Source organism: Micromonospora sp. WMMA1947 (assembly GCF_027497355.1).
Classification (GTDB): Bacteria; Actinomycetota; Actinomycetes; order Mycobacteriales; family Micromonosporaceae; genus Micromonospora.
In genome coordinates, this window is sequence record NZ_CP114909.1 from 4,844,031 (window position 1) to 4,955,785 (window position 111,755).

103 protein-coding genes, 1 pseudogene and 1 riboswitch (2 of these 105 cut by a window edge) are annotated in these 111,755 nt (G+C 74.3%); of the genes and pseudogenes, 51 read left to right on the forward strand and 53 right to left on the reverse strand.

Features of this window, described 5'->3' with window-relative positions; translation table 11 throughout:
* Positions 1 to 327 carry the 5' portion of a dihydrofolate reductase family protein gene (locus tag O7604_RS22830; RefSeq protein ID WP_281577712.1) on the reverse strand. The gene continues 315 nt to the left of window position 1, outside the view, so 327 of the gene's 642 nt are visible here — the first part of the coding sequence; it begins with the start codon at positions 325 to 327; its stop codon lies off the left edge, out of view.
* A gap of 82 nt (positions 328 to 409) precedes the next feature.
* Complete coding sequence (locus tag O7604_RS22835; RefSeq protein ID WP_281577713.1) at positions 410 to 1,003, reverse strand: HD domain-containing protein; 594 nt, start codon at positions 1,001 to 1,003, stop codon at positions 410 to 412.
* A gap of 139 nt (positions 1,004 to 1,142) precedes the next feature.
* Between O7604_RS22835 and O7604_RS22840 the strand changes: the two genes are divergently transcribed.
* The 8 genes from O7604_RS22840 to O7604_RS22875 all read left to right on the forward strand — a co-directional run bounded on the left by O7604_RS22840 (position 1,143) and on the right by O7604_RS22875 (position 7,671).
* Complete coding sequence (locus O7604_RS22840; protein ID WP_281577714.1) at positions 1,143 to 2,102, forward strand: LpqB family beta-propeller domain-containing protein; 960 nt, start codon at positions 1,143 to 1,145, stop codon at positions 2,100 to 2,102.
* A 106-nt stretch (positions 2,103 to 2,208) separates the two neighbouring features.
* Positions 2,209 to 2,985, forward strand: coding sequence for a class I SAM-dependent methyltransferase (locus O7604_RS22845; RefSeq protein WP_269705816.1), 777 nt, complete (start codon positions 2,209 to 2,211; stop codon positions 2,983 to 2,985).
* Between the two features lie 55 nt (positions 2,986 to 3,040).
* Positions 3,041 to 4,042: a hypothetical protein gene (locus O7604_RS22850; protein WP_269705817.1), complete on the forward strand. Its 1,002-nt coding sequence runs from the start codon at positions 3,041 to 3,043 to the stop codon at positions 4,040 to 4,042.
* Positions 4,039 to 4,692: a hypothetical protein gene (locus O7604_RS22855; RefSeq protein ID WP_269705818.1), complete on the forward strand. Its 654-nt coding sequence runs from the start codon at positions 4,039 to 4,041 to the stop codon at positions 4,690 to 4,692. The genes O7604_RS22850 and O7604_RS22855 overlap by 4 nt, the downstream gene beginning before the upstream one ends.
* A gap of 15 nt (positions 4,693 to 4,707) precedes the next feature.
* A complete protein-coding gene (locus O7604_RS22860) occupies positions 4,708 to 5,610 on the forward strand; it encodes an inositol monophosphatase family protein (RefSeq protein ID WP_269705819.1) in 903 nt (300 codons plus the stop codon).
* A gap of 210 nt (positions 5,611 to 5,820) precedes the next feature.
* Positions 5,821 to 6,864 carry a hypothetical protein gene (locus O7604_RS22865; RefSeq protein ID WP_269705820.1) on the forward strand — a complete coding sequence of 348 codons (1,044 nt, stop codon included), beginning with the start codon at positions 5,821 to 5,823 and terminating at the stop codon, positions 6,862 to 6,864.
* Positions 6,848 to 7,288, forward strand: coding sequence for a hypothetical protein (locus O7604_RS22870; RefSeq protein WP_269705821.1), 441 nt, complete (start codon positions 6,848 to 6,850; stop codon positions 7,286 to 7,288). The genes O7604_RS22865 and O7604_RS22870 overlap by 17 nt, the downstream gene beginning before the upstream one ends.
* Positions 7,288 to 7,671, forward strand: a complete 384-nt coding sequence (locus O7604_RS22875; RefSeq protein ID WP_269705822.1) for a hypothetical protein — start codon at positions 7,288 to 7,290, stop codon at positions 7,669 to 7,671. Before O7604_RS22870 ends, O7604_RS22875 begins: the two co-directional genes overlap by 1 nt.
* 15 nt (positions 7,672 to 7,686) lie before the next feature.
* Here the strand turns inward: O7604_RS22875 and O7604_RS22880 are convergent, their stop codons facing one another.
* Entirely contained in the window at positions 7,687 to 8,463 is a 777-nt protein-coding gene (locus O7604_RS22880) for an NAD(P)H-binding protein (RefSeq protein ID WP_281577715.1), read from the reverse strand.
* A 138-nt stretch (positions 8,464 to 8,601) separates the two neighbouring features.
* On the opposite strand from O7604_RS22880, the gene sigJ reads away from it, so the two are divergent.
* Positions 8,602 to 9,468 carry an RNA polymerase sigma factor SigJ gene (gene sigJ / locus O7604_RS22885; protein ID WP_348651011.1) on the forward strand — a complete coding sequence of 289 codons (867 nt, stop codon included), beginning with the start codon at positions 8,602 to 8,604 and terminating at the stop codon, positions 9,466 to 9,468.
* 12 nt (positions 9,469 to 9,480) lie between these two features.
* Here sigJ and O7604_RS22890 read toward each other — a convergent pair whose 3' ends face one another.
* The 3 genes from O7604_RS22890 to O7604_RS22900 are packed head-to-tail and all read right to left on the reverse strand — an operon-like array spanning position 9,481 to position 12,003.
* Complete coding sequence (locus tag O7604_RS22890; protein WP_281577717.1) at positions 9,481 to 10,380, reverse strand: GNAT family N-acetyltransferase; 900 nt, start codon at positions 10,378 to 10,380, stop codon at positions 9,481 to 9,483.
* Positions 10,381 to 10,436: 56 nt separating this feature from the next.
* Entirely contained in the window at positions 10,437 to 10,760 is a 324-nt protein-coding gene (locus O7604_RS22895) for a nuclear transport factor 2 family protein (RefSeq protein ID WP_269705825.1), read from the reverse strand.
* Positions 10,761 to 10,770: 10 nt separating this feature from the next.
* On the reverse strand, positions 10,771 to 12,003 hold the full coding sequence (locus tag O7604_RS22900) for an SLC13 family permease (RefSeq protein WP_281577718.1): 1,233 nt from the start codon (positions 12,001 to 12,003) through the stop codon (positions 10,771 to 10,773).
* A 108-nt stretch (positions 12,004 to 12,111) separates the two neighbouring features.
* On the opposite strand from O7604_RS22900, the gene O7604_RS22905 reads away from it, so the two are divergent.
* The gene (locus O7604_RS22905; protein ID WP_281577719.1) at positions 12,112 to 17,886 is read left to right on the forward strand and encodes a TIR domain-containing protein; all 5,775 of its coding nucleotides are present in this window, start codon (positions 12,112 to 12,114) and stop codon (positions 17,884 to 17,886) included.
* A gap of 476 nt (positions 17,887 to 18,362) precedes the next feature.
* Here the strand turns inward: O7604_RS22905 and O7604_RS22910 are convergent, their stop codons facing one another.
* The 8 genes from O7604_RS22910 to O7604_RS22945 form a co-directional block, all read right to left on the reverse strand.
* Entirely contained in the window at positions 18,363 to 19,598 is a 1,236-nt protein-coding gene (locus tag O7604_RS22910; RefSeq protein ID WP_281577720.1) for a family 16 glycosylhydrolase, read from the reverse strand.
* Positions 19,599 to 19,712: 114 nt separating this feature from the next.
* Positions 19,713 to 20,993 (reverse strand): MFS transporter, encoded by a 1,281-nt coding sequence (locus O7604_RS22915; protein ID WP_281577721.1) that lies wholly within the window; start codon positions 20,991 to 20,993, stop codon positions 19,713 to 19,715.
* The gene (locus O7604_RS22920; RefSeq protein ID WP_281577722.1) at positions 20,990 to 21,565 is read right to left on the reverse strand and encodes a helix-turn-helix domain-containing protein; all 576 of its coding nucleotides are present in this window, start codon (positions 21,563 to 21,565) and stop codon (positions 20,990 to 20,992) included. Before O7604_RS22920 ends, O7604_RS22915 begins: the two co-directional genes overlap by 4 nt.
* 47 nt (positions 21,566 to 21,612) lie before the next feature.
* Positions 21,613 to 22,161, reverse strand: a complete 549-nt coding sequence (locus O7604_RS22925) for a DinB family protein (RefSeq protein ID WP_281577723.1) — start codon at positions 22,159 to 22,161, stop codon at positions 21,613 to 21,615.
* A 42-nt stretch (positions 22,162 to 22,203) separates the two neighbouring features.
* Complete coding sequence (gene smpB, locus O7604_RS22930) at positions 22,204 to 22,695, reverse strand: SsrA-binding protein SmpB (protein ID WP_281577724.1); 492 nt, start codon at positions 22,693 to 22,695, stop codon at positions 22,204 to 22,206.
* The gene (locus tag O7604_RS22935) at positions 22,668 to 23,336 is read right to left on the reverse strand and encodes a lysoplasmalogenase (protein ID WP_281577725.1); all 669 of its coding nucleotides are present in this window, start codon (positions 23,334 to 23,336) and stop codon (positions 22,668 to 22,670) included. The genes smpB and O7604_RS22935 overlap by 28 nt, the downstream gene beginning before the upstream one ends.
* The gene (locus O7604_RS22940) at positions 23,333 to 24,160 is read right to left on the reverse strand and encodes a sterol desaturase family protein (protein WP_269705834.1); all 828 of its coding nucleotides are present in this window, start codon (positions 24,158 to 24,160) and stop codon (positions 23,333 to 23,335) included. The genes O7604_RS22935 and O7604_RS22940 overlap by 4 nt, the downstream gene beginning before the upstream one ends.
* Entirely contained in the window at positions 24,157 to 24,888 is a 732-nt protein-coding gene (locus O7604_RS22945; RefSeq protein WP_281577727.1) for a GntR family transcriptional regulator, read from the reverse strand. The genes O7604_RS22940 and O7604_RS22945 overlap by 4 nt, the downstream gene beginning before the upstream one ends.
* Before the next feature lie 138 nt (positions 24,889 to 25,026).
* Here O7604_RS22945 and htpG point away from each other — a divergent pair, with 138 nt between their 5' ends.
* Positions 25,027 to 26,919 (forward strand): molecular chaperone HtpG, encoded by a 1,893-nt coding sequence (gene htpG, locus O7604_RS22950; RefSeq protein ID WP_269705837.1) that lies wholly within the window; start codon positions 25,027 to 25,029, stop codon positions 26,917 to 26,919.
* A 65-nt stretch (positions 26,920 to 26,984) separates the two neighbouring features.
* Here htpG and O7604_RS22955 read toward each other — a convergent pair whose 3' ends face one another.
* Genes O7604_RS22955 through O7604_RS22965 form a run of 3 tightly spaced genes read right to left on the reverse strand, consistent with a single transcriptional unit; the run spans position 26,985 to position 29,800 of the window.
* The gene (locus O7604_RS22955) at positions 26,985 to 27,683 is read right to left on the reverse strand and encodes an SDR family oxidoreductase (RefSeq protein ID WP_269705838.1); all 699 of its coding nucleotides are present in this window, start codon (positions 27,681 to 27,683) and stop codon (positions 26,985 to 26,987) included.
* A 31-nt stretch (positions 27,684 to 27,714) separates the two neighbouring features.
* Positions 27,715 to 28,191 carry a helix-turn-helix domain-containing protein gene (locus O7604_RS22960; RefSeq protein WP_269705839.1) on the reverse strand — a complete coding sequence of 159 codons (477 nt, stop codon included), beginning with the start codon at positions 28,189 to 28,191 and terminating at the stop codon, positions 27,715 to 27,717.
* A 46-nt stretch (positions 28,192 to 28,237) separates the two neighbouring features.
* On the reverse strand, positions 28,238 to 29,800 hold the full coding sequence (locus O7604_RS22965) for an LLM class flavin-dependent oxidoreductase (RefSeq protein ID WP_269705840.1): 1,563 nt from the start codon (positions 29,798 to 29,800) through the stop codon (positions 28,238 to 28,240).
* A 170-nt stretch (positions 29,801 to 29,970) separates the two neighbouring features.
* A riboswitch (cyclic di-AMP (ydaO/yuaA leader) is annotated at positions 29,971 to 30,116 on the forward strand.
* Between O7604_RS22965 and O7604_RS22970 the strand changes: the two genes are divergently transcribed.
* Both O7604_RS22970 and O7604_RS22975 read left to right on the forward strand, forming a co-directional pair.
* Positions 30,115 to 30,792 carry a transglycosylase family protein gene (locus O7604_RS22970; RefSeq protein WP_281577728.1) on the forward strand — a complete coding sequence of 226 codons (678 nt, stop codon included), beginning with the start codon at positions 30,115 to 30,117 and terminating at the stop codon, positions 30,790 to 30,792. It overlaps the preceding riboswitch by 2 nt.
* A 183-nt stretch (positions 30,793 to 30,975) precedes the next feature.
* Positions 30,976 to 31,425: a YbaB/EbfC family nucleoid-associated protein gene (locus tag O7604_RS22975; protein ID WP_269705842.1), complete on the forward strand. Its 450-nt coding sequence runs from the start codon at positions 30,976 to 30,978 to the stop codon at positions 31,423 to 31,425.
* 121 nt (positions 31,426 to 31,546) lie between these two features.
* On the opposite strand, the gene O7604_RS22980 is transcribed toward O7604_RS22975, so the two are convergent.
* From O7604_RS22980 to O7604_RS22995, 4 genes are all read right to left on the reverse strand, one after another.
* Positions 31,547 to 33,610 carry a M4 family metallopeptidase gene (locus O7604_RS22980; RefSeq protein ID WP_281577729.1) on the reverse strand — a complete coding sequence of 688 codons (2,064 nt, stop codon included), beginning with the start codon at positions 33,608 to 33,610 and terminating at the stop codon, positions 31,547 to 31,549.
* Between the two features lie 400 nt (positions 33,611 to 34,010).
* On the reverse strand, positions 34,011 to 36,323 hold the full coding sequence (locus O7604_RS22985) for a transglycosylase domain-containing protein (RefSeq protein WP_281577730.1): 2,313 nt from the start codon (positions 36,321 to 36,323) through the stop codon (positions 34,011 to 34,013).
* A 140-nt stretch (positions 36,324 to 36,463) separates the two neighbouring features.
* The gene (locus tag O7604_RS22990) at positions 36,464 to 37,123 is read right to left on the reverse strand and encodes a hypothetical protein (RefSeq protein ID WP_281577731.1); all 660 of its coding nucleotides are present in this window, start codon (positions 37,121 to 37,123) and stop codon (positions 36,464 to 36,466) included.
* Between the two features lie 138 nt (positions 37,124 to 37,261).
* Positions 37,262 to 38,419, reverse strand: a complete 1,158-nt coding sequence (locus O7604_RS22995; RefSeq protein WP_281577732.1) for a hypothetical protein — start codon at positions 38,417 to 38,419, stop codon at positions 37,262 to 37,264.
* A 156-nt stretch (positions 38,420 to 38,575) separates the two neighbouring features.
* On the opposite strand from O7604_RS22995, the gene O7604_RS23000 reads away from it, so the two are divergent.
* The 5 genes from O7604_RS23000 to O7604_RS23020 all read left to right on the forward strand — a co-directional run bounded on the left by O7604_RS23000 (position 38,576) and on the right by O7604_RS23020 (position 44,152).
* A complete protein-coding gene (locus O7604_RS23000; protein WP_281577733.1) occupies positions 38,576 to 39,517 on the forward strand; it encodes a diacylglycerol kinase family protein in 942 nt (313 codons plus the stop codon).
* Positions 39,518 to 39,546: 29 nt separating this feature from the next.
* Positions 39,547 to 40,317 (forward strand): nucleotidyltransferase domain-containing protein, encoded by a 771-nt coding sequence (locus tag O7604_RS23005; protein WP_281577734.1) that lies wholly within the window; start codon positions 39,547 to 39,549, stop codon positions 40,315 to 40,317.
* 46 nt (positions 40,318 to 40,363) lie between these two features.
* On the forward strand, positions 40,364 to 43,156 hold the full coding sequence (locus O7604_RS23010; RefSeq protein WP_269705849.1) for an FAD-binding and (Fe-S)-binding domain-containing protein: 2,793 nt from the start codon (positions 40,364 to 40,366) through the stop codon (positions 43,154 to 43,156).
* On the forward strand, positions 43,156 to 43,575 hold the full coding sequence (locus O7604_RS23015) for a glutaredoxin domain-containing protein (protein ID WP_281577735.1): 420 nt from the start codon (positions 43,156 to 43,158) through the stop codon (positions 43,573 to 43,575). Before O7604_RS23010 ends, O7604_RS23015 begins: the two co-directional genes overlap by 1 nt.
* 196 nt (positions 43,576 to 43,771) lie before the next feature.
* Positions 43,772 to 44,152 (forward strand): VOC family protein, encoded by a 381-nt coding sequence (locus O7604_RS23020; protein ID WP_281577736.1) that lies wholly within the window; start codon positions 43,772 to 43,774, stop codon positions 44,150 to 44,152.
* Between the two features lie 42 nt (positions 44,153 to 44,194).
* Here O7604_RS23020 and O7604_RS23025 read toward each other — a convergent pair whose 3' ends face one another.
* Positions 44,195 to 47,173: a glycosyl hydrolase gene (locus O7604_RS23025; RefSeq protein WP_281577737.1), complete on the reverse strand. Its 2,979-nt coding sequence runs from the start codon at positions 47,171 to 47,173 to the stop codon at positions 44,195 to 44,197.
* 260 nt (positions 47,174 to 47,433) lie between these two features.
* Positions 47,434 to 47,793 carry a hypothetical protein gene (locus O7604_RS23030; protein ID WP_269705854.1) on the reverse strand — a complete coding sequence of 120 codons (360 nt, stop codon included), beginning with the start codon at positions 47,791 to 47,793 and terminating at the stop codon, positions 47,434 to 47,436.
* A gap of 96 nt (positions 47,794 to 47,889) precedes the next feature.
* Between O7604_RS23030 and O7604_RS23035 the strand changes: the two genes are divergently transcribed.
* Both O7604_RS23035 and O7604_RS23040 read left to right on the forward strand, forming a co-directional pair.
* The gene (locus O7604_RS23035) at positions 47,890 to 48,510 is read left to right on the forward strand and encodes an L-threonylcarbamoyladenylate synthase (protein ID WP_073828564.1); all 621 of its coding nucleotides are present in this window, start codon (positions 47,890 to 47,892) and stop codon (positions 48,508 to 48,510) included.
* A gap of 75 nt (positions 48,511 to 48,585) precedes the next feature.
* Entirely contained in the window at positions 48,586 to 50,160 is a 1,575-nt protein-coding gene (locus O7604_RS23040) for a Na+/H+ antiporter (RefSeq protein ID WP_281577738.1), read from the forward strand.
* A 45-nt stretch (positions 50,161 to 50,205) separates the two neighbouring features.
* On the opposite strand, the gene O7604_RS23045 is transcribed toward O7604_RS23040, so the two are convergent.
* Positions 50,206 to 51,138 carry a superoxide dismutase gene (locus O7604_RS23045; RefSeq protein ID WP_281577739.1) on the reverse strand — a complete coding sequence of 311 codons (933 nt, stop codon included), beginning with the start codon at positions 51,136 to 51,138 and terminating at the stop codon, positions 50,206 to 50,208.
* Between the two features lie 116 nt (positions 51,139 to 51,254).
* The gene (locus O7604_RS23050) at positions 51,255 to 52,700 is read right to left on the reverse strand and encodes an endo-1,4-beta-xylanase (RefSeq protein WP_281577740.1); all 1,446 of its coding nucleotides are present in this window, start codon (positions 52,698 to 52,700) and stop codon (positions 51,255 to 51,257) included.
* A gap of 382 nt (positions 52,701 to 53,082) precedes the next feature.
* Here O7604_RS23050 and O7604_RS23055 point away from each other — a divergent pair, with 382 nt between their 5' ends.
* The gene (locus O7604_RS23055) at positions 53,083 to 53,928 is read left to right on the forward strand and encodes a S1 family peptidase (protein WP_281577741.1); all 846 of its coding nucleotides are present in this window, start codon (positions 53,083 to 53,085) and stop codon (positions 53,926 to 53,928) included.
* A 51-nt stretch (positions 53,929 to 53,979) separates the two neighbouring features.
* Here O7604_RS23055 and O7604_RS23060 read toward each other — a convergent pair whose 3' ends face one another.
* Entirely contained in the window at positions 53,980 to 54,312 is a 333-nt protein-coding gene (locus tag O7604_RS23060) for a putative quinol monooxygenase (RefSeq protein ID WP_269705862.1), read from the reverse strand.
* 40 nt (positions 54,313 to 54,352) lie between these two features.
* Positions 54,353 to 55,315, reverse strand: a complete 963-nt coding sequence (locus tag O7604_RS23065) for a hypothetical protein (RefSeq protein WP_281577742.1) — start codon at positions 55,313 to 55,315, stop codon at positions 54,353 to 54,355.
* Positions 55,316 to 55,479: 164 nt separating this feature from the next.
* Between O7604_RS23065 and O7604_RS23070 the strand changes: the two genes are divergently transcribed.
* A complete protein-coding gene (locus tag O7604_RS23070; RefSeq protein ID WP_269705865.1) occupies positions 55,480 to 55,785 on the forward strand; it encodes a DUF1330 domain-containing protein in 306 nt (101 codons plus the stop codon).
* Positions 55,786 to 55,789: 4 nt separating this feature from the next.
* Here O7604_RS23070 and O7604_RS23075 read toward each other — a convergent pair whose 3' ends face one another.
* The gene (locus O7604_RS23075; RefSeq protein WP_281577743.1) at positions 55,790 to 56,533 is read right to left on the reverse strand and encodes an N-acetyltransferase; all 744 of its coding nucleotides are present in this window, start codon (positions 56,531 to 56,533) and stop codon (positions 55,790 to 55,792) included.
* 71 nt (positions 56,534 to 56,604) lie between these two features.
* Between O7604_RS23075 and O7604_RS23080 the strand changes: the two genes are divergently transcribed.
* Complete coding sequence (locus tag O7604_RS23080) at positions 56,605 to 57,027, forward strand: thioesterase family protein (protein ID WP_269705867.1); 423 nt, start codon at positions 56,605 to 56,607, stop codon at positions 57,025 to 57,027.
* Positions 57,028 to 57,035: 8 nt separating this feature from the next.
* Here O7604_RS23080 and O7604_RS23085 read toward each other — a convergent pair whose 3' ends face one another.
* Together O7604_RS23085 and O7604_RS23090 are read right to left on the reverse strand one after the other, a co-directional pair.
* Positions 57,036 to 57,695 (reverse strand): response regulator transcription factor, encoded by a 660-nt coding sequence (locus tag O7604_RS23085; protein ID WP_269705868.1) that lies wholly within the window; start codon positions 57,693 to 57,695, stop codon positions 57,036 to 57,038.
* Positions 57,683 to 58,966 (reverse strand): histidine kinase, encoded by a 1,284-nt coding sequence (locus O7604_RS23090; RefSeq protein ID WP_269705869.1) that lies wholly within the window; start codon positions 58,964 to 58,966, stop codon positions 57,683 to 57,685. The genes O7604_RS23085 and O7604_RS23090 overlap by 13 nt, the downstream gene beginning before the upstream one ends.
* Before the next feature lie 132 nt (positions 58,967 to 59,098).
* On the opposite strand from O7604_RS23090, the gene O7604_RS23095 reads away from it, so the two are divergent.
* The 4 genes from O7604_RS23095 (at position 59,099) to O7604_RS23110 (ending at position 62,249) form a co-directional block, all read left to right on the forward strand.
* The gene (locus tag O7604_RS23095) at positions 59,099 to 59,743 is read left to right on the forward strand and encodes a DUF998 domain-containing protein (RefSeq protein WP_281577744.1); all 645 of its coding nucleotides are present in this window, start codon (positions 59,099 to 59,101) and stop codon (positions 59,741 to 59,743) included.
* Positions 59,744 to 59,747: 4 nt separating this feature from the next.
* Complete coding sequence (locus O7604_RS23100) at positions 59,748 to 60,035, forward strand: DUF1905 domain-containing protein (RefSeq protein ID WP_120569760.1); 288 nt, start codon at positions 59,748 to 59,750, stop codon at positions 60,033 to 60,035.
* Complete coding sequence (locus O7604_RS23105) at positions 60,032 to 60,856, forward strand: Sir2 family NAD-dependent protein deacetylase (protein WP_281577745.1); 825 nt, start codon at positions 60,032 to 60,034, stop codon at positions 60,854 to 60,856. The genes O7604_RS23100 and O7604_RS23105 overlap by 4 nt, the downstream gene beginning before the upstream one ends.
* Positions 60,857 to 61,022: 166 nt before the next feature.
* Positions 61,023 to 62,249 (forward strand): low temperature requirement protein A, encoded by a 1,227-nt coding sequence (locus O7604_RS23110; protein WP_281577746.1) that lies wholly within the window; start codon positions 61,023 to 61,025, stop codon positions 62,247 to 62,249.
* Positions 62,250 to 62,279: 30 nt separating this feature from the next.
* Here O7604_RS23110 and O7604_RS23115 read toward each other — a convergent pair whose 3' ends face one another.
* On the reverse strand, positions 62,280 to 62,825 hold the full coding sequence (locus O7604_RS23115) for a hypothetical protein (protein WP_281577747.1): 546 nt from the start codon (positions 62,823 to 62,825) through the stop codon (positions 62,280 to 62,282).
* Positions 62,826 to 62,895: 70 nt separating this feature from the next.
* Between O7604_RS23115 and O7604_RS23120 the strand changes: the two genes are divergently transcribed.
* A complete protein-coding gene (locus O7604_RS23120; RefSeq protein WP_281577748.1) occupies positions 62,896 to 63,474 on the forward strand; it encodes a TetR family transcriptional regulator C-terminal domain-containing protein in 579 nt (192 codons plus the stop codon).
* A gap of 5 nt (positions 63,475 to 63,479) precedes the next feature.
* On the opposite strand, the gene O7604_RS23125 is transcribed toward O7604_RS23120, so the two are convergent.
* Genes O7604_RS23125 through O7604_RS23145 form a run of 5 tightly spaced genes read right to left on the reverse strand, consistent with a single transcriptional unit; the run spans position 63,480 to position 70,559 of the window.
* Positions 63,480 to 66,221, reverse strand: coding sequence for a LuxR family transcriptional regulator (locus O7604_RS23125; RefSeq protein WP_269705880.1), 2,742 nt, complete (start codon positions 66,219 to 66,221; stop codon positions 63,480 to 63,482).
* Positions 66,222 to 66,269: 48 nt separating this feature from the next.
* Positions 66,270 to 67,691 carry a hypothetical protein gene (locus O7604_RS23130; protein WP_281577749.1) on the reverse strand — a complete coding sequence of 474 codons (1,422 nt, stop codon included), beginning with the start codon at positions 67,689 to 67,691 and terminating at the stop codon, positions 66,270 to 66,272.
* Between the two features lie 8 nt (positions 67,692 to 67,699).
* Complete coding sequence (locus O7604_RS23135) at positions 67,700 to 68,245, reverse strand: hypothetical protein (protein ID WP_281577750.1); 546 nt, start codon at positions 68,243 to 68,245, stop codon at positions 67,700 to 67,702.
* A 12-nt stretch (positions 68,246 to 68,257) separates the two neighbouring features.
* On the reverse strand, positions 68,258 to 68,806 hold the full coding sequence (locus O7604_RS23140; protein ID WP_281577751.1) for a hypothetical protein: 549 nt from the start codon (positions 68,804 to 68,806) through the stop codon (positions 68,258 to 68,260).
* A 46-nt stretch (positions 68,807 to 68,852) separates the two neighbouring features.
* Entirely contained in the window at positions 68,853 to 70,559 is a 1,707-nt protein-coding gene (locus O7604_RS23145; RefSeq protein WP_281577752.1) for a sugar ABC transporter permease, read from the reverse strand.
* Positions 70,560 to 70,674: 115 nt separating this feature from the next.
* On the opposite strand from O7604_RS23145, the gene O7604_RS23150 reads away from it, so the two are divergent.
* Positions 70,675 to 71,604 carry a diacylglycerol kinase family protein gene (locus tag O7604_RS23150; protein ID WP_281577753.1) on the forward strand — a complete coding sequence of 310 codons (930 nt, stop codon included), beginning with the start codon at positions 70,675 to 70,677 and terminating at the stop codon, positions 71,602 to 71,604.
* A gap of 4 nt (positions 71,605 to 71,608) precedes the next feature.
* Here the strand turns inward: O7604_RS23150 and O7604_RS23155 are convergent, their stop codons facing one another.
* Both O7604_RS23155 and O7604_RS23160 read right to left on the reverse strand, forming a co-directional pair.
* Positions 71,609 to 71,869 (reverse strand): hypothetical protein, encoded by a 261-nt coding sequence (locus tag O7604_RS23155; RefSeq protein WP_281577754.1) that lies wholly within the window; start codon positions 71,867 to 71,869, stop codon positions 71,609 to 71,611.
* 13 nt (positions 71,870 to 71,882) lie between these two features.
* A complete protein-coding gene (locus O7604_RS23160; protein WP_281577755.1) occupies positions 71,883 to 72,281 on the reverse strand; it encodes a DUF2267 domain-containing protein in 399 nt (132 codons plus the stop codon).
* A 113-nt stretch (positions 72,282 to 72,394) separates the two neighbouring features.
* On the opposite strand from O7604_RS23160, the gene O7604_RS23165 reads away from it, so the two are divergent.
* Positions 72,395 to 73,147 (forward strand): dienelactone hydrolase family protein, encoded by a 753-nt coding sequence (locus O7604_RS23165; protein WP_269705894.1) that lies wholly within the window; start codon positions 72,395 to 72,397, stop codon positions 73,145 to 73,147.
* 60 nt (positions 73,148 to 73,207) lie between these two features.
* Positions 73,208 to 74,506, forward strand: a complete 1,299-nt coding sequence (locus O7604_RS23170) for an FUSC family protein (RefSeq protein ID WP_269705896.1) — start codon at positions 73,208 to 73,210, stop codon at positions 74,504 to 74,506.
* Here the strand turns inward: O7604_RS23170 and O7604_RS23175 are convergent.
* From O7604_RS23175 to O7604_RS23190, 4 genes are all read right to left on the reverse strand, one after another.
* Entirely contained in the window at positions 74,503 to 74,643 is a 141-nt protein-coding gene (locus O7604_RS23175; protein WP_281577756.1) for a hypothetical protein, read from the reverse strand. The genes O7604_RS23170 and O7604_RS23175 overlap by 4 nt on opposite strands.
* Before the next feature lie 105 nt (positions 74,644 to 74,748).
* Positions 74,749 to 75,936 carry a DNA polymerase IV gene (gene dinB / locus O7604_RS23180; RefSeq protein WP_281577757.1) on the reverse strand — a complete coding sequence of 396 codons (1,188 nt, stop codon included), beginning with the start codon at positions 75,934 to 75,936 and terminating at the stop codon, positions 74,749 to 74,751.
* Between the two features lie 98 nt (positions 75,937 to 76,034).
* Positions 76,035 to 79,220, reverse strand: a complete 3,186-nt coding sequence (locus tag O7604_RS23185) for a penicillin acylase family protein (protein ID WP_281577758.1) — start codon at positions 79,218 to 79,220, stop codon at positions 76,035 to 76,037.
* Between the two features lie 258 nt (positions 79,221 to 79,478).
* Entirely contained in the window at positions 79,479 to 80,612 is a 1,134-nt protein-coding gene (locus O7604_RS23190) for an N-acetylmuramoyl-L-alanine amidase (RefSeq protein WP_281577759.1), read from the reverse strand.
* A 417-nt stretch (positions 80,613 to 81,029) separates the two neighbouring features.
* Here O7604_RS23190 and O7604_RS29600 point away from each other — a divergent pair.
* The 8 genes and pseudogenes from O7604_RS29600 to O7604_RS23230 all read left to right on the forward strand — a co-directional run.
* Positions 81,030 to 81,188 (forward strand): annotated as a pseudogene (locus O7604_RS29600) (DUF4395 family protein); the annotation flags it as partial.
* A 41-nt stretch (positions 81,189 to 81,229) separates the two neighbouring features.
* Complete coding sequence (locus tag O7604_RS23200; RefSeq protein ID WP_281577760.1) at positions 81,230 to 83,017, forward strand: hypothetical protein; 1,788 nt, start codon at positions 81,230 to 81,232, stop codon at positions 83,015 to 83,017.
* Between the two features lie 292 nt (positions 83,018 to 83,309).
* Positions 83,310 to 84,935, forward strand: a complete 1,626-nt coding sequence (locus O7604_RS23205) for a serine/threonine-protein kinase (protein ID WP_281577761.1) — start codon at positions 83,310 to 83,312, stop codon at positions 84,933 to 84,935.
* A gap of 54 nt (positions 84,936 to 84,989) precedes the next feature.
* Positions 84,990 to 86,261 (forward strand): hypothetical protein, encoded by a 1,272-nt coding sequence (locus O7604_RS23210; RefSeq protein ID WP_281577762.1) that lies wholly within the window; start codon positions 84,990 to 84,992, stop codon positions 86,259 to 86,261.
* Between the two features lie 73 nt (positions 86,262 to 86,334).
* Positions 86,335 to 87,354 carry a hypothetical protein gene (locus tag O7604_RS23215; protein WP_269705918.1) on the forward strand — a complete coding sequence of 340 codons (1,020 nt, stop codon included), beginning with the start codon at positions 86,335 to 86,337 and terminating at the stop codon, positions 87,352 to 87,354.
* A 203-nt stretch (positions 87,355 to 87,557) separates the two neighbouring features.
* Positions 87,558 to 88,787, forward strand: coding sequence for an MFS transporter (locus tag O7604_RS23220; RefSeq protein ID WP_269705920.1), 1,230 nt, complete (start codon positions 87,558 to 87,560; stop codon positions 88,785 to 88,787).
* 79 nt (positions 88,788 to 88,866) lie between these two features.
* Positions 88,867 to 90,729, forward strand: coding sequence for a transketolase (locus O7604_RS23225; RefSeq protein WP_281577763.1), 1,863 nt, complete (start codon positions 88,867 to 88,869; stop codon positions 90,727 to 90,729).
* A gap of 156 nt (positions 90,730 to 90,885) precedes the next feature.
* On the forward strand, positions 90,886 to 91,275 hold the full coding sequence (locus O7604_RS23230) for a DUF2267 domain-containing protein (RefSeq protein WP_281577764.1): 390 nt from the start codon (positions 90,886 to 90,888) through the stop codon (positions 91,273 to 91,275).
* A 98-nt stretch (positions 91,276 to 91,373) separates the two neighbouring features.
* Here the strand turns inward: O7604_RS23230 and O7604_RS23235 are convergent, their stop codons facing one another.
* The gene (locus tag O7604_RS23235; protein WP_281577765.1) at positions 91,374 to 91,772 is read right to left on the reverse strand and encodes a YchJ family metal-binding protein; all 399 of its coding nucleotides are present in this window, start codon (positions 91,770 to 91,772) and stop codon (positions 91,374 to 91,376) included.
* Positions 91,773 to 91,882: 110 nt separating this feature from the next.
* Here O7604_RS23235 and O7604_RS23240 point away from each other — a divergent pair, with 110 nt between their 5' ends.
* Positions 91,883 to 92,884, forward strand: coding sequence for an aminoglycoside phosphotransferase family protein (locus O7604_RS23240; RefSeq protein ID WP_281577766.1), 1,002 nt, complete (start codon positions 91,883 to 91,885; stop codon positions 92,882 to 92,884).
* 3 nt (positions 92,885 to 92,887) lie between these two features.
* Here the strand turns inward: O7604_RS23240 and O7604_RS23245 are convergent, their stop codons facing one another.
* From O7604_RS23245 to O7604_RS23260, 4 genes are all read right to left on the reverse strand, one after another.
* Positions 92,888 to 93,529: a class F sortase gene (locus tag O7604_RS23245; protein ID WP_269705928.1), complete on the reverse strand. Its 642-nt coding sequence runs from the start codon at positions 93,527 to 93,529 to the stop codon at positions 92,888 to 92,890.
* Between the two features lie 73 nt (positions 93,530 to 93,602).
* On the reverse strand, positions 93,603 to 94,085 hold the full coding sequence (locus tag O7604_RS23250) for a hypothetical protein (RefSeq protein WP_013286444.1): 483 nt from the start codon (positions 94,083 to 94,085) through the stop codon (positions 93,603 to 93,605).
* Between the two features lie 241 nt (positions 94,086 to 94,326).
* Entirely contained in the window at positions 94,327 to 94,995 is a 669-nt protein-coding gene (locus tag O7604_RS23255; protein WP_281577767.1) for a response regulator transcription factor, read from the reverse strand.
* Positions 94,992 to 96,095 carry a histidine kinase gene (locus O7604_RS23260; RefSeq protein WP_281577768.1) on the reverse strand — a complete coding sequence of 368 codons (1,104 nt, stop codon included), beginning with the start codon at positions 96,093 to 96,095 and terminating at the stop codon, positions 94,992 to 94,994. The genes O7604_RS23255 and O7604_RS23260 overlap by 4 nt, the downstream gene beginning before the upstream one ends.
* Before the next feature lie 168 nt (positions 96,096 to 96,263).
* Here O7604_RS23260 and O7604_RS23265 point away from each other — a divergent pair, with 168 nt between their 5' ends.
* From O7604_RS23265 to O7604_RS23285, 5 genes are all read left to right on the forward strand, one after another.
* Entirely contained in the window at positions 96,264 to 96,680 is a 417-nt protein-coding gene (locus O7604_RS23265) for a DUF6069 family protein (protein WP_269705934.1), read from the forward strand.
* A gap of 197 nt (positions 96,681 to 96,877) precedes the next feature.
* Complete coding sequence (locus O7604_RS23270; RefSeq protein ID WP_269705936.1) at positions 96,878 to 97,285, forward strand: YciI family protein; 408 nt, start codon at positions 96,878 to 96,880, stop codon at positions 97,283 to 97,285.
* A gap of 8 nt (positions 97,286 to 97,293) precedes the next feature.
* Entirely contained in the window at positions 97,294 to 98,439 is a 1,146-nt protein-coding gene (locus O7604_RS23275) for a DUF6596 domain-containing protein (protein WP_269707083.1), read from the forward strand.
* A 42-nt stretch (positions 98,440 to 98,481) separates the two neighbouring features.
* A complete protein-coding gene (locus O7604_RS23280; protein ID WP_281577769.1) occupies positions 98,482 to 99,729 on the forward strand; it encodes an MFS transporter in 1,248 nt (415 codons plus the stop codon).
* A gap of 48 nt (positions 99,730 to 99,777) precedes the next feature.
* Positions 99,778 to 100,962 carry a lycopene cyclase family protein gene (locus O7604_RS23285; RefSeq protein WP_281577770.1) on the forward strand — a complete coding sequence of 395 codons (1,185 nt, stop codon included), beginning with the start codon at positions 99,778 to 99,780 and terminating at the stop codon, positions 100,960 to 100,962.
* Here the strand turns inward: O7604_RS23285 and O7604_RS23290 are convergent.
* A complete protein-coding gene (locus tag O7604_RS23290; RefSeq protein WP_281577771.1) occupies positions 100,959 to 102,068 on the reverse strand; it encodes a serine hydrolase domain-containing protein in 1,110 nt (369 codons plus the stop codon). The two genes, O7604_RS23285 and O7604_RS23290, sit on opposite strands and share 4 nt — an antisense overlap.
* 167 nt (positions 102,069 to 102,235) lie before the next feature.
* Positions 102,236 to 103,018, reverse strand: coding sequence for a tyrosine-protein phosphatase (locus O7604_RS23295; RefSeq protein ID WP_281577772.1), 783 nt, complete (start codon positions 103,016 to 103,018; stop codon positions 102,236 to 102,238).
* A 70-nt stretch (positions 103,019 to 103,088) separates the two neighbouring features.
* Here O7604_RS23295 and rnhA point away from each other — a divergent pair, with 70 nt between their 5' ends.
* Positions 103,089 to 103,658: a ribonuclease HI gene (gene rnhA, locus O7604_RS23300; protein WP_269705945.1), complete on the forward strand. Its 570-nt coding sequence runs from the start codon at positions 103,089 to 103,091 to the stop codon at positions 103,656 to 103,658.
* Here the strand turns inward: rnhA and O7604_RS23305 are convergent.
* From O7604_RS23305 to O7604_RS23320, 4 genes are all read right to left on the reverse strand, one after another.
* Positions 103,577 to 103,837, reverse strand: a complete 261-nt coding sequence (locus tag O7604_RS23305) for a hypothetical protein (protein ID WP_091418334.1) — start codon at positions 103,835 to 103,837, stop codon at positions 103,577 to 103,579. The two genes, rnhA and O7604_RS23305, sit on opposite strands and share 82 nt — an antisense overlap.
* A gap of 108 nt (positions 103,838 to 103,945) precedes the next feature.
* Positions 103,946 to 104,182: a preprotein translocase YidC gene (locus O7604_RS23310; RefSeq protein ID WP_269705949.1), complete on the reverse strand. Its 237-nt coding sequence runs from the start codon at positions 104,180 to 104,182 to the stop codon at positions 103,946 to 103,948.
* Positions 104,183 to 104,524: 342 nt separating this feature from the next.
* Positions 104,525 to 105,409: a pentapeptide repeat-containing protein gene (locus O7604_RS23315; RefSeq protein WP_281577773.1), complete on the reverse strand. Its 885-nt coding sequence runs from the start codon at positions 105,407 to 105,409 to the stop codon at positions 104,525 to 104,527.
* Positions 105,410 to 105,541: 132 nt separating this feature from the next.
* A complete protein-coding gene (locus O7604_RS23320; RefSeq protein ID WP_269705952.1) occupies positions 105,542 to 105,943 on the reverse strand; it encodes an SSI family serine proteinase inhibitor in 402 nt (133 codons plus the stop codon).
* Positions 105,944 to 106,351: 408 nt separating this feature from the next.
* Here O7604_RS23320 and O7604_RS23325 point away from each other — a divergent pair, with 408 nt between their 5' ends.
* From O7604_RS23325 to O7604_RS23345, 5 genes are all read left to right on the forward strand, one after another.
* Positions 106,352 to 107,359, forward strand: a complete 1,008-nt coding sequence (locus tag O7604_RS23325; protein ID WP_281577774.1) for an ABC transporter permease — start codon at positions 106,352 to 106,354, stop codon at positions 107,357 to 107,359.
* 58 nt (positions 107,360 to 107,417) lie between these two features.
* Positions 107,418 to 109,166: an ABC transporter substrate-binding protein gene (locus O7604_RS23330; protein WP_281577775.1), complete on the forward strand. Its 1,749-nt coding sequence runs from the start codon at positions 107,418 to 107,420 to the stop codon at positions 109,164 to 109,166.
* A 63-nt stretch (positions 109,167 to 109,229) separates the two neighbouring features.
* Complete coding sequence (locus O7604_RS23335; protein ID WP_281577776.1) at positions 109,230 to 110,219, forward strand: ABC transporter permease; 990 nt, start codon at positions 109,230 to 109,232, stop codon at positions 110,217 to 110,219.
* Between the two features lie 15 nt (positions 110,220 to 110,234).
* Complete coding sequence (locus tag O7604_RS23340; RefSeq protein ID WP_281577777.1) at positions 110,235 to 111,299, forward strand: ABC transporter ATP-binding protein; 1,065 nt, start codon at positions 110,235 to 110,237, stop codon at positions 111,297 to 111,299.
* Positions 111,296 to 111,755 carry the 5' portion of a dipeptide ABC transporter ATP-binding protein gene (locus O7604_RS23345; protein ID WP_281577778.1) on the forward strand. 632 nt of this gene lie beyond the right edge of the window, so only the first 460 of its 1,092 coding nucleotides appear in the window; it begins with the start codon at positions 111,296 to 111,298; its stop codon lies beyond the right edge, outside the window. Before O7604_RS23340 ends, O7604_RS23345 begins: the two co-directional genes overlap by 4 nt.

The window sequence follows — 111,755 nt, forward strand, 5'->3', positions numbered from 1 at the left end:
GGTGCGGTGGGTGAGCACGACCAGGGGCGCCTGGAACGGGTTCCGGCCGCCCCAGGCGCCGGCGGCGTCGTACATGCCCCGGCCGCACAACGCCGCGCCGGCACCCTCCAGCAGCTCGTCGAAGTACGCGCGGTCCTCGGCGGTCATGCCGGCACCGGGTTCGCGTGGCGTGTCGTACGTCCACGGCCCGCCCATCACCCAGTAGTGCAGCCGCTCGCCGCCGATGCCCAGCCCCTGACCCGCGTGGTCGTCGGGACCGGTGACGTAGCCGTCCAGGGAGACGGTGACGAACGCCCGTACCCGGCCCCGCGCCTCGCTGGTGCTCATGTTTCCTCCCGGAGATCGGAGAACACCGACTCAGGGCAGACCGCCGGCCGGTGCCGGACTCATCGCCGCCGTCGGAGCGGCGTCAGCCGTACACCGGATGTTCGGCCTGGAACGCCAGCCGGCGGTCCGCGCCGGCGGCCAGCTCGGCGAGCACGTCGTCCAGGTCCAGGAACGTCTGCCAGCGCTCCTGGCCGGTGATGCCGGCGAGCCGGTCGACCACGAGTTGCTCCAGGTCGGCGACCCGGCGGCCCTTCCACACCTTGTCGGCCAGGCTGACCATCAGGTCCTCCAGCTGTACGCCGGGGGAGTGCCAGGCGGCGTGGGTGACGGCGAAGCGGGCCCGCTCCTCCGGTACGCCGAAGCGCAGCAGCAACTGGTAGCCCGCCTCCTCGTGCGCGGACCCCGGGCCGGTCAGCTCGGCCGGATGCTCGACCTTGCCGAGGTCGTGCACGGCCGCACCGAACAGCACCGCCTGCCTGTCGAACGGCACCGCGGCGAACCGGTCGGCGAACGCGGCGGTCAGGTGCCAGGCGACGTCGTGCACCAGCCGCAGGTGCGCGCCGAGGCGCGGCGGGGCGTCGAGCGCGGCCAGCAGCTCGACCGCTACGCCGGGCAGCGGAAGCAGCGGCGGCTCGCCCGGTTCGGTGAGGGCGCGGCGCAGCGCGTCGGAGGTCATCGGGGCGAGCGTACCGGGCCGCCGCGGCCTCACCGGCGGTGATGGACGAGCAGCCGAACGTGAAGCGGCCACTCGTCCGATTCCGGTGCGTCGATCCACTCGGGAGGGTGAGGGCCACGTCTCTCACGGGGGTTGTCGAATGACCGCACTGAATCGTCGTGCCCTGCTGCGCGCCGCCGCGCTGACCGGGCTCGCCGCCGCGACCGGGGTGGCCGCCGCGCCCCACGCCGCGTCCGCCGCACCGGCCGCCGCCGACGTGGTGAACGGGCCGTGGCTGGTCAGCGTCGGCTGGGGCGTGCTCCAGGTCGACCCGGGCCGCACCACGCCGCGGGAGCTGCTGCCGAACGGGGACCACGCCAAGACCTCGCCGGACGGCCGGTACGTGGCCTGGGTCAACACGGGCCGCTCGGGCGACGGCACGCTGGAGCCGTTCGTGGCGGTGTACGACCGGACCACCGGCCTGAAGCGCACGCTGCTCGCCGACCCGTTCGGCGTCCGCTACGGCGCGCCGACCTGGTCGCCGGACGGGCGGGAGATCGCGCTCGTCACCGGGCAGAACAACGACCGCCTGATCGCCGTCGACGTGGCGACCGGCGCCACCCGCGTGCTGGTCGAGGGGCACGTCATGATTGACCCGGACTGGTCCCGGGACGGCTCGATGATCGTCGTGCGGTGGCGCAGCCGTTCGCAGGGCTGGCAACTGCGGGTGCTGGAACTCGCGACCGGCACGGTCCGGCCGATCTACACGCCGGTGCCGGGCGAGAGGTTCGACTCGCCGGTCTTCATGCCCGACTCCGGGCGCGTGGTGTTCTGCACCGACCGCTGGTATCCCGACCTGGAGACGCTCAACCAGTCCCTCGCCTCGGTGCGGATCAACGGGACCGGGCTGAGGAAGCTCACCGACGAGCCCCGGTTCTACCTGTCGCCGGTGTTCTCCCCGGACGGCCGGTACTGCGCCGCACTGTCGATCCCGCCGGAGAACGAGTACCCGGACGGCGGCAACATCATCGTGTCCACCAGCGGCTTCGGCGAGCAGTGGTGGATCCCCGGCGACGAGTACGACGACAGCACCCGGCTGGACTGGGCACGCGCGATCTGACCTGGCGGGCGCGCGCATCCCGACCGGATGCGCGCGCCCGGGCGCGACCGGTGCGAGGCTTGGAGCGGACGCCGCCGAGGGGGCCGGCTTCCGCTGTGGAGGGGTGATGGCCGAGCCGCCGACCGGGACGTCGTCGCACCGCGCGCAGGCGCACGGCAGGCACGCCAACCACCGCCGCTACCACGACGGCGCCGAGGTCGACGGGTACGTCGACGACCCGTACCACCGGGTGCGCCGCGCGGTCGCGGCCCGGCTGATGGCCGAGGGGGTGACCGGCCGCGGACCGGTGCTGGAACTGGGCTGCGGGCCGCGCGGCATGCTCGACCCGGCCGCGCTGCCCGGCCCGGTGGTGCTGGCCGACACGGCCGAGGCGGCGCTGCGCACGGCCCGCGCGGCGGCCGGTGGACGGGGGCCGGCGGTCTGCCTGGACGCCACCCGCGGGCTGCCGTTCCGGGCGGGCAGCTTCGCCGGGCTGCTCGCCGGGGAGCTGATCGAGCACGTGTACGACCCCCTCGCACTGCTGCGGGAGTGCCACCGGGTGCTGGCGCCCGGCGGCCTGCTGGTGCTCACCACCCCGAACCTGGCGCCGGTGCAGGACCGGTTGGCGTTCCTCGCCGGCCGGGCGCCGCGCCAGGTCGACCCGCTGCACCCCTATCTGTGGCTGCACATCCGTCCGTTCACCGCCTCGCTGCTGCGCCGCACGCTGCGCCGGGCCGGTTTCACGCCGGTGGCGCTGCGGTCCAACGAGGTCGGCTGGCGGCTGCCGGGCGGCCGGTGGGTGGCGTCGCGCCGGCTGGCCCGCGCCGCACCCGGGCTGGGCGGTTCGCTGATCTGCGCCGCCCGCCGGCAGGGCGGACCGCCACCGGCCGGAAACAGGATGTGATGACGACATTGACAACGGGCTATCATGGAGGTTCCGTCGTCGACCGGGGGATGTCATGACGCGCCTGCTCGCCTGGGTCGTGACCAATCTCGACGCGTTCATCGGCCTCGTCCTGGCGCTCACGGTGTCCGTGCTCGGCCTCACCAACGCGGTCGACCAGGAAGTCGTCAACAGCGCGATCCTGCTGGTCCTGGGCCTGCTGGCGCAGGCGATGCTGCGCGACCGGCTCCGCCGGCGCACCACCGAGCGGGAGGTCCGCCAGGTCATCTCGGACACCCGCGACCGGCTGACCGACCTGGTGCCGCAGATGAAGGAGATCACCGGCCCGGAGGGCGCGCTGAACCGGGCCCGCGAGGCCATCGACAGCGTCTCCATGGTGCGCGTCCTGCACGGCAGCGAGGTCGGCCAGGCGCTCGCCGAGGCCCGGCGGCACACCGACCAGTGGAGCTTCAAGGGCGGCACCGGCACCTTCCTGCGCGCGGTCACGTTGCCGGACTGCCTGGAACACGCCCGGCGGCGCAACGCCACGCTCACCGTCGCGATCGAGATCATCGACCCGACCGACGAGGAGGTCTGCGAGCGGTACGCGCGGTTCCGGCGCAGCCTCGACCCGGACGCGCCGGGCGAGCCGTGGACCGTCGACCGCACCCGCAAGGAGTCGTACGCGACGGTGCTGGCCGCCTGCTGGCACCTGCAGCGCTCCGGCCTGCTCACCGTCGACGTCCGGCTCTCCGCGCAGATGACCACGTTCCGCTACGACCTCTCCTCGTCCTGCGTCGTCATCACCCAGGAGAACCCGCAGACGCCCGCGCTGCGCATCGACCGCGGCGAGGTCTACTACAACCGTTTCAACATCGAGCTGGACTACAGCCGCCGGCAGAGCCGGCGCGTGCCGATTGAGGCCGCGGCCCAGGTCAAGCTCGACGACGAGCCGTCGGTCGAGCAGGTACGGCGGTTGTTCACCGCCCTCGGCCTGACGCTGCCCCGGTCCTTCGGCGACCGCGAGGTCGCCGACATCATCGGCAAGGCCGTCCAGGCGAGGAACCCCTACTCATGACCAGTTACGCCGACCTCGAACGGGAGATCGACCGGGGCACCCGGCCGGAGGTGCTCCGCGACTGGGTGCTGGACGTGCTCGGCGACGTCGCGGAGGGACGCCGGCCGCTCCGCGCGGTCCGGCACCCGCTCGGCTTCACCTGCCTGCCGGTGGAACGCGACGGCCCGGACGGCATCTGCGTGCACGCCTGGCCGGCCGACCCGCCGCCGGTGCGCCCGACCACCTCCACCATGCACTCGCACAGCTGGGACCTGCTCAGCCACGTGCTGCACGGCACCGTCCGCAACGAGCTGATCGAGGTCGACGACGCTCCGGCCGACCCGGCCTGGCGGATCTACGAGGTGCACAGCCTCGGCGAGGTGGACGAGATGGCCGCCACCGACCGGCTGGTCACCGCGACGACCGCGACGGTGGAGACGCACTCGGCCGGTGACTCGTACGCGCTGCGCGCCGGCGGCTTCCACACCTCGGAGGTCGACGCCGGTGAACCGGCGGTGACGGTGGCGCTCGGCCGGACCACTCCCGGCGCGTGCGATTTGAGCCTCGGCGCGGTGGACGGGCGCAGCCACCGGGTACGCCGGGACCGCTGCGACGCGGCGGAGACCGCGCGGATGGCGCGGGAGATCGCGCGACTGGTGGCACGGGGCTGACTGGCTGGAGGAGCCATGGACGTGGAGCCGAGCAGAGGCGGGCCCGACCTGCGCGACGCGCACCGCTTCGCGGTGGAGGCCGCCCAGGCGGCGGGCCGCCTGCTGCGCCGGGGCACCCGGGGGGAGGTGCGCGCCCGGGCCAAGAACGACACCGGTGACCTGGTGACCGACCTCGACCTGGCCGCCGAGCGGCTGATCGTCGACCGGATCCGGGCCCGCTGGCCGGAGCACGGCGTGATCGCCGAGGAGGGCGGCGAGTACGCCCCGGACACCACCTGGGCGTGGCTCGTCGACCCGCTCGACGGCACCAACAACGTCGCGATCGGACTGCCCGCGTACGTGGTGGGGATCGCCCTGTGCGACAACGGCTCGCCGGTGCTCGGCGTCGTGCACGACCCGGTCGCCGGCCGGACCTGGTCGGCGGTGCGCGGCCGGGGCGCGTTCGTGCACGCGTCCGGCCCGGCCGCGCGGCCGCTGCGCGCCGCGCAGCGTCCAGTGCCGTCCGCGCCCGTGCTGGCCTGGACCCAGGGGCATGAGGTACGCCGGGACGACAGCACCGCCCGGGCGCTGAAGGTGGTGCTCGACACCAGCGCCCGCCGGGTGCTGCAACTGTGGGCGCCGCTGCTGTCGTGGGTGATGCTGGCCCGCGGCGACATCGACGGCATCGTCGGCTACCGCCCCGAGGCGGTCGACCTGCCGGCCGGGATGCTGCTCGCCGCCGAGGCCGGCATGGCGGTGCGCGCGCTCGACGGCGGCACGTTCGACGACAGGTACGGCTGCCCGGCGGACCGGCGCAGCTTCGTGGCCGGGCCGCCGGAGACCATCGACCGGCTGGTCAAGCTGGTCACCGCGGCACAGTGGATCGAACCGCAGGTGCGCCGCCTCACCCCTGTCGGTCTCGGCTCGGTCGGCTGGTGAGCCGGTTCGGGCTCGACCCGGACGGCTACGAGGTCATGGCCGAGCAGTTCCATCCCGTCACGGGCGCCTGACCGTACGTGCCGGATGCCGCCGACTGTTCATAGGATTCGATGCCACATGTGCGTCGCTAGGCTCCTCGCGTGTTCTCACCCCCCACCGGATCCGTTGGTCCATGTCGGACGCCAGTAGGCCGGCCCGTCTCGTCCCGTCATGGCTGAGCCGGACGGCTACTGGACGGATGTCCGGGCGCGCTGGTCGCGGGTCGTGTCCGCCGTCGAGAATTCCGGCGACGGTCACCCGCCGGGTGGGCGGGTCACCGTCGCCGAGACCGGCCGACGTCCCACGAGCCAGATCATCCCGGTCCTGATCGCAGGTCAGCGCGGAGTCGGCAAGAGCGCGCTGTATCAGGCGTTGCTCGGCGACAACGGCTACGTCCGGCGACGGGACGAGGACCATGTGCCGCACCGCCTCGTGCTCGCGTCCGGCCGGCGCCAGGCCCATGTGACGCTGGTGGTGAGCCCCGGTCAGACCGCGGGCGGCGACTACTCGTCCGGCGAGGTGGACAAGTGGGACGCCATGCTGAAGCCGCCGAACTACCCGACGGGCGTCATCTACGTCGCAGCGGCCGGGTACGACGAGCCGTGGGACCCCCGCGAGGTCAACGTCCTCGAGGAGCGGCGGCAGCGGCGTGAGGCCGAGCTTCGCCGCCAGGTCGAGGACCGGCTCTGGGAACAGTGGCGGGCCTCGCGCGACGCGACGCCCACGGACGAGGAGGAGCGGGTCCGGGCCGGCCAGATCCGCCGGGAGGTCGAGGAGGCGATCCCGTCGCCGTCCGAGCAGCTCTGGGAACAGAACCGGAACGTCGAACTCGAGCACTTCTCCCGGTTCTGCCAGAACCTTCTGCCCTGCTGGGTCGACAATCCGGCCGCCAAGGACCTGTGGTTCATCCTGGCGGTCAGCAAGGCCGACCTCTACTGGAACGACCAGTTGGGCCAGGTCGAGAACTACTACCTGCCGGGTGCCGACGGTGAGCCGGCTACCGAGTTCCAGCGGCAGCTCGTCCATCTCATCCGTGCCTTCGGCCACCGCAACCGTCCTCGGCTGGCCGTCCTGCCGGTCGCCGGACGCCGGCAGGACTACCGCTTCCTCCCGGGAGTCGGTGAGAAACAGGCGATGTTCGACGACATGAAATTCGCCGCGGTGCAGCGACGCCTCCGGACGACAGTGGGAGAGTTCTGTGGGCTCGATTCCTGAACGCGGCGACCTGTCCGGTCCGGAGTTCGAGCGCCTGCTGCGCGGGGCGGAACACCTGCTGGCGCGGGTGGACGCGGCGCGCGAGCGGCTGCGCCACTACCAGACGCTGCGAGCGGTCGTCCTGGCCGTCCTGGCCCTGGCCGGGCTGGTGACGGCGCTGTCGGCGTCCGACTGGTGGACCGGGGCGGGGGTCGCGGCGGGCGCCGCGGTGATCGTCGCCTGGTTCGCCGCCACCGTGCGGCGCAGCGTCGTGAGGCCGCTGCTGAGCCAGATCTATCGCGACGAGAAGCTGATGGTCGCCACCGTCAACATGCTGCGCGAGGTGCTGCCGCTGCTGAGCCACGACGAGCGGTGGAGCGAGGTCAGGCAGGATCGGAGCCGGCTGCGCCTCGGTCGTTTCCCCATCGAGCCTCGGGGACTGTGATGGCGCGGGCGGAGAACGCGGCGGGCAGCCGGCGTGAGGCCGGCATCTGGCTCGTCGCCGGACGGGTCGGTGTCGCCCTCGGCGTGGTCAACGGGGTCGTGCAGGTCGTCCGCACCGTCGTCGCCGGGCGGGTCGGGATCCGCGGCGTGCTCGCCGACGGGTGGGTGCTGGGAAGCGCGGCGCTGACCGGGGGTTTCGCCCTGGTGTTCGGAGCGGTGATGGTGGTGTACGCGCGCTACTGGTTCCGGTCGAGCCCGTTCGACGACTTCCGCCCGGACCGGCAGTCGGTGCGCCGGCGCATCCACCGCGGCGGCTGGAGTCTGGCCGGGGTCGGCGCGGTGATCCTCGCCGTCACCGGGGCGGCCTGGGCGGCCCTGCGCTGAGCGTCCCGGGGCCGGTCAGGCGACCGGCCGCGACGGCGCCCGCCCGGCCAGGAAGTCGGCCCAGGTCCGCACGCCTCTCGCTGCACCGGGCCGGGCCAGGTTCGCGCCCTCCCGGTACGCACGGCCGGCCCGCCCGGGGATGCGTACCGGGAGCCGCGCCCGGCGCTTCCCGGTAGCGCTCAGGTAGCCGGTCAGCAGGTCGCCGATGCCGTGGGTGTCCGGCCCGGCCAGGTCCGGCACCAGCCCGGCGGGCGCGCCCAGCGTCAGCTCGGCCAGCCGGGCCGCCACCTCGGCCGCGTCGACCGGCTGCAACCGCAGGCCGCCCGGCACCGGCACCACCGGCAGTCTCGTCATCGCCGTCAGCATGGTGTGCACCAGGTCGTGGACCTGCGCGGCGCGCAGCACCGTCCACGGGACGCCGGACTCCGTCACCGCGCGCTCGGCGCCCAGCTTGGACCGCGTCCAGGCCAGCGGCACCCGGTCGGCGCCGGTCACCGAGATGTGCACCAGATGCGTCACGCCGGCTCGGCGCGCGGCCCGGACCAGGTGGGCGGTGGCACGGTCGTCGCCCTTCGCGCCGCCGGCCAGGTGCAGCACCGTGGACACCCCCCGCAGGGCGGGGGCGAGGTCGGTGCCGGTGAGCAGGTCGGCGGTCACGTGGCTGACGCCGTCGCCGGGCTGTCCGCCGCGCCGGCTGAGCACGCGTACCGGGTGTCCGGCGGCGCGCAGCAGCGGTACGACGTGCCGGCCGATCGTGCCGGTGCCGCCGGTGACCAGGATCTGTGCGGTCATTCGTCGTTCTCCCGTCGTCGGTCTGCCAGGTCGACCCGCGCGGGCCCGCCGACGTGACAGGTGTGACGACGGTCACCTCCGGTCACGTCGGCGGCACCCGGCGGGTCGAGACGACGTGCGGGAGGGGAGGCTCAGGTGGTGGCCACCCGGCTGGCGGAGCGGTTCGAGGAGGAGCGGCCGCGGCTGCGCGCCGTGGCGTACCGGCTGCTCGGGTCGCTCACCGACGCCGAGGACGCGGTGCAGGAGACCTGGCTGCGGCTGTCCCGTACCGACGCGACCACCGTCGACAACCTGGACGCCTGGCTCACCACGGTGGTCGCCCGGGTCAGCCTCAACACGCTGCGGTCCCGCGCCGCCCGCCGGGAGGACCCGCTGGACGTACGCCTGCCCGACCCGGTGGTGGACACCGGCGCCGGCGACCCGGCGCACGCCGCGGTGCTCGCCGACTCGGTGGGGCTGGCGCTGCTGGTGGTGCTGGACACGCTGGCCCCGGCCGAGCGGCTCGCGTTCGTGCTGCACGACATGTTCGGCGTGCCGTTCGACGAGATCGGCCCGCTCGTCGACCGCTCACCGGCGGCGGCACGGCAGCTCGCGAGCCGGGCCCGCCGACGGGTACGCGGACAGGCGCCCGTACCCGATCCGGACCTGGCCCGTCAGCGGGCCGTGGTGGACGCGTTCCTCGCCGCCGCCCGCGACGGCGACCTCGACGCGCTGATCGCGGTGCTGCACCCGGACGCGGTGCTGCGCTCCGACGCCGGGACCGCCCGCTCCCGCCACACTGTCGTGTTCAGCGGCGCGACGACCGTGGCGGCACAGGCCACCACGTTCGGCCGCCTGTTCCCGTACGCCCGGCCGGTGCTCGTCAACGGCGCCGCCGGGGTGCTGGTGAGCGCCGGGGACCGCGCGCTGTCGGTGATGGCGTTCACCGTCACCGGCGGACGGATCGCCGCCGTGGACGTGATCGCCGACCCGCGCCGCCTGGCCGCGCTCGGTCTCGCCGGCTGATCCGGAGCCGCTTCAGTCGACCAGAACCAGGTTGGCCATGTCGACCACCGGCCGGAATCCGAGCCGGGCGTAGAGCCGGTTCGACACCGGGTTGGCCTGGTCGGTGAACAGGCACACCCGCGCCCCCTCGGCGGTGAGCAGCCGGCACACCTCGGCGACCGCGTTGCCGGCCCAGCCGCGTCCGCGCTGCCCGGGTGGCGTGTACACCGGTCCGACGCGGGCCACGCCGAACGACGGCGGGTTGGCGGCGGTCAGGTGCACCGGAGCCCCCGACTCGTCGGTCCAGAACCAGACCCGCCCGTCCCGGATGCGGCGCAGCAACTCGGCGCGGTCGGGCGTCTCGTGTGCGCTGGTGCCGGGCGGGCGGCCCGCCTGCTCGTCGGCGTCGGCCGTGAACGCGGCGAACCACGCGGCGACCAGGTCGACCTCGTCGGCGGTGGCCGTCCGCAACGCGCCCGGCACCGGCGCGGGCGGCGTGAGTTGGTCGAGCACGTGCAGCCGGGTGTGCTGGGCCACAGCGACCCGGCCGCCGTCGAGCCGTACGACCTCGTCGGCGCAGGCACGCGCGGCGGGCAGCGCGCCGTTCACCGCGCGGACCCGCTCGCCGCGCCGGTGCCACGCACGGGCCAGCGCCACGGCGGCCTCCGGCGGCATCGGCAGCAGGAACGGCGGTCGCGGCGGGAACGGCGCGGTACGCATCGCGGCGCCCACCACCGCCCCGGAGGCGTCGCGCACCACCAGCCACCAGTCGTCCTCGGGCACCGCGACGCCCTCGGCGCGGCGGGCCGCCATCCGGCGTGTCACGCTGGCGACGACGGTGTTGACCACCGGGTCGGCGGCCAGGTACGCCTCGGCGGCGTCGAGGAACTCCTCCGGGTCGGCGAAGAAGTGCAGGGTGTGCGCGGCGGTCATGCGGGCACGGTAGTCACTGCCGGCGGCCGGGTCGTAGCGGTTTTCCCGCCCCCGGTTCAGGGGGCGATGCGCAGCCGGCGGATGTGGGTGTCGTCGTACTCCTCGAACCGGAACCGCAGCCCCGCGAACGGGCTGCCGGGGAAGCCGCCGCTGATCGTCGCCGTCACCACCGTGCCGGCCGGCGTCTGCTCGACGTCGGTGATCTTGTACGTCACCAGCGGCGTGCCGCTGCGCCAGGCGCGGATCTCGTCGATCCCGCGGTGGGTGCGTCCTTCGTCCTCGACCACCGCGTCGTCGGCGAACAGCGCGAGGTAGGGCTCCTTGTCGGCCTGGCCGGCGAGCGCGAAGTAGCGGCGGACGATCTCGGGCGCGTTGCTCATGGGCGTGATGCTAGGCGCCGGGACCGACAAGAAGCGCCGTAACCGTGGCGGCGGTGGCGAGCACGGCGAGCGCGGCGCTGGTGGCCACGAACCGGCCCAGCGGCACGGCCACCCCGGCGGCCCGGCAGCGCTCGTACCAGATCAGTGTCGCCAGCGACGCCCACGGCGTGGCCAGCGGGCCCACGTTCGTGCCGATCAGCAGCGCCAGCAGCTGGGTGTGCCGGTCGGCCGCGATCACCGCCTCGCCGGCCAGGTACGCGGGCAGGTTGTTCACCGCGTTGCTGAACAGCGCGCCGACCGCGCCCGCCCGCAGCGCCCCCTCCGCGCCCGGGTCGGTGCCGATGAGCGTGCCCATCACCGTGTCCAGGCCGTGCCGGCCGATCGTCTGCACCACCAGGAACAGCCCGGTCACGAAGACCAGCAGCCGCCACGGCACCAGCGCGAGCCGCAGCCGGTGCCGGGCCCGGACCGCGAAGCCGACGACCAGGATCGCGGCGGCCACCCCGGAGGCGATGCCGATCTCCACCCCGGCGAGGATCCCGGCGACGAACAGCAGGCAGGCGGCGAGCGCGGTGCGGTAGAGCACCCGGTCCGGCGGTACGTACGGCCGCGGCGGGTCGAACGGGTCGGCCCCGGCGCGCGCCGGACGCCAGTACCACCACCACAGCAGAAGCGCGGTCACCGCGACGGCGACCAGCTGCGGCCACCACATCCGGGCCGCCCACGGCACCGGGTCCAGGTCGACCCGGTCGCTGGCCAGGATGTTCGTCAGGTTTGACACCGGCAGCAGCAGGCTGGCCGTGTTCGCCAGCCACACGGTCGTCATGGCCAGCGGCGTCGGCGGCACGTTCAGCGCCCGGGCCAGCGCGATCATCACCGGCGTGAGCAGCACCGCCGTGGTGTCCAGGTTGAGCGCGATGGTGGTCACCGAGGCGAAGCCGACGCAGAGCCAGAACAGGGCCCGGAAACTGCCCCGCGCGGTCACCGCCACCCGGGTCGCGAGCGCGTCGAACACCCCCGCCACGGCGGTCAGCTCGGCCAGCACCACCACGGTGCCGAGGAAGATCAGGATGGGCACGATCCGCCGCATCGTCGCCTCGGCGTCGGCGCGGGGCAGCGGCCCGGTGAGCACGAACACCACGCCGAGCACGGCCAGCCCGATCGCGATCCAGTCCAGCACGTGCAGGCGGCCCCAGCGGGAGCGGTCGGGCACGGCGTTCGGCGGATCGCCGGGGGTCTCCACGAGGGATGATCCTCCCACACGCCGGTGCGGACGCAGGAGCCCGACGCGGTCGCGAACCGGGCTGCCGAGGGTGTCGATCTGTTGACCGTCGGTGGCCATAATGACCATGTGGTTGTAGGCGCGCACCCCACCCGGTCCGACCGCCCCATCGATTTCTTCATCAGCTACTCGCCCGCCGACGAACGCTGGGCCACGTGGCTGGCGTGGGAGTTCGAGGCGGCTGGCTACCGCACGCTGCTGCAGGCGTGGGACTTCGTGGCCGGCACCAACTTCATCGACTTCATGGACCGCGGCGTCCGCGAGGCCGAGGTCGTGGTGGCGGTGCTGTCCGAACGCTACCTGCACTCCACGTACGGCAAGCTGGAGTGGCAGGCCGCACTGCGCGCCGACCCCGACGGCACCGGCAACAAGCTCGTCACGGTACGCGTCGAGGACTGCCCGATCGACGGCCTGCTCGCCACCATCACCTATGTGGACCTGGTCGGTGTGGACGACCCGGTACAGGCCCGCAACCGGGTGCTGGACCGCATCCGGGAGGCGCTCGACGGCCGGGCCAAACCGATGCGGCAGCCGGCGTTCCCGCACCACCCGGCCGACCCGCACGGGGTGCTCGCCGCGCCCGCCGCCGGAGCGCCCGCCCCGCGTCGCGCCCGGCGTACCCCGATCAACCCGCCGCCGTTCCCGCCGGCCGCTGTGGCGCCGCCGACGGCCCGGGACACCGTCACCGTGCTCCAGGTCGCCGGGCCGCGCTTCGGCCGGGGCGTGATCACTCCCGGCGCGCCGGTCACCCCGGGCGAGGTGCAGGAACACCTGATGGGTGACCTCACGCTGCTGATGAACGACGGCGTGCCCCGGCCGGACCTGCTCGTCGTCGCCGGCAACCTCACCGAGTCGGGCAGCCCGCGCGAGTTCTCCGATTCGCTGAGCTTCCTCACCGGCCTGCGGGTGCTGCTCGGGCTGGAGCCGCACCGCCTGGTCGTGGTGCCCGGCCCGCGCGACGTGACGATGGCGGCGTGCCGCGCGTACTTCGCCACCTGCGAGGCCGACGACGTCGACCCGCAGCCGCCGTACTGGCCGAAGTGGCGGCACTACGCGCGCCTGTTCGACGACCTCTACCAGGGGCTCGACGACCGGATCTTCGACAGCGAGCAGCCCTGGACGCTGTTCCCGGTGCCGGACCTGCGCGTGGTGGTGGCCGGACTGAACTCCACCATCGCCATCACCCACCGCGAGGAGGACCGGTACGGCTTCCTGGGCGAGGCGCAGTCCAGCTGGTTCGCCCAGCGGCTGCGCCACTACCAGCAGTCCGGCTGGCTGCGGCTCGGCGCGATGGCGCACGCGCCGGGGGCGCGCAGCCCGTACGCCGACGAGGTGCCGCCGGACCCGGTGTCGCTGCGCGACCGCGGCTCGGTCAACCGGCTGGTCGGCCCGATGCTCAACCTGCTGCTCTCCGACGCCGCGCCGTCGGCCCGGGTCGACCCGGTGGTGCCGCTGGCTGCCGCGCCCCGCGACGGCCGGGCGCAGGTGCTGCGGCTCGGCGGCGACGGGATGACCCGCTGGGTGCTCGGCCGCGACGACCGGCTCGACGGCGGCACTGTCACCGCCGTGTCCTGGCCGCACGCGGAGGCCACCTTCGGCGCGTCCGGCCCGGCCCAGGTGCCCGACCCGCGCCGTCCGGCCGCCGTCGAGGGGGCCACCCAGGGCGTGGCGGCGGCCGCCGCGCCGGTCGCCCCGGTGCAGCGGCTGCTGGACCGGCTCGCCGAGGTCTGCGAGGCCCGCTACGACCGGGTGGTGGTACGCCGCGTCGGCACCGACCCGCCGCACCTGTACATCAGCTACCGCTCCGACGGGGTGGTCCGCCAGCAGCGCGTCGGCGCGCACGTCGGCACCCCCACCGCCGCCGACGTGGACGTCTTCGCCCGCCGGGTGCACGCCACCGACCCGGACATCGCCTCCGAGCTGGTCTACGACGGCGACCGGGTGGCGCGTGGGCTGGCCGAGGAGGCGCAGCGCCGGGGCGTACGCGTGCTGCACCTGACCGAGTTCCAGGGCCTGCTCGACCTGCGCGAGTACGTCGCCGCGCAGACCGCCCGGCTCCAGGCCGACCGGCTCTACCCGCCGGGGCAGTACGTGCCGCAGCGCTATCGGCACCTCGTCGGCGCCGACCAGCGCGTGCGCGACGACGTGGTGGACGAGTTGCTGGAGACCGTCTCCGCGCCGGACGGCCGGTTCGTGCTGGTGCTCGGCGACTTCGGCCGGGGCAAGACGTTCGCGTTGCGGGAGGTGGCCCGGCGGCTGCCCACCGCCGCGCCGGACCTGATCCCGATCCTGGTGGAGCTGCGGGCGCTGGACAAGGCGCACTCCGTGGACGGTCTGGTCGCCGCGCACCTGGCCAACCACGGCGAGCAGGTCATCGACCTCAAGGCGTTCCGCTACATGCTGCGCCAGGGCCGCATCGTGCTGCTGTTCGACGGGTTCGACGAGCTGGTGGCCCGGGTGACGTACGACCGGGCCGCCGACCACCTGGAGACGCTGCTGCAGGCCGCCGAGGGCAACGCGAAGATCGTGGTGAGCAGCCGGACCCAGCACTTCAAGACCAACTCACAGGTGCTGACCGCGCTCGGCGAACGGGTGGGCCTGCTGCCGCACCGGCGCGTACTCGCCGTGGAGGACTTCACCCCCGGGCAGATCGAGGCTTTCCTGCGCAACCGGTACGGCGGCGACGAGCGGGCCGCCCGCGAACGGATGGACCTGCTGGCCGGCGTGAAGGACCTGCTCGGGCTCTCCCGCAACCCGCGCATGCTCGGCTTCATCGCGAACCTGGACGAGGGGCGGCTCGCCGCCGTGGCGGGGGCGGGCGGCACGTTCAGCGCCGCCGCGCTGTACCGGGAGATCCTGGAGTCCTGGCTGGACTTCGAGGAACGCCGCACCCAGGGCATCCCGGGCGCGCCGGTGAGCCTGCGCCGGCCCGAGCTGTGGCAGGCGGTCAGCCGGCTGGCGTTCCAGCTGTGGGAGAGCGGGGAGGCGTACCTCCGCCTGGCCGAGCTGGCCGAGTCCACCGGCCGGCTCGCCGGGCGGGCCGACTCGCGGCTGTCCGGCCCGCAGGCGGCGCACGCGGTCGGCGCGGGCAGCCTGCTGGTCCGCACCGACGACGGGCTGTTCGGGTTCATCCACACCTCGGTGATGGAGTGGCTGGTCGCCGAGGGGGTGGCCGAGCAGATCAACAGGGGTGAGGAGCCGGCCGCGCTGGCGGTACGGTCGTTGTCCGCGCTCGCCGTGGAGTTCCTCGGTGACCTCGCCGACCCGGCCCGCTGCACCGCCTGGACCGCGCGGGTGCTCGGGGACGAGTCGGCGGGCGAGACGCTGCGCGCCAACGCGCTGCGACTGTCCGCCCGGCTGCGCCTGCCGGACCGGGCCGACCTGCGCGGCGCGGTGCTGCGCGGCGAGGACCTGTCGCACCGCGAACTCGCAGGGGCCGACCTGACCGGCGCCGACCTGACCGACGCGCGGCTGATCGCCACCAACCTGACCGAGGCGCGGCTGGAGCACGCCCGGCTGCGCGGCGCCCGGCTGGACCAGGCCCGCCTCGCCGGGGCGGACCTGCGCGACGCGGAGATGGCCGGCGCACGCCTGTTCCGGACCGATCTGCGCGGCGCGCGCGTGGCCGGCAGCAGCTGGCACCGCACCGCGCTGATCGACGTCAGCGCCGACCCGGCGCTGCTGCGCGCCCCGGAACTGCGCGGCGCCGTCGTCGCACCGGGCCGGCCGGTCGCGCCGGGCCTCGCCCCGCCCGCCGTGGGCGTCGGCTACGGCTTCGAGGTGGGCCGGCTGCCGGTGCCCGTGGCGTACAGCCCGGACGGCGCGGTGCTCGCCGTCGGCAGCGACGACGGCGGTGTGCTGCTCTGCGACACCGCCACCGGGCTGCCGGTACGCACGCTCCAGGGGCACCGCTCCCGGGTGTACGCGGTCCGCTACGACGCCGCGTCCCACCAGCTCGTCACCGGCTCGGCCGACCTCACCGTACGGCTGTGGGACGCCGACCACGGCGACGTGCGGCACGTCATCGAGGACGTGTTCACCGGCTGGGTGTGGCCGCTGCTCACCGACGGCCGCCGCGGCCGCCTGGTGGTCGGCGACGCCGCGGGCGTGGTGCGGCTCTACGACACCCGCGGCGCCCGGCTGCGCCACGAGTGGCCCGGCCACGCCGCGCCGATCTGGGGCACCTCGTTCAGCCCGGACGGGCGGCGGGTCGTGGTGGCCGACAGCGCCGGCACGGTCCGTGGCTGGGACATCCCCACCGGCAAGCTGGCGTTCGAGGTGCAGGAGCCGGAGGTGGTCTACCGGGTGGTGCACTCACCGGACGGCCGCCTGCTGGCCGCCGTCGGGCAGCACGGCCGCATCTGGATCCGCCGGGCCACCGACGGCGAGCTGCTGCGCGCGCCGCGCGGCCACGAGGCCGACGTGTACGCCCTCGACATCCACCCCGACGGCACGCTCATGGCCACCGGCGACACGCACGGCGCGCTGCGGCTCTGGGAGACCGAGACGGGCCGGCCGGTGCGGGTGCTCGGGCGGCAGCGCGGCGCGATCTACAGCGTCCGGTTCAACGGCGACGGCAGCCTTCTCGCCACCGCCGCCAGCGACGGCGCGATCCAGCTCTGGGACACCGACGACGGGCAGGTGCGGCACGAGCTGACCCGGCACCGCGGCTCGGTCTGGCCGGTGGTCTGGCGGCCGGACCAGAACCAGGTGGCGACCAGCAGCAACGACGGCACCACCCGGCTGTGGGACGTCCGCAGCGGGCAGCTCCAGCACACGCTGCGCGGGCACGGCCGCCGCGTCACCGCGCTGTCCTTCCGGGACGACGGTGAGGTGCTGGCCGCCTGCGGCAACGACGGCGTGATCCGGCTCTGGGAGCCGCGCACCGGCCGCCTGCTGCGGCAGCTCGCCAGCCCGGCCGACCGGCTGCTGTCGGTGGTGTTCTGCCCCGAGGAGCCGCTGGTGGCCACCCCGAGCGGCGACGGCGGCGTGCACCTGTGGAACACCGACACCGGCGCCGACGAGCGCGAACTCAACGTGGACACCGACCACGTCTGGGCGGTCGCGTTCAGCCCCGACGGTGACGCCCTCGCGACCGCGAACGACGACGACACGGTACGCCTCTGGTACCGCCGGACCGGCCGGCACTTCGCCACGCTCACCCCGCACCGGGGACGCGTGCGCACCGTCGCGTTCAGCCCCGACGGCGAGACCATCGCCACCGGCTGCGACGACCAGACGGTACGGCTCTGGGACGCCGCCACCGCCACCTGCCGCCTCACCCTCGAGCACCACACCGACCGGGTCTACTCGGTCGGCTTCAACAGCGAGGGCACGCTGCTCGCCAGCGCCGGCAACGACGGCACTGCGGTGGTGTGGGACGCGATCACCGGTGAGCGGCGCCTGGTGCTCACCGAACACGACGGCCGGCTCTGGTCCTGCGCGTTCAGCCCGGACGGCAACCTGCTCGCCACCGCCGGCGACGACCTGGTGATCCGGCTCTGGGATCCGGTCACCGGCCGGCTGCACGGCACCCTGGCCGCGCACACCCGGCGCGTCTGGTCGGTGCACTTCAGCCCGGACAGCAGCCTGCTCGCCAGCGCCGGTGACGACGGCACCGTACGCCTGTGGGACGTGGCCGACCCGGAGCACGCCCAGCTGCGGACCACACTCATCGGCCTGCCCGACGGGTGGGCGGCGGTCAGCCCGGACGGCCGGTACAAGCTGGACGGCGATCCGGGCGGCCAGTTCTGGCACGTCATCGGCACGTGCCGCTTCGAGGTGGGCGAACTGGACCCCTACCTGACCCAGGTCCGCCGCCTGTCCGTAGACGCCCCCTTCTGACCCCCGCCGCCTCCGCCCGCCCACCCTCCTCGTTGATCAAGGAGTTTGTGTCCCGGCACGCACTCGCCCCGGACACAAACTCCTTGATCACCGCCCCGGTCCAGGGCGCTGGTCGTGCCGTCACCGTCCGCGGCCCCAGGGGTGGTCCGTAGATCTTGGTAGGAAACGGCCCCTATGAGGGCCCTGTCGTACCAAGATCTACTGCGGTTTCCGGGATGTGGTCCGCGAATCCTGGAATCCGGACGCCTCTGGCCGATACCGGTGGCCGGGCAGGTCGCCGCGCAGGGGGCCGGTGGGTCGGCCGCACCCCTGCCCGCGATCTTGCGCTTTGTGCCCGGGCGAACGGGGCATTCGGGGCGCGGCCCGGGCCTAAAGTGCAAGATCACGGGTGCGGGTGCGGGTGCGGGTGCGGGTGCGGGGGGTGGGGGTGGCCGGGGCGGGCGGTTTGTGCCGCCCGCCCCGGGCCGGGGCGCTGGTCAGCGGCGCCACTTCTGGTTGGCGGCGCCGGTGCAGTCCCAGATCTGCAGCCGGGTGCCGTCGGCCGAGCTGGTACCCGTCGCGTCCAGGCACTTGTTCGCCTGGGGGTTGACGATGTCCCCGGCCGCGCTGAACACCCACTTCTGCGCGCCGGTGCCGTTGCAGTCGTAGAGCTGCACCTTGGCGCCGCTCGCCGTCGACCCGGCGGCCACGTCGAGGCACTTGCCGAGCGCGCGTACCGAGCCGTCGGCGTTCCAGGTCCAGCGCTGGGCGGCGGTGCCGTTGCAGGTCCACAGCTGCACGGGCGTGCCGTTGGCGGTGCCGGCGCTGGCCACGTCGACGCACTTGGTGCCGTACCCGATGATCTGGCCGCCGGTGCCCCCGCCGCCGTTGTCCCACGCCTGCACCCGGACGTAGTCGATGGTCATGGTCTGCGGGAACGTGGTGCTGCCGTCCGGCGAACCGGGCCAGTTGCCACCGACCGCCACGTTCATGATCATGAAGAAGGGGTGGTCGAAGACCCAGCGGTTGCCGCCCAGGTCGGCGGGGGTCTTGCGGGAGTACGCCACGCCGTCGAGGTACCAGGTGATCGAGTCCGGCGCCCAGTCCACACCGAACGTGTGGAAGGTGTCGGCGAGCGCCTGCCCGCCGGGCAGCGAGGTGGACGCGCCGACGCTGTTGCCGCCGGAGTAGCCGGGGCCGTGCAGCGTGCCCCAGACGGTCGACGGCGCGTAGCCGACGTTCTCCATGATGTCGATCTCGCCGCTGCCGGGCCACGGGTTCGTGCCGATGTCGTTGCCCAGCATCCAGAACGCCGGCCACAGTCCCTGTCCACGCGGCACCTTGATGCGCGCCTCGAACCGCCCGTACGCCTGGGCGAACGTGCCGTTGGTGAGCAGCCGGGCCGAGGTGTACTGGCAGCTGCCGTACCAGCAGGAGTAGCCGGACGGGTTCTCCCGGCGGGCGGTGATGACCAGGTTGCCGTTGCCGTCGAGCGCGGCGTTGCGGGTGCTGTTCGTGTAGTACTGCAGTTCGTTGTTGCCCCAGCCGCCGCCACCGATGTCGTAACGCCACTTGCTCGCGTCGGGGGCGGCGCCGGCCGGGCCGTTGAAGTCGTCGGACCAGGTGACCGCGCCGGGGGCGGCGATCGCGGGGGAGTGGGGGACGGCGGCGAGGGCGGCGGTGAGGCCGACCGCCGTCGCCGCCAGGGCGGCGAGGGTACGGATGGTGCGCACGGGGCGCCTCCTGCGGGGGTGGTGGCTGTCACCGTCACGGCGGCCGGCCCCGCCTAACGGTTAACAAACCATACAAATAGACTTCGATGAAGGTATGAACGAAGTCGGTCGATGTCAAGAGAGCGTTTCCCGCTGGCGCTCCGACGTCGGCTCCGGCTCGCGCTGCCGCACCACTGTGGGCCGGCGCATGTCCCGCCACGGGCCGCCCAGCAGCGGCGTCAGCACCACCAGCAGGTAGCACGCGCCCATCACGACGAGCGTGGACGTCGGGCCGAACCGGTCGGCGGCGATTCCCGCGCCGACCGCGCCGGCCGGCATGGCCGCCCACGCGCCCGCGCCGATCACGCCGTACACCCGGGCCCGCATCGCGGGCGGCACCCGCTCCAGCTCGACGGCGCCCATCAGCGGGTTGAGCGAGCCGGCGGCCAGCCCGGCGACCGCGACCACGGCGACCACCACCGGCAGCGGCGGTGCGGCGGCGAGCGCCCACAGTGGCGGCGCGCCGCACAACACATACGCGGTGACGAACGTGGCCCGGCGGGGCAGCCGGTGCCCGATCGCGCTGAACACCAGCGAGCCGACCAGCGCGCCACCACCCATGACGCCGACCAGCAGGCCGAACGCGGCCGGGCCGCCGAGTTCCCGGTCGGCGACCACCGGCAGCAGCACCTGGCTCTTGGCCGCGTCGAACAGGTTCGTCACCAGCACCAGCAGGACCATGGCGCGCAGCAGCGGCTCGCGGACCAGGAAGCGCAGCCCGGCGGCGAACTGCTGCCAGTAGCCGCCGGCCTCCGGCTCGCTCTCCTCGCCGGAGGGGCTCAGGCGGCGTGGCACCAGCAGCGCCACGACGAGCGCTGACACGGCGAACGTCACCGCGTCCACCGCCAGCACCGGCAGCGCGCCGAGCACGCCGACGAGCAGGCCGGCCACCGGCGCGCCGATCATCCGGGCGCCGCGCGAGGTCGCCTCGGCCCAGCCGACCGCCCGCTCGATCGGCACCCCGGCCGCCGCCGCGGCCTCCGGGAGCAACGCCGTGCGCGCGGTCTGCCCGGGTGTGTCCAGCAGGCCGCTGACGAAGACCAGGGCCAGCAGCGCCGGGAACGGCAGGCCGACGGTGGCGTGCAACAGGGGTACGGCGGCGATGGTCACGCCGGAGACCACGTCGGCGAGCACGCTGGAGCGCCGGTAGCCGATCCGGTCGACGAGCACGCCGCCGAACGCGCCGCCGAGCACCACGGGCGCGGTGGCGAACGCTCCGGCCAGTCCGGTGGCCGCCGGTGAGCCGGTCTCGGCCAGCACGTAGAGCGGCAGCGCGATGAGCGTGAGCACGTTGCCGGTCAGTGAGACGGCGTGCCCGATCAGCAGTCCGGCCAGCGGCCGGCGGTCGCGGGTCACTGCGGCCCCCGGTACGCCTGCCAGATCAGCGTGACCATCTCGGCGCCGGCCCGGCCGGGTGCGCCGCGCTCCTGCCAGCGCCGGCCCAGCGCGGACAGCTCGTCGCGCAGCTCGACCAGTTCCTCCGGCGTCAGGCGCAGCACGATGTCGCTGCTGGTCGTGCCGCGTACCCAGGCCGGGTCGAGGCTCGCCTCGGACTCCAGGTACGCCTGGTAGCGGTCCACGTAGCGCTGCATGGCGGCCTGGCGCAGCAGGTTGCCGGCGAGCCGGCGCTCCGGGTCGTCGAGCAGTTCGAGCGGATCCCAGTCGGTGGTGGCGTGCGCGGCCCGCCACCACCGCTCGCGCCGGTCCCGGGCCAGGTCGGGGGCCTCGGTCACGAAGCCGTGCTCGGCCAGCTTGCCGACGTGGTAGCTGACCGAACCCACCGCCTCGCCGGTGCGCTCGCTGAGCATGCCGACCGTCTGCGGGCCGCGCAGGCGCAGCTCGCCGAGCAGTCGTAGCCGGGTGGGGTGGGCCAGCGCCCGCATGGCTCGCGGGTCGCTCACGCGCCGGTTGGCGGTTCCGTCCGTCATATCGACAGACTAGACCTACAACAGATGATGTACAAGAAACCTTGTATTTACCGTGCGGCCTCCGGCGTGTGGCGGTACAGGTCACGCAGCAGGCACACCTCGGACAGGTGGTGGATCACCTCCCGGTTGATGTGCAGCACGAGCGTGGCCATCGGGACGTCCGCGAACGGCCCCTCCGCCGGGCCGCAGGGGCGGCCCAGGCCGTCCTCGCCGAGCGCCTCGACCCCCGCCGTCCAGGCGGCGTACTCCTCGTCGAGCTGGGCCAGCGCGCCGGCCGCGGTGGGGGAGTAGGGGAACGAGGCGTAGTCGGTCGGCGCGCGGCCGAAGTGCGACGCGTTGCGCATGGCCAGCACGCCGACGATGACGTGCGCGAGCCGCCACGCGATGGTGGTGAACGGCGGCGGGTCCGGCTGCGGCATCGCGAAGTCGATCGTCGGCGTGCCGCCGTCGGCGCGTGGTCGCAGGCTCCAGCAGCGGGGGACCGGCTCCCAGAGGTATTCGGCGTCGGTGAGCCCGGCGAGGCGGTCGCGCAACTGGTAGGTCCAGTGCCAGGTGAGCTGTTCGCGGAGCAGCGGGTTCCAGGTCAGATCGGTCATGCGCCTCAGCGTGCCACCGGCCTGGGACAGAAAACGGCGCGCTCAGTCCCGCCGCGCCGGCGTACGGCCCTTGAGGCGGCGGCCCATCTCCCGGGCGATCTCCTTCCTCGCGTCCCGCTCGGCGAGCGCCTGGCGCTTGTCGTACGACCGGCGGCCGCGGGCCAGGCCCAGCTCCACCTTGGCCCAGCCGTCGGCGAAGTACATCGACAGCGGCACCAGCGTGATGCCGCCGTCGCGCAGCTTCTCCAGGATGCGGGCGATCTCCACCCGGTGCAGCAGCAGCTTGCGGGTGCGCCGGGGCGCGTGGTTGGTCCAGGTGCCGAAGCCGTACTCGGCGATGTGCAGGCCGTACAGCATGATCTCGCCGTCGCGCTCCTGGGCGAACGCGTCGACAAGCGACACCCGCCCTTCGCGCAGCGACTTCACCTCGGTGCCGGCGAGCACGATGCCCGCCTCGTACGTCTTGAGGATGTCGTAGTCGTGCCGCGCCTTCTTGTTCGAGGCGATCAGCTTGCGCCCGTTCTCCCTGGCCACGCGAGCAGGGTACCTGCGGGCGGCGACTCGGGGCCGGTCGCCGGGCGGGTTGCGGTCACCCAGCCGGTGGTGATCAGCAGCAGCGCCGCGCAGTAGGTGGTCATCACCAGCAGGCCCCGCCCGGGCAGCTCGATTCCGGCCGCGCCCACGCCGATGAGCAGGTCGGAGACGAGGAAGAACGCGCCGCCCGCGGCGACCCGCGCCGACACCCCGGTGGCGGCGGCGGCCATCAGGCACAGCGCCAGGCTGTAGCCGAGCACCGGCAGCCGCAGCGGCCCGAGCATGCCCCACAGCAGCGCGTTCGCGCCCGCCCAGGCGAGCAGGTAACCGGCCCACGCCACGACCGGCGCGCGCCGGTGCCGCGCGAAGGCGGTGATGAACGCGACCTGGGTGACCAGGAAGAACCCCATGCCGGCGAGGAACGCGGTGTCGCCCGGCAGCAGCAGGGCGACGTCGCCCGCGGTGGCGGCGACCAGGCCGACCGCCACCGCGTCGATGCGGCGCCGGTGCGCCCAGAGGTACGCCAGCAGCACCGGCGCGAGCAGCGGCTTGGCCAGCCACTGGAGCACCGTCGAGTCGAGCGCGACGCCGACCAGTTCGACGGCGGCGACCAGCCCGAACAGGGGCAGCAGCCGCCTCATCGGACCGGCTGCCAGCCGGGACGGCCGAACAGGTAACCGAGGCGGTGCCGCCAGGAGCGTGCCCGGCGTACGTCGGACCAGATCGCGGCGAACTCGTGGGTGGCCACTCGCAGCGGGTTGTAGGTGCCGATGTTCGTGGTCAGCCCGTAGCGCGCGGTGGCCCGCTCCGGCTCGAACGTGCCGAACAGCCGGTCCCAGATGATCAGGATGCCGCCGTAGTTGCGGTCCAGGTACTCGGTGTTCGAGCCGTGGTGCACCCGGTGGTGCGACGGCGTGTTGAAGATCCACTCGATCGGCCGGGGCAGCACCTTGATCCGCTCGGTGTGCAGGAAGAACTGGTAGAGCAGGCTGACCGACTGCTGCAGGAAGATCATCCACGGCGGGATGCCGAGCAGCGCCAGCGCCAGCCAGAACGGCAGCGAGGTCATCGGCGTCCAGCTCTGCCGCAACGCGGTCGAGAAGTTGTAGTAGACGCTGCTGTGGTGCACGACGTGGCTGGCCCAGAGCACGCGTACCTCGTGGTGCGAGCGGTGGAACCAGTAGTAGGCCAGGTCGTCGGCGAAGAACAGGATCACCCAGGTCCACCAGTCGCCGGGGGACAGCTGCACCGGCGCCACGGTCCACGCCGCCGCGAACAGGCCGACGGTGAGCAGCTTCCACGGGAAGCCGATGATCTGGCTGCCCAGGCCCATCGACAGACTCGTGGTGGTGTCGCGCAGCTCGTAGCCGCGTTCGTCGTCGTCGGGCAGGAAGCGGTAGGAGACCGCCTCGATGACGATCAGGAGCAGGAACGCCGGGACGGCGTACAGCACGGCGGGGATCATGCGCGCGCTACCCTTCCGGGGGTGGTGGGGGTGGGGGTGGGGGTGACCGGCGCGGTCAGCAGCTCCCGGGCGTGCCGGGCCGCCGCCGCGCCCTGACCGGAGGCGATCGAGGCGGCGAGACGGCGGTGCCCGGCGACGTCCAGCAGTTCGGCCGCGCGGGCGTCCGGAGGGACGTCGCCGACCGCGAAGGTGCCGGCCACCAGGCTGTTGAAGGCGAGCTGGTAGGCGGTGTTGCCGCTGCCGCGCACGACCAGCCGCCAGATGGCGATGTTCGCCTCGTTCATCAGGTCCAGGTCGGGGGCCAGGTCGCCGTACTCCTCGGCGGCCCGGACCACGGCGGCGACGACCGCCGCGTCGCCGCGCTCCGCGCAGAGCCGGGCCGCGTCGATCCCGACGCAGGCCCGCATCTCCAGCATGTCGCGCACCAGCGTCTCGACCGGGAGTACGTCGCCGGAGCGGGCCAGGGACAGCGCCAGGTCCAGCCCGGCGTGCACCCGCCAGTCGAGCACCCGGGTCGCGCCGCCCTGGCTGACCCGGACCAGGCCGAGTTGTTGCAGGCGGCGCAGCGCCTCCCGGACCGCGTGCCGGTTGACCGCGAACGCGCCGGCCAGTTCCCGTTCGCCGGGCAGCGTCTCGTCCGGCGCGTACCGGCCGGAGACGATCGCGTCGCGCAGCCGGCCGAAGACGTGGTCGGAGACCGAGACGCGGGGCGCGGGATCGAAGGTCATGCGCAGCAGTGTGGCCCCGCGCACGTCAACCCGTCAACTGGTTGTACCAGTCGAATTCCGGGGCGGCCGGTGCGTACCGCGGCGGTCACCCCTCGTATCCTTTCCGCCGTAGGACCCGCCAGAGGGAAGGGAGTCGGTGTGAGCGACGGGGTCGAGACGCTGGAGTTCCAGGCCGAGGCCCGTCAGCTGTTGCAGCTGATGGTGCACTCGATCTACTCGAACAAGGACGTCTTCCTGCGCGAACTGATCTCGAACGCGTCCGACGCGCTGGACAAGCTGCGGCTGGAGTCGCTCGTCGACAAGGACCTGCCGGCCGACACCGCCGACCTGCACATCGAGATCGAGGCCGACAAGGACGCCCGTACGCTCACCGTGCGGGACAACGGCATCGGCATGACCCGCGACGAGGTGGTCCGCCTGATCGGCACCATCGCCAAGTCCGGCACCGCCGAACTGCTGCGCAAGCTGCGCGAGTCGTCCGACGCCGCCGCCTCCCAGGAGCTGATCGGCCAGTTCGGCGTCGGCTTCTACGCCACGTTCATGGTCGCCGACAAGGTGACGCTGCTGACCCGCCGCGCCGGGCAGTCCGGCGGCACCCGCTGGGAGTCCGCGGGGGAGGGCACGTACTCGATCGAGGAGGTCGCCGACGCGCCCCAGGGCACCTCGGTCACGCTGCACCTCAAGCCGGTCGACACCGAAGACAACCTGCACGACTACACCGCCGAGTGGACGATCCGGGAGATCGTCAAGCGATACTCCGACTTCATCTCGTGGCCGATCCGGATGACAGTCGACAAGCCCGGCGAGGACGGCGCCACCACCCGCGAGGAGCAGACGCTCAACTCGATGAAGGCGCTCTGGGCGCGCTCGCGGGACGAGGTCGACGAGGCCGAGTACAAGGAGTTCTACCGGCACGTCGCGCACGACTGGGCCGACCCACTCGAAACCATCCACATGCGCGGCGAGGGCACCTTCGAGTACGAGGCGCTGCTGTTCCTGCCCTCGCACGCCCCGCTCGACCTGTTCTCCCCGCAGGGCCGCCGCGGCGTGCAGCTCTACGTCAAGCGCGTGTTCATCATGGACGACTGCGACGCGCTGATGCCCAACTACCTGCGCTTCGTCAAGGGCGTGGTGGACGCGCACGACCTGTCGCTGAACATCTCCCGGGAGATCCTCCAGCAGGACCGGCAGATCCGCGCGGTGCGCCGCCGGCTGGTCAAGAAGGTCCTCGCCACGCTCAAGGACATGTCCGCCGAGTCGTACCGCACGTTCTGGACCGAGTTCGGCGCGGTGGTCAAGGAGGGGCTGCTGGAGGACCCGGACAACACCGAGACGCTGCTGGAACTGGTCCGCGCCGCCAGCACCCACGACCCGGCCGAGCCGACCACCCTGCGCGCGTACGTGGAGCGGATGAAGGACGGGCAGAGCGAGATCTACTACGCCACCGGCGAGAACCGGGCCACCATCGAGAACTCGCCGCACCTGGAAGCCTTCCGCGCCAAGGGCTACGAGGTGCTGATCCTCACCGACCCGGTGGACGAGGTGTGGGTCGAGCGCGTCGGCGCGTACGACGGGAAGACGCTGCGCTCGGTCGCCAAGGGGCAGGTGGACCTGGAGACCGAGGAGGAGAAGGAGAAGGCCGAGGCCGAGCGGCAGGAGTACGCCGAGCTGCTCACGTTCCTCGGCGGCGCGCTCGCCGACAGCGTCAAGGAGGTGCGCCTGTCGACCCGGCTGACCACGTCACCGGCCTGCGTGGTGGGCGACGCGCACGACATGACGCCGACGCTGGAGAAGATGTACCGGGCGATGGGCCAGGAGGTGCCGCAGGTCAAGCGGATCCTGGAGCTGAACCCCGCCCACCCGCTGGTCACCGGCCTGCGCAAGGCGCACGGCGAGGGCGGCGACACGGCCGCGCTGACCGAGACCGCCGAGCTGCTGTACGGCATGGCGCTGCTGGCCGAGGGCGGCGAGCTGGCCGACCCGGCCCGGTTCACCCGCATCCTCGCCGACCGCCTGGCCCGCGGCCTCTAGACGTAAGGAGGGGCCCCTTCTTGTCGCCTACGCGATAGGAGGGGCCCCCTTTTAACAGGTGGCGCTCAGGGGAGCGCGGGGTAGAGCGCGGCCACGCCGCCGGACAGTCCGGCCTGGACCCGCCGGGCGACGTCGTCGGCGAGGATCTCGTAGCTGTCGGACTCGATGCCGTCGGCCGCGAGCCGGGCGACGTCGGCCGGGTGCGCCTTCGGGCCGGGGACGGCGGCGGCCATCTCGGTGTCCATGTAGCCCACGTGCAGGCCGGCGACGCGGACACCACGGCCGGCCAGTTCCACGCGCAGGGCGTTCGTCATCGACCACTCGGCGGCCTTCGCCGCGCCGTACGCGCCGACGCCGGGGAAGGTGAACCAGGACAGCGCGGACAGGACGTTCAGGATCGTGCCGCCGCCGTTGGCCACGATCCGGGGCGCGAACGCCCGCACCACCGACAGTGTGCCGAGGTAGTGCGTCTCCAGCTCCAGCCGGATCTTTTCGAGGTCGCCGTCGAGCAGGTCGGTGCCGGTGCTCACGCCGGCGTTGTTGACGAGCAGCGTCACGTCACCGGCCCGCTCCGCGGCGGCGGCCACCGACGCGGGGTCGGTGATGTCGAGGCGTGCCGGGGTGACGCCGGGCAGGTCCACGGTGTCCGGGTTGCGCGCGCCGGCCCAGACGGTGGCGCCACGCGCGACGAGTTCGGCGGCCAGGTGCCGGCCGAAGCCGCGGTTGGCGCCGGTGACCAGGGCGGTGCTTCCAGCGATCTTCATGTCTCGCTCCGAGAGGTGGTGGGAAGGGAGGTCAGGCGGACAGCAGGCCCGGACCGGGCAGCACGGCGAGTTCACCGGGCGGTACGTCGTGCCCGGCGTCGCAGCGCAGCCGGGCGTGCACCGCCGCGCCGCACTCGTCGTGGGCCACCCGTACCGCCGGACCCGCCTCGTCGGCGGCGTACGTGTCGCCCCACTGCCGCAGCGCGACGAGCACCGGGATCAGGTCGCTGCCCTTCGCGGTGAGCACGTACTCGTCGCGGCTGCGCTGCCCGGGTTCGCGGTAGGGACGCCGGTCGAGCAGCCCGTCGGCGACGAGTTGCTTGAGGCGGGTGGCGGCCACGGGCTCGCTGACGCCGACCCGCCGGGCGAAGTCGTCGAAACGGCGGGTGCCGAACGACGCCTCCCGCAGCAGGAGCAGCGTGGTGCGGTTGCCGATCACCTCGAGCGCCCGGGCGATCGAGCAGTTGGCGGTGGACCAGGAGTCACGCTGCGCAAGGAGGTCCGTCATGGCGTCGACGGTACCCACTGACTTAGGAAAACAGAAGTCAGCTACCTCACAGCTGGCCGGGGAAGAAGCCGTGCCGGGCCAGCGGCTCGACGATCTGGTGCTCCTCGTACGACAGGTGCGACAGCAGCGTGTCGGTGAGCAGGTCCACCGCCTCCTGGAGCTGCGTGAAGTCGCCGGGCCGGCGGACCAGCTCGACGAGCGCCCGGTCGACGCTCTCCACCACCCCGTGGATCACCACGTGCTCCTCCTCGAGGCGGTCCAGCACCGCCGCCAGCCCGGCCTCGGAGCGGCGCAGGTGCGGGAAGATCGAGGCGTCCTCCAGCCCGTGGTGCTGGGTGACCATGGTGCAGTACGCCGCGCAGTACGCCCCGAGCGTCCAGTTGTTCTGCCGCATGGTCATCTCGTTCAGCGCGGCCCGCGCCCGGCCCGGCGAGACACTGCCCCGCTTGACCTGTTCCAGCAGGTCCCGCACCTGGGCCAGCTCCTGGCGCAGGTGGTCGTGCACGTCCACTAGGTGCTGCCCGGCGGCCTGTCCCCGGGCCGGGTAGGCGTGTCCGGCCGGCGGCTGCGGGGCGCTCGGGCGGGTGGACTCGTCCCACGGGCGGCGCGCGCTCAGGCGTACCCCCGGGTCGGGGGTGGGGGTGACGCCGAGCGTGCTCGGGAGGCCGGCGGCGGTCTGCTCGTCGGACGCCGCGCGGGTGCCGCCGGTGGGCGCGGCGCGCTCGGCCGCGACCAGCTCCCGGACCGCGGGCGCCACCTCCTGGCCGAAGATCTGGATCGCGCGCGGCTCGTCGCTGCCGAGGATGAACGTGGTGATGCCGTGCTCCAGCGTGAGCCCGGCCAGCTCCTCCACCCACTGCTCCGGTGGCCCGGCCAGGAAACCGGCCGACGAGCGGGCGAACGTGCCGGTCACGTTGAGCATGCGGCGGATCGCAGCCGGGTCGCGTCCGGCGGCCGCCGCGCCCTCGTCGACCAGCGCGTTGAGGGCGGGCAGCTCGTCGGGGCCCTTCGGCAGGTACGACAGCGACGGCAGCCAGCCGTCCGCGGCGCGGCCGACCAGGCGCAGCATGCGCGGCTTGTACGCGCCGACCCAGATGCCCACCGGGTGCGCGGGCGCCGGGCCACGCTTGGCGCCGACCACTCGGTAGTGCTCGCCGTCGACCCGGATCATGCCGCGACTGCCGGTGTCCCAGACCTCGCGGATCACCCGGATCGCCTCGTCGAGGGCCTCGACGGCCGCACCGGGGGACAGGCGCCGCCCGCCCGCCGCCTCGATCGCGTCCCAGAACGCGCCCGCGCCGAGCCCGAGCTCGACCCGGCCGCCGGTGAGCAGGTCCAGGCTGGCGACGCTGCGGGCCAGCACCACCGGCTGGCGCAACGGCAGGTTGAGGACGTTTCCGGCCAGACGGACGCGTTCGGTGGCGGCGCCCACGTAGGACATCAGCGTCCAGGTGTCCAGGAAGCCGGGCTGGTACGGGTGGTCCTGGAACGTGACCAGGTCCAGCCCGACCTGCTCGCAGAGGCGGGCGAGCGCCACCACCTGGTCGGGCTGCCCGGCGGCGGGGGTGATGAAGCCGCCGAAGGTCAGCTCGTGTCCGTGATCGGTCATCGGTCCCGCCTCCCGTGATCTTGTCCAGCCCTGCCACGGTAGCGCCACAGGTGGTAGCCCGGCCGGGTGAAGAGCATCACAAGAAGTGGACTATTGTCGCAAATCGCTCCTAGCGTCGGTTTCGTCCGCAGACGCGGACACCGCAGGCCGGAAACGCCAAATCCCGCCGCCGGCCCCGGTAACCGAACCTCGCGCGGGAGCGGGGGAACCACACGTTCCACGGTGCACCGTCACCTCGGGGTGAAGCCGCCACCGGCGGCCGGGCTCCTCGGCCCGAACCCGACAGCTCACCTCGTCGGCGTGGAGGAATCCACATGGCAACTGAATACTCGACCCGGGGTCGTCGTACCGCTCTCGCAGCGATGACGGCCGGCGTCGCCGTCGGCGCCGCGACCCTGTTCGGCCCGGCCGCTCCGGCCAGCGCGGGCGTCAACTGGGACGCGGTTGCGCGCTGCGAATCCGGCGGCAACTGGAAGATCAACACCGGTAACGGCTACTACGGCGGGCTCCAGTTCTCCCGCGCCACCTGGAACGGCTACGGCGGCCAGAAGTACGCCGCCCGCGCCGACCTGGCCAGCCGCTCCGAGCAGATCGCCGTCGCCGAGAAGGTGCTGCGCGGTCAGGGCATCGGCGCGTGGCCGGTCTGCGGCAAGAAGGGCGGCTCGGCGAGCGCGGCGACCCGGTCCGAGCGGGCCACCCCGAAGGCGGCGCCGAAGAAGGCGGCCGCGAAGAAGGCGGCCCCGAAACGGGCGACCACGCGCAAGGCCGCACCGGAACGCGCCGCGAGGCCGGAACGCGCCGCGACGACGGTGGCGCCGCAACCTGCGCCAGGCGCCGAGACGTACGTGGTGCGGCGCGGGGACACGCTGTCGGAGATCGCCGTGGCGCAGCGCGTCAACGGCGGCTGGCGTGCCCTGCACGAGCGCAACCGGGCCGTGGTCGGCGACGACCCCGGCCTGATCTTCCCCGGTCAGCGGCTGCGCCTGCGCTGACCGGCTCCGGACGCCCGGCCGGTTCGCCCGGCCGGGCGTTCGCCAGCCCGCGACACGCCGCGCCGCCGGTGTCCGGCCTGCTCGCGGCGCCGGGACGCCGACCATGACGGCCGCTGACCGCGATTCGTCGGAGCCGGTTGCTAGGGTCACGATGATCGGCTCAGACGTGAAGAAAGCGCGGAAATGACCAACGACCCGTTCTCGGCTGCCGCGAGCATCGACGAGCTGCTGACCCGCACGCAGCAGGCTCTCACGGCGATGCGCTCCCGGGCCTCGGCGCACGCCGACGGCGAGCCGGGCGACCTGCTGCGCGCCGAGGGCACGGCAGCCGGCGGCCGGGTCCGCGCGGTCGCCGTCCAGGGTGGCAGGCTGGATTCGGTGACGGTCGACCCGGAGCTGGCCGGCGAGCCCCTGGACGTCCTCTGCGGACATCTCGTCGCCGCCGCCAACGCCGCCCTGTCCGAGCTGGACGCCCAGGTCAGCGCGTCGGCGCGGGCCGACGCCGACGCGCTCGCCGCCCGGCTCGGCAGCATGGGTGACCAGGCGGAGCTGTTCGGCCGCGCGATGCACGAGGCCGCCGCCCGGATCCACCGCGACCGCGGCACCGCGTCCCGGGCCGGGCGCCCGGCCTGACCCCGGCCGCACGCGCCCCGGGCGCGGCGAGGCGCAGCACCGGCCCGGCACGTAGCCCCGGCCTGGGACGACGAGGCGGCCGGCCGCCGGGAGGACGACGACCGGCCGCGCTACGCCACGGTCAGCTCAGGGTGACCGCGGTGTCGTCGACGACGAAGGACGTCTGCAACGAGCTGTCCTCCACGCCGCTGAACGAGATGGTCGCCGTGGTGCCCGCGAGCGACGAGACGTCGAAGGACCGCTGCACGTAGCCGGTGGCCTTGTTCAGGTTGGAGTAGGTCGCCAGCGTGGTGCTGCCGGCCTTGACGGTGAGCTTGTCGTACGCGGTGCTGGTGGTCGACTCCGCGCTGTCGATGTGCAGCCAGAAGCTCAACGTCGCCCGGCATCCGGCCGGGATCGTCACCGACTGGCTCAACGTGTCGGTGTGCGACGAGCCGTACCCGTCCAGCCACGCCTTGTACGAGCCGCCGTGCGCGGCCTGGCCGCTGTCGGTGGTGATGACGCCGGACGAGGCGCTCCAGCTCACGTTGCCCGACTCGAAGCCGGGGTTGGCGAGCTTGTTGCCGGAGCAGCCGCCCGACGGCGGGGTGGTCGTGGTGCTCGGCGTGGGCGTCGGGGTGCCGCCGGCGCAGGTCGGCTCACCGGACTGGGCCGGCACGCTCACCGCGGCCCAGGCCGCCTTGACCGTGTTGAACTCGGTGCAGCTGCTCGGGTAGAGGTTCTTCGCCGCCTGCAGCGTCCACACGCGGTACTTCAGGTAGGACGAGGAGGACGTCTTCAGCAGCATCGCGTTGTACATGATCTTCATGGCCTTCTGGATGCCCAGGCCGGTCACGCTGCTGCTGTTGCAGGTCGAGCTGGACGGCTGCCCGTTGGTCGGGCTGCTGCCGTTGGCCAGCAGGTAGAACCAGTGGTTGCCCGGGCCGGCCGCGGCGTGCACCTCGGTCGACGGGATGCTGCTGGAGTAGCAGTTCGGGTCGCCGAGCGCCGACGGGTTGTACATGTTGCGGATCGGGCCGGAGCCGACCAGGTTGATCTTCTCGCCGACCAGGAAGTCCGGTGCGTCGTAGCTGGACGGCTCGTTGGCGAACCACTCGGTGGCCGCGCCGAACGTGTCCGCCACGAACTCCTGCGTACCGCCGCCGGAAATGCCGCCGGGGGTGGTGTCGTCGATGCCGTGACCGATCTCGTGCGCCACCACGTCCAGCGAGCCGATCCACTGGCCGGCGGTGTTCTTGCCGATCTGCACCTGGCTGCCGTCGTAGTAGGCGTTCTGGTCGTTGAGACCGACCCGGATCGGCCAGTAGCCGCCGTTGCCGTTGGCGCCGTTGCGGCCCAGCCACTGGGCGAGCATCTTGTGCTCGGTCTGCGCCGAGAACAACGCGTCCACGCAGCCGGTTTCCTTGTTGGTGGCGGTGCCGTTGCCCCACACGTCGTCGGAGCCGCTGAACGTGGTGTTGTTCGCCGAGTCCTGGCAGCTCAGGTTGGTGACGGTCGGGTCCTTCATGGTGTACGTGGAGCCCGACTGGGTGGTGTTGAGCGTGAGCGGGCTGGGCCCGTTCCAGGCGCCGGTGCCGGTGCCGCGGACGACGTGTTCCTGCGTGCGCAGGATCGCGCCGGTGCGGGCGTCGACGTCGACGGTGAGCCGGCTGGGGCCGTCCGCGCCGGTGCCGCGAACAGTGGTCTCCCAGGCCAGCGCCGGTGCGGCGCCGAGCGTGTAGACCACGAGCGTGGTGCCCTCGACGGCGCTGACCGTCTTGAGCTGGGCGCGCGCCGTCGTCGCGGCGGCGTTCCGGGTCAGCGCGGGCGTGGTGGCGAGGGCGCCGATGGGCCGCTGCTGGGCGACCGAGGCGTACTTCAGGTTGCCGGCCGCGTCCGTGGCGAGCACGAAGTCCCCGCCGACCACCGGCAGGCCCTTGTAGGTGCGCTCGTAGGGCACGTACTGGGTGCCCTCGGAGGAGATGACCGGCTTCTGGACGAACGCGTCGTCGGCGCCGGCCTGCAGGTAGGCGGGGCGGTTCGCGACCAGCGCGCGGGCCGAGTCGGCGGCGACCGCGCGGGCCTGGGCCGGGTCCGGGGCGGCGGGTCCGGGTGGCGCGGCCTGCACGGCTGCGGCGGTGCCGGCGGCGAGGATGCCGGCCGCGGCCGCGCCGGTGAGCGCGGCGAAGCGAGGTGTGAGTTTCACGGGGGTTTGCTCCTGTTCTACAGGCGCGCCGCACGGAGCCCGGTGGGGACGGGCGGCGCGGTGGTGCGAGGCAGGGTGACGGCCGGTCACCGGAGCTGCCGGCGTGGCTCCGGGTCGACAGATCGACCGTCGCGAGTCGCCGGGGGTCGGCTGCTCGCTGGTGCACAATCACACGCCGCCCGAGCCCGGAGCAATGGGTGACCTGGGCAACGGCTGACAGTCGGGCGCGTCGCCACGCGCGCCGATTCAGGCAACCATGATCTTCAATAGCCCCTGATCAGGGCGAACATCGCCGATGGTGGATGAAGTGCCGTGCAAATTGCGGACGTTGCCGCTGTGTGCGAATGGCGCGCATAGACGCGAGGCCGCCGGGCGGCGGTCGCACCACCGCCCGGCCGGGTCAGCGCGGGCCGCGGGTCCGCGTCGGCGACACGGTGGGCAGCGGTGGCAGCGACGGTGTCAGCGTCGGCCGTGAGCTCGGCCGCCCGGTCGGCTCCGGGCTCGGGCTCGACCGGGTCGGGCTCGGGCTCGGCGACTCCGACGGCGTGGGCGCGGCGGTGGTCGGCGGCGGCGCCGACCGGGTCGGCTCCGGGGTCTCGCCGGGGAACTTCGGCTCACCGAACCGGTGCTTGCCCGGGTCGAGCTTCATCGCCGCGGTGGCCCGGGTCATGAACTGCCGCCAGATCGGCGCGGCGCCGGTCGAGCCGTACACCTCGTAGCTGCCCCCCTTCGTCCGCAGCGGCTTGCCGTCGGTGGTGCCCAGCCAGACGGCCGAGGCGAGCGCGCCGGTCCAGCCGACCATCCAGGTGTGCACGTTCTGGGTGGTGCTCTGCCCGGCCTGCCAGGTGCCGGTCTTGCCCGCGGAGTCCCAGCCGTTGCCCAGCTCGGCGGCCCGGACCCGGCGCAGCGTCCAGTCCAGCTGGTCGATCGCCTCCCGGTCCAGCCCCAGGTCGGTGGTGCGCAGTTGCTCGGTCCACACCTCCTCGTCGTCCTTGCTCACCGACCGGACGAAGTGCGCGTCGGCGCGCTTGCCGCCGGCCGCGAACGTGGCCATGCCGTTCGCGTGGTCCTGCACGGTGATGCCGTACTGCCCGATCCCGACCTCGGTGGAGAACCGCTTCGCCACCTCGTCGGCCGGGTCGCTGCGCAGGTCGACGCGCTGCGGCCGGGGATTGCCCCGGACCGTCTCCCACATCGACTCCACGCCCGCCTGCCGGGCCATCTCGATCACCTTGTCGGTGCCGAGCTTCTCGGTCAGCTCGAAGTAGGTCACGTTCAGCGAGGCGACGGTGGCCTCCCAGAGCGCGCAGTCCGGCTGGCAGGGCGCGCGCTCGGCGTTGCGGATCGGCCCGGCCGCGCTGCCCCTGGTCCGCCCCGAGGCGGGGAACTCCTTGGTGTCCGGCGAGTCGAACCGCTGCTTCACCGAGATCCCGTCGCGGACGGCGGCGGCCAGGTCGTACACCTTGAACGACGACCCCGGCGGATGCTGGCCGAAGCCGCGGGTCTCACCGTTCTCGTCGTAGTACCAGCCCGCGTAGTCCGCGCCGGAGCCCTTGTCGCCGCCGTAGTAGCCGAGCACCCGGCCGGTGCCCGGCTCCACCGCGACCAGCGCCGCCTGCCAGTTGCGCGGCTGGCCGCGTACCGCCTGCGGCGCGGTGTCGCGGCGGATGTCCGCCGCCGCCTCGGCCGCGTCCTGGACCCGCTTGTCGATGGTGGTGACGATCCGGTAGCCGCCGTCGCGGATCACCTCGTCGGGCTTGCCGCGGAACGGGTCGGTCTCGCGCAGCTCGGCGAGCACGTGGTTGACGACCAGGCCGGTCGGCCGGTCCAGGTCGGAGCGTCCCGCGTCCTTGTCGATCGGCCGGACCGTGTCCGGGTACGCGAGGTCGGCTGCCTGCTGCGGCGTCAGGTAGCCGAGCTTGACCATGCCGTCGCGGATGTAGTTCCACCTGTCGATCGAGTTCTGCCGGGCCAGCGCGTTGCGGCGCGGGTCGTAGCCGGGCGTGCCCTCGGGGTCGGCCGGGTCCGCCTCCGGCTGCTTGACCATGGCGCAGAGCACCATCGCCTCGGCCTGGGTGAGCTGCCGCTCGGGCGGCGCGTCCCGGCGCACCGTCTTGCCGAAGTACGTCTGCGCGGCTGCCTCGATGCCGTACGCGCCCCGCCCGAACGGCACGGTGTTCAGGTAGAAACCGAGGATCTCCTCCTTCGAGTACGCGTCGTCGAGCTTCCACGCGATCACCGCCTCGCGCAGCTTGCGGGAGTAGGTGACCCCGCGCAGATCCGCGGCGATGCGCGCGTACTGCTGGGTGAGGGTGGACGCGCCCTGCCGCTGGCCGCCGCTCACGTTCGCCCAGGCGGCGCGCAGTACGCCCTTGAAGTCGATGCCGCGGTTGGTCCAGAACGTACGGTCCTCGGCGGCCACGATCGCCTGCTTCGCCGAGTCGTTCATCTGGTCGTACGGCACGATGGTGCGGTTCTGCGCGCCCAGCTTCGCCATCGGCGTGCGCCCGTCGGCGTAGTAGACGGTGGTGGACTCGGGCAGCTTCAGGTCGCTGGGCGTCGGCACGCTGTCGAAGTAGTAGCCGCCGGCCACCAGCCCGCAGCCGGCCAGCAGCGTGCAGACCGCGAGGACGACCAGCAGACGCCGCCGCTTGCGCCTGGGGCGCGCCGGCGGCGCGCCGCCCGGCCCCGCTGTGGATCCGCTGTTCCGCACGCGTTACCTCCGACTGCTCGGCTGAGTCGTGCCCGGCTCGCAGGCTAACCGAGCTGCGCCGACGGCACCGGCCGACGAACCCGGACGCGCGGGTCCGGGCCGGGGCGGACGGCTGCCGCCCCGGCCCGGGGCTCACCCGGTCAGTGCGCCGCCCGTCCGGCGGCCCGGTCGTCGTGCTCCCGGCGGGCGGCCCGGCGGGTCCGCCACCTGTCGCTGCCGCCCGCGTGGAACGGCGCCGACCGCCACAACGATCGCACCGGCGTGCCGTCCGGGGCGGCGAACGTCTCCCGTTCGGCGTAGCCGAGCCGCCGCAGCAGCTCCTCCTGCTCACCGGCGCACGGGTGCGCGTACGTGGGCAGGCTCAACGTGTCCATCCGGCGCTGCGCCGCGGACAGCGCCTCCGCCGCGCCGCCACGGGGCGCGGCCAGCAGCGCCAGGTTGTTGTGCGGTTCGGCCGGGCGCCGTGCCGCCAGTTCCGCACCGAGGCGGCGGAACCGGTCGCCGTCCGGCCCGGCGGCTCCGGCGAGACGGTCGGCGTACCGGTGGGGGGTGGGGATCGGGCGGTAGCGGTGGAACCAGACGGTGGCGGCGCTGCCGTCGGGCAGCAGGAACGCGTCGCCGAACAGCAGCGCGTGTTCGGTCCAGATCCGCGCCACGGCGGCGAGGACCGGCAGGCGGCGCGAGGTGTCGGGGACGAGCCAGGCGGCCAGCGCGGTGGGCGCGAGGGCCTCGGCGACCAGATCGGCGATCCGGCCGATGTCGCACCATCGGGCGCGGACGACGGGCAGGGCAGTGCTCATGAACGAACTCCTGTTTGTCCAGGCGTTGTCGGGTCGGTTGCGGGCGCCGGACGACAGTCGGCGGCGCCGCCGCGGCATGCGGCAGTCGGGCGGGACACGCCCGTGCTCCGGATCGGAGGTGGTGCCTGTGGAGTCCGCTCAGGCGGGTCTGGTGCCGGGGCGCGACGTGCGCGACGGCGGAAGCGGCTCGGCCGCCGGTCGGGCGTACCGGTGGGTCAGCGCGGGCAGCCGCCAGCGGTTCGCGTGCGCGTCGGCCGGCTCGCTGTGCACCGCGCCGCCGCCGTGGGTGACGCCGTCGAGCGGCAGCGGCAGGGCGGGCGCGGTCGTGACGTGCGCGGCCGGACCGACAGTCGCCGGTGCCCGGCTGCGTACGCTGTCGACCCACCGCGCGCCGACGACGGTGGGGGTGCGCGCCGCCGAGGCGGCGAGGACCGGTCCGCGGGGCGGCGTGTCGTGCGCACGCCCGGGTGCCGGTGCCGGTGCCGGCGTCGCGGCCGGGTCGGCCGGGACGACCGGGGTACCCGGATCGGCCGGGCCGGGCACGGGTTCGTCGGGTGCCGCAGGCGGGCCGGGTTCCGGCGGGTCGAGCAGATCGGTCACCGGGCTGAGCGGGTCGAGCACCGGATCCAGCGGGTCGAGCACCGGTTCCAGGCCCCGCCAGACCGGGCCGAGGATCGGGCGCAACGGCTCCACGACCGGGGACAGCAGGTCCGCCACCGGGTCGAGCACGCCCACCGTCACCGGGCCGGTGACCGGGCGCAGACCGTCGGCGACGGGCGCGAGCATGTGGTCCCGGACCGGGGTCACCACCGCCTCGACCACCCGGCCGGTGACCGGTGCCGCGCCGCCCGGTCGGCCCGGTGCCGGCTCGGCGGGCGCGGCCGGAACCGCGCCCGGCGCCGATGGTCCGGCCTTACCAGGCGCTGTCGGCTCGGCCTTTCCCGGCGCTGCCGGTTGGACCGGGCCCGGGGCCGGCGCGGAGACACCCGGCGTCGGCGAGGGCGCGCCGGAGTCGGGAACAGGCGCGGCGGGCGCCGTCGGCCCCGCCGTGGCGCCGCCGGACCCGGAAGGGGGCGCGCCGCCGTCGTCGGTTCCGGACATCGGCAGGCCGAGCGCCGTCCCGAGCGTGTGGGTGAGCACCCCGACCGTGGCGGTGAGCGGGCCGGACGGACGGTCGGCGGCGTGGGCGGCCGAGCCGGATGCGACCTCGTGGGCGCCCCAGACCACGGCCATGCCGCCGAGCAGCAGACCGAGGCGCAGCGTGTAGCGCGCCACCCACCCGGTCCGTCCCGACATCCCACACCTTTCGGACCCGCACCCGGCGGCACGGATCGACGCACCGCACTGTACCGAACGTGGCGGTCCGGGCACAGTACGCCGTCGATGCGAGTCGGGCGCGTCGCGCCGGGGCCGCAGGCGTGGGATCCGCGGCGTCCGGGTACCAGCCGGGCCATGGACACGCGCACGGCCGAACGCCCGGACACCGCCCCCGCCCCCGCCGCGCCTCCGGCCGGTGTGGTCGCCGTCGTCGCCCACCGCAAGAAGACGTTCGGCGGTGGGCTCGACGAACTGCGCTCCCGCCTCGTCGGCGCCGGGGTCGGCCGGCTGCTCTGGTACGAGGTGCCCAAGAGCCGCAAGGCCCCCAAGCGGGTCCGTGCGGCGCTGGACTCCGGCGCCGAGCTGGTGCTGGTGTGGGGCGGCGACGGCATGGTGCAGCGGTGCGCCGACGCCCTGGCCGGCAGCGGTGTGCCGATGGGGATCCTGCCCGCCGGGACCGCCAACCTGTTCGCGGTGAACCTGGGCATCCCGGTCGACCTGCCCGAGGCGGTACGCATCGCGTTGCACGGCCGCCGGCGCGAGCTGGACCTGGGCCGGATCAACGGCGAGCACTTCGCGGTGATGGCGGGCGCCGGGTTCGACGGCGACCTGATCCGTGACGCCGACCGGCAGCTCAAGGGCCGGTTCGGCCGGATCGCGTACGTCTGGACCGGGCTGCGGCACGTACGCGGCGAGTGCGTACGGACCCGGATCCGGGTCGACGGCGCCGACTGGTTCGACGACGAGGCGAGCTGCGTGCTGTTCGGCAACGTCGGCACCATCACCGGCGGCATCCCGGCCTTCGACGACGCCCGCCCCGACGACGGGGCCCTCGAAGTCGGCGTGTCCACCGCCAGCGGCGCCGTGGACTGGGCGCGCACGCTGGGCCGGATGGCCGCCGGGCGCTCCGAGGAGTCGCCGTTCGTGCGGATCACCCGGGGCCGCAAGATCAGGGTTCGGTTCGACGCGCCGAAGACGTACGAGCTGGACGGCGGCGCCCGGGGCAAGGCGAAACGGCTCAAGGTCAAGGTCGTCCCGGGCGCGCTGACCGTGTGCTGTCCGGACCCGGCGGACTGACCGCGCCCGGGCCGGGGCAGGATGCCGGAATGCGCGACGACATCCGCGACTACCTGGCCGAAGTGCTCCGCCGCTCCCGGGACGTGCTCGGTGACGACCTGGTCGGCGCGTACGCCGCCGGGTCGGTCGGGCTGGGCGCGTACCAGCCGGGCCGCAGCGACGTGGACGTGGCGCTGGTGGCCGCCGGGCCGATGCCGGAGCCGGACAAGCGCCTGCTCGTGGACCGGCTGCGGCACGGGTCGCTGCCCTGCCCGGCACGCGGCCTGGAACTCGTCGTCTACCGACGAGACGTCGCGGCTTCCGGCACCGCGGAGCCGGGCTTCGAGGTCGAGCTGAACACGGGCGCGACCATGCCGTTCCGCGCCACCTACGACCCGGCGGACCGGCCCGCCGCCGACGGGCGGTTCTGGTACGCGCTGGACCGCAGCATCCTGCGCCAGTCCGGCCTGGCGCTGCTCGGCCCGCCCGCCGCCGACGTGTTCGCCGACCCGTCCCCGCAGGCGCTGCGGACGCTGCTGGCCGACGCGCTGCGCTGGTGGCTGGCGCTGCCCACGCCACCCGGCGACGCACCGGCCCCCGGCGCGGAGGACGCGGTGCTCGGGGCCTGCCGGACGCTGGTGCGCTGGCGCGACGGCGTGTGGCTGGGCAAGGTCGACGCGGGTCTGCGGGTCGCCGCCGACGACCCGGACGCCGCGCTGATCCGGACCTCGATCGAGGCCCGCTGGGGCGGTACGCCGCCGTCCGGCCCGGCTGCCCGCGCGTTCCAGCGGCGGGTGCTGGAGCGGATCACCGCGCGGTGAGCGCCGCCGTGCGTGACTACTGTGAGCCGGGGGAGGTGCGGTGATCATGACGGAGCTGAGCGCGTCCGCGCGGGCCGGGCTGGAGGCGGTGGTGCCCGGCGGCGTGGCGACCCGGGCCGCGGACCGGCTGCGGATGGCCCACGACGCCTCGCACTACCTGCTGCACCCCGGCGCGGTGATCACCCCGGCCGACGCCGGTCAGGTCGCCGCGCTGCTGGCGTACGGCGCCCGCACCGGCACCCCGCTGACGTTCCGCTCCGGCGGCACCAGCCTCAGCGGCCAGGCGGTCACCGACCGGCTGCTGGTCGACGTGCGGCGGCACTTCCGCGACCTGAGCGTGCTCGACGACGGGCGGCGGGTGCGGGTGCAGCCGGGAGTGGTGCTGCGGCAGGTGAACGCGCGCCTGGCGCCGTACGGCCGCAAGCTCGGCCCCGACCCGGCCAGCGAGTCCGCGTGCACGGTCGGCGGCGTGGTCGCCAACAACTCCAGCGGCATGACCTGCGGCACCGAGTTCAACACGTACCGGACGCTGGAGTCGCTGGTCCTCGCGCTGCCCAGCGGCACCGTGCTGGACACCGGCGCCCCGGACGCCGACGCCCGGCTGCGCGCCGCCGAACCGGCCCTGCACGCCGGGCTGCTGCGGCTGCGCGACCGGGTACGCGGCAACCCCGACTCGGTGCGCCGCATCCGCGCCCAGTACGCCATGAAGAACACCATGGGGTACGGCGTGAACGCGTTCCTCGACCACGACGACCCGGCCGACCTGCTCACCCGGCTCGTGGTGGGCAGCGAGGGCACGCTCGCGTTCGTCGCCTCGGCGACGTTCCGGACCGTACCCGTGCACCGGCACGCCGCGACGGGCCTGCTGGTCTTCGACTCCCTGGGCGCGGCGATGGCCGCCATGCCGGCGCTGGTGGCCGCCGGGCCGGCGGCGGTCGAGCTGCTGGATGCCGCCGCCCTGCGGGTGGCCCAGCGCGACCCGAAGGCGGACGCCGCGCTGCGCGGCCTGGCCGTGCGCGGGCACGCGGCGCTGCTCGCCGAGTGGCAGGAGTCCGACCCGGCGGCGCTCGCCGACCGGGTCGCCGGCGCCGAACCGGTGCTCGCCGGCCTGCCGTTGAGCGCCCCGGCCCGGCTCAGCGGCGAGTCCGCCGCCCGCGCCGCGCTGTGGCACATCCGCAAGGGCCTGTACGCGGCGGTCGCGGGCGCCCGCCCGTCCGGCACCACGGCGCTGCTGGAGGACATCGCCGTGCCGGTCGAGGCGCTCGCCGGCACCTGCGCGTCGCTGGCCGAGCTGTTCGAGCGGCACCGGTACGCCGACAGCGTCATCTTCGGCCACGCGAAGGACGGCAACCTGCACTTCATGCTCAACGAGCGGTTCGACGGGGGTGAGGCCCCGGCGCGCTACGCCGACTTCACCGAGGAGATGGTCGACCTGGTGCTCGGCCACGGCGGCACGCTAAAGGCCGAGCACGGGACCGGCCGGGTGATGGCCCCGTACGTGCGCCGTCAGTTCGGTGACGAGCTGTACGAGGTGATGCGCGAGCTGAAGACGCTCTGCGACCCCGACGGCGTGCTGAATCCTGGTGTGCTGCTCAGCGACGACCCGGAGATCCACATGCGGCACCTCAAGACCGTGCCGGCGGTGGAGGAGGAGGTGGACCGCTGCGTCGAGTGCGGCTACTGCGAGCCGGTCTGCCCCAGCCGCGACCTCACCACCACGCCTCGGCAGCGCATCGTGCTGCGCCGGGAGATCGCCGCCGCGCGGGCCGCCGGCGACACCGCGCTGGCCCGGGAACTGACCGACGCCTACGACTACGACGCGGTGCAGACCTGCGCCGTCGACGGCATGTGCGCCACCGCCTGCCCGGTGCTGATCAACACCGGTGACCTCGTCAAGCGGCTGCGCGCGCAGGAGCACGGCCGGGCGGCGGGGACCGCCTGGCGCGGCGCGGCCCGCCGCTGGGGCGCCACCACCCGGGGCATGGCCCGTGGGCTCGACCTGGCCGGGGCGCTGCCGCCCGCGCTGCCCGAGGCCGCCACCCGGGCCGCCCGCGCGGTGCTCGGCGCGGACCGGGTACCGCGGTGGCAACGGGACCTGCCGCGCGGCGGCACCCCCCGCCGCCCGCACCGGGCCGACGACCCGGACGCGGTGTTCGTCCCGTCCTGCCTGGGCACCCTGTTCGCTCCGGAGCGGGGCGGCACCGGCGTGGCAGCCGCGCTGCTCACGCTCGCCGAGCGGGCCGGCGTACGCCTGCTCGTGCCGGACGGCATCGGCGACCTGTGCTGCGGCACCCCCTGGTCGTCGAAGGGCCTCACCGAGGGCTACCGGGCGGTGCGCGACCGCGTCCCGCCGGTGCTGCGCGCGGCCAGCCGCGACGGCGCGCTGCCGGTGGTCAGCGACGCCGCGTCCTGCACCGAGGGTTTCGAGCGGCTGCTCGACGGCGCCGGCGACGTGCGGGTCGTGGACGCGGTGGCGTACACCGCCGGCACGCTGCTGCCCCGCCTGACCGTGCGCCGCCGGATCGGTTCGCTCGCGCTGCACCCGACCTGCTCGTCGGTCCGGCTCGGCCTGGACGACGCGCTGCTCACCGTGGCCCGCGCGGTCGCCGACGAGGTGGTGGTCCCGGAGGGCTGGCAGTGCTGCGGCTTCGCCGGTGACCGAGGGCTGCTGCATCCGGAGCTGACCGCGTCGGCCACCCGGGCCGAGGCCGCCGCCGTCACGGCCCGGCCCTTCGACGGGTACGCCTCGGTGAACCGCACCTGCGAGATCGGGCTGGCGCGGGCCACCGGGCAGCCGTACCGGCACCTGCTGGAGCTGCTGGCCGAGGTGACCTCGTGATGCGCAGCTGGCGATTCGCGGCGCTGATGCTGGTCGTCGGCGTGGCGGTGGCCGCCGGCCAGGACACGCCGGTGTCGGCGACGGCGGGGTTCCTGGCGTTCGCCGCGCTGGCGGCCGTCTTCTCGCCGCTGGCGTTCCCCCGGTCGCTGACCGCTGCGCAGGCGCGTCGGCGCAGCGCTGACGACGGCCGGCCGGTGATCTACTGGCGGCCCGGCTGCACGTACTGCCTGCGGCTGCGTCTCCGGCTGGGCGGGCGGGCCCGGCGCGCGTACTGGGTGGACATCTGGCGCGACCCGGAGGCCGCCGCCGCCGTCCGGGTGGTGACCGGCGGCGACGAGACGGTCCCCACCGTGGTGCTGCCGGACCGGGCGGTGGTCAATCCCGACCCGGCGTGGCTGCGGGCGCGGCTCGGCGCCTGAGCGGGCGAACCCCGGCACGGGCGGCCCGACGGGCATACCGTGCGAAGAGGGCGTCGCGGACGGCGCCCCGGACGACCTGGCCGAGACCGGGCGGCGGGTGACGCCCGCTGGTCGGCGCACCAGGCGGATCAGCGCGACCTCGGCGCGGTACGCGCGCGGGGCTGCCGGTGCCGCCGGTCGTGGCTAAGCTCGGCCGATGCATCGATCGCGGTTGTATGCCCTCATCATCGACGCGCCGCGGGACGAGGCGGGGGAAGCGGCCGCGTTCTGGTCCGCCGCGCTCGGCGCGGACCTGCGCACCGATCCGGCCGAACCGGAGTTCGCCGGCCTGGCCGACGTGGTGCCGGGGCTGGTCACCGCCGTGCAGTCGGTCGGCGACGCGCCCCGCTACCACCTCGACATCGAGACCGACGACGTGGCCGCCGAGGTGGAGCGGCTGTGCGGGCTGGGCGCCACGCCGGTGTCCCGCTGGCTCGACTGCCACGTGCTGCGGGCGCCGGGCGGGCACCTGCTGTGCGTGATTCCGGTGGCGAGCGACAGCGAGTTGTTCGAGACCACCGCCACCCGCTGGCCGTGACCCGGCGCCCCGGCGGTGAGCCGGGGCGCCGGTGCCACGGGGTCAGGAGCCGTACGGCAGCGTGACCGTCGAGCTGTTGCCGACGCCGAGGATTGTGGGCGCGCCGCCGATGGCGTTCCACACCTCGACGCGTACCGTGCCGCCGGCCAGGTTGCCCAGCGTGCCGGTGGACGAGAGCAGACCCTGCGTCTGCCGGTAGCGCTCCGCACCCGGGACCGGATCGGTGGCGAAGTACCTGTAGGTCTCCACCCGCTCGACGCTGCCGTTGCCGGTCAGGTCGTAGGAGACCCGGATCTGGACGCCGTTGCCGACCGCGGTGCCCGCGTCGACGGCCAGGTCGAAGGCGGTCGCCCCGCCGGTGTACGTGCCGGTCAGCCCGGTGGCGGTGAACACCTGCGGGTTGGTGGGCGTGCCGTCGGAGTTGCCGGTCGCCGCCGCCACGTTCACCGTGCCGGAGGTGCCGGCGGTGCCGTCCAGGCCGCCGCCGGACCGTAGGTACCGGACCGGCTTCAGCGGGCTGCCCGTACCCGTCGGGCTGGGGCTCGCGGAGGTCGGCGTCGGGCTCGCGGTGGTCGGGGTGGGGCTGGGCCCCGACGTCGACGGGCTGCCGGTCGGCACGGCTCCGCCGCCGGTGGCGTTGCCGCCGCTCCACGTGTACGCCCCGGACGTGGCGGTCTTCCCGGCCGGCACGGCGAGCGTGACGCCGGTGGAGAACGTGACGGTCAGCGGCCGGGCGGTGATGTTCGACGCCACGTAGGTGCGGACGCCGTTCTTGACGAACACCTTCGCCAGCGGGTGGTTCGCCGTCACCGTGGTGTCCACGGTGCCGAGCGCGGCCAGGTTGCGGATCCAGTGGAACGTGTGCGCCTTGCTCTCACCTTCCTCGCTGGTGAACCCGCTGTTGGCGCGGAAGTTGCGCAGCGCCTGCTCGCCGTCGCCGAGGGCCAGGAACTCCCAGATGACGTCCTGCCACACCGTCGGCGGGCCGCCCTTGTTGGTGACCAGCTCGGCGTAGTTGGCCTTGACGTACTCGGGGAAGTCGCCCAGGTAGAGGTGCCCGCCGGTGATCGGCAGCATGTTGATGCCCTGGATCATCTCCGGCGCCGCGGAGAACCAGGTGGAGTACGACCCGCCGTCGCCCCACACCATGCCGACCGTCTTGTGCCCGAACGCGGACGGGAAGTTCTGGTCGTACACGTCGAACCAGTACTCGGAGATGGCCGCGGACTGCGTGGTCCACAGGTAGACCCCGGCGTCACGGACGGCGGTGTCGCCGGTGGCCTGACCCCACTGGATCAGCGCGTTGGCGAAGTTCATCCCCTCCGACGAGGACTCCTGGTTGTTGCCGGCGAAGAACGGCGCCAGGCCGGAGGCCCAGTCGTGGCCGGCGTAGATGTCGAAGTCCCGCAGGTAGGGGAAGCGGCTGTCGGCGCGGTCGTAGTTGTTGGCGTCCCGGATGAGCAGGTCGACCATGCCGCCGTAGCGGCTGTCGTCGGCCCACCCCGGGTCGAACTTGGCGAGCGTGGCGGCGGCGGCGATGAAGTAGCCGTAGTGGAAGTGGTGGTCGTTGAGGTCCTCGTCGGAGCCGTACGAGGCGGGGTAGCCGATCAGCGTGCCCCAGTTGCGGTCGTAGTAGAACAGCTGGCCGGTCTCGCCGGAGCCGGCGGTGAGCCAGTTCGTCAGCCGGTTCTTCATGGCGGTCAGCGCCGCGTCGCGGACCGAGGTCTGCCCGAGCTGGTCGGCGATCTCGGCGATCCGGGCCGCCCGGCCGAGTCCCTTGCCGGCCCAGTACGTGTCCGGGCCGCTGACACCCTCCGGGTTGCCCTGCTCGGCGTTCAGGTAGCCGGTGACTGTGGACAGGTCCGCGCCGCTGGAGTCGCCCACGGCGGGCACCTCCGGCAGCACGCCGGTGAAGCGCATCGTGGTGGTGAACGACGGCACGCCGGTGAGCACCCGCATGGCGCCGCGCGCCGAGACGTAGGTCTGGCTGATCGGGGTGGCGCCGGTGAGGCTGCGCCACTGGTGCGGGTAGAGCGCCACGACCGTCTTCGTCTCGCTGCCCTCCCGAGGGGTGGTGGTGAACGCGTACGTGGTGCGCACCGTGCCGGCGGACGGGTCGTAGGCGTAGCTCATCCGGGTGCCGGTGACGTGGGCGTGGGCGTACCGGCCGAAGGTGTCGGCGAGGGCGGCCCGGTCTCCGCCGCCGGGCAGCACCGCGACCGAGAAGTACCCCTTGCCGGCCAGCGTGGAGCTGATGCCGGTGCCGTTGACGGTCCAGGTCGCGCCGCTCGGGGCGTACGCGACGTAGTCGTGGCCGCGAACGGTGAAGCCGATGGTGGCGCCGGAGTTGCGCCAGACGGTGGGCGTCCCGGCGGCGGTGAGCTGCGCGGTGCCGCCGCTGACCGTGTAGTAGCTGATCGGCAGCCCGTGGCCGATGGTGGCGCGCATGGTGCGGCTGCCGTCGCTCCAGTCCGCGGTGACGGTCCAGTCGCTCCACCCGGCGGCCTTCACGACCGGCGCGGACAGCCCGGGCATCCCGACGCGGACGTCCTCGGTGTACGGGTAGTGGAACTCGCCGACGCCGGTCGCGGTGCCGCTGATCGCGGGCGTGGTGGTGTACGACAGCCCGAGCCCGTTGGTCTCGGCCTTGGCCGCCAGCGGGTGCGCGTGCAGCACCTCGCTGCCGGTGCAGTTGTTGCGCTTCCAGATCAGCGAGGACCACCAGTCGTTCGTGGGGATCGCGCCGGCCGGCGCGTCGGCGGTGGTGAAGGTCCTCGGGTTGGTGCTGATCGCGCCGCAGCCCTTCGGCAGCAGGGCCCCGGCGGGGCGGGTCTCGGTGTAGCTGCCCGCGCCGACGGCGCCGGCGGTGGCGGTGCCGCCACCGCCGACCACGACGCCGAGCAGGCCGGCGGCGAGCACGGAGGCGGCGACGAGGGCGGTCGCCCGCAGCCCGCGACGGCGGGCCGGGGACGGGACGGGCGGGGGTACGGGGTCGGGGGAGAAGTCCCGCAGGAGGGTCATGGAGGTCCCCTTCACGAGGAGAAGGCGAGGTACGGGGGTGGTGTTCCGACGTCGTGAGAGCGCTCTCTTGAGAAGGGACATTAAGGTTCGGGTTACGGATCCGTCAATGTCTTGTTACGAGGGAGAGCGCTCTCCCGCGCCTACCGCGGGCTCTCCGGTCACCCCGCGAAGCCCGCTGACCAGCCACGACGGCACGCTTGAAGCGCCGCCCCCGGCCGAGACGGGCGGGGGCGGCGCTTCAAGCGTGCGCCTACGGTGAGTCAGGCGGCGGTGGCGGCGAGGCTCCGCGCGCCGGTCCGCGCCGTGCCCGTGCCCGGCTCACCGGTCTGACCGGCGCCCGGCTGCCCGGCGACGACCGGCCGCGGCGAGGTGGACTGCGGCGAGGTGGCCGGCTGCCCGGGCGCGGCGGGCTGCCGCGGCTTGCGAGCCGCGCCCAGCCCCGCCTGCGCGTTGTTCCAGGCCGCGCACGGCCACGCCGCCCCGGCGCAGCTCGGGCTGGCGCAGACGCGCTCGGCGTCCGGCTGGTGCGCGTCGGCCACCGCGGCGGCCAGGTCCCACAGCAGCGGATCGGTCACCTCCGCGGGGCGGTCGGCGACGCGGTCTGTGCTGGCTTCGGACATGATTCGGTCCCCCTGTCGTGAACGGCCCCCACCTGTTTCCGGAAACCGCCCCGGCCAAACCTGCGTGCGGCCGGGCGCGGACATAGGCTGGCCGGCGTGGCGAGGTACTACGACCTGCATCCGGACAACCCCCAGCCCCGCGTGATCCGGCAGGTGGTGGACCTGCTGCGCGCCGACGGGGTGATCGCCTACCCGACCGACTCCTGCTACGCGCTCGGCTGCCGGATCGGCAACCGCGACGGCGTGGAGCGGATCCGGGAGATCCGGCGGCTCGACGACCGGCATCCGTTCACGCTGATGTGCGCCGACTTCGCTCAGCTCGGCCAGTTCGTCAAGCTCAGCAACGCGGTCTTCCGCCAGGTCAAGTCCGTCATCCCGGGCAGCTACACGTTCCTGCTGCCGGCCACCGCCGAGGTGCCGCGCCGGTTGCAGGACCCGCGGCGGCGGGTGGTCGGGGCGCGGGTGCCGAGGCACACGGTGACCCAGGCGCTGTTGGCCGAGCTGGGTGAGCCGCTGCTGTCCAGCACGCTGCTGCTGCCCGGCGAGGACGAGCCGATGACCCAGGGCTGGGAGATCAAGGAGCGGCTCGACCACCTGATCGACGCCGTGGTCGACGCCGGTGACTGCGGGCTGGAACCGACCACCGTGGTCGACCTGTCCGGCGACGAGCCGGAGATCCTGCGCCGTGGCGCCGGCGACCCGGCCCGCTTCGAGTAGCGATCACCGATTCCGCCCCGCCGGGCCGCCGCCGTAGGGCACGGTGGGGACGGCGGACGGTGACGGGGGTACGGCGTGGAAGCACTCCTGCTGATCACGGTGCTGGGCGCCACCGTGCTCGTCGGGACCACCATCGGCGGCCGGTACAGCGTCGCGCCGCCGGTCCTGCTGATCGCGATGGGCGCGCTGATCGGCCTGCTGCCGCCGTTCGACAACCTGATCCTCGAACCCGAGGTCGTGCTGGTGCTGTTCCTCCCGGCGATTCTCTACCGGGAGAGCCTGGTCATCAGCCTGCGCGAGATCCGGGCCAACCTGGTCGTGATCGTCGGCCTCGCCGTCGTGCTGGTGATCGTCACGATGGCGGCTGTCGCGTTCACCGCGCAGGCGCTCGGTGTGGCGGCGGCCTCCGCCTGGGTGCTCGGCGCGGTCCTGGCGCCCACCGACGCCGCCGCCGTGGCCGGCCTGGCCAAACGGATGCCGCGCGGCATCCTCACGACGCTGCGCGCGGAGAGCCTGGTCAACGACGGTACGGCGCTCGTGCTCTTCGCCGTGGCGGCGGGCGTGGTCGCGGGCGGGACGGTGCCCGGGCCGCTGCTGCTCACCGGCGAGTTCGTCGGCAAGTCGGCCGGCGGGGTGGCCGCGGGCCTGCTCGTCGGCGCGGTCGTGGTGCTGATCCGCAAGCACGTGGACGACCCGATGCGCGAGGGCGGGCTGAGCATCCTCACCCCGTTCGTCGCGTTCCTGCTCGCCGACGCGGTGCACGCCAGCGGCGTGCTGGCGGTCGTCGTGTCCGGGCTGGTGCTGTCCTACGCCGCGCCCCGGGTGATCCGGGCCCGCTCCCGGGTCACCGCGTTCGCGTTCTGGGACCTGTCCACCTTCATGGTCAACGGCGGCCTCTTCGTGCTGCTCGGTACGCAGGTGCCCCGCTCGCTGCGCGGCATCACCAGCCACTCGCCGACCGCTTCGCTCGGCATCGCGGTGCTCGTCGCGGCGGTCGTGGTGGCCATCCGGCTGGTGTGGGTGCACCTGTCGGTGTCGGTGCTGCAACGGGTGGACCGCCGCGAGTCGAGCCGGGCGCGGCACTTCGACTTCCGGATGCGTACCGCGGTGGGCTGGGCCGGGTTCCGCGGCGCCGTATCGCTCGCCGCGGCGCTCGCCGTGCCGGTCACCATGCACGACGGCACCCCGGTGCGCGAACGCGACCTGATCATCTTCGTCACCGTCGTGGTGATCGTGCTGATCATGCTGGTGCAGGGCACGACGCTGCCGGCCGTCGTGGGCTGGGCCGGCCTGAACGGCGACCGGGAACGCGACGACGAGGTGCGCTGGGCTCGGATCCGGGCCACCGAGGCCGCCCTGGAGGCGCTGCCCCGGGCCGCCAGCGACGTGGGCGCCACCCAGGACACGGTGGACCGGCTGCGCGCCGACTACGAGGACCACCTGGCCGCCGCCCGCGACCCGGGCGGCGAGGAGGCGGAGGGGGAGCGGGAGATGGCCCGCCGGCTGCGGTTGCGGGTGCTGGACCACAAGCGGCAGGAGATCACCCGGCTGCGCAACACCAGGCAGATCGACGACACGGTGCTGCGGCAGCTCCAGGCGGCCATCGACATCGAGGAGATCCGCCTGCTCGGGCCGGAGATGGAGGAGTGAGCCGCTGCCGCCCGCGCCGGTGGGCCGGCGCGGGCGGCAGCCGGGTCAGCGCGGGTCGACAGCGACCACGGTGTACGGGGTGGTCGGCGTCGGCGGGGTGGTGAACCGGCCGTTCGGCAGGTAGAGCCGGCCGAGCGCGGCGGCGACGGTGGTCGGCACGTCGAAGCCCGGATCGGTGATGACCCGGCGCAGCGTGCCGGTGGTGCCGGAGCGGTTCAGATCGACCACGGCGACCTGGTTGAGGAAATTCTGCACCACGTACAGCGTGCGGCCGAGCAGCAGCAGGCCGTCGCCGTTGAGGAACGTGGCGCCCGGCACGTCGACGGCGGTGGTGACACCGGTGGCCGGGTCCACCCGGAACAGGGTGCCGGTGTTCGACTGCACGACGATCAGCGCCCGCCCGTCCGGGGTGGGCGCGATGCCGTTGAGGTTGACGCCGGTGCCGGTCTGCTGGAAGTCGCCGGTCAGTGGCAGCGTGGTGAACCCGTCGGCGGGCGGCAGCGTGCCGCCGCGTCCCAGCGGCAGGCGGTAGAGCACCGGCCGGTTCGAGTCGGTGAACCAGGCGGCGTCGCGGGTGAGCGTGACATCGTTGACGAACGTCGGCGCCTCGGTGAACCGGTAGCTCGCGAGCACAGCGCCGGTGCGGGTGTCGATGACCCGGGCGTCCCCGGCGGTGCCGCCGGCGACGAAGAGCCGGCCCCGCGGGTCGACCTTCAGGCCGAGCGAGGGGGTGCCGGTGGCGGGGCTGACCTGCTTGCCCGCTCCGGTGATCAGGTCGGCGCGGTAGATCTCGCCGGTGGCCCGCGACCCGAACCAGGCGTACCGGCCGGCGGCGGCGACGCCCTCCGGCTGGAAGCCGTCCGGCAGTGCGATGACGCTCGGGCGGCGGTCGTGGGCGGCGGCGGACGCCGGGGCGGCGGTGGTGACGAGGGTGGCGGTCAGGGCGACGCCGAGGGCGGTCCTGATGCGTCGGTTCACTGTGGTCCTTCCGGCGATGGCGGTGGGACAGGACCCACCCCACTGTACGGTCGCGGGCCGGTGTCCGCCCGGGACGCGACCCGGCACGGTGCTCCCGTGCCGGGTCGCGCCGACGGTCAGCCCGCCGCGCAGGTCGGCGTGCCGGAGGGCGCGGTACCCGTGCCCTGGAACCCGAACTCGGTGGTGCCACCGGCACCGACCTGGCGGTTGTAGTCGACGTTGCGGAAGGTCACCGCACCGCTGGTGCCGCTGGCCTGGGCGCTCCAGGTGTTCGTGACCGCCGAGCCCGACGGCACGGTGAGCGACACGGCCCACCCGTTGAGCCCGCTGGAGCCCGCGGTGATCCGCACGTTGGTGACGAAGCCGCCCGGCCACTGGTTGGTGGTGAATGTCGCGGTGCATGCGCCGGTCGGCGGGGGAGTCGTCGGCGGCTCGCTGGTCGGCGGCGTGCTGGTCGGCGGCGTCGACGTGGGCGGGGTGCTGGTCGGCGGCGCGGTCGTGGGCGGCGGGGTGCCGCCCTCGTTGAGCGCGTTCAGCACGGCCGTGTACGCCTGCTTCTTGTTGCCGCTGCCGTCGAACAGCAGCGGGGTGCCGCTGGCCCGCCAGGAGTCGGTGTCGCGGATGCCCCAGACCGTGATGCCGTTGCAGCGCGGCACGGCCAGGCAGTCCCGGGTCACGTTGCCGTACGTGGTGGCCTGGCTGCTGCCGGAGCCCTCGATGTCCAGCTCGGTGATCTGTACGTCGACGCCGAGCGCCGCGAAGTTCTGCAGCGTGGTGCGGTAGTTGCTCGGGTACGGTGACCCGCTGTTGAAGTGCGACTGGAGACCGACGCAGTCGATCGGCACGCCGCGGGACTTGAAGTCCCGCACCATGTTGTAGACGGCCTGGGTCTTGGCCCAGTTCCAGTTGTCGGTGTTGTAGTCGTTGTAGCAGAGCTTGGCGCCGGGGTCGGCGGCGCGGGCGGCACGGAACGCGGCCTCGATCCAGTCGTTGCCGGTCTGCTGGAGGTTCGAGTTGCGGCGGGCGCCGTTGTTGCCGTCGTCGAACGCCTCGTTCACCACGTCCCAGGAGTGGATCTTGCCTCGGTAGTGGGTGGCGACCTGGGTGACGTGGTTGATCATCGCGTCGCGCAGCGCGCTGCCGGACAGGCTTCCCGTCCACCCCGGCTGCTGCTGGTGCCAGAGCAGCGCGTGGCCGCGTACCCGCATGCCGTTGGCCTGGGCGTGCGCGACGAGCCGGTCGCCGGCGCTGAAGTTGAACTGGTTCCGGGACGGCTCGGTGGCGTCCCACTTCATCTCGTTCTCGGCGGTGACCATGTTGAACTCGCGGTTGAGGATGCCGACGTACGTGCTGTCGGACAACTTGTTCACCGCCACCGCCGTGCCGAAGTACCGGCCCTGCTCCGCCGCCGACGCGCCGAGCGTCGTGCCGGCGCTGGCACTTGTCGCCATCGCTATCGTGGCGGCGGCCACCGCGGCCCCCGCCACCATCGCGACCACAGCGGTCCGCGGGCGTGACCGGGCTGCCGCGCTCCCGCTGCCGCGGGCGAGCACCTTGTCCATCTGAAACGCCTCTCTAGCCTGTCAATGGGATCGGCTCGCCTCGGCCACCGCCCGCCACGACGTCGGCTCCGCGCGGCCGCCCGGTGGCCGCGCCAGGTGGGGGAGGACTCCCCGGCACATCGTGAGTGGATCGAAGCGAATCTCTGCCCGGAGCCTACCGGAAGTGTTCCGAAAACTTAATCACCTCGATATGTCGACATGGGGGCACGCGGCGGCCGGTCCAGGGGCGGAAGCCGAGGGCGGGCAGGGGGACGGGCGCGCGCGTACCGCCCGTCGCGACTCCGGAAGTTTCGGGAATCGCCGGTTCTGCCGGTTGAGTCGATCGCGCCCGCGGACCGATGCTTGCCGAATCGACCGTAGACGATGGAGGAGGTCCTGGAGGATGCGCCGGTCCGCGCTCGTCGTACTCGTCCTCGCCGCCCTGCTCGCCGGCACCCCGGGGGTCGCCCGGGCCGGCGTCGCCGGACCGCCGCCCGCGCCCGCCGCCCTGGCCGGGCTTCGCACGCCCGGCACCGCCTGGGGCCACGACCCGGCCACCGGCCGGCTCACCGTCACCGCCGACGACACGGTACGCGGGCGCGAGCTGGCCGCGCTGCGACGCACCGCCGACGGGGCCGGCGCGGTGCTGCGCCACGAACCCGGGCGGCTGCGCACGCTGATTGCCGGCGGTCAGGCGATCTACGGCGGCGGCGGGCGCTGCTCGCTGGGCGCGAACGTGCGCAGCGGCACCACCTGGTACTTCGTCACCGCCGGGCACTGCACCCGCCTGGCCGCCACCTGGTACGCCGACAGCGCCCGCACCACCGTGCTGGGCAGCCGGACCGGCAGCAGCTTCCCCGGCAACGACTACGGCGTGGTCCGCTACACCGGCGCCGTCGCCCACCCGAGCGCGATCCACACCTACCCCGGGCAGGTCACCGTCACCGCGGCCGGCAGCGCGTACGTCGGACAGGCGGTCTGCCGCAGCGGCGCCACCACGGGCGTACGGTGCGGCTCGGTCACCGGACTGAACGCCACGGTCAACTACGCCGAGGGCAGCGTCACCGGGCTCATCCGCACGAACATCTGCGCCGAACCGGGCGACAGCGGCGGCCCGCTCTACGTGGCCGCCACCGGCACCGTCATCGGCGTCCTCTCCGGCGGCAGCGGCACCTGCGCGAGCGGCGGCACCAGCTACTACCAGCCGATCCTGGAGATCCTCGCCGCGTACGGCCTGACCATTCCCTGACCGGCCGCGCGGGCGCCGCGGCCGGCCGCCCGCGCCGGATCGTTCGCCCGGTCAGGCGTCGCCGGGCACCGCCATCTCGCCCAGGCGCGACCAGTCCTGCTGCGGCACCGTCACGTTGACGATCCGGGGCGTCTCGGCCAGGTGCGGCGGCAGCGTGCGCTGGGCGGCCCGGAAGTGCTCCGACTGCACGTGTGCCGCGCCCGCCTCGTCGTCGCGGAACGCCTCGACCAGCACGTACTCGGTCGGGTCGTCGAGGCTGCGGGACCAGTCGAACCACAGGCAGCCGGGCTCGGCCCGGGTCGCGGCGGTGAAGTCGGCGGCGATCCGCGGCCAGTTGTCGGCGTCGGACGGGCGAACCCGGAACTTGGCGGTAATGAAGATCATGGGATCAGGCTACCCAGGGCCGGCGGCCGCCCGCGCGGCATCAGCTCTTGGCCGCCGGACCGAGCAGTTCGGCCGCCCGGCGGTCGGCGAACGCGGTGACCGCCTGCTGCCCGGCGCCGAACACGATCGCCAGGCCCAGCAGCGCGGCGGTGCTGCTCACGCTGGTCTCCACCAGGCCGCCGATGACCAGCATGATGCCGACCACCGCGACCAGCGGACCGATGGCGAGCTTCAGCAGTCCCTGCTGGAACGGCAGCTTGTAGGGCAGCCCGCCGGACCGTGAGGTGATCATCGAGGGCAGCGCGCTGAGGAACGCCCCGAGCGCACCGGCGATCAGCACGAAGAACAGCAGCCGCCAGGCCGGCACGCCACCGGCGTCGGTCGGCGCCTCCAGCAGCCGTACGTCGTGGCTGCGCCACTGGACCAGCACCACCAGGACCTCCGCCACCAGGGCGAACACCGACAGCCCCAGCATGCGGTTGCGCAGCCGGCGCGCCGACTCGTGGAACTCGTCCGAGACGGCGTGGCAGCGCTGCAGCAGCGCCTGCACCCGGGCGCGCAGCAGGTCCGCGGACACTCCGCCGGTCACGGTGTCGAGGTCGGTGAGCACCTTGTCGTCGGCCGGCAGCACCTGCGCCGCCGCGCTGCGGTAGGCGGGCAGCAGCCCGGTCAGCTCGTCCGCGGAGCGCAGCCCCACCATGGCCCGCTCCACCCAGTGGATCGTCTGCCACGCGTACTCGAGCTTGCCGCCGCGCAGCCACTCGATGACGCCGCTGCGCCCGAGCACCGCCTCCACCCCGGACAGCTGCGCGCGCAGTGCCGCGGCCTGCTCGAGGTGGTGCGTGGCCAGCACCGCGAGCTGCTGGTACAGGTCGTCGAGCTTGGTGCGGACGCGGACCTGCCACACCGCGCGGGGAACCGACGTGGCGGGCGGGACCGGCAGGCCCTCCGGTGCGTTCCGGGGCCCGGGTACGGCCTCGGGCTGGGTCTCCTGCTCGATCATGGCGCCCCACCTCTTTCCCCCGCGCCGCGCGGACCTGCTGTCACTATTCCCAGGTCAGGGCCATAATGGCTAGCGCACACCGGACAGTTGACACGGCTAGCGACGGCGCGGGATCCGCCCGACGGACGAGGCCGGAGCGCTCGGGCGGTCGGTAGCCTGGGCCGGTGACCGTCTACGCCCTCGCACAGATCACCATCCACGACCGGGCGCGCTACGACAGGTATGCCGCCGCCTTCCCGCCGGTGCTGGCCCGCTACGGCGGGAAGCTCCTCGCCGCCGACACCGCCCCCCGCGTGGTGGAGGGCGACTGGCCGCACCAGAAGGCGGTGCTGTTGTCGTTCGACAGCCGCGAGGACTTCGAGCGCTGGTCCACCTCGGCGGAGTACCGGGAGATCTCCCGGGACCGGGAGGCGGCCACCGACGGTGTGGTCCTGCTGCTCGACGGGATCGGTCACGCCTGGCCGGCCTGATCCGTCAGAGGCGGTGCCGCACCCACACGTTGGGCTCCACGTACGCGGCGTGGTCGTGGTCCACGTCGACGAGCACCGGCGTCAGCGCGCCGGGCACGCGTACCGGCCCGGAGGTGTCGAACGGCAGCCCCGTCCAGCGCCGCCAGTCGGCCAGCGTGCCCGTCACCGTCATCGACCGGGGCGCGACCCGCTCGATCACCCCGCCGGCGCGGACGTGCACCCGCAGCCACGGGTCGGCCGGTAGCCCGTCGGGGCGGCGCCGGGCCGCGTACTCGGTCATCGGCACGTCCGGGACGGCGGCCTTGCCGCTCGGGCGCACCGGCGCCACCAGCGTGTCGAACCCGGCGCTGGCCACCGCCGCGCGCATGGCCGCGAGCATCAGCCCGGACACCCCGCCGCCGCGCCGGTCCGGGCGCACGCAGATCTCCAGCGCGGACACCAGGTTGGGGGTGGACCCGGTGAGCCGGCCGAGCGTGGCCCGCTGGATCACCCGGTCCCAGCCGCCGTCGGGCAGCTCGTTCTCGGTCCAGCGCAGCGGCACCGCGTACCCCCGGGCCACCGCCCGGCCCGGCTCGGCCGGGTCGACGGCGGCGAAGACGAACTCGGGATACTGCTCGTGCGCGACGCCGTAGTAGATCGCGCCCATCGGATCCCAGAGCATGAACGGCGGCCAGGCGCCGTCGAAGTCGGTGTCCAGCAGCGGCGCCAGGTCGGGCCGCTGCGCCAGGGTCACGATCTCCAGAGTCACGCCGGGCAGGTTAGGGCCGCGCGGCCCGGACCGCACGCCGTTTTGTCCGCGCCGCTGGTTAGGCTGCCGCCATGGCAGATCCGTTCCGGGTCCGCGTCACCGTGCGCGGCTACGAACTCGACACGCAGGGGCACCTCAACCAGGCGGTCTACCTCCAGTACGCCGAGCACGCCCGCTGGGAGTGCCTGCGCGCGTCGGGCATCGGCCAGAACCAGCTGATCGCCGGTGGCGTCGGGCCGGTCGCGCTGGAGGTGACGGTGCGCTACCTGCGGGAGCTGCGCGGCGGCGACGAGGTCGACGTGACCTGTGAGTTCCACTGGGGCGAGGGCAAGACGTTCCGGATCGGCCAGGAGTTCACCCGCGCCGACGGCACCCCCGTCGCCTCGGTGTCCGGCGTCGGCGGTCTGCTCGACCTCGCCGAACGGCGGCTCGTGCCGGACCCGCGCGAGCGGTTCCGGGCACTGGCCACCGACCCCGTGCCGATGAACCTGTAGGGCGCCGGTCAGCCCGCCGCGCGCAGGTAGGCGAGCACGGCGAGCACCCGCCGGTTGGTGTCCTCGTCCGGCGGCAGACCGAGCTTGGCCAGGATGTTGCCCACGTGTTTGCCCACGGCCGCCTCGGTGACGTGCAGCCGCGCCGCGATCGCGCTGTTGGAGTGGCCCTCGGCGATCAGGCCCAGCACCTCCCGCTCCCGCGGGGACAACGCGCCGAGCGGGTCGCGCGGACGGCGCAGCAGGTGCCGCACCACGTCCGGGTCGACGGCGGTGCCGCCGGCCGCCACCCGGCGCAGCGTCGCGGCGAACTCCTCGACGTCGGCCACCCGGTCCTTGAGCAGGTAGCCGACCCGGTTGCCGTCGCCGCTGTCGAGCAGCGCGGCGGCGTACCCGCTCTGCACGTGCTGGCTGAGCACCACCACGGCGAGGTCCGGGCGTTCGGCGCGCAGCGCGACGGCCGCGCGCAGGCCGTCGTCGCGGTGCTGCGGCGGCATCCGGATGTCCGTGACCAGCAGGTCGGGCCGGTGCGTACGGACCGCGTCGAGCAGTTCCGGTGCGGAGCCGACGGCGGCGTCCACCGCGAAGCCGAACCGGGTCAGCAGGCCCACCAGGCCCTCCCGGAGCAGGACCTCGTCCTCGGCCAGGACGACCCGGGTCACGGACGGCACGGCAGCTCCACCCGCACGAGGGTAGGCCCACCGGGCGGGCTGGACAGCAACAGGCGTCCGTCCACCGCGGCCACCCGGTCGGCGAGCCCGGTCAGGCCGGTGCCGCGCGCCGGATCGGCGCCGCCCCGGCCGTCGTCGCGCACCTCCACCACCAGCAGGCGGTCGGTACGGGTCAGCCGTACCTGCGCCCGGCCGGCTCCGGCGTGCCGGGCGACGTTGCCGAGCGTCTCCGAGACCACGTACCAGGCGGTGGTCTCCACCAGCTCCGGCACCGGGCGGGTCAGGTCGGCGTGCACGGTGACCGGGACGACCGACCGTGCGGCCAGGTCGCCGACGGCGGCGGCCAGGCCGAGTTCGGTCAGCTGCGGCGGGCGGATGCCCTGGACGATCCCGCGCAACGTCACCATCAGCTCCTTGGCCTGCTCGTGCGCCGCCGCGAGCGGCTTCGCCGCCGGGGAGTCGTCCGGCACGTCGAGGCGGGCCAGCCCGAGCTGCAGGGTGAGGCTGGTCAGGCGCGGCTGCACGCCGTCGTGCACGTCCCGCTCGACGCGGCGGCGCTCGGCCTCGTAGGCGCTCACCAGACGGGCCCGGGACCGGGTCACCTCACGCAGCGCGGTACCGCCGGGCGCGCCGTCGAGCAGCAGGCGGGCCACCGCCGCCTGGGCCGCGACGAGCAACCCGGCCAGGTAGACCAGCGCGGGGACCGCCAGCAGGCCGGCGACCGCGTACGGCACCGCCTCGGCGGGGGAGCCGACAGTGGCCCAGACCAGCACGATGCGGTCCTCGCCGTCGGCCAGCCACGGACCGGCGACGAGGGCCACGTCCACTAGCACGAGCAGACCGAACATCCCGTACGCCAGCGGCACCGCCACACCCAGCACCGCCAGGTACGCGCCCTCTCGCCACCCGTCGGCGGTGGTGAGGCGGGCGGCGATTCCGCGCCACCTCGGCGCGGTCACCGGCCGGTCGTCGACCAGGCCGAGCCGCCACCGCTCGATCGCTGCCACCGGCGCGGCGGCCAGCGGGGCGATCGCCACCACCGCCAGCGCCAGCACGGCCAGCACCGCCAGCGCCAGGGCGTCGACCGGGCGGCCCTGCCGCAGCGCGCCGGCCACCAGCAGCAGCGGTGCGGCGACCACCGCCGCGCCGAGCGCCGCTGCGCCGGCCAGGGGCAGCGTCGTGGCGGCGTACGCCAGGGTCCGCCACGGCCACGCGGAGAGCAGGTAGCGGCGACCGCGCAACGCGGCCGCCAGCCCGTGATCGATGGTCATGGCCCGACGCTAGCCAGGCCACGCAGACCTACCCAGCCGGCTGGGGCCCCTCTCCGGGTAGGTCTGGCCCTACCCGGAACCGGCCCGCCACGCCCCGTGCGCCGGGGTGCCCCGAGGCGGTGCGATCGGCGGATGAGAAACCGCCTCGCGGGCGCCTGCTGGCTGCTCGCCGCCGTGTCGTTCCTGGTCGCCAACGTGGTCGTCGGCCTGGCCTGGGACCAGCCCGGGTTCAGCTGGGCCGAGCACAACATCAGCGACCTCGGCAACGTGACCTGCGGTGTGTGGGACACCAGCCGGCCCCGCCCGGTCTGCTCGCCGTGGCATCCGGCCATGAACGCCGTCTTCGTCGGCACCGGGCTGCTGCTCGCGCTCGGCGCGCTGCTCGCACACCGGGCGCTGCGCCCGGGCCCCGCCGCGGCCGTCGCCGTCGCGTCGACAGTGGCCGCCGGATCCGGGTACGTGCTGGCCGGCCTCTACCCGGCCGACGTGGACGAGAACCGGCACGTGCTCGGCGCGCTGCTGGTCTTCGCGCTCGGCAACGCCGCCCTGCTCGCCGCCGCCCTCGCCGGCCGGTCGCCGCTGCTGCGGCAGCTGCGGACCGTCAGCGCGGTCCTCGGCCTGCTCGGGCTCGCCGGCACCGTGCTGTTCCTGGCCCGGGTGGACACCGGCATCGGTGTGGGCGGCATGGAGCGTGTCGCCGTGTTCCCGCTGTTCGCCTGGGTCACGACGGCCGGGCTGCGGCTGCTCCCGTTTCGTCGGGCCCGGCCCCTATCCTGACCGGATGGAGCTGGCGTTCAGCGGCGAGGTGTGGTTCTGGCGCGGCCCGGCGCCGTACCACTTCGTCACCGTGCCCGACGAGCAGAGCGCGGCGATCGAGGCCGCCTCGGCGTCGGTCACCTACGGCTGGGGCATGATCCCGGTGACGGTCCGCATCGGTGACACCGACTGGCGGACGTCACTGTGGCCGAAGGACGGCCGGTACGTGGTGCCGCTGCGGGTCGCGGCGCGCCGGGCCGAGGGCATCGAGCTGGGCGACCGGGTCGACGTGCGGCTGACGGTGGACGTGTGACCGGGCCGGAGCTCGCCGAGGCGGGCCGGCTGCTCGCCGCCGCGCGGCGGCCGGTGGTGTTCACCGGGGCCGGCATGTCGGCCGAGAGCGGCGTGCCGACGTTCCGGGACGCCCAGACCGGGCTCTGGCAGCGGTACGACCCGCAGGAGCTGGCGACCCCGGCGGCGTTCCGGGCCGACCCGGCGCTGGTCTGGGGCTGGTACGAGGCACGCCGGCGCGGGGTGCGCCGCGCCGAGCCGAACCCGGGGCACCGGGCGGTGGCGGCGATCGCGGCCCGGCTGCCGGACACCGTGGTGATCACGCAGAACGTCGACGACCTGCACGAGCGCGGCGGGGTGCCCGCTCCGGTACGCCTGCACGGCAGCCTGTTCGCGCCCCGCTGCTCGGCCTGCGCCCGGCCCGCGCCGCTGCCACCCGACCTGCCGCCGCGCTCCGGCGCGGCGGAACCGCCCGGCGGGCCGGAGCCGCATGCGCCGGAACCGCGGGACGGGCCGCTGACCCCGCCCGCCTGCGCCGGATGCGGCGCGCCCGTACGGCCCGGGGTGGTGTGGTTCGGCGAGGCGCTGCCAGCGGCCGCGCTCGACGCGGCGGTCGAGGCGGCCTCCGGCTGCGACCTGCTGCTGACGGTGGGCACCTCGGCGCTCGTGCACCCGGCCGCCGAGATCCCCCTCGTCGCGGCCCGCCTCGGCGCGCCCGTGGTGCAGGTGAACCCGGTGCCGACGCCGCTGGACGCGATCTGCGCGGTGAACCTGCGCGGCCCGGCCGGCGAGGTGCTGCCCGCGCTGGTCCGCGCCGCCTGGCCGGACGCCGACGCCGGCTGAGCTGCCCGCCGCCGCCCGGCCGGACAACCCGGCCGCGCCGCCTCGTCGTGCCGCCCGGGCACCGGTCCGGCGCACCGAGCCGGGCGTGATCGCGGGAATCGCCAGATCGCCCGTCCGGGGCCGCCTACCGTCGGCGCAGGAGGTGGACCGGCGGAGGGCGGCGGACGTGGCACGCGAACGGGTACGAGGACGGCTGCACGCGCCCCGGCCGGGGCCGGACCAGCGCCGGGTCACCCCCTTCGAGATCTTCTTCGACCTGGTCTTCGTCTTCGCGCTCACCCGGATCATGGCGCTGATCGAGCCGCACCCGACCCCGGCCGGGATGGCCAAGGGGCTGCTCCTGCTCGTGCTGCTCTGGGTGGCGTGGCTGTCGTACACCTGGTTGGGCAACCACACGCCCGCCGACGTCGGGGTGGTGCGCGGCGGGTTCCTGGTCGCGATGGCCGCGTTGTTCCTGGCCGCGCTCGCCATGCCGGAGGCGTGGACGCCGGGTTCGGGGCTGGACGGGCCGCTGATCGTCGTGCTGGCCTACGTGGTGCTGCGCGTGGTGCACCTGACGCTGTTCCACTGGGCCGCGGCGGGTGACCCGGAACTGCGCGCCCGGATCCGGTTCTTCGCGTTCGTCAGCGCCGCCGGCTGGGTGCCGCTGCTGCTCGGCGCGCTGCTGGACGGCGCCGCGCACGCGACGCTGTGGGTGCTGGGTTTCGCGATCGAGGTGGCCGGGCAGCGACTGTCGTACGCCCGCCGGGGCGCCTGGCCGCTGCGCAGCCCGACGCACTTCGCCGAGCGGTACGGCCTGGTGCTGATCATCTCGCTGGGGGAGTCGCTGGTGGCCGCGGGGGTGGGCGCGGCCTCGGCGGTCACCGAGCCGCCGGTCCTCGCCGTGGCGCTCGTCGCCTTCGTGGTGACCGTCTGCCTCTGGTGGCTCTACTTTCGCCGCACGTCCCCGGCGGCGGCCCGGACGCTCGCCACCGCACCGGCGGCGCAGCGGGACCGGATGGCCGCGGACGCCTACAGCCAGACCCATCTGCTGCTCGTCGCCGGCGTCATCTTCCTGGCGCTCGGCGTCGAACAGGTGCTGGAGCACGTCGCCGATCCGCAGGCCGGGCCCCGGCTGAACGGCTCGGCGGCGGTGGCGCTGTTCGGCGGCGCGGCCGTCTACCTGGCCGGACGGCTGCTGTTCCGGCGGTTGACCGGTCAGCCGGTGGGTGCGGCCCGGCTGGCCGTCGCCGGTGCGGCGTTGCCGCTGGTCGCGCTCGGGACGGTACTGCCGCCGGCGCTGGCGCTGGCGGCGCTGGCCGGGCTGCTGCTGGTCGCGATCGCCGTCGATCGGCGCGGTGAGCCGTCCGCCGCCGGGCGGTCGACGGTCACCGACGCGCATCAACCGGTCTGAGGCCGGATCACCGGGCGTGGCGGGTGAGCCTCACGCGCCGCGCGGCGCCCGCTTCGGGAAGACGGTGTACGCGACCGGCCAGAACACCAGCCAGCCCGCCATGACCACGGTGAGCCGGCCGGCCCAGGCCCACAGTTCGGCGGTCCGGTCGGTGTCGCCGACCACGGCGATGCCGGCGAGCAGCACCGCGCAGGCGACCGCCCAGCCGATCATGCCCTTGCCCCATTCGCGCCACTCGTGCCGGGCCCGCGCCATCCCGTACTTCGGGGCCCGGCGCGGGGGAGGGCCGCCGGCGAACCGGTGCGCGAACCGCTCGTCGGCCCAGCGCACCATGCTGTGCCCGAACGCCACCGAGAACCCGAGGTACGCGGCGGCGAGGCCGTGGGCGAAGGTGGCGGTCGCGCCCCGGCGCAGGTCGATCATCGTGGCGGCCAGCAGCACCAGGTCGACGACCGGCACGGCGATCAGCAGGGCGGCGCCGAGGCGGGGCCGGCGCAGCGGGTACCGGGCGATCAGTCCGGCGAGCAGCACCACCCAGAACGCCACCTCACATCCGACGATCACTGCGACGAGCATCCGACCCCCTTTTTTAGTACGCTGTGCGATAACCGTAACAGCGGCCGTCAACCAGCCTCCGGAGGGGCCCGTGCCCAAGATCGTCGACCACGGCGCGCGCCGTGCCGAACTGGCGCGGGCGATGTGGCGGGTCGTCTACCGCGACGGCGTCGGCGCCGCCACCGTCCGCAGCATCGCGGCCGAGGCGGGCTGGTCACCGAGCGCGCTGCGGCACTACTTCGCCACCCAGACCGAGCTGCTGGTGTTCGCCATGGAACACGTGCAGGCGGAGGCGGCCGAGCGGATCGCCACCGGCGACCGCAGCGGAAGCCCGCGCCAGGTCGCCCAGCGGATCCTGGAACAACTGCTGCCGCTGGACCGCCAGCGCGTCCGCGAGGCCGAGGTGTGGCTGCTGCTCGCCGCGCGCGCCCAGACCGACCCGGCGGCGCGGGCCCGGATGGCCGACGCGGACGACGGCATCCGCCGCGCCGCCGAGTTCGCCGTCGCGCTGCTGACCGGGAAACCGGCCGCCGACCCCGAGGCGGTCGCCGGGCTGCACGCCCTGCTCGACGGGCTCGCGCTGCACGCGCTGCTGTACCCCGATCGGATGCCGCCCGCGCGCGCCCGGGAACTGCTCGGCGCGCACCTGGACGCGCTCGCCGCGTCCTGACCGCCTCAGTCGCCCGTCGGGCGGCCCATCGCCGCGCCCAGCTCGGCGCGGCTGGCGATGCCCAGCTTGCGGTAGACCCGGGCCAGGTTGGCCTCCACCGTCTTCGGGCTGATGTAGAGCGCGTCGGCGATGAGCCGGTTGGTCTGGCCCCGGGCGGCGAGCCGGGCGACCCGCTCCTCGGTCGCGGTCAGCGCCGTCGGGGCCCGAGTGCGGGCACCGATGCGGCCCAGCTCCGCCCGCGCCCGGTCGGCGAACGCGGACGCGCCGAGCGCGTCGAACTCGGCCGCCGCCGCGTCGAGCGCCGCCCGCGCCTCCCGCCGTCGCCGCACCCGCCGGTACGCGCGCCCGGCGGCGAGCAGGCAGCGGGCCCGGTCCAGCGGCAGCACCGTCTCCGGCACCGCGGCCCGGGCCCGCGTCAGCGCGTCCAGCGCCTCGCCCGGATCCGCCCCGGTCGCCCCGGCCAGCAGCACCCGGCTGCGGGCCAGCCCGAGCGTCGTCCACGGGCGCGGCAGCCTGCGGTGGCGCCCGGCCAGCCGGTCCAGCGCGGCGTGGGCGGTGTCCAGGTCACCTGCGCCCACGCACGCCTCGATCCAGTCCGGCTCGAAGCGCTGCCCCAGCGGTTCGGCGATGCCCGACCCGTCGAGGTCGGCCGCGAGCGCGCCGTACGCCGTCGCGGCGGTGGCCCACTCCCCGCGGGCCAGCGCCACCAGCCCGGTGAGCTGGTGGTGCAGTCGCCGGCTCCACGCGTCGCCGAGGTCGTCGTCGCGGCGCAGCCCGGCGGCCGCGGCACCCGCCTGCGCCAGCCGCCCCCGGTGCGCGTCGAGCACACCGGCCAGCCAGCTCTCGCCCACCAGCCCGGTGCCCAGCTGCTCACCCAGATCACGGGCGGCGGCGATGTGCGTACCGGCCTCGGCGAAGCGCCCCGCCAGCAGCTCCGTCTCGCCGAGGTGGGTGAGTACCTCGTGCCGCAGCGGGTCGTCGCCGCGCGCCACCGCCAGGTCCAGCATCAGGTGCAGCCGGGCCCGAGCCCGGTCGTGGTCGTCGACCGACTTCCACCAGATCGCCGGCACCGAACCGGCCAGGAAGGACGGCTCACCGTCCTCCAGTGACAGGGCCCGGTCCAGCAGGTCGGTGGGCGCCGGGCCGCCGGCGCGTACCTCGTGGAAGAACAGCAGCAGCAGCGCGGCGGTGAGCAGCGGGCGGTGCTCGTCCCGGTCGGACAGGCGGGCGATCGCGGCCCGCGCGTGCCGGCGGGCGGGCTCCGGCTGGTCGTGGAACATGGTCAGGTGCGTGTGGATCCGCCCGGCCAGGTCGCCGTCCGGCCCGGCGGCGGCGAGCGCCTGCTCGGCGACGCGGACGGCGGTGACCAGGTCGTCGGCGCACCACGCGACGAGCGCGCGCAACAGCAGCGCCTCGCCGCGTTCGGCGCCGGTCAGCTCGCCCGCCGCCGCCTCGGCGGCCCGCCCGGCCGCCGCGTAGTCGCCGCTGTCGATGCGGCACTGCACCGCGTCGAGGCGGCGCCGGTTGCGGTCGGCGGTGGCGGACGGCGGGGTCAGCTCGGCCGCCCGGGCGTACCAGTCGGCGGCGAGCGCTGACGCGCCGCGCATCCGCTGCCGGGCCGCCGCGGCGGCCAGGTCGGCGGCGACGGCGGCGTCCGGCGCCACTGTGCACCGGGACAGGTGCCGGGCCCGCTCGTCCGGGTCGGCGACCGCGCCGGCGAGCAGCGCGTGCAGCCGTCGCCGGGCCCCCGGCGGGATGCTCTCGCGCACCGCCGCCGCGTACCGGGGGTGTGCGAAGTCGACCCGGCTCGGGGTGACCACGACCAGCCCGGCGTCCTCGGCCGCGTCCAGCGCGCCGGCCGGCACGCCCGCCGCCGCCAGGTCCCGCAGCGTCGGCACGCTCAGCAGCGCGGCCAGCCGCACCGCGTCCCGGCTCGGGCCGGGCAGCGCCCGCAGCGTCTCGGCGAGCAGCAGGCGCAGCGACGACGGTACGGGCAGGTCCTCGTCGTGGGCCGGTGGGCGGGGCAGCCGCAGCACCGCCCGGGCCAGCTCGATGGCGAGCAGCGGGTTGCCGTCGGCGTCGCGGGCCAGCCGGTCGGTGAGCGGACGGCTGAGCGTGCCGCCGAGCCGGGCCGCCAGGACGCGGTGCAGGTCCGCCGGGGTGAGCGGGGGCACGTCGGCACGCAGCAGCCGGTGCCGCCCGGTCGGGTCGTCGTCCAGTCCGAGCGGCACCGGAACCGGCGGGCCGTCCCCGGTGCGGTGGGTGGCCAGGACGGCGGGCCACCGGGTCAGCCGGCGCAGCGCGAACCGCAGCGCCCGGGCGCTCGGCGGGTCCAGCCACTGCGGATCGTCCACCGCGAGCAGGACGCGCGGCGCCTCGGTGACCGCCGCGTCGAGCAGGGTACGGGTGGCGGCGCCCACCGCCCGCTCGTCCACCGCGTCGTCGTGCTCGCCGGTCAGCAGCACCATGTCGGCGGCGACCCGCTGCGGCGCGGGCAGCAGTGGTAGCGCGTCGGCGAGCGGGCGCAGCACGTCGGCGAGAGCCGCGTAGGGCAGCGCGCTCTCGGCCTCGGTGGGCGCGGCGGACAGCACCCGCCAGCCGGTCCGCCCGGCGTGGGCGACCACCGCCCGCCAGAGCGCGGTCTTGCCGATGCCGCTCGGGCCGTCGAGGAGCACCGGCGTACCGGCGGTCAGGGCACGCCACACCCGCTCGACGACCGCGTCGCGGCCGACCAGTGCGGCGTCCATGGCGGGATGGTGGCACAGCCGCGCCCGCGAACCCAGCGTCGGCGCGGCCTAGCCCGGAAGCTGTCCGCATATCGAGACGGGCGGGATCACCTCCTGGTTGCGGTACACGGTGGCGCTCCAGCTCGGCCCGCCCGACGCCACGATCGGCGGGATCCGTGGTGCCCGGGACGGGCTGAGCAGGCTGAGGAACTTGTTGATCACCTGGACGACGGGTTCCAGGATCCGGTAGCCGATCCCGAACCGCGCGTGCACACCGAGCCCGACGCCCCGGCACAGCGCGTACGGGGCGCCGAGCGCCGAACCGATAGTGGCGCCGTACGAGGTGACCAGCTCGAACCAGATCCCGGCGGTGAACAGGAACGCGCTGATCCCCATGGTGAACCGCACGCCGTGCCGGACCACGAGGCCCATCACGCCGACCGGCACGCCGGTGAGCGAGTCGAGCAGGCTCACCCGGCGGGCGAAGCCCTCCGTCACGCGTGAGCCCACCCGGCCGCCGACGTAGCCGAACCCGAGCTTGCCGACCAGCGCGTACTCCCCGGCGCCGCGGAACGTGCCCCGCTTGGCGCCGAACGCGGTGGCCACCTCCAACGTCTGGTTCACCGTGAACGACAGCGGCAGGCCGGCGACCAGCCCGATCGGGAACGCGATGTCGACCGGGACCGGGAACGTGCGGCGGTGGTTCTGCCCGCCGTCGATGCCGGCCGTGAAGTCCACCTTGATGCCGAAGCCGCCACCGATCTCCAGTTCGGCCCGGTTGACCTTGCCCGCGCCGATGGCCAGATGGAACGACGCCGTGGGCCGGCCGACGGTGAGCGTGACGGTGCCGGCCACCCGGAGGCCGCCGTCGTCGTACGTGAAGTGCGTGCCGACGCCACCGGCGCAGCAGAACGTCCGGACCCGGTAGCCGTGGGCGCCGGCGGCGGCCTGCCCACCCGGCGCGGGGGGCGGCTGCGCGGGCGCGACGGCGAGCGGACGGGACCGGCCGAGCGTGCCGCCGGCCGCCGCGACCTCCCGGGTCCACGACGGCTCACCCGCCACGTAGACGGTCGGGCTGTCGAGGGTGACGCCGTCCCCGCCGAACGTGCCGTCGCGGATCACCTCGGTGAGCGTGACCGGGCCGATCGTGACGACCAGGTCGCCGCCGTCCTCGGCCAGGTCGAGCACCCGGCCCACGCCGCGTCCGGTGAGGAACATGACCCGGCCGGGCGCGAGCCGGTCGGCGTCGCGGGCACCGGGATCGAGCCGCCAGATCAGCCCGTCCGGGCTCACCGACCGCACGGTCCGGCTGCCGCCGCCGACCAGCACCACGTCCGGTTGCAGCGTGACGTCCTTCCCCGGCACCGGGGCCTGCCCGTACCGGGGCTGCCCGTCGTCGGCGGCGTCGGCCGGGCCGGGTGTGGGGCCGCCGCAGCCGGTCACCGCGAGCAGCACCGCCACGCCGGCCGCGAGCAGCCGACGGCTGCGCACCGCCGCCGTCACATCCGGCCGGCGACGGTACGGGCGAGCCGTTCCAGCGGCGCCCGGTTCTCCTGCGGGTCGTTCAGCCGCACCAGCCGTACGGCGACCCACAGGTCGCCCTTGCGCAGGAAGAACGCCTCCGCGGTGAGCAGTGCCTCGTCGGCCGTGCCGGCCAGCTCACGGATCTCGTGCTCGAGCTGTCGCTCGATGTCGAGGTACTTCTTGGCGCCGTCACCCACGAACACCTCGACCTGGGCGGTCGGCCCGCTTGTCGGACCGGTGTAGGTGCACGACTGCCCGGCCACCACGGGTTCGTCCAGCGGCGTACCGGCGAGACGTTCGGCGTCGGCCTTGGACACCAGCGCGCAGGCGTCCGGCCCGGCGGCGTCGTCCACCGGTTCGGTGCTCGGCTCGGCCGGCGCCTCCCCGGTCGGCTCCGCCACCGGCGCGCCCGCACCGGGCGCGGCGCCACCGGCGGGCGGTGGTTCGTCGCCGCCGCAACCGGCGGACGCGGTGAGCAGGGTCGCGGTCAACGCGAGCGCGACCAGTCCTCGGGTTCGCACGCCTGCCCCCGCTCAGGCCGGGATCGCGTCGAGGACGCGGCGCAGGATCTGTTCGTTGCCTGCGGTGCCGCCCTCGAAGCTGCTGATGGTCACCGTGTACGTGCCCTTGCCGTCGATCAGCACCGCCTCGCCGCGCACGTCCTTCACGGCGAGGTAGCCCCGCTCGCCCCGGTCCAGGTCGACGACCTTCTCGTACTGCTGGCCGGCCTGGTCGTGCTGGTAGTCGTAGGTGGCCTTGCCGGCGGCGGCCGATGCGGTGGTGACCGCCAGCTGGGCGATGCCGTCGCCGAACGAGCAGTTGCCCTCGTCGCGCAGCTTCCGGTCGACCAGCTCGGCGACCTGGGCGGCGGTGAACGGGCACGGCGGGCGGACGTCGCCCACCGCGCCCGCGTCGGTGTCGCCGCCGTCCTCGTCCGCCGCGGTGTCGGCCGAGCCGCTGTCGACGATCCCGCCGGAGTCGCACCCGGCCGGCGCGAGCAGGGCGAGCAGCAGCAGCGGTAGCGCCAGGCGGGCGCGGCGGGAACGAACAGTCCGGACCGGTGTGAGCGCGTCAGTTGCCATGGCCCGACGCTAGGCGCGCCGTCACCGGCCGTAATCGGGGGTTTCCCTATGCGGTGACCTTGCCGACGGGCTCGCCCGACCCCACCGGCGGCGCGTCCGCGCCGCTGCGCCGCCCCACCCGGATGGCGAGCCGATCCACGTAGCCGATCATGAGCGCGACGAACAGCACCACGAACAGGATCAGCATCGGCAGCGGCAGGATCAGGCCCAGCGGAAGCTCACCGCCGCCGCCGAAAGCGCGGCTCGCGATCATCGTCACCAGCGCGGGCGCGGTGAGGCTGTCCGGACGCGTACCCACCAACGTCGCCCACAGCGGCGACTGGGCGTGCGCCAGCCAGGTCAGCAACGCGGTCACGGCCAGCATCGGCAGTGCCGGCAGCAGCAGCGTACGGCCGGCGCCACCGCCGGAGCGCCACCGCTCGTGCTGGCCCCGGAACAGCAGCGTGAACGCGAACAGCGCGGGCACCGACAGCCAGGTCGGCGGCACCAGGCCGAGGAACAGGCCCAGCTGTTCGCGCTCCATCGTGCGTTCGAAATTGGCGATGGCCAGCGGGCCGGCGCCGACGAACAACCAGGGCGCGAACGGCACCAGCAGCAGTTCGCTCCAGCGTCCGAGCGGTCGCAGCGCGCCGATCCCGAATCCGGCCAGCGCGGCGAGCGTCACCGCGACGAGTGTGGACAGCAGCGGCGGCACCCAGGTGTTGGCGAACAGGTTCGAGGTCTCGACCCCCCGGGGCAGGGGCCCGGTGTCGGAGGAGAGGTTCCGCAGCCACGGCAGCGACGCCCAGACGGTCACGCCGAGGACGACGACGAGCGCGACAGCGGTCAGCCCGACGAGCAGCGGCCGGCGGCCGGAGTAGGACTCCGCCTCCCGGGCGGCCGGGCGGTCGCGCCAGCCGTCGAACTCGATGCGCAGCCGGGTCGCCAGGATCAGCGCCACCGCGGCCAGCCCGAGCAGCCCGAGGAGCACCAGCAGCAGCGTCGACGTGGCCGATCCGACGCCCAGGCGCATCGTTCGGAACGAGGTCTGCGCGGCGGTGAACACCGGCGTCGCCGTGTAGTCGCCGCGCGGCCCGCCGCCGGTCAGGATGTACGGGGCGGTGTAGGTCTGCAGGGCGGCGGCGAGGACGCCCAGGCCGAGCAGCCCGCCGACGGCCAGCATGGCCGGCGCGGGCCGCTGGTCGGGCTCGCGGCGGCGCAGCGCGCTCAGGTAGACAGTCGCGGCCACCGCGACGACCAGCCCGAACGTCACCTGGGCCAGCGCCGAGACGAGGAACGCCCGGGGGGACTGCAGATCCTGGGTGAGGGTGCCGTTCTCGATGCCTTCAGCGCGCCGGCCGAGGTACACCGCGACCGGCGCGTACGCGGCGAGCGGCAGGGCCAGCACGCCCCGGGTGACCAGGCGGGCGGCCCGGCCGGCCCGGTCGGCGAGGACGGCGAGCAGCGGCGCGGCGAGCAGCGCCACCGTCAGCGGGATCAGGCTGAGCAGCACCGCGAACCCGACCTGTCCGACGAACCCGGAGGTGAAGGCGACCTCGTAGTTCCCCGCACCCGCCGATTCGGACGGGCGGCGCAGCCCGTCCGCCTGGAAGCTGCGAGCCACTGTGGACAGCGTGGGCAGGACGTACGACCAGATCCAGGCGATCACCGCCGGGACGACCAGGGCCAGCCCGATCAGGGCCCTCCCCGGACGGCTCGGCGGCGTGAGCGGGGGCACTGACGCTGTCACCTGCGGCGCTGCCGGCTGGTTCATCGGGACATCCACCCTCGAAGATCGACGATCACGGCCGCCGCGACGATAACCAACCCTGTCAACGTCCTCGGCGTGACCGGCCCACGGCCGCGCCGGGACGGCTACTGTCGCAACAGTGCGGACCAAGCAGGAGCTGTCGACGGCGATCCGGGAACGGCGGCGGGCGGCGCTGGTGGTCAACGCCCACTCCCGCCGGGGCCGGCGCCTCTACGACACCGTCCACGCGCGCCTGCGGGCGGCCGGGTTCACGCTGCTCGGCGTGTACCCGGTGGACCGGCCCGGCGAGCTGGACCGGGTGCTCGCCGAGGCCGCCGACCTGGGCCCGGACCTGCTGGTCACCGGTGGCGGTGACGGCACCGTCGGCGCGGCGGCCCGGCTGCTCGCCCACCGGGACGTCGCGCTGGGCCTGCTGCCGCTGGGCACCACGAACAACTTCGCCCGTACCGTCGGCGTCCCGCTCGACCTGGACGCCGCGATCGGCGTGCTCACCGGCGGCAAGGTGATCGACGTCGACCTGGGCCTGATCGGCGACACCCGGTTCACCAACCACGTCGGGATCGGGCTGTCCGCCGACATCATGCAGTCCGCGCCGCCGGGGCTGAAGCGGGTCGCCGGGCGGCTTGCGTACCCGATGACCGGGCTGGGGCTGCTGGCCCGGCACCGGCCGCTGGCCGTGACAGTCCGCGCCGAGGGCCGCGAGCACACCTTCACCACACACCAGGTGTACGTGGCCAACGGCGGCTTCCACGCCGGCCGGCCGATCACCGCCGACGCCACCGCCGACGACCGGCTGCTGGTCGCGTACCCGGTGGGCGGGCCGACCCGGCGCGGGCTGCTGCGCGAGACGGCGCGCAACGCGGCGGCCGGCCACCGCCGCACGCTCGGCGACGAGCCGTTCCTGGCGGTACGCCAGCTGTGGCTGGAGACCGACCGGCCGGCCCGCATCGAGGTCGACGGGGAGCCGTACGGGCAGACGCCGGTCCGGATCGGCCTGGACCCGAACGCGTTGCGGCTGATGGCCCGCTCCGACAGCCCGGACCACTGACCGGTCAGGCCCAGTGCTCCTCGTCGGGCAGCGGGATCTCGGTGTTCTGCTCCACCGCGTCGGCGGCGGTGAGGTCGTCGCGCACCGACTCGCCCAGACCCGCCCGGTCGCTCGGCGGGCGCAGCGCGCCCTGCTCGGCCAGGTCCGCCTCGCTCGCCTCGGGCACGGCCGCGTCGACCGTGTCGGGTGGGCCGACGAGCGTCTCGTCCTGCCGCTGCTCCTGCGCGTCGGCCTCGGGCGGGCGGCGCAGCGCGTCCTCGCTCATCGGGCGCGCCCCGTCACGCCGTGCGCCGCACGTACGGCGCGCTCTGGTCGGCCACCTCGCCGTACTCGGCCGGCAGTTGCGCGACGACCTGCGCGTAGGCGGCCGGGTCGACGGCGTCGCGCAGCACGTCGAACACCGCGGTGACCCCGTCCCGGGCGGCGTCCACGTCCACGTCCGCGCGTCCGCTCACCCGCTCCACGAACACGTCGAGCCCGAACGGCTCGGCGTCCTCGGCCGGGCCGAACGCGTACGCCCGCAGCGCCTCCGGCAGCCGGTCGGCCAGGTCACGGGCCTCCCCGCCGTCGATCCGCTCGGCCAGCGTGGTGAGCGTCGCCCGGGTGATCGCCGTGGCCTGCTCCGCGGACGCGCTGCACCGCTGGGCCACCGCGCCGATGAACTGATCCTGGTCCATCTCGCCGCCTTCCTCCGCCGGGATGGCCGGATTCCCGCGCTGGACCTCCGCAAACGGCCGCCGGGCCGGGTAGTAGCGTGCAGCCCGGAACCCGCAGCGAGGAGGCCCCGACAGTGCAGCCGACGACCGTGGACGTGCCCACCCCCGACGGAACCGCCGACGCCTACCTGGCCACGCCGGAGACCGGCGGGCCCTTCCCGGCGGTCCTGCTGTTCATGGACGCGTTCGGGCTGCGGCCCCGGGTCGCGGAGATGGCCGCCACGATCGCCGCCCGCGGGTACGTGGTGCTCGCCCCCAACCTGTTCCACCGCGCCGGGCGCGCCCCGCTGATCGACCTCGGCGCGCTCGCCGACGACAGCCGCCGGTCCGCCCTGTTCGAGAGCATCGGGCCGATGATGGCCGCGCTGACGCCGGACGCGGTGGCCCGCGACACCGCCGCCTACCTGGACTTCCTCGCCGCCCGGCCGGACGTCGCGCCGGGACCGGCGGCGATCACCGGCTACTGCATGGGGGGCACGAACGCGCTGCGCGCGATCGAGGCGCTGCCGGACCGGATCGCCGCGGTGGCCGCGTTCCACGCCGGCCGGGTGGTCACCGACGCGCCGGACAGCCCGCACCTGGCGCTCGGCGCGGTGACCGGCGAGCTCTACTTCGGGCACGCCGACGCCGACCCGTCGATGACCGCCGAGCAGATCGCCACGCTGGAGAAGACGCTGGACGCCGCCGGGGTGACCTACCGCTCCGAGGTGTACGCCGGCGCCCGCCACGGCTACACCCAGTCGGACACCCCGATGTACGACGAGCAGGCCACCCAGCGGCACTGGACCGCGTTGTTCGACCTGCTCGACCGCACGTACCGCCGCTGACCCGACCGCGCGCCGGGGCGGGCCGACGATTCACCGGCGCGGAGGCGGGTAACCGCCGTCATGGCCGACCGCCGCGCCGACACCGTCCGCTCGCCCCTGGACCGGGCGGTCGAGCGGGGCGGTTCCGCGTTGTCCCGGGCCCGCGCCGAGGGCGGCGCGGCCGGCCGGAACCGGCTGCGCCAGCTCGAGATCACCGTGGTGATCTCCGCGCAGGCCGGGCTGGCCGCGGCGCTCGCCGCGCTGCTCGCCGACGAGCTGCTCGGTTCCGGCGCGCACGTGTTCGCCCCCGCCGCCGCGGTCGGCACCATCGCCACCGCCATCGGCCAGCGCGCCCGGCGCACGTTCGAGCTGCTCATCGGCGTCGGTCTCGGCATCGTGGTCGGTGACCTGCTGCGCGCGCTGCTCGGCAGTGGATCCTGGCAGACCGGTCTGGTGGTCACCCTGGCCATCGCCACCGCGCTGCTGGTGGCCGGGCGCGGCGGCGCCCTCGTCGGCCAGGCCGGCGGTACGGCGGTGCTGATCGCCACGCTCGCACCGGTGCAGCCCGGCCTGGAACTGCCCCGCATCTTCGACGCGCTGGTCGGCGGCCTGGTCGGCCTGTTCGTGGTGGCGCTGCTGCTGCCGGTCAACCCGATCCGGGTGCTGGACCGGGCGGTGGAACCGGTGGTCTCCCGGCTCACCGAGCAACTCGACGCCGTCGCCCACGCGCTGACCCGCCGCGACGCCGACGCGGCCCAGCAAGCCTTGGAGGACCTGCGCGGGATCGAACCGGACATCGGGCGGCTCAACGACGCGCTCAGCGGGGCCGAGGAGGTGGTCACCATCGCGCCCGCCCGCTGGCACCGCCGCGCCCAGTTCCACAGGTACGCCGACGCGACCCAGCACCTCGAACGCATCGTCCTGTACGCCCGCTCGATCGCCCGACGGTCCGCCACCGCGTTGCAGTACGACGAACCGGTCCCGCCCGCGCTGCCCGACGCGGTGGCTCGCCTCGGCGAGGCGGTGCGGGAACTGAAGCGGGCCTGCAAGTCCGGGGACGACCTGGAAGGCACCCGGGAGCTGGTGCGGCAGGGCGCCGAACTGGCCGGGCGCGCGTGGTCGCAGGGCGTGCGCGCCTTCGGCGAGGCGATGATCAGCGACCTGCGGACCGGCCAGAGCGAGCTGCTGCGGGCCACCGGCTGCCGGCCCGAGGACGCGAACGGCAGCGTGCGCCGGGCCGCCGGCGCGGGCGAGGCGGAGGCGCGTCCACCGGTCCGGGCCCGGATGAGCCGCCCGGTCCGGCGCCGGCCCGCCGGGCGGCCCCGGCCGAAGGCCACCGGGCGTCAACTGGCACCTGCCCGGGGCAGCCCGGCTGGTTAGCGTCGGCGCGCGCCGGTGAGCACGCGCGGATCGGCGACGACGCCGACCGCGGCGACGACGGTGAGCGCCGCCATCGCGGACACGAGGAGCATCAGGGGGCGGTGCCATCCGGCCGCCCGGTTCCGTACGGTAGTCATGCCTGTAGATGCTCGTGACGGCCCGGGCCGGTCGCGCCCGCCCGCAGGCCGCGTTCGCGGCCACGGGTCGGAGGGCGTCTCCTACTCCGGGAGGAGGCCGGCCGGTCAGTCCGGCAGCCGGGGCATCTCGACGCCCGGGTCGCGGCCGAGCAGCACCCCGCGGGTCAGCGCCCGCGAGCCGAAGCGGTCCCGTACCGCGTCGACGGCGGCGTCCAGCGCCGGCCCCGGGTCGGCGGTTAAGGGCAGGGCGAGCTGGGTGTGCCCGCCGCCGAGGTTGCCCACCGACACGCCGAGCAGCGTGACGCCGCGCAGGTCGATCTGGGGCAGTGCGGCGCGCAGCAGGTCCCGGGCGGCGGCCCGCAGCGGCCCGGTCTGCGCGGTCGGCTCGTCGAGCGTCTGCGACCGGGTGGCCCGGGTGTAGTCGGCGAAGCGCAGCCGCAGCGTCACCGTGCGGCCGGTGCGCCGGGCGGCGCGCATCCGCCCGGTGACCCGGTCGACCAGCCCGGCCAGCACCGCGTCCAGGTCGGCGGGGGAGTGCGGCCCCCGTCCGAGCGCGTGCTGCGCGCCCATCGAGGAGCGGCGGCGGCCCACCTGCACCGCCCGGGGGTCGCGGTTGTGCGCCAGGGCGTGCAGGTGCCGGCCGGCGCCCGCGCCGAGCAGCGACACCAGTGCCGGCTCGTCCAGCCGGGCCACCTGCCCGACGGTACGGATGCCGCGCTCGCGCAGTCGCGCGGCGGTGACCGGGCCGACGCCCCACAGCCGCTCCACCGGCAGCGGGTGCAGGAACGCCAGTTCCCGGTCCGGCTCCACGACCAGCAGCCCGTCCGGCTTCGCCACGCCGCTGGCGACCTTCGCGAGGAACTTCGTCTGGGCCACGCCGACGGTGATCGGCAGGCCCACCTCTCGGCGTACCCGCTCCCGCAGCGCGGCCGCGACGGCGGCCGGTGCTCCGGCGAGCCGCCGCAACCCACCCACGTCGAGGAACGCCTCGTCGATGCTGAGCCCTTCGACCAGCGGGGTGGTGTGCCGGAAGATCTCGAACACCGCCCGGCTGGCGGCCGTGTACGCGGCCATCCGGGGCGGCACCACGAGCGCGTCCGGGCAGAGCCGCCGCGCCTGCCGGCCGCCCATCGCGCTGCGCACGCCCCGCGCCTTGGCCTCGTAGCTGCACGCGAGCACCACGCCGCCGCCGACGATCACCGGCCGGCCGCGCAGCCGGGGGTCGTCGCGCTGCTCGACCGAGGCGTAGAACGCGTCCAGGTCGGCGTGCAGGATGGTGGCCTCGCTCGACACCCCGCCATCCTCGCACACATGTTCGAATCGAGGGGATTGACCTGCCCGGACGCGGACGACCGGCCGACGGGAGCGCCCGTCGGCCGGTCGCGTGCGCCTTACCGTCCGTAGACCTCGAACTCGTAGAGCGAGAAGCCGTACGAGGTGGCCCGGGTGACGCCGTACATCCGCACGTAGCGGGCGCTGACCGGGGCGAAGGTCACGTTGTCGACGCCGCCGTTGCCGGTAATGGTGCTGAACACCGGCTGCCAGGAGTTGCCGTCACCGGAGACCTCGATCCGATAGCCGGTGGCGTACGCGGCCTCCCACCGCAGCACCGCCCGGCTGATCGTCCGGGCCGAGCCCAGGTCCACCCGCAGCCACTGGTTGTCGTTGTAGCTGCTGGCCCACCGGCTGCCCAGGCTGCCGTCCACCGCCTTGGCCGGGGTGTTGCTGGTCAGGAACTGGGTGCTGGACGCGGTGGCGGTACGGCCCTGCGCCAGGTTGGTCACCGTGTCGCCCCGGCGCGCCGGGAACGAGACGACCTGCTGGTACGTGGGCCGGTTCTGCCAGGCGATCAGCGGGTGGGTGATGCCGCCGAGCCCGGACTGGGCGATCGAGTCGGCGCACCACTGGTCGCCCGCCCCGCAGGACGAGTCGCCCGGGTAGACGGTGGTCGCCGGTGCCGCCGCGGCCTGGCCGAGCGTGTCGAGCAGCGCCTGCCGGCACGCGCCGAGGTTGCCGTTGCCGCAGTAGGTGCGCCCGAGCCCACCGGCCACCGGGTCGCCGAGCACGGCCCGCAGGTCCTTGTCGACGTAACCCCACCAGCCGTACTGGAACGCCGAGCCCTTGTGCGCCTGGCCCTGCGACGCCCAGTTCACGGTGCCGTCGCGCGCCGCGTTCTGACCGCCCGAGGGTGACTCGTTGACCTGGAGGGCGCCGACGAGCGCGCCGTACAGGTCGGGGCCGAGGCCGGGGCGGAACTGCGCCGCGGCGAGCAGCGGCCACCAGGCGTCGAAGATCCGGATCGCCTCGGCGTGCTGGTAGACCTTCGACCCCGGCGATGTCTCCACCCGCCGCGACCCGGCCTGCTGCCAGGCCCGCAGCTTGCTCACCGCGGCGGCCAGCGCGGGGTCGGTGACCGGCGTGCTGTCCAGCACCCGCAGCAACTCGCCGAGCACCTGCTGGCCGCGCAGGTCGGTCACGGCCGCCTCGGCGGTGATCCGGACGACGTCGGCGCGGCTGAGCTTGCGCTGGGCGATGGCCGCCTTCACCGGACCGTCGAGCAGCTGACCCCGGTGCACCGCGCCGTAGCTGAAGTTGCCGTCGGCCGCGCCGAAGTCGCGCGCCTGCTTGTTGTTCCAGCTGACGTAGTAGTCCTGGTTGACCGACTGCGGGTGGGCCGACGCCGGGGCGTAGGTGGCGTCGTTGGTGTCCGGGTTCCAGCCGGCCCACTCGTACGCCGGCTCCGCCTTCATCGGCAGGTTCGGGTCGGAGGTGGAGGAACGCACCGGGTTCGAACCGGAGTTGTAGTACGCCGCCTCGGTCGAGTTGACGTAGAACCAGTTGAACGCGTACCCGACGTTCGCGGCGGACGCCTGGAACGCCGCCGCGCTGCCCATCGCCGCCGGGTCGTTGTACGCCTGGAAGCCGATCGCCGAGTCGGCCTCGTGCCGGTAGGTGGAGCGCAGCTTGGTGAACGCGGTCGGCTGCCCGTTCACCAGCCCCCGGTAGGACACCAGCCCGTACTTGGTGCGCAGCGCGCGCAGCGTGTACGCGCCGGCGGGGGTGGAGTCGGCGAGCGTCGGCGACCAGGAGTTGCGCTTCTCGAGCACCTCCATGGCCAGGCACTGGCCCCGGTAGAGGTAGCGGTTGGAGCGCAGCGTCGGCGTGCTGCCGTCGGTGGTGCACAGCGGCACCGCGTACGTGTCGGTCAGGTCCTGCGAGGCGGAGGTGGCGCTCCACGCGTAGTCCTGGCCGCGGCCGAGCAGCACGTAGAGGTTCAGCCCGGCGAACGCGGCGCCGCGCGCGCTGATCCCCGGCCCCTGCAGTTCCTGGAGCATGAGCAGCTGCGGGGCGAAGTAGCCGGTCTGCGGGCCGAACACGGCCACCGGGTTACCGGTGGTGGTGTGCCGGCCGGAGACCACGACCGCGTTGGACATGCCGTGCGTGCGCAGGGTGGACAGGCCGCCGAGGAGGTCCTTGGTGGCGGCGCTGCTGCCGGTACGGGCGGCGGCCCCGCCGGTGGCGTCGTACGCGAGCGGCTCGGCGACCACGGTGCCGGCGTCGGGCAGCACCGCGCTGGTGGCGCCGGGCGGCGTCGCGCCGTACGGGAAGCTCTGCCCGTCGTGCAGCGTCAGCACGGTCTCCGGGTCGTTCTGCGAGCGGAACGCCGCCCAGACCCGGTCGCCCTCGGTCGGGCCGTACTTGGCCCGGGCGGCCACCCGGACCAGCGCGGACTGCACCTCGTTGCCGCCGCCTCCGCCGAACAGCCCGCCGATGACACCGGCGGTGGCGATCAGGTCGGTCATGGTGAAGTGCTTGGGCTTGCCGGCGCCGGTGAGCACGTACTCGCCGGGGTAGTTGTCGTCGGCGATCGACTTGTCGATGTAGGCGTTGATGCCGGCGATGTAGTCCGCCACGTCGGTGTAGAGCTGCTGGCCCCGGGTGCCCTTGAGGCGCAGCGCGTCCACCTGGGCCTGGAGGTCCGCCTCGGTGTAGGGCGAGTTGGCCCAGACGCTCTGCTCCAGCTCGCGGTTGCCGGGTGCGCCGCCGGCGAACGAGCTGACGTTGCCGCGGCCGACGTGCCGCAGCAGGTCCATCACCCAGAGCCGGTCCTGGGCGCCGGCGTACCCGGCGCCGAACATGGTGCCGGCGCGGGTGGTGCCGGTGACGTGCGGGACGCCGGTGGCCTTGTCGCGCACGATGGTGACGTCCGAGCGCGGCGAGATCCTGCTCTCGACCTGCGCGTCGGGGACGCCGAACGAGGCGTCGTTGTAGAAGTGGGCGATCTGCTCGTCGGTCAGCCCGGCGTAGTTGTAGACCAGGTTGGCGTACTCGTCGAGCTGGTCGCTGGAGTGCGCGGGGCGGGTGCCGAGCGCCTGGTGGGCCAGGATGCCGGCGAGTGTGGCGTTGCCGTTCTGCCCCGGGGGCAGGATGTCGGCGCACTGGCCGAGGCAGTAGTCGTCGGGGGTGAACGTGGTGGCGGCGAGCGCGGGTGACGGCGGGATGACCGTCAGGACGCTCGCGGTGAGGGCGGCGGCGGTGAGCGCCGCGAGGCGGGCACGGATGGCGGGTAATGGCATGGCGATCCTCCGGGGACGCGGAGTAGGGCCGTTCGGTACGCCCGGCTGACGGCGTCTCGGCCTCCGCGCCCGGGCGTCCTGCCCGGAGGTGAGAATGACTCATATCTATCTGCGGGCAATGATCGGCGTATCCCTGCCGTCCGGGATAGCCGTTGTTCACCAGCCGTCAATGCCGACGTTTCGCCGCGTTCCGTCCCGCAACGACGCGGTGGGGGTGGCGTCGTTGCCACCCCCACCGCTCTCCCCGCCGGTGCGCCGTCAGTGCTTGTGGAACGACTGGCGCACCACACCCCCCACCAGCGCGCACCATGTGGTGGTGCTGATCTTGCCGTTGGGCGGTAGTCCGTGCAGGCGCTGGAGGTCCTTCACCGCCGTGCGGGTGGCGTGGTCGTACTCGCCGGTCTCGGTCACCTCGGCGTAGCCCTTGGAGGCGAGCATGAACTGCGCGGCGGCCACCGGGACGCCGGACGACTTCTGGTCCAGCTCCGGAGCCAGGGTCTCCCAGGTCGGCGCGGTCAGCGTGGCGTCGATGTCGACCGGGATGGCGTTGCGCGCCTGCCAGTCCTGCACCGCCGCGACGGTGGCCGCGTCGAACACGCCGGTGACCGGCACGATGTAGCCGCGGAACGCGAGCAGGCGCTGGGCGACCTGGACCACCGGGCCGCCGACGAACCGCCAGATGTCCGGCCAGCGGCGGGCCGGCACGTCGCCGAGTTTGGTGCCGAGCTGCTTGAACACCGCGCGGCGCAGCGCCGGGAACTCCCGGTAGAACATCGCGCCCGGGCAGAGCGTGGCCCGGAAGTCCCAGTGGCCGAAGATGTCGTGGGCGTGCAGCCCGTACTGCCGGCAGATCGCGGTGCACAGCCGTACGAGGGAGTCGAGCAACTCCTCCGGCGGCGCCTCGGTGACGTAGGTGCCCTCGTTCTCGATGCCGATGGCCCGCCCGTTCTCGCCCGGGCAGTGCGCGGCGATCATCTGCCGGTCTCCGGCGCGCAGCCGGTCCAGGCTGCCGTGCCGTCCCTCCAGGACGTGACCGCCGCGGCTCACCGTGAAGTGCTGCCCGGTGTCGGACCAGCCGTTGCCGTCCATGTGCAGGTCCTGGCAGTCGCGGGCGAGCTGCTTGGCGTGCTCCTCGGAGTAGTCCGTGACGTTCGGGAACGCCATGTGGTGCACGATGATCTTGTTGGTCGGGATCGCGCTGACCGACAGCGGGTCGGCCGGCGGGCGGGCGGCCCACTCGTCGCAGCTGATGATCCAGTCGAGGTCCGCGCCCGGTGCGGCCTGCGCGGCGGCCGGCAGGGCGAGCTCGCTCCCGACGACCGCGACCGCCGCGGCGCCGAAGCCGGCCCGCAGCAGCGTTCGGCGGTCCAGTTCGGGGTGGTCGAAGTGCATCTCGCCTCCTCGATGGCCCGGCCGGCGCCGGGCGATGTAAAGGAACTGCAGCAACTGAGCGCGTGGTGGAGAATATTGCCAAGCTCGCGCGTCGCGCCAGAGGACAAAAGCGACGCTCCTCGGCCGTTCCTATCGCCGGAGTAGGCGATCTCACGTCCGCTGACCGGGACAGACCATGGTCTTCCGTGATCCGCCGTGACAGCCTGGGCCGGTGCAGTCGCCCAGCCTGACCGGGATCGTCGTGCTCGTCGCGGTGCTCGCGGCCGCCACCGCCTTCGGCTGGTGGCGCCGCCGCCACGACGGGCGGCTACGCGCCGTCCGGAAGCGCCCATCGGCCACCGACGCGCCGCACCGGGCCACCCTCACCACCCTCGGCGTACGCCCCGGCGAGGTCACGCTGCTCCAGTTCTCCGCACCGGTCTGCCCGCGCTCGGCCTCGCCGCCACCGGCGCCGCGCTCGCCGCGGCCTTCCTCAACGCGGCGTTCGGGCTCTGCCTCGGCTGCGAGGCGTACCTGACGATCCGGCGGCTGGCCGGGCGCCCGCTCGCCGCCCGGGTGGCAGTGCCCCCGCGCTGACCGTCCGCCCGTACGCTGGCCCCGGCGGATGGGGGAGAGGCATGGCGGGTCGCGGGCGGCTGGACCGGCGTAGCGTGCTCGTGGCCGCAGGCGGGCTGGTGGTCGCCGGGATCGGCGTGCCGGTCGGGCTGGCCGCCACGAACGACCCGCCGCCGCCCCCGCCGCGCGGCCGTCGACCGATCAGCATGGCGATGCACCTGCACGCCTCGTTCAGCGAGGGCGTCGCCAGCTACGCCGCCCACCTCGACCAGGCCCGCCGCAACGGCGTCGACGTGCTCTGGTGGACCGACCACGACTTCCGGGTCGCCGCCCACGACCACCGCCGGGTCGTCCACTTCGACGGCCCGGAGGAACGCGAAGGCGGCCTGGCCTGGACCTGGCAGCCCGCCACCGAGGGACGGCTGACCGGCTCGGCCGCCGACTTCGTCGACGCGCCGGACGCCCCCGACGGCCCGGGCCGCGCGCTGCGCCTGGTCGCCGCCGGTTCCGGCACCCACTGGTACGCGGGCAAGGCATGGAACTGGACGCACACCGCCAACATCTCCGACACCACACTGCACCTCGACGTACGCCCCGAAGCGGCCGGCCGGGACGCCACGCTCACCATGGAACTCGCGCTGTCGCACCACCCGGCCGGACCCGGCCGGCCCGCCGGGCAACTCGTGCTGCGCTACCGCCTCGGCGGCGTGGACACGGTCCGGCACACGGTGGACGGCCGCCACGGCACCGTCGAACTGCCCGCCCCGGCCAGCGCCTGGCGGCGGCACACGTTCGACCTGCTCGCCGACGTGCGGCGGCTCTGGCCCGACATCGTCGCCGGGGACAACTCGCTGCGCGGGCTGCGCCTCGGCGTGACAGCGGCCGGTGGCACGCGCGGCGCGTACCTGGTGGACCGGCTCGTCTTCGACCGCGCCCGCCGCGCCGGCCAGGCGGGCGAGGAACTGCGCGCCGAGGTGCTGCGCGGCTACGACGGCGCGTACCCCGGCGTCACCCACCACCGCGCGTACGAGGTGTCGATGGTGCGCCACCTCAACTGGTTCGGCGGCGACGGCACGCTGCCGCGCTTCCCGTCCCCGCCGTACCGGGACAACGACGTCGACGCCACCGAACGGATGGTGGAGTTCCTGCACGCGCACGGCGGCGTGGTGTGCTGGAACCACCCGCTGGACACCGAACGCCGGGAATCCCTGGCCCGCCTGCTGGTCAGCCGCGACGCGCTCGGCGTCGACCTGATCGAGATCGGACGCCGGCCGGTCGAGGACCACCTCTGGGCGTACGACGTGGCGGCCCGCAACGCGATCCCGCTGACCGCGGTCGGGGTCACCGACGACCACGACGGCACGGACTGGCGGGCCGGCCGGGACCGCAACGTCACCTCGGTGTGGGCGGCCTCGACCGGCCGGGACGACCTGGTCGCGGCGCTGCGTGCCGGTCAGGCGTGGTTCGCCGACCTGGCCGGCTACCGGGGCGCGCTGGACCTGGAACTGGGTGGCCGCAGCGCGATGGGCGCGCTCGCCGTGCTCACCGAGGACACCGTCACCGTGCGGCTGCGCGCCACCGACCTGCCCGCCGGGGCCACGCTGGAGACGGTCACCGGTGAGGTCGACCGGGCCGGTGTCGCGGACCCGACACCGGCGGTCCGGGTCGACCAGGTGCCCTGGCGGCGGTTGCGGCAGGGCTGGCACGACCTGCCGGTGCGCGTCGGCGCCGGCAAGTACGTCCGCACCCAGGTCCGCGACCGCGACGGCGAGATAGTAGGCGCGAGCAACCCCGTCTGGCTGCTGCGCACCCCGCCACCGGCCGGAATCCCCCCGTCTCGCCGCTTCTGACCCGCGCCCCCGCTCCCTCTCGTCGATCATGAAGTTGGCGGCGACGTCTGTCCTTTTTGTTCCTGTCAACTTCATGATCGACGAGGTGGGGGCGGTTGCCGGGGTCTGGTACTCGTGGCGGTGTGTCCGATACCGACCACCTGCCGCGCCGCGCCGTGCCGCGCGAGCGCCCGGCCGCCGACCGGCGACCGGAAGCAGCCGTTGCGGCGATGGCCGGCAGCACCGGCCCGGTGAGAATGACGAGCGAGGCGGCGCCTGACATCCGCCCGTGGGACGCCGTGGAGTCTGTCGCATGAGCGGCTGGGAACTGTCCGGATACACACCGGTCCGCCGGCTCGGCGCCGGCGCGTCGGGAAGCGTCGTGCTCGCCACCCACGACCCGACCGGCACCCCCGTCGCGATCAAGTACCTGGTCCGCGACCTGGGCGAGGACTCGGCGTTCCGGACCGCGTTCCGCGCCGAGGCCCGGCTTCTCGGCGAGATCGACGACCCGCACGTCAGCCGCCTCTACGAGTACGTGGAGAGCCCGCACGGCGCGGCCATCGTGATGGAACTGGTCGACGGCGTCTCGCTGCGCCAGATGCTGCGCGAACACGGCCCGACCACGCCGGAGGCCGCGCTCTGCGTCCTCAAGGGCTCGCTCGCCGGCCTGGCCGCCGCGCACGCACACGGTGTCGTGCACCGTGACTACAAGCCGGAGAACGTCCTGGTCACCGGCACCGGGCTGAGCAAACTCGCCGACTTCGGCATCGCCATGCCGATCGGTCAGGGCTCCGACACCACGGTGTCCGGCACACCCCGCTACATGGCCCCCGAGCAGTGGACCGGCGCCCCGGCCGCCCCGGCGTGCGACATCTACGCCGCCACCGCCACGTTCTTCGAGTGCCTCACCGGCCGGCCCCCGTACCAGGGACCGGACCTGCTCTCCCTGCGCGACCAGCACGCCAGCGCGCCGATCCCCGCCGAGGCGGCACCCCCGCCGGTGCACGACCTGCTGCGCCACGGCATGGCCAAACGCCCCGACGAGCGGCCGCCGTCCGCCGAGGCGTTCCTGGAACTGCTGGAACAGGTCGCCGGCACCGGCTACGGCCCGCAATGGCAGGAACGAGGGCTGCGCGAGCTGGCCCGGCGGGCAGTGCTGCTGGCCGCGCTGTGGCCGTTCCCGGACCGGGCCGAGGGCGCCACCGCCGTCGCGCACACCGAACTCGGCACGACCGCCACCGGCCGGGGCGGACGGTTCCGCAAGGGCCGCACCCGTACCGCCCTGGCCGCCGGCGCCGTGGCCGCCGCCGTCCTGGCCGGGGGCGCCGGCTACAGCTACGCCGCCCACGACGGCACGTCCACCGCCGGCCCGGCGAGCGCCGCTCCCGCCATCACCGGCGCACCCACACCGGACCCGACCGGCGCCGAGACGCCGAGCCCGTCACCGACACCCGCCCCGCCCAGCGCGTCCGCCGCGCCACCACCGCCCACGCCGCCGGACACCCCCGACCCGACCGGGACGCCGACCCGTACCGGCTCGCCCACCCCCAGCGCGTCCCCGAGCACCAGCGCGCCGCCGCCGGACGTGACCGCGCCGGTCGTGGACGGCGTCCGCGCCGACCCGGGTGAACTGGACCCGAAGGGCTGCCCCTACGGCACCAAGACCAGCACCGTCTCCGCCGCCGTCACCGACGACCGCAGCGGTCCGGCCGCGCTCACCGTCACGTTCGGCTACACCCTCGACGGCGCCACCGGCACGGTCCGGATGGCCGCCGCCGGGCGCGGGCTGTTCACCGGCACGCTCGGCCCGCTGTCCACACCCAGGCGCAGCGCCCGCATCCCCGTCCGGGTCACCGCCGCCGACGCCGCCGGCAACACGACCACCTCGGCGTCACCGGTGTACGTGACGCTCTACCACGACTGCACCCCCGGCTAGGAGTACGACAGTGCCCGCTGCCCCGCACCGCAGCCCGTCCCCGGGACGGCCGGCGTGACCCGTCCCGACGAACCGACCGAGGCGCTGCCCACCCGTGCCCTGCCGATCACCGGTGACGCGGACGCCGCCGAGCCCACCGTCCACCTCCCCGGGCCGGTGGGCGACCAGCCACCCGCCGAACCCACAGTCCACCTGACCCCGATCCCCGACGACCGCACCGCGGACCTTTCCGCCTCGGTCACGCCGACGCCGCCCGATGCCGAGCCGACCGTGCACCTGCGGCCGGGCCGGGCAGACGACGCGGGCGAGGCGACCGTCCATCTCCCTCCTCCGGCGCCGGACAGCGCGGCGGCGGAGCCGACGGTGGCCCTGCGTCCCACCCCGGACGGCAGAGCCGAGGAGGCCGCAGCGTCGTCCAGTCCGGCACCGGAGGGTGCGGCAGGGGAGCCCACGGTGAACCTGCGCGCGGCTCCGGACCAGGACGCCGGGGAGGTGACGGTCCATTTCCGTGCGGCCCCCGGCAGTCCAGCCGGCGAGCCGACGGTGAGTCTGCGTCCGGCTCCGGACCAGGCTGCGGGGGAGGCGACCGTCCACATGCGCGCTCCCGCGGGAAACGTGACCGGGCAGGCCACCGTCTACCCGCGTCCGAGCGCGGAACCGCCCCAGGCCATCGGCGCCGAGCCGACCGCGTCGTGGCAGCCGACCGCCTCCTGGCAGCCCACCGGCGTACCGCATCGGGGCCACCCCACCGGGACGGCGGCGACCGGCGCCGGTGCGTACCCGGATCGGACCGGCCAGGCGCGGGCGGTGAGTGGCGTCCCGGCGCCGGGCGGCGAGCTGCGCTTCGGACCGGGCGTGCCGGCGACGCCGCCGCCCGCGCCGCCCTGGCCCACCGCACCCCCGATCCGCCCGCGCCCGGTCTGGCGTCGCGTCGTCTCGGTGCTCTCCACGCTGCTCACCGTGGTGCTGTTGCTGGCGGTCGGCCTCTACCTGTGGCAGCGGTTGCGCCCGCTGGAGGTCGAGGGGGTCACCGTCGCGGTGCCCCGGCCGGCGGGTGTCGCCTGCGACGTGACTGTCGACGTGGTGGCCACCGTGCGTACCAACGGGCGCGGCGGGACGATCCGGTACCAGTGGTTCCGCTCCGACGCGCCGCCCGGCGCCGTGCTCACCGAACGGGTCGGCGGCGGACAGCAGACCGCGGTGCTCACCCTCAAGTGGACGTTCACCGGCGTCGGTACGACCACCGGGATCGCCACCGTCAACATCATCGAACCGTCGACGGCGCAGGCCAGCACCCGCGTCGTCTACCGCTGCCCCGGCGGCTGACCGCGTTTCCCCGCGCGCGGGTCCGGGTAGCCCCACCCGAACAAACCTGGACCACGCACGTGGAGGCCCTTCGATGAGAGACAACTTCGGGGACGCGGTGGGCGACGCGTTCCGATCGGTGATGCTGTTCCTGCCCAAGGCGGTCGCGTTCGTCGCGATCCTGATCGCCGGCTGGCTGATCGCCAAGGCCGTGCTCAAGCTCGTGGACAAGGTGCTGGAGCGGGTCCACTTCGACCGGGCCGTCGAGCGCGGCGGGATCAAGACCGCGCTGGCCCGCTCGAAGTACGACGCCAGCGACATCGTCGCGAAGCTGGCCTACTACGGCGTGCTGCTGGTCACGCTGCAGCTCGCGTTCGGCATCTGGGGCCCGAACCCCATCTCCGACCTGATCGCCGGCGTGATCGCCTGGCTGCCCCGGGCGTTCGTCGCCATCGTCATCGTGGTGGTCGCCGCGGCCATCGCCCGCGCGGTCAAGGACATCATCTCCAGCGCGCTCGGCGGCCTCTCGTACGGCCGGGTGCTGGCCAACCTCGCCTCCGTGTTCATCCTGGGCCTGGGTGTCATCGCCGCGCTCAACCAGATCGGCGTCGCCACCACCGTCACCACCCCGGTGCTGATCGCGGTGCTCGCCACCGTGGGCGGCATCCTGGTCGTCGGCGTCGGCGGCGGGCTGGTCCGGCCGATGCAGAGCCGCTGGGAGAACTGGCTGACCCGGGCCGAGGAGGAGTCGCGCACCATCGCCACCCACGCCCGCGCGTACCAGGCCGGCCGTCGTGACGTCGAGGCCCGTCTGGCCGCCACCGGCCCGTACGCGGACTCCGAGCTGACCCAGCCGGTGAGCCGCGACGCCGAGGCGGACCGCACTCAGCCGGTGCCCGCGTACCAGGGCACCCCGCCGGCCCCGGCCGCCGCGGACGCCACCGAGCCGGTGCCGCCGCAGGCGGGCGCGGAGGCGACGCAGCACATTCCGGCGTACGCCGACTCCGAGCGCACCCAGCCGACCACGCCGCGCCAGACGACGGCCGAGCAGGCCACGGACAGCGAGGCCACCATGGTCATCCCGCAGGCCGACGTGGAGAAGTTCCGCCGCTGACCCGACAGCCGCGACGAACCGGGGCGGGACCGCACGGTCCCGCCCCGCTTCGTGCCCGTCGCGGGACCACCCGGGCGCCGCGCGGCGGATAGGATTCCGGCATGACCTGGCGATGTTGATGCCCACCTGAGCGACGAGGCCGCGGGCCGCCGCGGACGCCGTGCATTCCGACCGGTGTCCGTCACGTCCCGTGGGAAGGTTCCATGCTCGTCGCACCTGCCCGCGTACCAGCGACCCGCCGTCTGGCGGCGACGCTCTACGGGTACGCGTTCCTCACCGACCTCGTCCTGCTCTACCCGCTCTACGTGCTCCTGTTCGCCGACACCGGCTTGTCGGTCGGGCAGATCTCCTCACTGTTCGCGCTCTGGGCGGCCGCCGGCATCGTGCTGGAGGTGCCCTCCGGCGTGTGGGCGGACGCGGTGTCGCGCCGTCTGCTGCTCTGCCTGGCACCGCTGCTCGCCGCCGCCGGGTTCGCGCTCTGGGTGCTGCTGCCGTCCTATCCGGCGTTCGCCGTGGGCTTCCTGCTCTGGGGCGCCGGTGGCGCGCTGCGCTCCGGCGCGCTGGAGGCGCTCGTCTTCACCGAGCTGGAACGCCTCGGCGCGGCCGACAGGTACGCCCGGCTGATCGGCCGGACCCGCACCGCCGAGGTGCTCGGCGCGGTCGGGTCCGGGGTGCTCGCCGGGCCGGTGTACGCGCTCGGCGGCTACTTCGCGGTCGGCGCGGCCAGCGTGGCGACCTGCCTGCTGGCGGCGGCCGTCGCGGCCCGCTTCCCGGAACACCGTCCACCACTCGTCCCGGCGCTGCCGAGCGTCGCGCCCGGGGGTGCCGCACCAGGGGACGAGCCGGGTGACGACGAGCCCGGCTGGCTGGACAGCCTGCGCCTGGGCCTGCGCGAGGTACGCGGCGACAGTCGCGTCCGTGCCGCCGTGCTGCTGGTCGCGGCGGTGACCGCGATCTGGGGTGGGCTGGACGAGTACACCGGGCTGCTGGCCGCCGACACCGGCACGGCGGAGGTGGGCGTACCGCTGCTGCTCCTGCTGGTCTGGGCCGGGATGACGGTGGGCGGGCTGCTCGCGCCGCTGGGCGAGCGGCTGTCCCACCGCGGCTACGCCGGTCTGCTGGTGTTCGCGGCCGGGGCGACGGCGGCCGGGGCGCTGCTGCGGCACCCGGCGGGGTTCCTGCTGCTCGCGGCCGCGTTCGCCGCGTTCCAGCTGGCCACCGTGCTCGCCGACGTGCGGCTCCAGGCCCGGATCGCCGGGTCGGCCCGGGCCACCGTCACGTCGCTGGCCGGGATGGCCACCGACCTGACCATCGTCGCCTTCTACGCGGGGTACGGGCTGCTCGCCGGTGCGGTCGGAAACGCGGCCGCCTTCGCGTTCGCGGTGCTGCCGTACGTGCTGGTGGCGCTCTGGCTCCTCACCGGTCGAGCATGAATCGCCAGAAAAGGGACCAATGGTCGCGCTCGCGTCCTAGCGTGGGTCCGGACATCGGCGACCCCGGGAGACGATCGCGGTGACGTTGGAAGCAGAGCGCACGCTGCGCGACGAGGAGCAGACCGGGCTGGCGGAGCTGGCCGCCCAACTGCGGGTGGACGCCATCCGGTGCAGCACGGCGGCAGGCTCCGGGCACCCCACGTCCAGCCTGTCCGCCGCCGACCTGCTCGCCGTGCTCGTCGCCCGGCACCTGCGCTACGACTGGTCCTACCCGGGCAACCCCGGCAACGATCACCTGATCTTCTCCAAGGGCCACGCCTCCCCCCTGCTGTACGCGGTGTTCCGCGCCACCGGCGCGATCAGCGAGCAGGAACTGCTGGAGACGTACCGGCAGGCCGGATCGCGCCTGCAGGGGCACCCCACGCCGGTGCTGCCCTGGGTGGACGTGGCAACCGGCTCGCTCGGGCAGGGCCTGCCGGTCGGCGTCGGGGTGGCGCTGGCCGCCCAGTACCTCGACCGGTCACCCGCGCACGTCTGGGTGCTCTGCGGCGACAGCGAGACAGCCGAAGGATCGGTGTGGGAGGCGCTGGACAAGGCCGGCCACTACGGGCTGCGCAACCTCACCACGATCGTCGACGTCAACCGGTTCGGCCAGCGCGGCCCCACCGAACTGCAGTGGGACCTGGACACCTACCGGCGGCGCGTCAAGGCGTTCGGCTGCCACTCGATCGTGGTCGACGGCCACGACCTGGGCGCGATCGACGAGGCGTACGGGCAGGCCCGCGAGACGACCGGGCCGACTGTGGTGCTGGCCCGCACGGTCAAGGGCAAGGGCGTACCCGAGGTGGAGAACGACCCCTCCTGGCACGGCAAGCCGTTCGACCCGGAGCTGGCCGACCGGGCCGTCCGGGCGCTGGGCGGCCCCCGGCGGATCCGGGTCGCCGGCCCGAAACCACCGGCCGCGCCGCGCACCGCCCCGGCCGAGCACGGAGAGCCGGAACTGCCGCGATACGAGCGCGGGGCGAAGGTCGCCACGCGGGACGCGTACGGCGACGCGCTGCGCGCCCTCGGCGCCGCCCGGCCCGACGTGGTCGCGCTCGACGGCGAGGTCAGCGACTCCACGCGGGCGGAACGTTTCGCCACCGCGTACCCGGATCGGTTCTTCCAGATGTTCATCGCCGAACAGCAGCTCGCCGCCGCGGCGGTCGGCATGGCGGTCCGCGGCTACCGGCCGTTCGCGGCGACGTTCGCCGCGTTCTGGTCCCGGGCCTACGACTTCATCCGGATGGCCGGGGTGTCCCGGGCCGACATCGCGCTCGTCGGGTCGCACGCCGGAGTGGAGATCGGCCCGGACGGCCCGTCCCAGATGGGGCTGGAGGACATCGCCGCGCTGCGGGCGGTGCCCGGCTCCACGGTGCTCTGCCCGGCCGACGCGGTCTCCTGCGCGGCCCTCGTCGCCCAGATGCCCGACCACCCGGGCGTCACCTACCTGCGGACGACGCGCGGCAAGTACCCGGTGCTCTACGACGACGGCGAGCCGTTCCCGATCGGCGGCAGCCGGATGGTGCGCGACGGCGGCGACGTGGCGCTGCTGGGCACCGGCGTGACCGTGCACCTGTGCCTCGCCGCCGCCGACGAGCTGACCCGCGAGGGCATCGACGCGCGCGTGATCGACATGTACTCGATCAAGCCGGTGGACCGGCAGCGCCTGGCCGAAGCCGTCGTGGAGACCGGCGGGCGGCTCGTCGTGGTCGAGGACCACTACCCGGAGGGCGGCCTGGGCTCCGCGGTGCTGGAGGCGCTCGCCGACCTGGGCGAACCCGCCCGGGTCAACCACCTGGCGGTACGCGGGCTGCCCGGCTCCGGCACCCCCGCCCAGCAGCTCGACCGGGCCGGCATCGGCGTCGGCGCGATCGTCTCGGCGGCGCGGGCCCTGGCCTGAGACGGCGTTCGCCCGGACCTGTGGCGCTCGCGGCCCGTGCCCACCTGGACGGGTGGCGCTCGCGGCCGTGTCCGTCCGGAACGGTGGCGCTCGCGGCCGTGTTTGCCGCGGCCGGCGGCGGGTAGCCACGCTGCCGTTGCGACGGGAGGACCGACGATGGCCGAACCCGAGTTCTACGCGCGGGTGTCCGCCCGCGCCGGCGTGCCGGTGGAGACGGCCCGCGCGCTGACCGAGGCGACGCTGCGCACGCTCGCCGAACGGATCAGCGGCGGCGAGGCCGACGACCTGTCCGCGCACCTCGCGCACGAGTTGCGTCCGCTGCTGGCCCGCGCCCGGGTCGAAGATCCCGAGGTCTTCGGGTACGACGAGTTCCTGCGCCGGGTCGCCGAGCGCTCCGGCGCGACACCGTCGGACGCCGAGCGCGGCGCGCGGGCGGTGTTGCAGGCGCTGCACCGGGTGGTCGGGCCGGCCCAGTTCAACCGGGCGCTGTCCCAGCTGCCGCGCGAGATCGCCGAGCTGGCCCAGCCCACCCCGCGCCCCGCTTAGGTGTAAGGAAGGGCCCCTTGTTAACGCCTCCGGTAGAGGAAGGGCCCCTTCTTAACACCCGCCGCGATGCGCCGCACCGCGTCGGCGCCGGGGAGGCGTCACTCCGGCAGCGCGTCCAGGTAGACCCAGCGGCCGTCCTCGCGGGCGAAGCGGCTGTGTTCGGCCAGCACGCCCGCCCGGCCGTCCTCGCGGTAGTGCGCCCGGAACCGGACCGTCCCGGTGCTGTCAAACAGGCCGCCCTGCCCGGTCTCCGCGATCTCCAGCCGGGTCCAGCGGGTGCCCGGGTCCAGCTCCAGCCGCTCCGGGCGGGTGGTGGAGTGCCAGCTGTGCCGCAGGTAGGCGGCGTCGCCACGCGCGAACGCGCTGAACCGGGACCGCATCAGCGCCTCCGCGGTCGCCGCCGTCGCCTCGCCCCGGTGGACCGGGGCGCAGCAGTCCGCGTACGGCCGGCCGGTGCCGCACGGGCAGGCCGCCGACCGTTCACCCCGTCTCGCCATGCCACGATTCTCCCAAGCTGCGGAGAGGTGTTAACAAGGGGCCCTTCCTCTACCGGAGGCGTTAACAGGGGGCCCCTCCTTACACCTCAACCCAGTAGGCTTCCTCGACCATGAGTGTGAGTCCCACCCAGCGTGCCCTGGAACCCGCGCAGGTCCGCCGCTACCTGAGCGCCTCGCTCGGGCCCGGTGCCGAGGTGGCCGACTGCGGCCCGCTGACCGGGGGCGGCTTCGCCGCCGTCTGGCAGGTACGCCTCACCGACGGCCGCGACGTGGTGCTCAAGGTCGGTCCGCCGCCGCACGTACCGCTGCTGCGCTACGAGCGCGACATGATCGGCGCGGAGGCGCACTACCTGCGCCTGGTGGCCGACCGCGCACCGGGGGTGCCCACGCCGGAGCTGCTGCACCACGGTCGCCACCCCGAACTGGGTGACTGGCTGCTCATGGCGCGGCTACCAGGTCGTACCCTCTGGGACCTGAGCCAGGCCGGCGCGGACGTCGGACCGCTGCGCGCGGAGTTCGGCCGCGCGCTCGCCGCGCTGCACACGGTGACCGGCGGGCGGTACGGCTACGACGGCGACCGGGCCTCCGGCGCGACCTGGCGGGACGCGTACACGGCCATGGTGGACGACATGCTCGCCGACGCCGCGGACTGGGCGGTGCCGCTGCCGGTGCCGGCGTCCCGGATCCGGGAGCTGGTGGCGCGGCACGCGGCGGTGCTCGACGCGGTCGACCGCCCGGCGCTGCTGCACTTCGACGGCTGGGCCGGGAACGTGCTCGCCGTCGACGGGCCGGACGGCACGCCGCGTCTGAGCGGCCTGGTCGACGGCGAACGGTACCTGTGGGGCGACCCGCTGATGGACCTGGTGTCACCGCTGCTGTTCCGCCGCGTCGAGGACGAGCCGGACGACCCGCTGGTACGCGCCTACCGCGAGGCGGCGCCGTTCCCGCTGGACGCCGGGGCGCGGCGGCGGCTCGGGCTCTACCGGCTGTATCTCTACCTGCTGATGACCGTCGAGATGCCCAGCCGCAACATCACCGCCGACAACGACCCCGGCCGGGTGGAGCTGCTGGCGGACCTGCTCGGCGCGGAACTGGCCGACCTGGCGCGCTGAGCCTCACCGGGTCGCGGTGGCGAAGACGACGATGTTGTCCGGGTAGCTGCCGGTACCCGGGTCGAACCGCCCGCCGCACGTGATCAACCGGAGCCGCGCCGCCGCGTCGCCGCCGTAGACCCGCGCGGTGGGGAAACGCTCCTTCGGGTACGCCCCGACGCCGTCCACAGTGAACGTCGCGGTGCGCCCGTCGGCCCGCAGCACCCGGATCGTGTCGCCGGGGCGCAGCCGGCCGAGGTCGAAGAAGACCGCCGGGCCGTGCTGCGAGTCGACGTGCCCGACCAGCACCGCGTTGCCGGCCTGGCCGGGGGCGGGACCGGGGTGGTACCAGCCGGTTACCTCGGGGCGTTCCAGCGGCGGCACCTCGAGCGCACCGTCCGCGTCGGTGGCGACCGGGACGATCTCGGCGTCGACGCCGATGCGCGGGACGGTGACCCGCACCGGCGTGGACCGGGGGAGCGGCGGGCCGGCCGTACCGGGGCGTTCGGTGGCGGGCGCGGCGGAGGCGCCGGGCTGCGGTGGTGACGCCGACGTGGTGCCGAGCCCGGCCGAGACCAGCCCGGTGCCGGTGGCGGCGGCGACGGTGACGGCGGTGACCAGGACGGCGGTGTGCAGGCGCGAGCGGCGCTGCGACTCCGACAGCATCCCACCTCCGTTCGACGGGGACGCGGCGCCCGCGCCGGATGCTCCGGCGCGGGCGGACCGCTCGGCGTGCTTCTCAGGCTGCGGCGTCCGCGCGGCGGCGGCGGATGACCGCGTACGCGCCGCCGGCGAGCGCTCCGGCGGCCAGGACGCCACCGGCGATCAGCACTCCGGTGTCGCCGTCGCGTCCGCCGCCACCGGCCTGCGCGCCGCCGATCGGGGTGACGGTGAACGTGGCGCTGCCGCCGTCGCTGCCGTCGCCGCACGTGGTGGCCACGGTGTACGTGCCGAGCGTGAACCCGGCGGTGAACAGTTCGGCGCTCAGGCCACCGCCCGCCGCCGCCGTGGTGGACCGGACGTTCTGGTCCCGGTCCGGGCCGGTGACCCGGAAGATCGCGTCACCGGCGTTCGGGTTGCACGTGGTGGTCAGCACGACGGTGCCGCCGACCGGGGTGGTGGCGGGTGAGACTCTGGTGTCCGCCAGCGCGGCGGCCGGGAGCAGCAGTGCGCCGAGGCCCACGCCGAACGCCGCCGATCCGAGAAATGACTGTGCCTTCATCCGCGTCTTCCCTCACTTTTCGTCCGCTGTAGGCGTGGGACGTCGTTCGGGTGGCCAACTCCGTGACGAGCACCGGTGTGGCCAACACTAGGAGGGTTGCGGCGGTCACTGGGGGTAATTGAGAAATCTTCGTTGCCGTCCGGTGTGCTCCCTGCCGCCACGAGAGGGCGGACATGCCGGGCCAGGCCGGACGGCGAGCCGTCCCGGTTCGCCGCGTCTGGGTCCGCTGTCCGTTTCGCGCCTACCGGATGGGCGGCTCCGGGCGGACCAGCCCGGTGTCGTACGCGAGCACCACCGCCTGGATCCGGTCGCGCAGCCCCAGCTTGGTGAGGATCGCCGAGACGTGGGTCTTCACGGTGGCGGTGCTCAGGTGCAGCCGGGCGGCGATCTCCGCATTGGACAGTGCCCGCGCGGTCAGCGTCAGCACCTCCCGCTCGCGGGCGGTCAGCACGGCGAGCGCGTCGCCGGCGGGCGCGGGCGCGGGCAGCCGGTCGGCGTACCGGTCCAGCAGCCGCCGGGTCACGGTGGGTGCGAGCAGGGCCTCGCCCCGAGCCACCACGCGTACCGCCTCGGCGAGGTCGGCCGGGCGGGTGTCCTTGAGCAGGAACGCGCTCGCCCCGGCGCGCAGCGCGGCGTACACGTGCTCGTCCAGGTCGAACGTGGTCAGCATGACCACCCGCGCCGGGTTGCCGGCGGCCACCAGGTCGCGGGTGGCGGCGATGCCGTCGCGGCGGGGCATCCGCACGTCCATCAGCACCACGTCCGGACGCGTCCGCGTCGCCACCGCGACGGCCTCGACGCCGTCGGCGGCCTCGCCGACCACGCTCAGGTCGGGGCGCGCGTCGAGGACGGTACGCAGCCCGGCGCGGATCAGCTCCTGGTCGTCGGCGACCACCACCCGCACGGTCACCGGTCCGCCCCGACCGGAAGCCGCGCGTGGACCCGGAAGCCGCCGGCCGGCAGCGGGCCGGCGTCGAGCGTGCCGCCGAGCAGCCGGGCCCGCTCCCGCATGCCGACGATGCCGCGCCCGCTGGACGTACCGGGCCGGCGGGCGGGTGCCGGGCCGTCGTTGACGACCTCCAGCCGCAGCACCCCGTCGCCGTAGCGGACGTCGACGTCGGCATGTGTGGCGTGCCCGTGACGCAGCGCGTTCGTCAGCGACTCCTGCACGATCCGGTACGCCGACAGCTGCACCCCGCCGGGCAGCGCCTCGCCGTCGCCCTCCCGGCGCAGCGTGACCGGCAGGCCGACCGCCCGTACCGCGTCGGCGAGCGCGTCGAGCTGCGCCAGTCCCGGCTGCGGTCCGTCCGGATCGGACCCGTCGTCGAGGGCGAGCGCGTGCAGCATGGCCCGCAGCTCGGTGAGCGCCGACCGGGCCGCCGTGTCGATCGCGGCGAGCGCGGCGCGGGCCTGCTCCGGCTGCTCGTCGAACACGTCCTCGGCGGCGGCGGCCTGCACGGCGATGACCGCGACGTGGTGCGCGACCACGTCGTGCAGCTCCCGGGAGATGCGCTCCCGTTCGGCCGCGCGGACCTGCCGTTCCCGTTCGCAGCGCCGCTGCGCCTGGCCGCGCTGCAACTCGCCGAGCGCCCACGCCAGGTCCAGTGCGATCACCGCCAGCAGCAGGTCCCGCCAGCCGCCGGTGAGCAGCTTCCACGGCGTGGGCGCCATCAGCAGACCGAGCGCGACGAGCGAGTAGCGCGGTGGGCGCAGCCGGGCCACGTACGCCATCGGGATCGCGACCAGGCCGAGCCACCCGAGCTGCGGGCAGAGCGCCTCCAGGCCGACGCCGGCCAGCGCGGCGACGGTGAGGGCGTACCCCGGGTGGCGCCGGATCCACAGCAGACAGCTGGCCTGCGCGACGGCGAGGCCGACCGCGACGGCGGTCGCGCCGGTCGTGTCCGGGCCGGCGTCGGAGGCCAGCAGCGCGAGCAGGCACACGGCGAGGCTCACGGTGGCGATGCCGCCGTCGAGCAGCAGCAGGAACCGGGACCGGGACGCACACCTCATGTCCGGATGCTAGGCCGCCGGGCCGCCGCTTCTCATCGGTCGCCAGACGGAGATCCGGGCCGTGGTCGGTCCGGCGACGGAGCCGGGAACCGCTCCGCGGCCCGATCCGCGCGGCGGCCCGCCGGACCTAGCGTCTCCGGCAGTCGTCCCGAAGTGGAGGAGTCACCGATGGAGACCACGATCCCGACCGTCGCCACCCGCCCGAATCGCCGCCGGGACCGTCTACTCACCGTGCTCGCGGCGTCCGCCGCCGCGCTGCTGGGCTGGGTTCTTGCGGTGCCGGTGGCCGGCGTGGAGCTGGTCGCGCGTACCGGCTCGACCGACCAGCCGGTGACGCCGGTGGCCGTGGTGGTGAGCGCGCTGCTCGCCGGGCTGGCCGGCTGGGCGCTGCTGGCCCTGCTGGAGCGGCTGACCGCCCGGGCCCGGACCGCCTGGACGGTGGTCGCGGCCGTGGTGCTGCTGGTTTCCCTCCTCGGGCCGCTCGGCGGGGGAGTGGGCGGGGCGGCGACGCTGACGCTCGTGGCGCTGCACCTGGTCGCGGGCGCGGTGCTGATCACCGGCCTGCGGTGGACCGCCGCCGGGTGACGGGCGGTCCCGGGCCGCCGCGACGGGGGCGGCCGGCCCGAGGCCTCCTGGAGAACTAGCCTCCTAGGACGCCCTACGGGACGTGCGGCCAGGCACCCGGAAATTTCTCCGCCACCGATGTCGAGAACGGACGGGCAGCTTCGTCCCCGGAGTGAACGCGGCCAGAATGGGCCGCACCACTGCACGAGGAGACACTCATGAAGTACCTGCTCCTGAAGCACTACCGTGGCGGCCCCACCCCGGTCACCGACATGCCGATGATCGACAAGTGGACGCCGGAGGAGATCTCCGCGCACGTGACCTACATGCAGGAGTTCGCGGCGCGGCTGCAGGAGAGCGGCGAGTACGTCGACGGTCAGGCGCTCGCCCCGGAGGGCACGTTCGTCCGCTACGACGGCGAGGGACGCCCCCCGGTCACCGACGGTCCGTTCGCCGAGACGAAGGACCTCATCGCCGGCTGGATGGTGATCGACGTGGACAGCTACGAGCGAGCGCTCGAACTGGCCGCCGAGCTGTCGGCCGCGCCGGGGCAGGGCGGCAAGCCGATCCACGAGTGGCTGGAGCTGCGTCCGTTCCTGACCGCACCGCCCACCATCACCGAGTGACCCGTCCGATGGACGAGGTCGCGCTGCGCAGCCTCATCCCGGGCGTGCTCGGTGTCCTCGTCCGCCGCGGAGCCGACTTCGCGGCGGCCGAGGACGCCGTACAGGACGCGCTGATCGAGGCGCTGCGTGTCTGGCCGGCCGACATGCCCCGCGATCCAAAGGGCTGGCTGGTCACCGTGGCGTGGCGGCGGTTCCTCGACGTGGCTCGTGCCGACGCCGCCCGGCGCCGGCGCGAGGACGTCGTGGACGACGAGCCGCCGCCCGGCCCGGTGTCCGCCGTGGACGACACGCTGCGGCTCTACTTCCTCTGCGCGCATCCGTCGCTGAGCCCGTCGTCGGCCGTCGCGTTGACGCTGCGCGCCGTCGGCGGGCTCACCACCCGGCAGATCGCGCAGGCGTATCTGGTGCCGGAGGCCACCATGGCGCAGCGGATCAGCCGGGCCAAGCGCACCGTCTCCGGGGTCCGGTTCGACCAGCCCGGTGACGTCGCCACCGTGCTGCGGGTGCTGTACCTGGTGTTCAACGAGGGCTACTCCGGCGACGTGGACCTGGCGGCCGAGGCGATCCGGCTGACCCGGCAGCTCGCCGCCGCGATCGACCACCCGGAGGTGGCCGGGCTGCTCGCGCTCATGCTGCTGCACCACGCCCGCCGGGCCGGACGCACCGCGCCGGACGGCAGCCTGGTGCCGCTCGCCGAGCAGGATCGTGGCCGGTGGGACACGACCCTGATCGCCGAGGGCGTGGGCATCCTGCAGACCGCCCTGTCCCGGGACCGGCTCGGCGAGTTCCAGGCCCAGGCCGCCATCGCGGCCCTGCACGCCGACGCGCCCACCGCGACCGAGACCGACTGGGTGCAGATCGTCGAGTGGTACGACGAACTGGTCCGCGTGACCGGCAGCCCGATCGCGCGGCTCAACCGGGCCGTCGCGGTCGGCGAGGCGGACGGCCCGCGCGCCGGGCTGGCGGCGCTCGCGGCGCTGGACGACACGCTGCCCCGGTACACGGCGGTCGCCGCGTACCTGCACGAACGCGACGGCGACCCGGACCGGGCGGCCGCGCTGTACGCGGAGGCGGCCCGCCGCGCGCCCAGCCTGGCCGAACGCGACCACCTGAACCGGCAGGCGGCCCGCCTCAACTCCCGCCGCCCCGGATAAACCGGTCGGCCACGTACGTCGCCGCTGGTAGGTTGCCTCGCCGTGACGGGGGAACGGCTCGGCGGGCGCTTCGCCCGACTGTGGACGGCGAGCACGCTGTCCGCACTGGGAAGTGGGATGGCGACGGTGGCGGCGCCGCTGTACGTGGCGTCGATCACCGACGATCCGCTGGTGGTGTCGGCCGGGGCGGCGGTGTCGTGGCTGCCGTGGCTGCTGTTCGCGCTACCCGGTGGCGTGCTGGCGGACCGGGTGGACCGGCGGTGGCTGATGGTGGTCATCGACTGGGTGCGGGTCGCCGCGCTGGTCGTGCTGGCGGTGGCGATGCTCGCCGACCGGGCCGGGATCGCGCTGCTCTACGCGGTGCTGTTCGTGGTCAACACCGGCGAGGTGGTATTCCGGACCGCCGCGCAGGCGGTGCTGCCGGCGGTGGTGCCGCGCTCGCTGCTGGAACGCGCCAACGGCTGGCTCGGCGGCGGCACCCAGGTGATGCAGAACATGATCGCCGGCCCGCTCGGCGGGTTCCTGTTCGTGCTGGCGGCGTCGCTGCCGTTCGCGCTCAACGCCGGCACGTACGCGCTCAGCGCCGTCCTGGTGGGGTTGCTCGCCGGGACGTACCGTGCCGGGCCGGCGCCGGACGAGCGGCGGTCGGTGCGGGCGGAGGTCGCGGAGGGGTTCCGCTGGCTGTGGCGGCAGCGGCTGCTGCGCACCATGACCGTGCTGATCGGCCTGCTCAACGTCACGCTCACCGCCGCGGTGGCGGTGCTGGTCCTGCTCGCCGGGGAGCGGCTGGGCCTCGGCTCGGTCGGCTACGGCGCGTTGTTCACCTGCATGGCCGTGGGCGGAGTGCTCGGCTCGCTGGTGGGGGACCGGCTGATCGCCGCGATCACGCCCACCTGGACGGTGCGGACGGGGCTGCTGGTCGAGGCGGGACTGCACCTGGCGCTCGCCGCGTCCCGCAGCGCGGTCGTGGTCGGGTTCGCGCTGTTCGCGTTCGGGGCGCACAGCGCGCTGTGGAACATCGTGGCGAACTCGCTTCGGCAGCGGCTCACGCCGGCGGCGTTGATGGGCCGGGTCGGCAGCACCACGTTGTTCGTCGCCGCGGGCGGCAACTGTGTCGGCGCGCTGCTCGGTGGCGTGGTGGCCGCCCGGTTCGGCATCACCGCCCCGTACTGGGTCGGTTTCGTCGTGGCGGTCGCGGTGATCGCCGCGACGTGGCGGGTCTTCGACCGGGCGACGGTGGCCGCCGCCTACGCCGACCCGGCCCCGCAGAAGCCCGCGCCGGTGGCCTGAGCGCGGGTCGGCCGGTGGCCGCCTCCACCGATGTGGCAGCGTGGCCGGATGCACGCATCCTTCCCGGTCGACGTCGACCTCGCGCTGGTCGGCGGCGGCGGCGCCGCGTCCCTGGTCCTGGCCGCGCTGGACCGGCACGGCGTGACCGGGCTGCGGGTCGCGGTGGTCGACCCGGTGCACAAACGCGGCCAGGACCGCACCTGGGCGTTCTGGGGCCTGCCCGGCGACGACCTCGACCCGCTGCTGAGCGCGAGCTGGTCGCAGGTCGACGTGGTCACACCCGCCGGCCGCCGCGTCCTGTCGCTCGACCCCCTGCGGTACGGCATGCTGCGCTCCGCCCCGGTCTACGACCGGGCTGCCGAGGCCGAGCGGCGGCTGGACGCGGTCCGGATCAGCGCCCCGGCGGGGGAGCTGCACGACGACGGTGAGCGGGTCACGGTCCGCGACCCGGACGGCCGGGACCTGGTGCGGGCCGGCTGGGTGCTCGACTCGCGGCCCCGGCGGCCGAGGCGGCCGGGACGTACCAGCTGGTTGCAGCACTTCCGCGGCTGGTGGCTGGCCGCCGACCGGCCGACGTTCGACCCGCAGCGGGCGGTGCTGATGGACTTCCGCACCCCGCAGCCGCAACGCGGCGTCTCCTTCGGGTACGTGCTGCCTGTCGACGACCGGTTCGCGCTGGTCGAGTACACCGAGTTCGGGCCGGAACTGCTCGACGACGCGGGCTACGACGCGGCGCTGCGCGGGTACGCCGACCTGCTCGGCCTGGACCTGACCGCGCTGCGGGTGCGGGAGGTCGAGAACGGCGTGATCCCGATGACCGACGGCCCGTTCGAGTCCCGCCCGAGCCCGCGCGTGGTGCGGCTGGGCACCGCGGGTGGGGCGACCCGCCCGTCCACCGGCTTCACGTTCTCCGCGATGCTGCGCCAGGCCGACCAGGTGGCCCTGGCGCTCGCCGCCGGCCGTCCGCCGGTGCCGGCGCCCGCCTACCCGGGACGGCACCTGTGGATGGACGCGGTGGCGCTGCGCGCGCTGGACCGGGGGCACGTCGGCGGGGTGGAGTTCTTCGAGCGGCTGTTCGACCGCAACCCGCCGGAGCGGGTGCTGCGGTTCCTCGACGGCGTGACCAGCCCGGCGGAGGACCTGGCGGTGATGCGGTCCAGCCCGCTGCTGCCGATGACCGGCGCGGTGCTCGGCGACGCGGCCGGGCGGCTGCGGGCCCGCCTGCGCCGCTAGCCGATCGCCTCGGCGACGCGGTCGCGCACCAGCGTCCGCAAGCCCTCCATCGGGTCGCCGTCGCCCGCGCCGAGCCGGTTGCGCACCGCCGCCACCGTCAACCCCAGTTCGGGGTACGCGAACGCGAGGCTGCCGCCACTGCCGGCGGTGCCGAACGATCCGTCGTCCTCGACCGCGTACCCGAGCCCGAACGTGCTCTCCTGCCCGAACACCCACTCCGGCGCGCGGACCGCCGGGGCGGACACGTCCCGCATCCGCTCGGCGGAGATCAGCCGCACCCCGTCGACCGGGCCGAGCAGCGCCGCGTACATCCGGGCCACCGCGCGGGCGCTCATCGTGCCGACCGACGGCACGTCGGCGCGCAGCACGTCGGGGCGGGAGCCGATGACGGTGTCCGGCCGTACGGCGGGTGGGGCGACCGCGTCGAAGTGCGGCAGGTTGGCCCCGGCCCAGGTCATCAGCGCGGACAGGCCGGCGTCCTCCAGCCGGGCCAGGCGGGGCAGGTCCGCCTCCGGGACGCCGAGGAACAGTTCCCGGTCCACGCCGAGGGGCCCGGCCACCTCCTGCGCCAGCACCCGCGAGATCGGCGCGCCGGTGACCCGCCGGACCACCTCGCCGAGCAGCCAGCCCCACGTCCACGCGTGGTACGCGAGCCGCTCGCCGGGTGCCCACAGCGGCCGCGCGTCGGCGAGCAGGTCGCACATGCGCGTCCAGTCGGTGAAGTCCTCCGGCGTGACGTCGGCCGGCAGCGCGGGCAGGCCGGCGGTGTGGGTGAGCACGTGCCGCAGCGTGATGCCGCCCTTGCCGTGCCGGGCGAACTGCGGCCACACCGCAGCGAGCGGCAGGTCGTAGTCGAGGCGTCCCCGCTCGGCCAGCACGTGCACCACTGTGGCGGTGAGACCCTTGCCGGTGGAGACGGCGTGCACGGGCGTGTCGGCGGTCATCGGCCTGCCGGTGGTGGTGTCGGCGAGCCCGGCCTGCTCGGTGAGGATCGCGACCCCGTCCAGGTACGCGGCCACCTGCACGCCGGCCTCCCGGCCGGAGGAGACCAGCTCGTTGATCGTCGCCCGTACCTCGGCCCGCAGGCCGTCCCACCGCGTGTCCACGATCTCGCAGCGTGCCAGACCGGCGTGCCGTCCGTCGCATGCTTTTCCGTGGCCCGGCGGCTCGGTGCCAGCACCGGCGCTCGTGGGTGGCGTCGTCACCCCGGTCGGCGCGGTGAGGCCCGGCTGCTCGACGATGCCCGGCGGCTCGGTGCCGGCCGTCGGCGGCCTCAGCGGGCGACCGGCGTCGGCGCGCCGGTTCCCTGGGCGAGCAGCGGGTTCGTGTCGCCGGTGAGCAGCCGGGCGCGCAGCGCGGCGATCGTCTCCTCGCCGACGCCGAGCCGGCCGGTCACGTAGCCGCGCACCGAACCGTGTCCGGCCCGCAGGTCGGCCAGCACCAGCCGGATGATCTCGGCCGGGGCCCGCCCGTACGCCGGCCAGCCCGGCGTCGCGCCGCCGTTGCGGTCCCGCCACTCGGCGACCAGCCGGTCGGTGGCGTGCTCGGTGAGCGCGAAGTCCGCGGCGATCTGGTCGTCGTCCACGTCGAGCACTGACAGCACCAGCGCGGCGAGCAGGCCCGTGCGGTCCTTGCCGGAGGCGCAGTGGAACACCAGCGGATGCTCGTCGTCCGCGATCACCTCGATCGCCCGGCGCAGCTCGGCCACGCCGTCCTCGGCCACCTCGGCGTACCGGTCGGCCAGGTAGCGCCACGGGTCCACGCCGGGGTCGATGTCGGCCTGCACGTACGGCCGGTGCTCGATGCTCAGGTTGTGCCAGGTCACGCCGAGGCTCTCCGGCGCCCGGCCGCGGTCGGCGATCTCCCACGGGTACCGCAGGTCGATCACGGTGCGCACGCCGAGCGCCGCGAACCGTTCCAGGTCGTCACCGGCGAGCTTGGCCAGTGAGTCGGAGCGGTAGAGCCGGCCCCGGGCGACGGTGCGGCCGTCGCCGGTTCGAAGGCCGCCCAGGTCACGGAAGTTGCAGAGGGTGGCGAAGTCCGGGGGTCTGGTCATCCCGGCACGCTAGCCGGGCACGGCGGGTCCTGTGGTCCCGCGCGCTCGCGTACCCGGTAGGTTGCCGGGCATGGCGGAGGCGGAGACCGGCCGGGTCGTGGAGATCTGGACCGACGGCGCGTGCAGCGGCAATCCCGGGCCCGGCGGCTGGGGCGCGGTGCTGCGCTGGGGCGGGCACGAGCGGGAGCTGTGCGGCGGCGAGGCCACCCCGACGACGAACAACCGGATGGAGCTGACCGCTGCCATCCGGGCGCTGGAGAGCCTCACCCGCCCGGTCACGGTACGCCTGCACACCGACAGCACGTACGTCCGTAACGGCATCACCGGCTGGCTGAACTCGTGGAAGCGCAACGGCTGGCTGACCGCCGCGAAGCAGCCGGTGAAGAACGCCGACCTGTGGCAGGCGCTGGAGGCGGCCTGCTCCCGGCACGACGTGACCTGGCTGTGGGTCAAGGGGCACAACGGGCACCCGGAGAACGAGCGCGCGGACGCGCTGGCGAACCGGGGCATGACGGAGGCGCGGGGCGCCGGCGCGGCCGCCACCACCCCGCGCGCGCGTCAGCGCAGCGGCCGGCCCTCCTCGATCTCCTCCGGCTCCTCGGACGGATCGCCGGTGCCGGAGACGGCCGCCACGTCGTAACCGGCGCGGCTGACCTCCCGTGCCGAGCGCCGGTCCTCGGCGGGCAGGTCGGCGAAGTCGTCACCGGTGTCGTCGGTGGTGTGCAGGGACTCGCCCGGCGGGCGCAGGGACGCCTCGTACGCGGTAGCGCCGTCGGGTTCGTCGCCGGCGGCGCGGCCGAAGGACTGTTCACTGGTCATGTCGCACTCCTGCCCGCAGCGGGTGACGGCAAACGTTCGTGTCGCCCGAGCCCTGGCGACGGGCCGGGTTCGTTCGGTGGCCCGGGTTCGGCCGGTGCTCGCGGCCGGTCAGCGGGCCGCGTCCGGGTGGGTCGGCATCGAGGAGCCGCCCGAGCTGCTGCCGGAGGCGCCGCCCGCCATGCCGGATCCGTTGTCCTCGGTCACCTCGTCCGGTTTCGGCGTGCCGGGGGCGGGCGCCGGCACGTCGGTGTCCGCTGCCGTCTGCACCAGCGGAACCTGCCCGGCCTCGTCCTCGGCGTGCGCCGGGTCGACCGGCTCCTCACCGTCGCGTGCCCGATACCCCACCGGTGGCCCCTCCCGTCGGTCGACGTCGTCCGCGCCGCCTACCCCACCCCACCCCCACCAAACCCACGCGCCTCCGCCCGGTCCCGGCCTCGCAGTTGACCAAGGACTTTGTGTCCCGATCCGGCCCTGAACCCCGACCCAAACTCCTTGATCACCGCCGAGGTGGCCCTGGCGGGCCGGCCGAGGGGGTGATCAAGGAGTTTGTGGCCTGGCGGCGGGCGGAAATGGACACAAAGTCCTTGATCGCCGCGGTGCGGGGGGTGGGTGGGAGCGGGTGCCAAGATGCGGGCGGGCCGGGGGTCGGCGGGAGTGGCGTCGGCGGCGGGGCGCGCGTGGGTGGCGTCAGCGGGGCTGGCGGCGGCGCTGCCGGGGCTGGGGGCGGGCCGGGGTCAGCGTCAGGGTCCAGTGGGCCGGGCGGCGTAGCCCCGGCGGCAGGACCGTGCGGTGGTCGCCGCGCGCGGCGTCGAGCTGCGACTGGTGCGTGAACAGGCACTCGCTCAGGTCCGCGCCGCGCAGGTCGGCCCCGCGCAGGTCCGCGCCGGTCAGGTCGGCGGCGCCGAGGCGTACGCCCCGCAGGTCGGCCCCGATCAGGCAGGCGCCGCGCAGGTTCGCCCCGGCCAGCGGGGTACGGCGCAGGTCCACCCCGATCAGCATCGCGCCCCGGCGGTCCGGCCCGGCCTTTCCGGCGTGGGCCCGCTCGGCGGCGCGGGACAGCAGCCGGTTGGCCCGGTCCCGGTGTGCGTCGACGTCGAGTGCGAGCAGCTCGTCGGGGGTGCCGTCGGTGAGCCGGCCGGTCTCGTCCAGCGCGGCGGCCAGCTCGTCGCGCAGCGGCCCGGGCGGGGTCAGGCGTACCGCCTCGGTCAGGTACCACAGCAGCTCGTGCAGCGGCCGCAGCACCGCGAAGCTGTCGAACATCCGTTGCGCGGTGGCCGGGTCGGCCCGCCAGTCGCGGCCGGCGAACGTGTGCCCGGTGAGGTGCTGTCCGGCACCGAAACAGTCGAACACTGTGCAACCGGGGAAGCCGCGTTGCCGCAGCTCGGTGTGGATGCCGCAGCGGAAGTCGGCGCCCAGGTTCGGGCAGGGCCGCCCGGCGGGCTTGTCGATGGCGAAGTCGGCCGACGCGGTGAACGCCGGCGCGACGCAGCAGACCCCGGCGCAGCGCGAACAGTCCGCCCGCAACTCCCGCCCGCCGCCCGCCACGCCCGACTCCACCACCACGGTCCCCATTCTCCGCACCCACCCCGCCCACCTGCCCACCCACCCCACCCGCCCACTCCGTCGATCATGAGGTTGACGGCGACAAACCGGACCGGGACCGCCGTCAACCTCATGATCAACGCTGAAGGGGTGGGGGTGGCGTCAGAAGGTGAAGAGGGAGGCGGTGGTGCGCTGCATCAGGCAGGCGTTGGCGAACGTCCGGGTGTAGGCGACCGGGCGGTTCTGCCAGAAGCCCACGGCGCGGGCGACCACCGGGGCGTACTGCGACGTGCACGGCGCGCCGTCCACGTCGAGCGCGTCCAGGTCACCGTCGACACGGGCGACGAGCCGGCAGGCGGTGATCGGGTCGGGGTGCAGGCCGCCGGTCGGCCCGCAGGTCAGCACCGTGGCGCGCACGCCGGCGCCGTCGTCGACGGTGAGCAGCAGCACCGAGGGGGTCTGCGGGCCGGGGCGCGGCGCGGCCTGCGCGGGGGAGGCCGGCGCGGCGAGGCCGCCGAGCGCGGCGGCCAGGGCCAGTGCGGCGGTACGTCGGGCGAAGGGCATGGGTGGTCCTTCCGTCGGGGCCCCGGGTGAGGGCCGGTGGACGGCCCGGTACGTCGTGCGAACCGGACCGCCGAGAACCCTAGGTGGACGGTGTGAACGCGAAGCGTCACGAAGTGTTACGCCGGCCGACCGCGACGCCCGTCCGCTGTGACATCGGCGTACGGGAATGCCCGAACGGCTGACAACCGCCCGAGTGCCTTGCGGCAACGCATTCCGAATTCGCGGCACGCCTGCCTGAAAGGCTGACAACCGAATCGCGCCGTTATTGCGCCGATGCATTCCGTACGCCGGATCGTTGTCAATGCGCGACAACCGGAACGGCCGTTACCGGAACGATTCTTTTCGGCGTACCCAAGCGCTTTACCGTCGGGTGGCAGGGCGTTTTCGTCCCCGTCGGGAGGACTGCTCATGAGCGAACTGTCGTACCCACCGGCCGTCCCCGGCCCCGACGTCGAGGCCGTTCCCGGCCCGCCCGGCCGGCCCGGCGAATTCGTCGGCCGGTCACCCGGCCGGCTCGCCTGGATGCGGCTCAGACGCGACCGTACGGCCCGGGCCAGCGCCGTCACACTCGCCGTCGCCGCCCTGGTCGCGCTCGGCGCGCCACTGCTGGGACGGCTCACCGGAATCGACCCGACCGACAAGTTCGTCGACCGGCTCAACGATTTCGGAATGCCGATCGGGTACGCCGGCGGAATCAGCTCCGACCATTGGCTCGGACTCGAGCCCGGCAGCGGCCGGGACATCCTGATGCAGCTGGTCTACGGCCTGCGGACGTCGTTGTTCATCGCGTTCGCCTCGGCGCTGCTGGCCTCCGGAATCGGTGTCGCGGTCGGTGTGCTCGCCGGGTGGGCCAGAGGCTGGCTGGACGGCGTCGTCAACTGGCTGATCGACCTCACGCTCGCGTTCCCGTTCCTCATCTTCGCCCTCGCGGTCATCCCGATCCTGCAGGACCGCTTCTACTCCGACCGGGAGGCGCCGTCGCCCGCCTTCCGGGTGGCCCTGATCGTCGCCACCTTCGGCCTTTTCAGCTGGACGTACACCGCGCGGCTGGTCCGCGGCCAGGTGATCTCGCTGCGGGAGCGCGAGTTCGTCGACGCGGCCCGGGCCGCCGGCGCCGGCACCGCGCACATCCTGCTGCGGCAGCTGCTGCCGAACATCTGGGCGCCGATCCTGGTCACCGTCTCGCTGATGGTGCCGCAGTTCATCGCCATCGAGGCGGCGCTGGCGTTCGTCAACATCGGCGTCACCGAACCCACGCCCGACCTGGGCCGCATGATCTTCAACAGCATCGGCTACGTCGCGAGCGACCCCTGGTACACCCTGTTCCCCGGGTTGACGGTCTTCCTGCTGGTCCTGGCGTTCAACCTGCTCGGCGACGCGCTGCGCGACGCGCTGGATCCCCGCTCCACCCGGTAGTCCCCACGGCCATCAGTGCCCGGCCGGCGGGGGCCGCCGGGCAGGAAGGGAGCACATCGTGCGCGCACGAACCCGGACACTGACAGGTGTCCTCGCCGTGGCGGCGCTGGCCGCCGCCGGCTGCAGCCCCACCACCGACGACGGCGGGGGCGGCGACGACCAGAAGACCAAGACCCAGAGCGGCTCGATCTCGTACGAGGCCGCCGACAACCAGGGCCCGGCGAAGCCGGTCGACGGGGCGAGCCGCGGCGGCACCCTCACCGTCATGCAGCCGGCCGACTTCGAACACCTCGACCCGGCCCGCAACTACGTCAACGTGCAGCAGGTCGCCGGCGGGATGCTGTACCGCCCGCTCAACGGCTACAAGGAGGACGGCAGCGGCAAGCTGCTGCTCGTCGGTGACCTGGCCACCAACCCCGGCAAGGACGTGAACGGCGACTGCAAGGTCTGGGAGTTCACGCTGCGCGACGGCGTGAAGTACGAGGACGGCACGCCGGTGAGCAGCAAGGACGTCGCCCACGGCATCGCCCGGTCGTTCGCGGCGAACCTCAACGAGGGCCCGCACTACATTCAGCAGTGGCTCTACCCGGGCGGGGCGTACAACGCCACCTACAAGGGACCGTACGACGGCGGCAAGCCGGTGCCCGACGGCGTCACCACACCCGACGACCGGACCATCCGGTTCACGTTCCCGCAGCCGCACTGCGACCTGCCGTACGCGGCGGCGCTGCCCACCAGCGCGCCCGTGCCGGCGGCGAAGGACACCCGCGCCAACTACGACCTGCGGCCGTTCTCGTCCGGGCCGTACCGGGTGAAGAGCTACCAGCGCGACGTGGCGCTGGAGCTGGAACGCAACCCGAACTGGGATCCGGCGACCGATCCGATCCGCAACGCGTACCCGGACGCGATCCGGATGACGTTCGGCCTGGAGCAGGCCCAGATCGCCGAGCGTCTGGTGGCCGACGGACCGGCCGACCAGGCGTCGCTGAGCTGGTCGGACGTGCCGCCGTCGGTGCTGCCCCGCACCACCGGCGCGAGCGTCGCCGACCGGGTGGTGCGCGGTCCGACGCAGTACAACTGGGTGCTCAGCATCAACACCCAGCGGGTCACCGACCTGAGCGTACGGCGGGCGCTGAACTACGCCGTCGACAAGGACGCGCTGCTCAAGGTGCTCGGCGGGCAGGCAGCCGGCTCACCCGCCACCACGCTCATGTCACCCACCACCGCCGGGTTCGTCCCGTACGACGTGTTCAACGCCCCGGTCACCGGCGACAAGGCCAAGACCGCCGAACTGCTCGCCGGCAAGCGGCCGAAGCTGGTGCTCGCCCACTCCAACCTGGAACTGCGCACCCAGCAGGCCGAGGCGCTGCGCAAGAACCTCACCGACATGGGCTTCGACATCGTGATGAAGCCGATCGACAACAGCAGCTACTACGACGAGGTCGGCCGCAAGGACAACCCGTACGACATGTACCTCACCGGCTGGGGCTCGGACTGGCCCACCGGCTCCACTGTCATCCCGCCGGTCTACGACGGACGGGAGATCGTGGCCGAGGGCAACCAGAACCTGTCGTACCTCAACGAGCCGTCGGTCAGCGCGGAGATCGACCGGGTCCGCGACCTGCCGGCCGCGGAGCAGGACGCCGGCTGGATGGCGCTCGACCGCACGATCATGGAGAAGTACGCCCCGGTCGTGCCCTGCTACTACGACGCCACCTACGAGCTGCACGGCTCGAAGGTCGGCAACGCCTTCCTCAGCGACGCGTTCGGGATCATCTCGCTCAACGGCATCTACGTGAAGAAGTGACAGCCGCGTGGGGGCGGCTGCCACGGCGGCCGCCCCCGCGCCCACACCGGGGGAGGTGCTCCCGTGCTCCGTTTCGTCGTACGGCGGCTGCTCGTCGCCGCCCTGACCCTGGTCGTCATCAGCCTTGTCACGTTCGGCCTGTTCTTCGCGGTGCCGAGCAGCCCGGCGAAGGTGATGTGTGGCAAGAACTGCACGGCCGAGGACATCGCCCAGGTCGAGCGCCGCCTCGGCATCGACCAGCCGCTGCCCCGGCAGTACGCCGACTTCGTCGGCGGCGTGTTCGCCGGCCGGACCTACGGCGAGGGCGACTTCCGGCAGGACTGCCCGGCGCCCTGCCTGGGTTACTCGTTCCGCAACAACCAGCCGGTCACCGAGATCGTCGCCCAGCGGGCACCGGTGACGTTCAGCATCGTCCTCGGCGGCGCCGTGCTCTGGCTCGGCCTCGGCGTCTCGCTGGGCATGGTGTCGGCACTGCGCCGGGGTACGGCGTTCGACCGCGCCGCCATCGGCGTCACGCTGGCCGGGGCGTCCATGCAGGTGTACTTCTTCGGGCTGATCCTGCTCTACCTGCTCGTCTACTCCACCGGCCTGCTGCCGTTCCCCAGCTACACCCCGCTGACCGAGAGCCCGCTGCGCTGGGCGGCCGGGCTGCTGCTGCCCTGGATGACGCTGGGCTTTCTCAACTCGGCGCTGTACGCCCGGCTGTCCCGGGCCCAGATGCTGGAGACGCTGTCGGAGGACTTCGTCCGTACCGCCCGGGCGAAGGGGCTGCCCGCCCGGAAGGTGCACACCCGGCACGCGCTGCGGGCGGCGATCACGCCGATCGTGACGATCGCCGGGCTGGACATCGGCACCAGCCTCGGCGGCACGTTCATTACCGAGACCATCTTCGGCCTCCAGGGTCTCGGCAAGGCGACAGTGGAGGCGGTGCAGTTCCTCAACCTGCCGGTGGTGATGGCGACGGTGCTGCTGGCCGCGGTGTTCATCGTGGTCGCCAACATCGTGGTCGACGTGCTGTACGCGGTGATTGACCCACGGGTCCGGCTGAGCTGACGGGAGGGAACGGACATGGTGGAGCTTCCGGCGCCGCGTCGCGGCGAGGGCCCGTACCTGCGGGTCGAGGACCTGCGGGTGCGGTTCGACACCGAGGACGGTGTGGTCCGGGCGGTGGACGGGGTGTCGTTCGCGGTGGAGCGGGGTCGCACGCTGGGAATCGTGGGGGAGTCCGGTTCCGGTAAGAGCGTCACGTCGCTGGCGATTCTCGGTTTGCACAACGCGAAGCGGACGGCCATCTCGGGGGAGATCTGGGTGGGTGGGCGTCAGCTGGTGGGGTTGGGTGAGGAGGAGATGCGGCGGCTGCGGGGCCGGGACATGGCGATGATCTTCCAGGATCCGTTGTCGGCGTTGCATCCGTACTACTCGGTGGGTAGGCAGATCGCGGAGGCGTACCGGGTGCACCACCCGAGGGCCGGGAAGCGGGAGGCCCGCAGCCGGGCGGTGGACATGCTGGGGCGGGTCGGGATTCCGCAGCCGGCCAGGCGGTTCGAGCAGTATCCGCACGAGTTCTCCGGTGGGATGCGGCAGCGGGCGATGATCGCGATGGCGCTTGTGAACGACCCGGATCTGCTGATCGCCGACGAGCCGACCACGGCACTCGACGTGACGGTGCAGGCGCAGATCCTGGATCTGCTGGCGGATCTGCAGGAGGAGTTCCGGTCGGCGATCGTGTTGATCACCCACGATCTGGGTGTGGTGTCGCAGGTGGCTGATGACGTGTTGGTGATGTATGCGGGTCGGGCGGTGGAGCACGGGAGTGTGCAGCGGGTGTTGCGGGCGCCGCAGCATCCGTACACGTGGGGGTTGTTGTCGAGTGTGCCGTCGTTGCACGGCGACGCGGACGCGGACCTGGTGCCGATCCCGGGTAACCCGCCGTCGTTGATCAACCTGCCGTCGGGGTGCGCGTTTCATCCGCGCTGCCGGTGGGCCGGGGTGAACGGCGACCGGTCCCGCGCGGAGGTACCGGAGCTGGGCCCGGCCGGGGAGGCGGGGCACCTGGCGGCGTGTCACCTGCCGGTCGCCGCGCGGGAGCGGATCTACCGGGACGAGGTCGCACAGGTGGGGGTGGCCCGATGAACGGTGTGACGAACGGGCAGGCGGCGATCGTGGCCGTCTCGGCGGCGGCGAACGACGCGGGCGGCGCGGTCCGGCTCGCGGGCGAGCCGCTGCTGTCGGTGCGCGGTCTGACGAAGCACTTTCCCGTGCGGCAGGGCCTGCGTGCCACGGGTGCGGTGCGGGCGGTCGACGGGTTGGACTTCGACGTGCGCCCGGGCGAAACGTTGGGGCTGGTGGGGGAGTCGGGCTGTGGGAAGACCACGACCGGGCGGATGCTCGTGCGCCTGCTGGAGCCGACCGCCGGGTCGATCGCGTTCGCGGGGCGGGACATCACGCATGCGAAACGTGGTGAGTTGCGCGGGCTGCGGCAGGACCTGCAGATCATCTTCCAGGACCCGTACGCCTCACTGAACCCGCGCCACACGGTCGGGCGGATCGTGGCGATGCCGTTGCAGGTCAACCGCATCACCCCACCCG

What these genes read in the sequence shown, in the direction of transcription:
- O7604_RS22835 (WP_281577713.1), bottom strand. Translation starts at nt 1,003, where the DNA reads ATGACCTCCGACGCGCTGCGCCGCGCCCTCACCGAACCGGGCGAGCCG.
- O7604_RS22840 (WP_281577714.1), top strand. Translation starts at nt 1,143, where the DNA reads ATGACCGCACTGAATCGTCGTGCCCTGCTGCGCGCCGCCGCGCTGACC.
- O7604_RS22845 (WP_269705816.1), top strand. Translation starts at nt 2,209, where the DNA reads ATGGCCGAGCCGCCGACCGGGACGTCGTCGCACCGCGCGCAGGCGCAC.
- O7604_RS22850 (WP_269705817.1), top strand. Translation starts at nt 3,041, where the DNA reads ATGACGCGCCTGCTCGCCTGGGTCGTGACCAATCTCGACGCGTTCATC.
- O7604_RS22855 (WP_269705818.1), top strand. Translation starts at nt 4,039, where the DNA reads ATGACCAGTTACGCCGACCTCGAACGGGAGATCGACCGGGGCACCCGG.
- O7604_RS22860 (WP_269705819.1), top strand. Translation starts at nt 4,708, where the DNA reads ATGGACGTGGAGCCGAGCAGAGGCGGGCCCGACCTGCGCGACGCGCAC.
- O7604_RS22865 (WP_269705820.1), top strand. Translation starts at nt 5,821, where the DNA reads ATGGCTGAGCCGGACGGCTACTGGACGGATGTCCGGGCGCGCTGGTCG.
- O7604_RS22875 (WP_269705822.1), top strand. Translation starts at nt 7,288, where the DNA reads ATGGCGCGGGCGGAGAACGCGGCGGGCAGCCGGCGTGAGGCCGGCATC.
- O7604_RS22880 (WP_281577715.1), bottom strand. Translation starts at nt 8,463, where the DNA reads ATGACCGCACAGATCCTGGTCACCGGCGGCACCGGCACGATCGGCCGG.
- O7604_RS22890 (WP_281577717.1), bottom strand. Translation starts at nt 10,380, where the DNA reads ATGACCGCCGCGCACACCCTGCACTTCTTCGCCGACCCGGAGGAGTTC.
- O7604_RS22895 (WP_269705825.1), bottom strand. Translation starts at nt 10,760, where the DNA reads ATGAGCAACGCGCCCGAGATCGTCCGCCGCTACTTCGCGCTCGCCGGC.
- O7604_RS22920 (WP_281577722.1), bottom strand. Translation starts at nt 21,565, where the DNA reads ATGACGGACGGAACCGCCAACCGGCGCGTGAGCGACCCGCGAGCCATG.
- O7604_RS22925 (WP_281577723.1), bottom strand. Translation starts at nt 22,161, where the DNA reads ATGACCGATCTGACCTGGAACCCGCTGCTCCGCGAACAGCTCACCTGG.
- O7604_RS22935 (WP_281577725.1), bottom strand. Translation starts at nt 23,336, where the DNA reads ATGAGGCGGCTGCTGCCCCTGTTCGGGCTGGTCGCCGCCGTCGAACTG.
- O7604_RS22940 (WP_269705834.1), bottom strand. Translation starts at nt 24,160, where the DNA reads ATGATCCCCGCCGTGCTGTACGCCGTCCCGGCGTTCCTGCTCCTGATC.
- O7604_RS22945 (WP_281577727.1), bottom strand. Translation starts at nt 24,888, where the DNA reads ATGACCTTCGATCCCGCGCCCCGCGTCTCGGTCTCCGACCACGTCTTC.
- O7604_RS22955 (WP_269705838.1), bottom strand. Translation starts at nt 27,683, where the DNA reads ATGAAGATCGCTGGAAGCACCGCCCTGGTCACCGGCGCCAACCGCGGC.
- O7604_RS22960 (WP_269705839.1), bottom strand. Translation starts at nt 28,191, where the DNA reads ATGACGGACCTCCTTGCGCAGCGTGACTCCTGGTCCACCGCCAACTGC.
- O7604_RS22965 (WP_269705840.1), bottom strand. Translation starts at nt 29,800, where the DNA reads ATGACCGATCACGGACACGAGCTGACCTTCGGCGGCTTCATCACCCCC.
- O7604_RS22970 (WP_281577728.1), top strand. Translation starts at nt 30,115, where the DNA reads ATGGCAACTGAATACTCGACCCGGGGTCGTCGTACCGCTCTCGCAGCG.
- O7604_RS22975 (WP_269705842.1), top strand. Translation starts at nt 30,976, where the DNA reads ATGACCAACGACCCGTTCTCGGCTGCCGCGAGCATCGACGAGCTGCTG.
- O7604_RS22990 (WP_281577731.1), bottom strand. Translation starts at nt 37,123, where the DNA reads ATGAGCACTGCCCTGCCCGTCGTCCGCGCCCGATGGTGCGACATCGGC.
- O7604_RS22995 (WP_281577732.1), bottom strand. Translation starts at nt 38,419, where the DNA reads ATGTCGGGACGGACCGGGTGGGTGGCGCGCTACACGCTGCGCCTCGGT.
- O7604_RS23000 (WP_281577733.1), top strand. Translation starts at nt 38,576, where the DNA reads ATGGACACGCGCACGGCCGAACGCCCGGACACCGCCCCCGCCCCCGCC.
- O7604_RS23005 (WP_281577734.1), top strand. Translation starts at nt 39,547, where the DNA reads ATGCGCGACGACATCCGCGACTACCTGGCCGAAGTGCTCCGCCGCTCC.
- O7604_RS23010 (WP_269705849.1), top strand. Translation starts at nt 40,364, where the DNA reads ATGACGGAGCTGAGCGCGTCCGCGCGGGCCGGGCTGGAGGCGGTGGTG.
- O7604_RS23015 (WP_281577735.1), top strand. Translation starts at nt 43,156, where the DNA reads ATGCGCAGCTGGCGATTCGCGGCGCTGATGCTGGTCGTCGGCGTGGCG.
- O7604_RS23020 (WP_281577736.1), top strand. Translation starts at nt 43,772, where the DNA reads ATGCATCGATCGCGGTTGTATGCCCTCATCATCGACGCGCCGCGGGAC.
- O7604_RS23025 (WP_281577737.1), bottom strand. Translation starts at nt 47,173, where the DNA reads ATGACCCTCCTGCGGGACTTCTCCCCCGACCCCGTACCCCCGCCCGTC.
- O7604_RS23030 (WP_269705854.1), bottom strand. Translation starts at nt 47,793, where the DNA reads ATGTCCGAAGCCAGCACAGACCGCGTCGCCGACCGCCCCGCGGAGGTG.
- O7604_RS23050 (WP_281577740.1), bottom strand. Translation starts at nt 52,700, where the DNA reads ATGGACAAGGTGCTCGCCCGCGGCAGCGGGAGCGCGGCAGCCCGGTCA.
- O7604_RS23055 (WP_281577741.1), top strand. Translation starts at nt 53,083, where the DNA reads ATGCGCCGGTCCGCGCTCGTCGTACTCGTCCTCGCCGCCCTGCTCGCC.
- O7604_RS23060 (WP_269705862.1), bottom strand. Translation starts at nt 54,312, where the DNA reads ATGATCTTCATTACCGCCAAGTTCCGGGTTCGCCCGTCCGACGCCGAC.
- O7604_RS23065 (WP_281577742.1), bottom strand. Translation starts at nt 55,315, where the DNA reads ATGATCGAGCAGGAGACCCAGCCCGAGGCCGTACCCGGGCCCCGGAAC.
- O7604_RS23080 (WP_269705867.1), top strand. Translation starts at nt 56,605, where the DNA reads ATGGCAGATCCGTTCCGGGTCCGCGTCACCGTGCGCGGCTACGAACTC.
- O7604_RS23090 (WP_269705869.1), bottom strand. Translation starts at nt 58,966, where the DNA reads ATGACCATCGATCACGGGCTGGCGGCCGCGTTGCGCGGTCGCCGCTAC.
- O7604_RS23095 (WP_281577744.1), top strand. Translation starts at nt 59,099, where the DNA reads ATGAGAAACCGCCTCGCGGGCGCCTGCTGGCTGCTCGCCGCCGTGTCG.
- O7604_RS23100 (WP_120569760.1), top strand. Translation starts at nt 59,748, where the DNA reads ATGGAGCTGGCGTTCAGCGGCGAGGTGTGGTTCTGGCGCGGCCCGGCG.
- O7604_RS23115 (WP_281577747.1), bottom strand. Translation starts at nt 62,825, where the DNA reads ATGCTCGTCGCAGTGATCGTCGGATGTGAGGTGGCGTTCTGGGTGGTG.
- O7604_RS23125 (WP_269705880.1), bottom strand. Translation starts at nt 66,221, where the DNA reads ATGGACGCCGCACTGGTCGGCCGCGACGCGGTCGTCGAGCGGGTGTGG.
- O7604_RS23140 (WP_281577751.1), bottom strand. Translation starts at nt 68,806, where the DNA reads ATGGCAACTGACGCGCTCACACCGGTCCGGACTGTTCGTTCCCGCCGC.
- O7604_RS23145 (WP_281577752.1), bottom strand. Translation starts at nt 70,559, where the DNA reads ATGAACCAGCCGGCAGCGCCGCAGGTGACAGCGTCAGTGCCCCCGCTC.
- O7604_RS23155 (WP_281577754.1), bottom strand. Translation starts at nt 71,869, where the DNA reads ATGAGCGAGGACGCGCTGCGCCGCCCGCCCGAGGCCGACGCGCAGGAG.
- O7604_RS23160 (WP_281577755.1), bottom strand. Translation starts at nt 72,281, where the DNA reads ATGGACCAGGATCAGTTCATCGGCGCGGTGGCCCAGCGGTGCAGCGCG.
- O7604_RS23170 (WP_269705896.1), top strand. Translation starts at nt 73,208, where the DNA reads ATGGCCGACCGCCGCGCCGACACCGTCCGCTCGCCCCTGGACCGGGCG.
- O7604_RS23175 (WP_281577756.1), bottom strand. Translation starts at nt 74,643, where the DNA reads ATGACTACCGTACGGAACCGGGCGGCCGGATGGCACCGCCCCCTGATG.
- O7604_RS23185 (WP_281577758.1), bottom strand. Translation starts at nt 79,220, where the DNA reads ATGCCATTACCCGCCATCCGTGCCCGCCTCGCGGCGCTCACCGCCGCC.
- O7604_RS23190 (WP_281577759.1), bottom strand. Translation starts at nt 80,612, where the DNA reads ATGCACTTCGACCACCCCGAACTGGACCGCCGAACGCTGCTGCGGGCC.
- O7604_RS23200 (WP_281577760.1), top strand. Translation starts at nt 81,230, where the DNA reads ATGGCGGGTCGCGGGCGGCTGGACCGGCGTAGCGTGCTCGTGGCCGCA.
- O7604_RS23205 (WP_281577761.1), top strand. Translation starts at nt 83,310, where the DNA reads ATGAGCGGCTGGGAACTGTCCGGATACACACCGGTCCGCCGGCTCGGC.
- O7604_RS23215 (WP_269705918.1), top strand. Translation starts at nt 86,335, where the DNA reads ATGAGAGACAACTTCGGGGACGCGGTGGGCGACGCGTTCCGATCGGTG.
- O7604_RS23220 (WP_269705920.1), top strand. Translation starts at nt 87,558, where the DNA reads ATGCTCGTCGCACCTGCCCGCGTACCAGCGACCCGCCGTCTGGCGGCG.
- O7604_RS23230 (WP_281577764.1), top strand. Translation starts at nt 90,886, where the DNA reads ATGGCCGAACCCGAGTTCTACGCGCGGGTGTCCGCCCGCGCCGGCGTG.
- O7604_RS23235 (WP_281577765.1), bottom strand. Translation starts at nt 91,772, where the DNA reads ATGGCGAGACGGGGTGAACGGTCGGCGGCCTGCCCGTGCGGCACCGGC.
- O7604_RS23240 (WP_281577766.1), top strand. Translation starts at nt 91,883, where the DNA reads ATGAGTGTGAGTCCCACCCAGCGTGCCCTGGAACCCGCGCAGGTCCGC.
- O7604_RS23245 (WP_269705928.1), bottom strand. Translation starts at nt 93,529, where the DNA reads ATGCTGTCGGAGTCGCAGCGCCGCTCGCGCCTGCACACCGCCGTCCTG.
- O7604_RS23250 (WP_013286444.1), bottom strand. Translation starts at nt 94,085, where the DNA reads ATGAAGGCACAGTCATTTCTCGGATCGGCGGCGTTCGGCGTGGGCCTC.
- O7604_RS23260 (WP_281577768.1), bottom strand. Translation starts at nt 96,095, where the DNA reads ATGAGGTGTGCGTCCCGGTCCCGGTTCCTGCTGCTGCTCGACGGCGGC.
- O7604_RS23265 (WP_269705934.1), top strand. Translation starts at nt 96,264, where the DNA reads ATGGAGACCACGATCCCGACCGTCGCCACCCGCCCGAATCGCCGCCGG.
- O7604_RS23270 (WP_269705936.1), top strand. Translation starts at nt 96,878, where the DNA reads ATGAAGTACCTGCTCCTGAAGCACTACCGTGGCGGCCCCACCCCGGTC.
- O7604_RS23275 (WP_269707083.1), top strand. Translation starts at nt 97,294, where the DNA reads ATGGACGAGGTCGCGCTGCGCAGCCTCATCCCGGGCGTGCTCGGTGTC.
- O7604_RS23285 (WP_281577770.1), top strand. Translation starts at nt 99,778, where the DNA reads ATGCACGCATCCTTCCCGGTCGACGTCGACCTCGCGCTGGTCGGCGGC.
- O7604_RS23295 (WP_281577772.1), bottom strand. Translation starts at nt 103,018, where the DNA reads ATGACCAGACCCCCGGACTTCGCCACCCTCTGCAACTTCCGTGACCTG.
- rnhA (WP_269705945.1), top strand. Translation starts at nt 103,089, where the DNA reads ATGGCGGAGGCGGAGACCGGCCGGGTCGTGGAGATCTGGACCGACGGC.
- O7604_RS23305 (WP_091418334.1), bottom strand. Translation starts at nt 103,837, where the DNA reads ATGACCAGTGAACAGTCCTTCGGCCGCGCCGCCGGCGACGAACCCGAC.
- O7604_RS23315 (WP_281577773.1), bottom strand. Translation starts at nt 105,409, where the DNA reads ATGGGGACCGTGGTGGTGGAGTCGGGCGTGGCGGGCGGCGGGCGGGAG.
- O7604_RS23320 (WP_269705952.1), bottom strand. Translation starts at nt 105,943, where the DNA reads ATGCCCTTCGCCCGACGTACCGCCGCACTGGCCCTGGCCGCCGCGCTC.
- O7604_RS23325 (WP_281577774.1), top strand. Translation starts at nt 106,352, where the DNA reads ATGAGCGAACTGTCGTACCCACCGGCCGTCCCCGGCCCCGACGTCGAG.
- O7604_RS23340 (WP_281577777.1), top strand. Translation starts at nt 110,235, where the DNA reads ATGGTGGAGCTTCCGGCGCCGCGTCGCGGCGAGGGCCCGTACCTGCGG.